This window comes from Rhizobium sp. SJZ105 (genome assembly GCF_007828365.1).
Lineage (GTDB): Bacteria > Pseudomonadota > Alphaproteobacteria > Rhizobiales > Rhizobiaceae > Agrobacterium > Agrobacterium tumefaciens.
This window is the reverse complement of sequence record NZ_VIUP01000003.1, coordinates 1-115,343: the sequence shown is the minus strand read 5'-3', so window position 1 is coordinate 115,343 and position 115,343 is coordinate 1. Positions and strand designations below refer to the sequence as shown.

Genomic DNA, 115,343 nt, shown 5'->3' with positions numbered 1-115,343 from the left:
CCGGCATTGCGACGCAGCAGCACCCGCACCCTCGCCTCAAATTCGGTGATGTCGAAGGGCTTGATCATGTAGTCGTCGGCGCCGAGATCGAGCCCCTTGACCTTCTCCTCCGGCGTGCCACGCGCCGTCAGGATCAGCACCGCCGCCTTGTCCTGGCGCGAGCGCATGGAGCGCAGCACCTCGATGCCGTCCATTTCCGGCAGGTTGAGGTCGAGAATGACGAGATCGAAATTTTCCGCCGCAATCGCCGCGTCGGCGGAAGCGCCGTCTGAAACGACATCCACCGCATAACCGCTGCCGCGCAGAAGCGCACACAGCCCTTCCGACAGCACCTGATTGTCCTCGACCAGCAAAATACGCAATTCTTCCTCCCGCAACATTGCCGAGCTTATCCAAGCCCTTGGCGCTTGTGAATGGCAAGCGCGTGCGGCATGATCTTTTCCATGCGTATCGCCGTTTTTCTCTGTCTCTGTCTTTGCATGGCCTCACCGGCGCTTGCACAAGTCGCCGTTTTCCCTGCACCATCAGGCAAGGCGGATGCGGAAACGCTGGTGGTTTATTCCTCGCTGGACGAACCGCTGGCCACGCCGATGATCGAGGGTTTCCAGAAGGCCAACCCCGATATCGCCGTCCACTACGAGGACATGCTGACCGGCGAAATCTATGATCGCATCGTGAAAGAAACCGATGCGGGCAAAAAGACCGCCGATTTCGCCTTTTCATCCGCCATGGATTTGCAGGTGAAGTTGAGCAATGACGGTTACGCCCAGCGCTCCGACCTTGCCATGAGCGCGCGCTGGCCCACCTGGGCCAACTGGCGCAACACCGCCTATGCGCTGACCTTCGAGCCGGCGGTGTTCGTGTATCACAAGCCGAGCTTCACCACCGAAAAGCCGCCCGCCACCCGTGCCGAATTCGTCGATTATCTTGAGCGCCACGCCAAGGAAGTGCATGGCCGCATCGCTACCTACGACATTGAGCGCTCCGGCGTCGGCTTCCTGTTCATGTCGCGCGATCAGGAGCAGTTCGGCGATATATGGAGCGTCATCAAGGCCATGGGCGCGGCCGGCGTGAAGGTCTATTCCACGTCATCCGCCATTCTGGAGCGTGTCTCCGACGGGCGCTTCGTGCTGGGCTACAATATTCTCGGTTCCTACGCGGCCGACTGGGCCTCGCGCCATCCTGATGTCGGCATCGTGCTGCCCAAGGACTATACCGTGGTCATGTCGCGCATCGGGCTGGTGCCGGAAGCCGCCGCCAACCCGGCGCTCGGCCGCCGCTATCTCGAATTCTTCATGTCCAAGGAGGGCCAGACGATCATGGCCCGGCAATTGCAGATCCCCGCCGTCAGCCCTGACGTGGCGGGCGAAAACACCGCCAACACCATGCAGGCCATCCACGGCGCGCAATTGCGCCCGGTTCCCGTCAGCCCCGGCCTGATGGTCTATCTGGACCAAGTCAAGCGCAGCCGCCTGATCGAGCGCTGGAACGAGGCGTTGCGGTCGCAGTAGGTTCCCCCGATAGTCTTCAGCTCATCGCAGTTGGATTGAGTTCGACGATCCTCCTCTGCACACGTTGTGCAATATCGGAAAAAACCTGCAAGAGCCTAGATATGTGAGGCAGCGGATCCTCAATTGACTGCCCTTCTTGAGTTAACCCATTTCGGTGCACACAGTCGTGACGGGCACCCAACATTTGAAAAAGGAAATCTTTATCGTTTCGATCAGTTGGCAAGATGTCTATCCCCATAGCGTGAAAGAAAAGTGATTTAACACGGCCAAAATTATGAAAAGACAGGGATTTAAAGTATTCCTGCAAAGTTTCCAAAACGAGATGCGGAGACTTCTCTATTTGAGAAAGCGAAAATTTCTTTTCTTTTAGTGCATCTATATTCTCGACCAGCGCCAGTCTCGCAGGAGGGTAGCGGGTCACAAAATCGTCTAGGCTGTCATACAAAAAAGCTTCAAAATTTGAGAATGCCTGCATCAAGAACATTCGATGCAATATAGGAATAGAGACATGGGAAAGCGACTTTATCACCTCCTCAAGACTTTCCAGCGCATGGTAGTATGATTCCAAGCCGCGATTAGCGGGATTGAAGCCACTGAGGTACTTCACATCGTGTGGAACCGGTTGAAGCGTACCATTCGGGAGTATTCGCATTTGAAAACCACCGATGCTGCCAGTAATTTCAATGTCTGTTATGCTTCCACAATTTCCGCATTTCTCATGTAGCGTTGCAGTTGCCTCAATCTCGTTGACATATTGCGAGCCAGGAGTTTTCGGAGCCGGGCGTTCAAAACGAACGATCCCACGGCAATCCGGACAATTGATTGTTCCAATAACCACAGTCTCCATTTGTCCCACTCCATAAGTTTATGACGCTGACCAGCAAACCCGATCCGCCTCTCCCCGTAACAAGCACAGGAAAGAGAGCGGCCCTACGCGGTAAATCGTCCACACACGCCACAGTAGACGTCCGACACAAATTAATAGAGAGTAAATGCGCAAGGACTTGCGGTGCGTCAGTTAGATGACAGCTTTTTATGATGCTCTGCAATCCTTCTTCATTCCGTGGAGGCGGAAGAAGATGCGGGAGGAAATCTTGAGGACCGTAGAGCTCCGCGCTGCCCTGGCAGCGTCAGGATAAGCACGGCCTGAAACTCCCTTCCGCATAAACGAAAAACGACGCCCAAAAAGGGCATCCTGAGGAGGGTTTTCTAAGTGAAACATTTTCTTATCGGCACATTTCTGGCAGGCGTGATCGCGCTTCCGGCGGTCGCAGCGGACTACACCATCATCGCGCCGGCCAATCCCGGCGGCGGCTGGGACCAGACCGCGCGTTCCCTGCAGACCGTGCTGCAGGAAGAAGGCATTTCCAAGAGCGTTCAGGTGCAGAACGTGCCAGGTGCCGGCGGCACCATCGGTCTTGCACAGTTCGCCAGCCAGCAGAAGGGCAACCCGAACGCCCTGATCGTCGGCGGTTACGTGATGGTCGGCGCGATCCTCACCAACAAGGCGCCCGTCACCCTCAAGGAAGTGACGCCAATCGCCCGCCTGACCGGTGAATATGAAGCAATCGTCGTTCCGGCATCCTCGCCGCTGAAAACCATCGGCGACCTCGTCGACCAGCTCAAAAAAGATCCGGGCAGCGTGTCCTGGGGCGGCGGCTCGGCCGGCGGCACCGATCATATCGCTGTTGGCCTGATTGCCAAGGCGGCCGGCGTCGATCCGACCAAGATCAACTACATCGCCTATTCCGGCGGCGGCGAAGCGCTTGCCTCGATCCTCGGCTCGCAGGTCACTGCCGGCATTTCGAGCTACGGCGAATTCGAAAGCCAGGTCAAGGCGGGCACGTTGCGCCTGCTGGCCGTTTCCAGCGAAGAGAAGCTGGAAGGCGTTGACGCGCCGACGCTCAAGGAAAGCGGCCTCGACGTCGTCGTACAGAACTGGCGCATGGTCGCTGCTCCTCCCGGCCTGACGCCGGAACAGGAAAAGGCCGTCAGCGCCGATATCGAGAAGCTGGCGAAATCCGCAAAGTGGCAGGAAACGCTGAAGACCAAGAGCTGGATGGATACCTATCTTTCCGGTGACGAGTTCAAGGCGCAGCTTGCCAAGGACACCGACGCCACCGCCGCCATCCTCAAAGAAATCGGACTGGTAAAATGAGCCAGGGTTCCAACCCTTCACAACATCAAGAGCGCCGCCCTGACTGGGCGGCGCTGGCGATCGCCGTAGCCCTCGTCCTTATCGCCTGCGTGATCTTCTGGGACAGTGCGCGTCTCGCCAGCGTCACCGGCTACTCGCCGGTCGGTCCGGCAACGGTCCCCTACGCCATCGCCTTCTGTCTTGTCGGCCTTGCGCTCTGGACGGCCATCGAAGCCTGGCGCGGTGATTTTCCTGAACGGGACAAACAGGAAGTCGCCCCGGTCATATGGGTCGTCGCCGGCCTTGCCGCGCAGATGCTGCTGCTGAACATCGCCGGTTTCTCCATCGCTACCGGTCTCCTGTTTGCGTTTACGGCGCGCGCCTTCGGCAAACGCAAGCTCTGGTATTCGATCCCCATCGGCATCGCTCTGAGCTTCGTCATCTGGATCATCTTTGCGCGGCTGCTGCAACTTTCTCTGCCTGCCGGGCCTCTGGAACGGCTGTTGTTCTAACAGCCATTCCGACCAAAATTCGAGATCACAGGAAACCGCCGGCGCGCGATGACGCAAACGCCAGCCGTTCCGCCCGCCCATCTGCTCGACTTGGGGGACATCTGTCCATGAGTACGTTTGAATTCCTGCTGCACGGTCTTGAGGTTGCTGCCCAACCCATGAACCTGCTTTATGCGCTGATCGGCGTGACACTCGGCACTGCCGTCGGCGTTCTGCCCGGCATCGGGCCGGCGCTGACGGTCGCTCTGCTTCTGCCCGTTACATACCGGCTTGATCCCGCCGGTTCGCTCATCATGTTCGCCGGCATCTATTATGGCGGCATGTATGGCGGATCGACCACCTCGATCCTGCTCAACACGCCGGGCGAAAGCGCATCGATCGTGACTGCGCTCGAAGGCAACAAGATGGCCCGTGCGGGCCGCGGCGGTCCGGCACTTGCCACCGCCGCCATCGGCTCCTTCGTCGCTGGTCTCATCGCCACCGTCGCTCTCGCCTTTGTTGCACCCTATATCGTCAAGCTGGCGCTGGTTTTCGGCCCGCGCGAATATTTCGCGCTGATGGTGCTCGCTTTTGTCACCGTCTCCTCGGCTTTCGGAGATTCGGCACTGCGCGGCCTTACCTCGCTGTTCATCGGCTTCGCGCTCGCCATCGTCGGTATCGACCAGTTGACCGGCCAGACCCGCATGAGCTTCGGCATTCCCGACCTTCTCGACGGCGTGGAAGTGACGACGCTTGCGGTGGCCATGTTCGCCATCGGCGAGACGCTGTTCATCGTTGCGCAGGGCCAGAGTGGCGACGAGAAGGTCGAAGCGGTCAAGGGTTCGGTCTGGATGAGTGCGCAGGACTGGGCGCGTTCCTGGAAGCCCTGGTTGCGCGGCACATTGATCGGTTTCCCGATTGGCGCCATGCCTGCCGGTGGTGCTGAAATCGGCACTTTCCTTTCCTATGCAACCGAAAAGCGGCTCAGCAAACATCCTGAAGAATTCGGCCATGGCGCCATCGAAGGGGTTGCCGGTCCGGAAGCCGCCAACAATGCGTCCGCTGCCGGTACGCTCGTGCCCCTCCTGACGCTCGGCCTGCCGACGACGGCAACCGCTGCCATCATGCTTGCCGGTTTCCAGCAGTTCGGTCTTCAGCCCGGCCCGCTGCTGTTTGCCACCAATCCGCAGCTGGTCTGGGGCCTTATCGCCAGCCTGTTCATCGCCAACCTGATGCTGCTGGTGCTCAATCTGCCACTCATCGGACTGTGGGTGAAGCTGCTGACCATCCCGAAACCCTGGCTCTATGCCGGCATCCTGCTGTTTGCGACGCTCGGCACCATCGGCGCCAACCCGTCCGTGTTCGAACTCGGCATGCTGCTCGCCTTCGGTATCCTTGGTTACATCATGCGCATCTTCGGTTATCCGATCGCGCCTGCCGTGGTCGGCCTCATCCTCGGGCCGCTTGCCGAACAGCAGCTTCGCCGTGCACTCGCCATCGGCCAGGGCGACCCGACCGTGCTGCTCACCTCACCGATTGCCGTCGGCCTGTTCCTTGTCGCAGCCGCCGCCTTCATCGTCCCGCTCATCATGCGCATCCGCGGCCGCGGCGAGGTGCTGACGCAGCTTGCCGCTAACGAGGACTGATAACAAACAGCCTCCCAAGGCAACTGGCCCCGTCTCCTTCCGGATGCGGGGCCCTTTTTATTCACGGCAACGGGATGTGTGGCGCAGGCACGGCCGTGATAGTATTCCTGTCCAACGCAGGAGAAAAACATGCGCAAGATCGCGATCATGCTGGTTCTGGGCCTTGCCGGCTGCGCCACCGCGGCACCCGACGTGCAACCCATTCCGGGCAGCATCACCTATGGCGGACAACCCCACACCAAATTGACCAAGTCACCCATCGGCAGCACGCTCAGCCACGAATTCGTCATGGGCGACGGCCGGCTGGCGATTGAAACCTACCGCATCCAGCCTGACCGGTCGCTGAAACTGGAAAGACGCGAGATCGTCGGCGACTGGCCGCCGAATTGAAAGAAGATACGGCCCCTGATGTGGCTCCGGGGTTTGCCTCCGGTGCCACACACATTTCCCGCTCACGGCAATTCAGAACTATTCTAAAACATATTTTTGATTTCCGCATACCTTGCCAATAAAGCTGACAGCGAACATCAAGTTACGCCTGCGGGATCCGCTTCCGCAGGGTCAAGAACCATATTGCAAGGGACATATCCGTGGCCATCAACTTCACCTTCCCCGTTCGGCTGCTGGCAGCAGCGGCCTTCAGCCTCGGCGCAATGACCGCAGGCGCTGAGGAAATGACGATCAAGCACGCGCAGGGCGAGACCGTTCTGAAAGCCGCGCCGAAAAAGGTTCTGGTTCTGGATATCCCCTCGCTCGACAATCTCGATGCGATGGGCGTCGAGCCAGCTGGTGTCCTTGGTTCCAACCTGCCGACCTATCTCCAGAAATATGCCGATGGCAAATATCTGAAGGTCGGCACGCTGTTCGAACCCGATTACGAGGCGATCAATGCGGCAGAAGCCGATCTCGTCATCGTCGGCGGCCGTTCGCGGGCGAAATATCCCGATGTTGCGAAGATCACGCCCGCCATCGACATGTCGATCGATTCCAAGGAATTCATCGCGAGCGTCAAAGCCAATATCACCAAGCTCGGCGATATCTTCGGCAAGCAGGAAGAAGCAAAGAAGCTCGACGCCTCCATTGACGAGAAGGTCGCAAAGCTGAAGGCCATCGCGCCGAATTCCGGCACGGCGATGATCCTCGTCACCAATGCCGGCAAGGTCGGTGTTTACGGCCCAAGCTCGCGCACCGGCTGGCTGCACACGGAAATCGGCTTCAAGCCGGTCGCTCCTGATATCGATGACCGCTTCGACCGGGGCGATGTCGTGTCCTTCGAATATCTGGCAGAGGTCAATCCCGAATGGCTGTTCGTGATTGACCGCGATGCCGGCATCGGCCGCGCAACGGACCCAGGCAAGGCCGCCGCCCAGGTGCTGGACAACGAACTGATCCACCAGACCAACGCCTGGAAGAAAAAGCAGATCGTCTATCTCGACCCGCAGGCGGCCTATATCGTCAGCAGCGGTTATACGGCGCTCACCACCCTGCTTGATCAGGTCTACGAGGCCGTGTCCGAGAAGAAGTCGTAAAAACTGCCTTCGCGACGTCATCCCCGGGCTTCTCCCGAGGATGACGAAGGAGAGGTTCAGTCCTCCGGGCAATCTGCGAGGTCGAAGCGAGCCATCACCATTTTCGAAAAACCACTGACGTGAAATCCCTGTCCCTCATCCTCGCCCTCCTTCTGGCGCTGACACTCGCCATCGTCAGCCTGTTCGTCGGCGTGAGCAACGTCTCGCTGGCGACGCTTTTTGCACCGGATACGAGCGCGGATGCACTGCGCGTGCTCCTCGTCAGCCGCATTCCGCGCACGCTGGCGCTCATACTGGCCGGAAGCTCGATGGCGATTGCCGGTCTCATCATGCAGATGCTGGTGCGCAACCGCTTCGTGGAGCCTTCGACGGCTGGCACCACCGAATCCGCCGGCCTTGGCCTGCTCACCGTCACCCTGCTTGCCCCGGAAACGCCGATCTTCGGCAAGATGCTGGTGGCGGCCGCTTTCGCGCTGGCCGGAACCGCACTTTTCCTGCGTATTCTACGGCAGGTGCCGCTACGCGATGTGCTGCTGGTGCCGCTGATTGGCATCATGCTGGGCGGCGTCATTTCTGCCGTCACCACTTTCTTCGCCTACCGTTTCGATCTGCTGCAATCGCTCGGCGCGTGGATGACCGGGGATTTTTCCGGCGTGCTGCGTGGCCGCTATGAATTGCTGTGGATCGGCTTCGTTTTCGCCATCGCTGCCTATCTCGCCGCCGACCGTTTCACGGTGGCAGGCATGGGGCGCGACTTTACCACCAATCTCGGCCTGAACTATCGCCGGGTGATGGCGCTCGGCCTCACCATCGTCTCGCTGGTCAGTGCCGTCGTCGTCGTCACGGTCGGCATGATCCCTTTTCTCGGCCTGATTGTGCCGAATGTGGTCAGCCTGATGATCGGCGACAACATGCGCCGTTCTGTGCCCTGGGTGGCGACGCTTGGCGCGGTCTTCGTTCTTGCCTGCGACATCATCGGCAGAACGGTGCGCGCGCCCTATGAGATACCGATCGGAACCGTGGTCGGCGTCATCGGCAGCGCGCTGTTCCTCTATCTCCTGCTCCGGAAACGCCACCATGCATGAGAGACATCCCGACCGGCGCGCGAAACTCGTGCTGCTGATGCTTCTCGCACTGGCGCTCATCTCCATGGCTGCCTTCATGACGCTCGGTGCAAAGGGCAGTTGGAGCTTCATCCTGCCGTTTCGCGGCATCAAGCTTCTGTCGCTTTTGTTGGTGGCCTATGCCATCGCCGTTTCGACGGTATTGTTCCAGACGGTCACCAACAACCGCATTCTCACCCCTTCGGTGATGGGTTTCGATTCGCTCTATGTGCTGGTGCAGACGGCGCTGATCTTCGTATTTGGCTCGGCAACCGTGGTGATGATCGATCCGCAACTGAAGTTTCTTGCCGAAACCGCGCTGCTCGTCACCTTCTCCGCCCTGCTCTACCGCTGGCTTTTCGTCGGCGCGGAACGCAGCCTGCATCTTCTGGTGCTGGTCGGCATCGTCTTCGGCGTGTTCTTCCGCAGCCTCTCGGGCTTCATGCAGCGCGTACTGGACCCCAATGAATATGCGGTGCTGCAGGATGTGCTGTTCGCCAGCTTCAATTCCATCGATCCCACCCTTCTTGCGGTATCAGCCATCATCGTCAGCGTGGTGACGATTATCGGGTTGCGGCTCCTGCACACGCTCGACGTCCTTTCGCTCGGCCGCGCAACGGCCATCAGCCTTGGCGTGGACTACAAGCGAACGCTGACGATCATCCTCGTGCTGGTCTCCGTTCTCGTTGCCGTTTCCACCGCACTCGTCGGCCCTGTCATGTTCTTCGGGCTGCTGGTTGCGGCGCTGGCCCATTATCTCACAGGCAACGGCAAACATGCCTATGTGCTGCCGGCTGCAATCCTCATCGCCATCATCTGCCTTGTCGGCGGTCAGGTGGTGCTGGAGCGGATCTTCGCCTTCAACACGGCGCTTTCCATCATCATCGAATTTCTGGGCGGCATCGTCTTTATCGGTCTTATTCTCAAGAGGGGTGCGCGATGATCATCGCCAGTCAGATCAGCAAATCCTATGGCGAAACGGTTGTTGTCGATGGCGTCTCCGTCGCCATTCCGGCAGGCGGCGTCACCTCCATCATCGGGCCGAACGGGGCGGGAAAATCCACGCTGCTCTCCATCGTGGCACGGCTGATGTCCATGGATGCGGGAACCGTGACGGTGGACGGGCTGGATGTGACCAAGACCCCTTCCGACACTCTGGCAAAACGGCTCTCGATCCTCAGGCAAGACAACCACATCTCGTCACGCCTGACGGTGCGCGATCTCGTCGGTTTTGGACGTTATCCCTATTCCAAGGGCCGTCCCACCATCGAGGACAAGGTCCATATCGACCGGGCGCTGGAATATCTCCATCTCGAAAACCTTTCCGGCCGCTTTCTCGACGAGCTTTCCGGCGGCCAGCGTCAGCGCGCCTTCGTGGCCATGGTTCTGTGTCAGGACACGGACTATGTGCTCCTGGACGAGCCGCTCAACAATCTCGACATGAAACACGCCTCAAGCATGATGAAGATCATGCGTCGCGCCGCCGACGAGCTGAAGAAGACCGTGGTTCTGGTGCTGCACGACATCAACTTCGCCTCCTGGTACTCCGACACCATCATCGCCATGCGTGATGGCCGAATCTGCCGCCAGGGACCGGCGGAACAGATCATCCGTCCGGAGGTTCTGCGGGAAATCTACGACATGAGCATCAGTGTCAACGACATAGACGGTCGACGCATCTGTCTGTTTTATGAGTGAGATTCGACGATTGCGGAGGTTTTTTGCCATTGCCGTCCGAGCGACGGAACAGGGCAACCGGCCAGGGCGTTAATCGGGGGAGATTTTGCCAAACGGCATTCCGTCCGCAACGTCAGGAGACATCGATGAAGACGCATAAGACGAAGAACGACCTGCCTTCCAACGCCAAATCAACGGTGATGGGTATTCTGAACGAATCGCTCGCTTCGGTGATCGACCTTGCACTGGTGACCAAGCAGGCGCACTGGAACCTGAAAGGTCCGCAATTCATCGCCGTGCACGAACTTCTCGACACCTTCCGCGCCCAGCTCGACAATCACGGCGATACCATTGCCGAACGTGTGGTGCAGCTTGGCGGCACGGCCCTCGGTAGCCTGCAATCCGTCTCTTCGACGACCAAGCTCAAGGCCTATCCGACCGATATCTACAAGATCCACGATCATTTGGACGAACTGATCGCCCGTTATGGCGACGTGGCCAACATGATCCGTAAGGCTATCGATGATTCCGACGAGGCCGGCGACCCGACGACAGCGGATATCTTCACCGCCGCCTCGCGCGATCTCGACAAGGCGCTGTGGTTCCTCGAGGCGCACGTTCAGGAAAAGAGCTGAGCCGTAACGCGGCTACCGACACCACACACACGAAAGCGCCCGAGATGCCCGGGCGCTTTTTTAATGAAATGGCGCAATCAGTGCCGACGTAAAACCGCAAGACCGATGTCGCGCAACATCTCATGATCGAGAATGCCGCGCTGGGCGCTACGGATCAAAACCGCCGCGCACTCGTTGGCGACGTGGCTACAGCGATCTTGAAGGCACTCGAAACATACGCCGTCGAAAATATTCTGCAGATCGGTGATCTGCTGGGGCGACAATTGTGCGCCGACTCTTTCAAAAGCTGCATACGACAAGGCTCATCCTCCCGATGATGACATGCCAAGTATCGTTTCTTTTTTTGTGGACATGAAATTTGTACACCCGAACGAATCACTTGTCGAATCAGATTTTAACCAAATGTAAACAGGTTATTTTTTGGCCATCCGGCCGATTGTGTGCTTTTACAACCCAAATAAAGGCCAGCCGAAACAATACCTTCGCCCGCCAACACACTTTTTTACGACGCATCGACCTGGCCGTTTTGAATAAACCCACAGGCCAGACGGATTTCCACCGAAACCGCAAAAGAAACTGTTGCATTCCAAAAACGATTGAGCGATATAGCACCCGTCGCCACGCTTTGGCGGCCCGCGGTCCAGCGAACTACCCCGGACCAGCGGTTTTTGAGCGGGTGTAGCTCAGGGGTAGAGCACAACCTTGCCAAGGTTGGGGTCGAGGGTTCAAATCCCTTCGCCCGCTCCAGTTTTCCATGGAAAACGTCGGGAATGTCAAAGCGCTTACAGGCACCGCCCTGATTTTGCCGCCGGTCCCAGATAGCTCCTCTTCAACCGAAGCCTACCCGCATGTTCTCGGCCGATCTGACGCCCAACCAAAGTCCTGTGCCCTTGATACCGAACTTATTCGCTTCGGGAAGGCGTTTGCGGACGTGCAAGACATGACAGCAGATTTGGATTCTCATTAGAATTATTCAGTATTAAATAATATTCTTATTTAATATAAGAGTACAGTATCTTATTATAAGATACGTAATTACTAATAATACATAATTGTTTCTTAAATTTGTAAGTATAATCATCATCGGAAAATCGCATGATGCCGAAATATGACCCATGAAGGGCTCGATTTTATTGTGGGAGCCATAACGATGAGAAATATTCCCGTTGTCGGAAAGTTTTTGACGGTATTTGCGCTATTCGGCGTATGTGCAATCCTGATTGCGGCCTACTCCGCCATACAGATCAAATCGATCGATGGAAGTTATAGTGATCTTATTGCTCGTGACAGCGCAGCGGCCTTGAATTTGGCGCTCGCGAACAAGGAACTGCTGAACGGGCGTGCGGCTCTGGCCGATATGATGATCGCCTTTACGGAACAGGGTAATGCCGCTGCCGAAGCTGAGGTGAAGGCCACACGCGACAAGTTCATGGTATCGATGGATGGAGCCATCGCCAATATCCCCGAAGACAACCGCCTGCGCGTACTCAAGGACGACGTGACGACGCTCTATAACGTGACGTGCAAGAACGCCTGGCACCTGGGCCGAACCGCATCAACCGTGGATGAGGCACTTGCGTCGCAAAAAGCGTTTGGCACCGAGTGCCAGCCAGTCTTTGCCAAGATCGGCGCGAAACTTACACAGATAGCCACTGATATTTCGAACCGTAGCGCCAAGCAGAGCGATGATCTGAGCGACATAAGCCAACGGACTGCACTGATTACCGTCGCGGCGGTCGTCCTCGGCTTCATCACCGTCGTCGTCATCGGATATTTCGCGATCAGCAGCTGGCTTGTCACGCCGATCCGCGGTCTTGTCGGCACGATGCAAACGCTTGCGGAGGGTAACCTGTCCGTCAATGTCGAGGGAACGGACCGGCGCGACGAGGTCGGCACGATGGCAAAGGCCGTTGAGGTCTTCAAGGATAACGAATTGAAGGCCCGCCGGCTGGAAGCGGATGCGGCGCAGGTGCGTAACCAGTCCGAGGCAGAGCGTCAAAGAACTGCCGATATTGATCGCAGGCGCGCCGCCGAAATGGCGGAAGCGACCAGCGGCCTTGCCGAAGGTCTGAAGCATATGGCTAATGGCGACCTGTCCTACCAGCTGAAAACGCCTTTCTCCGCAGAATTCGAAAGCCTGCGTGCGGACTTCAATATCGCCGTAAACCAGCTTAGCAAAACACTGCTGTCCGTTGCCGATGTCACGGCCACGATCGACAACGGCTCTCGCGAGTTGAGTTCGAGTGCGAGCGACCTGTCGCAACGCACGGAAACCCAAGCCGCATCGCTGGAAGAAACAGCCGCAGCGCTCGACCAGATAACCAGCAACGTCAGCAATTCGACCAAACGGACTGAGGAGGCCCGGATCGTGGCGGTCGAGGCCAATAGATCCGCGCAGACATCCGGTCAGGTCGTCGCAACTGCGGTCGATGCCATGAAGCGCATAGAAAGCTCTTCAAGCCAGATTTCCAACATCATAGGCGTCATCGACGAGATTGCCTTCCAGACCAATCTTCTGGCACTCAACGCCGGCGTCGAGGCGGCCCGTGCGGGCGAGGCAGGCAAAGGCTTTGCGGTTGTGGCACAGGAAGTGCGTGAATTGGCCCAGCGCTCGGCGCAAGCGGCCAAGGAAATCAAGGAGCTTATCCGCAACTCCGCCGACGAAGTGCAGAACGGCGTGAAACTCGTGACCGCAACCGGCGACGCCCTGAAGATCATTGAAAGTCACGTCATCGCCATCAATACACAACTCGACGCCATCGCGACATCCGCAAGGGAACAGTCGGTCGGGTTGGCCGAGGTCAACAGCGCGGTAAACCAGATGGACCAGGTCACGCAGCACAATGCCGCGATGGTCGAAAGGGCGACGGCCTCCAGCGCATCGCTTGCCGGTGATGCCGAAAAACTCCGCCAGATCGTCGGCCAGTTCAAGCTGGATGGCGCAATGGCCAGCACCAGCACGGCTAGAACCGCATATAAGCCATCAGCGCCGGTGCGCGTTGCGGACAACGCACAGCCGAGACCATCCCCGGCGCGTCGCATGATCGGCCAGGTGGCCGCAGCGCTCGGCGTATCCACGGCCTCGAAAGATCAGACATGGGGCGAATTCTGATCCACTCTCTCAGACGACACCCGGATAGCTTATCCGGGTGTCTTAAGGTTATCTATATCAGTGAAAACCGCTCCTCCGTCATGCCGGGCTAGACCCGGGTGACGGCACCAGGAGGAATTCCACCCACACCCGTTGGCAACTGTCAGGCAGCCGCGTCCCATACCGGTGCAAGCCCGTCCGGCGAGACGATACGGCCATCCGGTCGAGCAAGAGCACGGATCGCATCCGTCTCAGCGACCGACAGCGTGAAATCGAAGATCGCAAGGTTTTCGTCAACACGGGCTTCGCTCACCGTCTTCGAAAGCGCAATCACACCCTGCTGCTGCACGAGCCAGCGCAGCACCACCTGCGCCACCGACTTGCCCCGGCTGGCGGCGATGTCCTTTAGAACCGGATCGGCAAAAACCTTGCCGTCGGCCATACCGTAATAACCCGTCACCGACATGCCGGCAGCCTTGGCCGCCGCGATCACCATATCCTGATCGATATAGGGATGGTATTCGATCTGATTGGTGACGATCGGTGCCTTTGACAAACTGACCGCCTCAGCCATCAGCGCCGTATTGAAATTGGACACGCCGATATGGCGAACCTTGCCGGCGTCGCGAACCGCGTTCAGCGCGCCGATCTGCTCGGCCAGCGTTACCGCCTCGTTCGGCCAGTGCAGAAGCAGGAGATCGACATAATCGGTCTTCAGTTTTTTCAGGCTCTCATCGACGGAGGCAAGAAAGGCATCGTGCCTGTAGTTCTCCACCCAGACCTTGGTGGTCAGGAAGATATCGCTGCGTGCCACGCCGGAACCAGCAATGGCTTCGCCGACTTCGGCCTCATTACCGTAAATCTGCGCGGTATCGATATGGCGAAAGCCGGCCTTCAGGGCATGCGGAACGATCCGAAGAACATCGGGGCCGGGAATACGGAAGGTACCGAAGCCAAGCACCGGGATCGATGCGCCGTTGGCGGTGACATCAAACATATATTTTCTCCTTTTAGGGTACGCCCGGCCAGCCCTTAGGCAGTGGCCGGGATTTATACGAAAACTCAGGCAGTCTTCAGCGAGAGCGAGGCGCGACGGTCGAGTGCACTGCTCCAGAGGGTGAGAATGAGGGCAATGGCGACAAGGATGGCACCGACCCATGGGGTTGCGGCAAGGCCCATCGGCGATTCCACCACCAGACCGCCAAGCCACGCACCAATCGCGATGCCGAGATTGAAGGCGGCGATATTGAGCGCCGAGGCGACATCGACAGCGCCGGGGCGGTGTTCCTTGGCCAGCTGCACCACATAAAGCTGCAGGCCGGGAACGTTGGCAAAGGACAGGAAGCCGAGCGCCACCAGCGTGATCAGGGTCAGAACCGGCGAAACGGCGGTGAAGGAAAAGACCAGCAGCACGATGGCTTGTGCCAGAAAGAGGCCGATCAACGCCTTGACCGGATTGTGGTTGGCGATTTTGCCGCCACCGATGTTACCGGCGGCAATGGCGATGCCGTAGAGCACAAGGATCAGGCCGACGCTCTTTTCGGAGAAGCCCGTGACGTCCTGAAGGATCGGCGCCAGAAAGGTGAAGGCGACGAAGGTGCCGCCGTAACCAAGTGCGGTCATGGCGAAAACGATGATTAGTCGGCCGGAACCCAGCACCCGCACCTGATCGAGAAGGCTGGCGGGCGGCGCTTTCTTCAGCGTGCCCGGCAACAGGGCCGCGATACCGGCAAAGGCGATGACACCAAGACCTGCAACCGCCCAGAAGGTGGCGCGCCAGCCGAAAATCTGCCCGATATAGGTACCGATCGGCACGCCGGTGACGATGGCGACGGTCAGACCCATGAACATCATGGCAATCGCCGAGCCACGGCGGTTTTCCGGCACGAGATCGGCGGCGATGGTGGCGCCAACGGAGAAGAACACGCCATGGGCGAAGGCGGAAAGCACCCGCGCGACCAGAAGCGTCTCATAGCTTGGCGACACGGCGGCTGCGACATTGCCGACGACGAACAGCGCCATCAGACCGAGCAGCAGCGGCTTTCTTTCGATCTTGCCGGTCAGCGCAGTCAGGATCGGCGCCCCGAAAGTGACACCCAGCGCGTAAACGCTGACGATAAGGCCGGCAAGCGGCAGGGTAATGTGGAGATCTGCGGCGACCGTCGGCAAAAGACCGACGATAACGAACTCCGTGGTTCCGATCGCGTAAGCCGCGATCGTCAAGGCAAATATGGCCAATGGCATGACGAGTACCTCTTCGCCCGGAGCGGGATCGCGGGCGTTATGGACAGCGGGTGCTGTCCGGTTGGATCAACTATGTGATTGCAATATGGGCGAAGGGGACTTGTATGATAATCAGCAAGATTGGATAAAGGCCTTTGAATTAATTTCACAAGTGGTGCAGCGATGGACAACAGGGCCGGAGAAATGGAAGTCTTCGTGGCGGCAGCCGAGCTGGGGAGTTTTTCCGCAGCCGGGCGCAGGCTCAAGCTTTCACCCTCGGCGGTAAGCAAACTTGTCACCCGCATTGAAGACCGCCTCGGCACCCGCCTTCTCGCTCGCTCCACCCGCGTGGTGACGCTGACGCCGGAGGGGGAAATCTATCTTTCCCGGGCAAGGCGCATTCTGGCCGACATCGCCGATACGGAGCAGATCGTATCAGGCGGCGGCAAGGTGGTGCCGCGGGGGCTATTGCGTGTCAACGCCACGCTGGGCTTCGGCGAAAGGTATCTTCTGCCGCTCGCACCGGAGTTTTTATCTCTTTATCCGGAAATCGAGCTGGATATCTCGCTGACCGACGGCGTCATCAGCCTGATCGAGGAGCGCACCGATATTGCGATACGATCCGGCGGGATGGCGGATTCGTCCCTCAAGGCAAGAAAGCTGAAAGAGGTCCGACGGATCATCGTCGCCTCCCCTGCCTATATCGAAAAACATGGCATGCCGGAAAAGCCGCAGGATCTGGCCCAACACAATTGCATCAGCTTCAATTTCAGTCGCAGCCTCAACGAATGGCCTTTCCGTGATCCCGGCACGACGGAAGTCTACCGCCTTCCCGTGACCGGCAATGCCTCGGTCAACAGCGGCATGGCAATGCGTCGGCTGTGCCTGACGGGCCTTGGGCTGGGAAGGGTCGGAGAGTTTCATGTCGAGCCGGATATCGAGGCCGGTCTGCTCGTGCCGGTGCTGGAGGATTACAATCCGGGCGACATGGAGGTGATCCATGCCGTTTATGCCGGACATGATCACTTGGCCGCCCGCGTACGCGCCTTTATCGATTTTGTCGCGGCAAAGGTCGGGCGGTGACTAGCCGCCTCAGACGAGGCTGTGAACCATCTTCGCCAGCCAGTCCACGAAGACACGGACCTTGTTGGTGACGTGCCGTGTCTGCGGATAAACGACATAGATCGGCATGGGCTCGCGCCGCCATTCCGGCAGAACCGGCACAAGCTCGCCACGCGCAAGCGCATCCTTGACCATGAAAACAGGCAGCTGCACCATGCCCATGCCCGCCAGCGCGGCGTTGAGATAGGTGCGGCTGTCATTCACCGACACGACATAGTTGGGCGTAATCTCGACGCTGCGAAGCCCGTTGTCGAATGAGATCGGCATGATCTGGCCCGTGGTGGCATTGAAATATCCCACGGAATGATGTCCGTTTTCGAGATCTTCAGGCTGTTGCGGCATGCCGAAACTCTCGATGTACAGGGGAGAAGCGAAGGTTTCGAATTTCAGCTCGCCGACCTTGCGCGCTATAAGGGATTGATCCCGCAAGGTGCCGACCCGCAGCGCGCAATCGACATTCTCCGCGATATAATCGACCAGACGGTCGCCGACGCCGAGATCGAGCCGGATTTGCGGATAGCGCTGGTAAAATTCGCAAAGATGTGGAATAACCACGAGGTCCGCGAAGACACCGGCCATTTCCACCCGCAACCGGCCAGACGGCTGCACCTGCGCGCTGGACATGCTGCCATCAAGCTCTTCGATTTCCGACAGAATCTGCGAGGCCCGCTCATAATAGAGAGCGCCGTCCGTCGTCAGCATCACCCGCCGCGTTGTGCGGTTGAGAAGCGTGGTATGTAAATGCGCCTCCAGCGCCTGGACCATGTTGGTGACGGTGGTTTTGGGCATGTTCAGCGCGGTCGCGGCGCGGCTGAAATTGCCGGTTTCGACGACGCGAGTGAATACCCGCATGGCGGAAAGCTGATCCATGTCGCTATTATCCGTTTTTTTGGAATAGTGTTTTCATTTTGACGTACTTGATCGTTTTCTCCCGAACAATAATATGAATTTCAGATTTTGCAAATATGGTGAGCTGCTGATGGCGGCGCACGGGACCGGATCAGATGAAAGCGCACTGGGAAAATATCGAAGGCTGTGGGGGCTCGGCGTCCCAGCTTTCCGTGCGCCGATATGAAAGTGCCGGCCTGTGCACCAACCCGCCCGTGGTCCTTTATTTGCGCGGCGGCTCGTTTCTTGAAAAGGGCGGCAATTGCCCGGAGCTTCCGGTGGCACGCGCGCTCGCTGAAAGCGGCGCGATCGTCGTCGAGGCCGACTATAGCAAGTCGTCCGGCAACGAGTTTCCGATGGTGATCGATTGTGCCTTCGAAGCGCTGGATCATCTGAGCCGGGACCGCAAGCATTATGGCGGCGCAAAATCGCTGCTGTTTGTGGCCGGCGAAGAGGCTGGTGGCAATGTGGCGGCTGGGCTTGCGCTGAAGGCGCGGGACCGCATGCCGGGCAAGCTTGCCGGTCAAATACTTCTGTCGCCCATGATCGACCCGATGATGACGACGGAATCCTTCCGCGATGCGGACAGGATCGGCATGCGCCAGCGCTGGGCGGATGGCTGGAGCCATTACCTTGCCAAGGCCTGCGGGTTTTTTCACCCCTATGCCGCGCCCTGCCAGTGTACGCGGCTGAACCGGGTGGCGCCGGCGCTGATCTTTACCGCCGAGGACGACCCTCTGCGCGACGAAACGGTCGGTTATGCCGACAGGCTCATCGCCTCCGGTGTCAGCGTCCGGCAGCATGTTTTCCCCGCCGGTATTGGCTGGACGGGGCTTTATCAAGGAAAGGGCGGCGGATGGGTTCCATCCGTCTGTTCGGAGTTCAAGACCTTCGTTGACCAGATAAAACACTGAAATCGCATTTTGAGCATGTCCAGTAAAAGTGCGTAGCGGTTTTACGCCCGGACCATGCGACAAAACACACAGATAGAGAAACTGACCGGCTCCTGATCCGAGCCAAGGAGAGACCCATGACGCTGACCACAAAGCGCCGGGCCCTGACGGGCGCCGGTATCGGGCTTGCTATGTCCGTTGCAGCCGCAGCACTCATTTTCGACCTGCCCACCAGCCGTGATGCGACGGCAGCTTCCACCCCGGCTGAAACGCCGGCTATCCCAGTCACCGTCGCCAAGGTGGAAAGCCGCGATGTGATGCGCTGGGAAGAATTTTCCGGCCGTCTCGAAGCCGTCGACCGCGTGCAGATCCGCTCCCGCGTCGCTGGCCAGATCAAGGCCGTGCATTTCCGCGAAGGCGCGCTGGTGAAGGAAGGCGACCCCCTCTTCACCATCGATCCGGCCCCCTATCACGCAGCCGTTGCAGGTGCTGAAGCCCAGGTCGCCTCCGCCGAAGCCAAGGTCAGCCTTGCCAAGACGGAACTCGACCGTGGCCGCAGGCTTTCCGACAATCGCACGATCTCCCAGAGCGATCTCGACCAGCGGCAAAGCTCGTTTGCGGATGCCGAAGCCCAGCTTCGCGCCGCCCGCTCGACGCTGACGACGGCTCAGCTCGATCTTGGTTACACCGAAATCGTTGCACCGGTTTCCGGCAGGGTCGGCCGCATCGAAATCACCGCCGGCAACCTCGTTGCCGCCGGCTCAACATCGCCTGCCCTGACGACGCTGGTTTCGGTCAACCCGATCTATGCCAGCTTCAACGCCAGCGAAGGAACGGTAGCGAAAGCGCTTTCCGAGCTGCCGAAGACAACCGACGCCCTGCCCGCGCTCGAACAGATCCCGGTGGAAATCGGCACGCTTTCGGATGAAGGCACGCCGATCAAGGGCACCCTGCACCTCATCGACAACCAGGTCGATTCCGCCAGCGGCACCATTGGTGTGCGTGCGGTCTTCGAAAATCCTGATGGCAGGCTCATTCCCGGCCAGTTCGTGCGGGTGCGCATGGGTGAACCGAAGCCGGAAAACCGGATAGTCATCAGCGACCGCGCCATCGGCACGGATCAGGACAAGCGGTTCGTCTTTGTCGTCGATGCCGAAAACAAGGTGAGCTACCGCCAGATCAAGCCCGGCGCACCGGCTGACGGCCAGCGCATCATCGACAGCGGCCTTGCCGCCGGCGATACGATCGTCGTCAACGGCCTGCAGCGCATTCGCCCCGGTGCAACCATCGCACCGCAGGCGGAAGACAAGGTCGCCGCCTCGCAATAACGCCGTCCCGCCTCCGGCGAGACGCATTTCACAAAGAACCGGCCCTCACCGGCGGCCATGATGCCGCCGGAACGGTCCTTGCATTTCCAAATCTACCCGGAGAGGGGACTGGATATGAATATTTCCAGATTTTTTGTCGACAGGCCGGTCTTCGCCGGCGTGCTGTCGATCCTGATCGTGGTCGCAGGCCTTCTCGGCATGCGCGCCCTGCCGATTTCCGAATATCCGGAAGTCGTGCCGCCATCCGTCGTCGTCCGCGCCACCTATCCCGGTGCGAACCCGGCCGTTATTGCCGAAACCGTCGCCACGCCGCTTGAAGAACAGATCAACGGCGTCGAGGACATGCTCTATATGGGCAGCCAGGCGACATCGGACGGCGTGCTGACGCTGACCGTCACGTTCAAGCTGGGCACCGACCCGGACAAGGCGCAGCAGCTGGTGCAGAACCGCGTGTCGCAGGCCGAACCGCGCCTGCCCGCGGAAGTGCGCGCACTCGGCATCACCACCGTCAAAAGCTCGCCCGACTTCATCATGGTCGTCAATCTGGTGTCGAAGACCGATGCCTATGACATCACCTATCTGCGCAACTATGCGACGCTGAACGTCAAGGATCGCCTCGCCCGTATCGAAGGCGTGGGTCAGGTGCAGGTCTTCGGCGCGGGTGACTATTCCATGCGCGTCTGGCTGGATCCGCAAAAGGTGGCCGAACACGATCTCGCCGCCAGCGACGTATCCGACGCCATCCGTCAGCAGAACGTCCAGGCCGCAGCCGGCGTCATCGGCGCATCGCCAAGCCCCAACGGCGTCGACCTGCAGCTCAACGTCAATGCCCAGGGCCGTCTGACGACGCCGGAGGAATTCGGCAACATCATCGTCAAGAGCGGCGCGAACGGCCAGATCACCCGTCTTCGCGACGTCGCCCGCATCGAACTCGGCGCTGCCGACTATACGCTGCGCTCGCTGCTCGACGGCGAACCCGCCGTGGCGATCGCCGTATTGCAGGCTCCCGGCTCCAACTCCATCGAAATCGCCGACAATGTCCGCGCGACAATGGACAATCTGCAACTGGCGATGCCTGATGGCGTGAAATATGAAATCGTCTACGACACGACGAAGTTCGTTCGCTCGTCCATCGAAAAGGTCGTTGATACGCTCCTCGAGGCCGTTGGCCTCGTGGTACTTGTGGTCATCCTGTTCCTCCAGACCTGGCGCGCCTCGATCATTCCGCTGATCGCCGTTCCGGTGTCGATCATCGGCACCTTCGCCGTCATGTATGCCTTCGGCTTCTCCATTAACGCGTTGACCCTGTTCGGCCTCGTGCTGGCCATCGGCATCGTGGTGGATGACGCCATCGTGGTGGTGGAAAACGTCGAGCGAAACATCGAAAACGGGCTTTCTCCGCGTGATGCCACCTACAAGGCGATGCGCGAAGTCTCCGGGCCGATCATAGCAATCGCGCTTGTGCTGGTCGCCGTTTTCGTCCCACTAGCCTTTATCTCCGGCCTTTCCGGCCAGTTCTACCGGCAGTTCGCGCTGACGATCGCGATTTCCACCGTCATTTCGGCGATCAATTCTCTGACGCTGTCACCCGCTCTTGCAGCCCTGCTGCTGAAAGAGCACGACGCACCGAAAGACTGGCTGACCCGCTTCATGGACCGGATTTTCGGCTGGTTCTTCCGTGGTTTCAACCGCGCCTTCGGGGCCGCCTCCAACGGGTACGGCAAAACCGTAGGCGGGCTGGTAACGCGCAAAAGCCTCGTCATGATCGTCTATATGGCGCTGGTGGCTGCGACCTACGGCATGTTCAGCGCGGTCCCAAGCGGGTTCGTACCGGCGCAGGACAAGCAATATCTCATCGGCTTTGCCCAGCTTCCGGACGGCGCAACGCTTGACCGCACGGAAAGCGTCATCAAGCGGATGAGCGATATCGCCATGCAACAGCCGGGCGTCAGCCACGCCATCGCTTTCCCCGGCCTGTCGATCAACGGCTTCACCATCGGCTCCAATTCGGGCATCGTCTTTGCAGTTCTCGACGACTTCGAAAACCGCAAGACGCCGGAACTGTCAGGCGGCGCCATCGCAATGCAGCTGAACCAGAAGTTTGCCGGCATTCAGGATGCCTTCATCGCCATGTTCCCGCCGCCGCCGGTTAACGGTCTCGGCCAGACGGGCGGCTTCAAGCTGCAGATCGAGGACCGTGCCGGTTACGGCTACCAGACGCTTGACGAAGCGGCCAAGGCGGTCATCGCCAAGGCATACCAGACACCGGAACTGGCAGGCATCTTCTCCAGCTTCCAGATCAACGTGCCGCAGCTCTTCGCCGATCTCGACCGCGCCAAGGCCGAGCAGCTGGGTGTTTCGGTCAGCGACGTCTTCCAGACGCTGCAGATCTATCTGGGCTCGCTTTATGTCAACGACTTCAACGCCTTCGGGCGGACATACAGCGTGCGTGTGCAGGCAGATGCGCAATTCCGCGCCCATGCCGAAGATATCGGCCGCCTGAAGGTCCGCTCGTCCACCGGTCAGATGATCCCGCTTTCCACGCTGTTGAAGGTAGATGCAACAACAGGACCGGAGCGCACAAACCGATATAACGGCTTCCTTGCAGCCGATATCAACGGCGGTCCGGCACCGGGCTTCTCCTCTGGACAGGCGCAGGCAGCGATCGAGAAAATCCTTGCCGAAAACCTGCCGGCCGGGATCGAATACGAATGGACGGATCTGACTTACCAGCAGATCCTTGCCGGTAATTCCAGCCTTGTGGTCTTCCCGCTGGCGCTGCTGCTCGTCTATCTCGTATTGGCTGCGCAATATGAAAGCCTGACCCTGCCGATCGCGATCATTCTGATCGTTCCGCTCGGCGTTCTCGCCGCATTGACAGGCGTCTGGCTGACGGGAGGGGACAACAACATCTTTACGCAGATCGGCCTTGTCGTCCTTGTCGGACTATCGGCGAAGAACGCGATCCTGATCGTGGAATTCGCCCGCGAGCTGGAATTCGAAGGACGAACGCCGCTTCAGGCCGCAGTCGAGGCAAGTCGCCTGCGCCTCCGCCCGATCCTGATGACCTCACTCGCCTTCATCATGGGCGTGGTGCCTCTGGTCATCTCCACCGGTGCGGGTGCGGAAATGCGCGCGGCCATGGGTGTCGCAGTGTTCTCCGGCATGATCGGGGTGACATTCTTCGGCATCTTCATGACACCGGTATTCTACGTGCTGGTTCGCAAGCTGTCGGGTAACCGTCCTCTCATCCAGCACAAACAGGAAGAACCTGCCAATTCGGACTACAAGCTCGAAAAGGCCGGCTGAGACCTGATCCAATCCACCGCAAACTTCGACGAAAGCCCGCCGCGCATCTAACGATGCGCGGCGTTTTTGTTGGTGGGAACGTCCACGTGCATCGCCTGAAACAGAATCTGTTTCAATGACTTAAGCAGCAAGCACATACATGTTGCGCCGCAATAAAGAAATAACGAATACACTATATCCGCATAAGGCAGCAGATACGTAAAGGAACAATGCTATTTTATGCTTTCCATTTTGTGGTAATTTCAAGAACAGGGTGATTCGGGCTAAATGATTTAGTTCAGGGGTGACATGATGGAGCAGGAATACGAAAACTGGGCGACAACCATTGCCTATTCGATAGTAATGCATGAAGGTCTGGATCTGGCGCTTGCCGCGCAGAATCTGGACAGAGGCAAGACCAGAAACAACCGTGAACGGCTGATGGAAGCCATCCGCACATCGCTGCTGGAGGCCCGTTCGCGCAGCCATCTGACGGTAGCGCAGCGGCTCTGAAGTCTGTCGCCGTATCCGATGCTGCCACAGGATCAGGTTGGAAGCAGATCGGTCCTTATCGCCGCTTTCAGCGGCAGGTGGTCCGAGGCAATGCGCGCCAGCGCACTGTCATGCGCTTCCACCTGCTCGATCAGCCCTTCGCGGTTGGCGATGATCCTGTCGAGCGCAAGCACCGGCAGGTTGGATGGGAAACTGGGCACTGCTGGCGGCAGGGCGCCGAATGCATCCCTCAGAGTATTGAGCGACGAGCCATTGCCGAGACGCCATTCGTTCAGGTCTCCCATGAGGATGGTCGCGCATTCGTTTCGCGCTTCCAGAAGACCGATAAGCGCCTTCGCCTGCTGGGCACGGGAATGCCTCAAAAGACCGAAATGCGCGGCGATTATTCGCAGTGCGCCACCGCTTTTCAAATCCAGTTCCACTACCAGCGCGCCGCGCGGCTCCAGCCCCGGCAATTTCAGCGTATGAACATCCCGCACCGCACCTTCCTTGAACAACAGGACATTGCCATGCCATCCATGCGCCTTCACACCCGCCAGAACAGGCACGGGGACAAGCCCGCTTTCCCGCTCCAGCCGGGCAAGATCGAGCAGGCCCGTGCGCTCGCCGAAACGGCTGTCCGCCTCTTGTAGCGCGATGATATCCGCGCCGATTTCCTGAATGACGCGGCTGGTGCGATCAGGATCGAACCTGCGGTCGCGTCCGACGCATTTATGGACGTTGTAAGACGCGATGACCGGGAAGGAGTGATCTTTCTCCACCTGCCCGGCATTCTTCCGTTGGTGGCGGTCGCGCAGCGACTGCATGACGAAGGCGGGCAGGCTGCTGTTTTTCGCCAGTGCCGTTTTTCCACGCTCCAGCAAACTGTTTTTCTTCACGCTGCGACGCCTCCGATGCGCAAATTAAAAGTTTTAGAGCGTTTCCGACGCATGGCGCTCTAAAGATACGGCGAAGCGAGCCACAGGACGCGCTCCACAAAACGGACAACGAATGGCCGCGCATTCAGTTCGCTCAGTCGGACGGGTAAAGCGGTTGCCCGTGCTTCCCGGATGCGGTTTCCGATGGTCGCGGCGAATTCCTCATCCATAACTTCCAGATCGACTTCGAAGTTCAGCCGCAATGAACGAGGGTCCAGGTTGGAAGAACCGATGTAGCTCCAGCGCTCGTCGATCACCAGAAGCTTGGAATGATTGAAGGGCCCTGTCGCCCGCCAGATGCGGCAGTAATTCTTCAACATCTGGTCGAATTGCGCCGTCATCGCCCTGTCCACAAGCACCAGATTGTTGCTTTGCGGCACGATGATATCCACCACGACTCCCCGCCTCGCTGCGGTAATGAGCGCTGAAATAAGCTCCCGATCGGGGAGAAAATAGGGCGACATGACGAGAATGGAGGAGCGGGCGACGGAAAACGCCCCCATCAGCATCTTGTGATTGGTCTCTATGCTCTTATCCGGCCCCGAGGAGGAAACGCGCGCAACGATCTGTGAACCCGGCACGCCATCGGGAATGGCGATATCCCAGACCGGCGTGTGCAGAAGCTCCCCCGTCGTGAACCTCCAGTCCTCCGCCGCAATGGAGAAAAAATCAGAGACAACCGGCCCGCTGATCTTGAAATGAGTGTCGTGCGCCTGTTTTTCGCCGCCGAATTCAAGGGTGAAGCCCTCGCGGATATTCATGCCGCCGCTAAAGGCGAGGCGCCCGTCCACTACCAGGATCTTGCGGTGGGTGCGCAAATTCGCATAGGGCAGCCGCAGCCCCATGATGACATTGCCGTTGAACACATCGGCAACGATGCCTTTTTCCCGGAGCGTCGGCAGGATGCTCGGCACGGAATAACGCGCGCCCACGGCATCCACCAGCACCCGCACCTCCACGCCCCGGAACTTCGCCCTTTCCAGCGCGGCGACAAAACGGGCACCGATCCTGTCATTGTCGAAAATATATGTTTCGAGGATGATCGACCGCTTCGCCTCGCCTATCGCCTCCAGCATGGCGGCATAGGCTGCGTCGCCGGTGACAAGCGGCTCGATGCGGTTACCGGTCGTCAGTGCGTGGCGCGTCACCCGGTCGCCGAGCGTCTTCATCGCCTCGAAACGGCGTCCGAACCGCGCGGCAATCACCTCGCCGCTCGCATCCAGACGCGCCACGCGATCCATGATCTCGTCCTGCATGAAAGACCGCTGCTGCCTGATACTGGACCGGCGAATCCGGTTGATGCCGGCAATCGCATAAATGACTGCACCGACGATCGGCGACAGAACGATGACGCCCACCCAGCCAAGCGCGGAGCGGACCTCTTCCTTCGTCATCGTGGCATGTACGGCCGCCACGGTTCCCATCAAAATGGAAAGAGCGGCAAGGATATGAGGCCAATAGGCGATGACGAGATCGAGCATGATGCAACTATAGGGCATCGTGCCGAAAAGTGTACCGCGGTTTTGGGAAAACCCGATGCGTAAACAAAAAGGTAGCGCAGTTCGCCGATCCCGCAATACCGGACCGGCACCGGAAAGGCCAAGAAGACCGGACGCCCATCGTTTTACGGGATAGACCCTTGCGGGATTAACGGTGGAAAGTGACGATGCGATATGTCATGAGAGCGCATCTTGATCTGTGAGCAGGGGCACTTGCGGGCTTCTGTGGCGTTTGAAAGCAAGAAGGCCGTGATGCAGGAAAATACCCAGGGCGCCGTCATCGTCATTTCCAGCCACGTCATGCGTGGATCGGTCGGCAACCGTGCCGCGGTCTTCGCGCTGGAGACCCTTGGCTATCCGGTATGGGCGGTGCCCACAATCGTTTTGCCCTGGCACCCCGGCCATGGCCCGTCCACCCGGATGCGCTTTCAGGACGACGACTTCGACAAGGCCATGACCGACCTCGAAAACGCCAAATGGATCGGCGAGGTCAAGGCTGTCCTGACCGGTTATTTCGGCAGCGCGGCGCAGGTGCGCTCCGTCGCAAGGCTGATCCGCAATCTCAAGGAAAAGAACCCGTCGCTGATTTATGCCTGTGACCCGGTCATGGGCGATCTGGGCGGACTCTACATTCCCCTTGAGACTGCCGAAGCCATCCGCGATCACCTCATTCCGCTTGCCACCGTCGCCACGCCAAACCGTTATGAACTGGCCTGGATGAGCGGTGCCGAGCTTGAGACCAACAATGCCATCATGGATGCCGCGCTCGCACTCGGCCCGCCGAAAATGCTGGTCACCTCAGCCGTGTCGATGATGGCGGGCGGCACGGGAAATCTCTATTTGAGCGGCCGGCACGCGCTGATGGCGGAACACCGCGCCATAGAAGACGCACCGAACGGTCTCGGAGACCTGATGGCGGCGCTGTTCCTTGCCCGGCTGCTGGAAGGCATGGACGACGAGAAGGCGCTGCAACTGGCCACCGCCAGCGTGTTCGAAATTCTGGCGCGAACCAAAAAACGCGACATGAACGAATTGACGCTGGAGACGGATTCTTCAAGTCTCTCCACACCCATGGCGATGGTGCAGATGCGCCATCTCTTGCATCCTTCGCGCAGCAAGCGCAAATAGCGGCTAAAGGATTGGTCTTCAACGCACCGAGTTCTTCTCTTGATCTTGGTCCAAGCACAACGGTACTGCGATAGATGAAAGATTTTCCGGAAAACCTTCTCAACGGCTACAAGAACTTCATGAGCGGCCGCTATGCCGACGAGCGCGAAAGATACCGCGTTCTGGCTGATACCGGACAGAAACCGCAGACCCTGTTCATTGCCTGTTGTGACTCCCGTTCGGCGCCGGAAACGATTTTCGACTGCGGACCGGGAGAACTTTTCGTCGTGCGGAACGTCGCCAACATGGTACCGCCCTTTGAGCCTGACGGTCAGTACCACGCCACATCAGCCGCCATCGAATATGCCGTGCAGGTTCTGAAGGTGAAGGACATCGTCGTCATGGGCCATGGCCGCTGCGGCGGCATTCAGGCCGCACTCGACCCCAATCTTGAACCTCTGTCACCCGGCGACTTCATCGGCAAATGGATGAACATGGTGAAATCCGCCGCCGAGCAGATCCAGAGCAACGACGTCATGACCGCTTCCGAGCGCCAGACGGCGCTGGAGCGCGTTTCCATTCGCAACTCCATCGCCAACCTGCGCGGCTTCCCCTTCGTCAAGGCGCAGGAAACCGCCGGCAAGGTGAAGCTGCATGGCGCCTGGTTCGATATCTCGACCGGCGAATTGTGGGTGATGGACGGCAAAACGGGCGACTTTCGCCGCCCGGACCTGTGATTGTCGAAACCTTCTCAAAGCTTCGTCACCCCGGATGTGATCCGGGGCCAAGTGCGATCAAGTCTTTGATTGCTTAGTATTGTTTTCACGGCGCAGACGCGCCGTGACTTGATGCCGGAACTAGTCCGGCATCACGGAAGTGGACGTTCCAATTGGGATAAAGCGGCCTTATTGGCCGTCAATCGCCTTGCCGATAAACGCAATCGCCTGCTGATAAACGCTTGCAGCGTTCCAGCCCTGAATGGCCGCGTAATTCGTCTGCCCCTGCTGATAGCCCGCGCCGCGCTGCCAGCCGTGGCCGACAAGGAAGTTGGCCGTGGAGGCGAGCGCATCGGCGCGCGAACCGACGAGATCGATGCGTCCGTCGCGGTCGAAATCCACGCCGTAGCGCACAACGTTCAACGGCAGGAACTGCGTCTGGCCGATTTCGCCATGGGCAGCACCCTTGGCGTTCACGTTCAGCGAACCGCTGCCGACGAGCTTCAGGGCCGCGTAAAGCTGCTCGGTAAAATAATCCGAACGGCGGCAGTCGAAAGAAAGCGTCGCCACGGCGGACAGCGTGTGCTGGTTGCCCATGAAGCCGCCAAATCCGGTTTCCATGCCCCAGATGGCGAGCAGCGGGCCGGCCGGCACACCATAGGCCTTTTCAATCGAGGCGAAGAGAGCCGCATTGTTCTTCTTCATGGTCTTGCCGCGCGAGATGATCGTCTGGCCGCCACGCTTCTGCATGAACTGGTCGAAGGACAGCTTGAAGCTGTGCTGGCCGCGATCGGCGCGGATGGTCGGCTGATTGTAGGAGACGCCGGAGAAGGCACGATCAAGCACCGAGGCGCTGACACCGCGGCTCGCCGCTTCCTGCTTGAAGGCACCGACCCAGGCGTCGAACCCTGCCGAAGTGTTGCCGCATTGCGCAGCCACAACCGGCGTCGCCGCCAAAACCGAGACCATGGCCACACCAGCCAGAATTGCCTTCATTGCCCGCATCAAAATCTGCCTTCGATATCCTTTGGGGAATTTATCCCGAGAACCAAAACGTCGCTGCTGTATGGGCTCGGGTGCCAAATTGCTTTTTGGCCGCCTAAATTGCCTTTTGGCAGCAAGGCCTGCAAATAAACTGGCCGTGATGATAGCCAATTGGAAAACCCGCCTGCCCCACACAGAACAGACGGGTTATACTTAACGAACCTTAAAAAATCGTATCAAGCTGCCGCCTTGCGGGGCTTGATGAGACCACGATTGACCAGGAGTTCGGCGATCTGGATGGCATTGAGGGCAGCGCCCTTGCGCAGATTGTCCGAAACAACCCAGATGTTGAGGCCGTTTTCAACCGTCGCATCCTCACGGATACGCGAAATATAGGTCGCATCCTCGCCGGCGGATTCAACCGGGGTGATGTAGCCCCCATCTTCATGCTTGTCGATCACGAGGCAACCCGGCGCTTCGCGCAGGATATCACGCGCCTGATCGGCGGTGATCTCGTTTTCGAACTCGATGTTGACCGATTCCGAATGACCGATGAAAACAGGAACGCGCACGGCCGTGCAGGTTACCTTGATCTTCGGATCGAGCATCTTCTTGGTTTCGGCCAGAACCTTCCATTCTTCCTTGGTATAGCCGTCTTCCATGAAGACGTCGATATGCGGGATGACGTTGAAGGCGATGCGCTTGGTGAACTTCTTCGTTTCGACCGGATCGGCCACGAAGACGGCGCGTGTCTGCTGGAACAGCTCGTCCATGCCTTCCTTGCCAGCGCCGGAAACGGACTGGTAGGTGGAGACAACGACGCGCTTGATCTTGGCAAAGTCATGCAGCGGCTTCAGCGCGACAACGAGCTGGGCCGTGGAGCAATTCGGATTGGCGATGATGTTCTTGCGGGTGAAGCCCGAGATCGCGTCGGCATTGACTTCCGGAACGATCAGCGGAACGTCCTGGTCGTAGCGCCATGCAGACGAGTTATCGATGACGACGCAACCCTGCTGGCCGATCTTCGGCGACCACTTCTTGGAAATCTCGCCGCCGGCCGACATCAGGCAAATATCCGTGTCGGAAAAATCGTAGTTTTCGAGGTTGGAAACCTTCAGCGTGCGGTCGCCATAGGAAACTTCCGTGCCCTGCGAGCGGGAGGAAGCGAGCGGCACGACTTCATCTGCCGGAAAACCACGTTCGGCCAGGATGTTGAGCATTTCGCGACCGACATTGCCGGTGGCGCCTACAATTGCAACTTTGAAACCCATGATCAAGCTCTCTTTCTGTCTCTCCTCTTTTGGGTGAGGTGGGGAACCCGCATCGCATTGCGGCTTCCTCGATCCCCAGCCAAACCGGGGAGAGAGCGGTGGCCAGAGACGTCAGACGGTTTTAATCGTCGTTTTGGCCGTAATTCGGATAGAATAAGAAAGACGCGGATCATCGCCGGCGGATTGTGCCGGTCCTTCCATGACAATCATGTCTGCAACATGCCTGCGCAAGGTGATGCTCCTTCTTCGCGAGAAGCTATTAGAAGGTTTGGTGTTCGTGTCAAGAAAAAAGGCACGTTGCGAGCGACCCGGCGCATAAGCGCAAATGCCACCTCGCGACATTTTTGCACGTTATGCATTAGACTAAAGTCATAATCCGAAAGCATCGCTCTCATTGGGGTTAATTTTCTGTCACTCTAACATTACGCGCATTGCACCCTTACGGGGGAGTCCGGAGGAGAGACAGGGCTCTGCAATGCGCTCATTTGACATCTGTGGAGGACAGACAATGGCAAACGTAGCAGCCGTGAGCGGCGCCGCCCGTCCCATGACGGGTGAGGAGAAGAAGGTGATTTTCGCCTCTTCTCTCGGAACAGTCTTCGAATGGTACGATTTTTATCTGTACGGCTCGCTCGCGATCTATATCGGCGCGAACTTCTTCAGCCAATATCCGGAAACGACACGTAACATCTTCGCGCTTCTGGCATTTGCCGCCGGCTTCCTCGTGCGCCCCTTCGGCGCCCTGGTGTTCGGGCGTCTCGGCGACATTGTCGGCCGTAAATACACCTTCCTGATCACCATTCTCATCATGGGCGTTTCGACATTCCTCGTCGGCGTCCTGCCCGGTGCATCGCAGATCGGCATCGCAGCCCCGATCATCCTGATCATCCTGCGCATGCTTCAGGGTCTGGCGCTTGGCGGCGAATATGGCGGTGCTGCAACTTATGTGGCCGAACACGCGCCCAACGGTCGCAGAGGCTATTACACCTCATGGATCCAGACGACGGCGACGCTCGGCCTCTTCCTGTCGCTGATGGTCATTCTCGGCGTGCAGTTCGCACTCGGCAAGGAAGCCTTCGCCGCCTGGGGCTGGCGTATTCCCTTCCTCGTTTCGGTTCTGCTGCTTGGCGTATCGGTCTGGATTCGTCTGAAAATGAACGAATCTCCTGCCTTCAAGAAGATGAAGGAAGAAGGCAAGACCTCCAAGGCACCACTCAGCGAAGCCTTCGGCCAGTGGAAAAACGCAAAGATCGCCCTGCTTGCCCTCGTCGGCGCCGTCATCGGTCAGGCCGTCGTCTGGTATACGGGCCAGTTCTATGCACTGTTCTTCCTGCAGAGCATTCTGAAGGTGGACGGCCAGTCGGCCAACATCATGGTCGCGGCGGCCCTCATCCTCGGCACGGGCTTCTTCGTGCTCTTCGGCTGGCTTTCCGACAAGATCGGCCGCAAGCCGATCATCATGGCGGGTCTCGTTCTCGCGATGCTGACCTACTTCCCGCTGTTCAAGGCGCTCACATGGGCGGGCAACCCGGCACTGGCGCAAGCACAAGCCAGCGTTCGCGCCACCGTGACCGCTGCTCCGGGCGACTGCAAATTCCAGTTCAACCCGACAGGTACGGCGAAATTCACCACATCCTGCGATATCGCCACCTCGTTCCTGACACGCAACTCCGTTCCCTATGACGTCGTTGCTGGAGCGGCTGGAACGCCGGCAAGCGTCAAGATCGGCGACGCCACCATTGCGAGCTACGACGCCATCGCAGCCGGTGCGGATGCTGCCGCAAAAGACAGGGCCTTCCAGAAACAGGTCAACATCGCGCTGCATGACGGCGGCTACCCGCTGGTGCGCGGCGTAGCACAGGTGCCGGACGCAAAACTGGATGCCTTTATTGCCGCCAACCCGGAACTCAACCTCAATGCGGAAGCCGTTCGCGCAGCCGACAAGAAGATGGTGGCGACCGACAAGCTGGTGGCCGACAAGTTGCTGACGCCGGCCGAGACCGCCGGAGCGGCGGAAATGGCCGTCTACAGCATTGCCGGTGGTGGCACCTTCGCCATGGTCGCCGATCCGGCTGCCGTGAACTGGGTCGTCATCATCGCGGTCCTGACCGTCCTCGTGATCTACGTGACGATGGTCTACGGCCCGATTGCGGCCCTGCTGGTCGAACTGTTCCCGACCCGCATCCGCTACTCCGGCATGTCGCTGCCCTACCATATCGGCAACGGCTGGTTCGGCGGCCTTCTGCCCGCCACCGCTTTTGCGATGAGCGCGGCGAAGGGCGATATCTATTACGGCCTCTGGTACCCGATCGTTTTCGCAGGCATCACGCTGGTCATCGGCCTGCTGTTCCTGCCGGAAACCAAGGATCGCGACATCCACACCATGGAGTGAGCGGTTTCGCTCCCGACGATAGAGACCCGGCGCTGACGCGCCGGGTTTTTTATTGCCGCAGTACCGCCAGTGCCCGAACTGGCCTTTCGCATGCTGTCAATCCGCCGCAGGTAGAAACCGCCAAAAACAAGACAAAAACGTTCGAAATAGGCTATGACGCCCTATCGTGCGGAAAAGGGAGAGCCATTTTGAAAATCGGGACACCTAAGGAATTATATGATGGCGAGGCGCGCGTCGGCATGACACCCGACAGCGCGCAAGGCCTGCAGAAACTCGGATATGATTGCATCCTCGAAACAGGCGCGGGCAAGGCGGCGGGATTTTCCGACGACGCCTATCGCGCAGCCGGTGTCACCATCGTCGATAGCGCCGATGCGCTTTATAAAGGTGCCGACATCATCGCCAAGGTTCGTCCGCCGGAAACGTCGGAGATTGATCGCCTGTCTTCGGACAAGACGCTGATCTCGTTCTTCTATCCCGCACAGAACAAGGACCTTCTGGAGCAGGCGAAGGAAAAGGGCGCAAATGTCATCGCCATGGACATGGTGCCGCGCATTTCCCGCGCCCAGAAAATGGACGCGCTGTCCTCCATGGCCAACATCGCCGGCTATCGCGCCGTCATCGAGGCCGGCAATAATTTCGGCCGCTTCTTCACCGGTCAGGTAACTGCCGCCGGCAAGGTGCCGCCCGCCAAGGTGCTGGTCATCGGTGCCGGCGTTGCCGGTCTTGCCGCCATCGGCACGGCAACCTCGCTCGGCGCCATTACCTATGCCTTCGACGTGCGGCCGGAAGTGGCCGAACAGATCGAATCCATGGGCGCCGAATTCGTCTATCTCGATTTCGCCGACCAGAGCCAGGATGGCGCAGCGACCGGCGGTTACGCCGCCCCCTCCTCGCCGGAATTCCGCGAAAAGCAGCTTGAGAAATTCCGCGAGCTGGCACCGCAGATCGATATCGTCATCACCACGGCGCTGATCCCCGGCCGTGACGCCCCGAAGCTGTGGCTGGCCGACATGGTGGCGGCAATGAAGCCGGGTTCGGTCATCATCGACCTCGCCGCCGAGCGCGGCGGCAATTGCGATCTCACGGTGCCCGACCAGCGCGTCGTCTCCGACAATGGCGTCATCGTCATCGGCTATACGGATTTCCCGAGCCGCATGGCCACGCAGGCCTCAACGCTCTATTCCACCAACATCCGTCACATGATGACCGACCTGACGCCCGCAAAGGACGGTAAGGTCGTTCACAACATGGAAGACGACGTCATCCGCGGTGCGACCGTCACCTATCAGGGCGACATCACCTTTCCGCCACCGCCACCGAAGATCCAGGCCATCGCCGCGCAGAAACCCAAGGAACGAGCAAAAGAGCTTACGCCTGAGGAAAAGCACGCCAAGGAACGGGCCGAGTTCAAGGCGCAGACGAAAAGCCAAGTCGGTCTGCTCGTCATCGGTACGGCGGCCCTGCTTCTCGTCGGCCTTTACGCGCCGGCAAGCTTCATGAGCCATTTCATCGTCTTCGTGCTCGCCTGCTTTATCGGCTTCTCCGTCATCTGGAATGTCAGCCACTCGCTGCACACGCCGCTGATGGCGGTGACGAACGCGATTTCCGGCATCGTCATTATCGGCGCGCTGCTGCAGATCGGTTCCGGCAACTGGCTGGTGGTGATCCTTGCCTCACTTTCCGTCCTGATCGCGACGATCAACATCGTCGGCGGTTTCCTTGTGACACGGCGCATGCTCGCCATGTTCCAGAAGTCCTGAGCCGTGTAGGGGACACATAATGACCATTGGTATCGTTTCCGCGGCCTATGTTGCCGCAGCCGTTCTATTCATCCTCTCCCTCGGTGGTCTTTCCGGGCAGGAAAGCGCCAAGCGCGCCGTCTGGTACGGCATAACAGGCATGGGTCTTGCCATTGTCGCCACGGTCTTCGGACCTGATGTCGGCAACTGGTTCATCGTACTTCTGATGCTGGCGGGTGGCGCCGTTCTCGGCTACTTCGTCGCAAACCGCGTGCAGATGACCGAGATGCCGCAGCTTGTTGCAGCACTTCACTCCTTTGTCGGTCTGGCCGCCGTCTTCATCGGCTTCAACGCCCATATCGAGGAAGCGCATGTCGCCTCGCTCGATGAGACGGCGCGTTCCCTGTTGACAGGCTTTTCCGCCCTCCTCGCCCATAAGACGCCGGTAGAACTGGCAATCATGAAGGTCGAGGTCTTCCTCGGCGTCTTCATCGGCGCCGTCACCTTCACCGGTTCCGTCGTCGCCTTCGGCAAGCTTGCCGGCAAGGTGGACGGCAAGGCGAAGAAGCTTCCGGGCGGACACGTCCTCAATGCCGGTGCCGCGATCCTGTCGCTCGTCCTGCTCATCATGTATTGCAACGGTGCTGGCGCATGGACGCTGGTGCTGATGACGCTTGCCGCCTTCTTCATCGGCTATCACCTGATCATGGGTATCGGCGGCGCAGACATGCCTGTCGTCGTCTCGATGCTGAACAGCTATTCCGGCTGGGCGGCGGCCGCCATCGGCTTCACGCTCGGCAACGATCTCCTGATCGTTACCGGTGCGCTTGTCGGCTCCTCGGGTGCGATCCTGTCCTACATCATGTGCAAGGCCATGAACCGCTCCTTCATCTCGGTCATCCTCGGCGGCTTCGGCGGCACGACGGGTCCGGCGATGGAAATCGAGGGCGAGCAGGTGGCAATCGATGCCGAAGGCGTGGCATCAGCGCTGAACGACGCTGACAGCGTCATCATCGTGCCCGGTTACGGCATGGCGGTGGCACAGGCACAACAGGCCGTTTCCGAACTGACCCGCAAGCTGCGCGCCGACGGCAAGACCGTGCGTTTCGCCATCCACCCGGTTGCGGGTCGTCTTCCCGGTCACATGAACGTGCTGCTCGCCGAAGCAAAGGTGCCCTACGACATCGTGCTGGAAATGGACGAGATCAACGACGATTTCCCCAATACCGACGTCGTCATCGTTATCGGCTCCAACGACATCGTCAATCCGGCAGCACAGGACGATCCCAACTCGCCCATCGCCGGCATGCCGGTTCTGGAAGTATGGAAATCCAAACTGGTCATCGTTTCCAAGCGCGGCCAAGGCACGGGCTATTCCGGCATCGAGAACCCGCTGTTCTACAAGGACAACACCCGCATGTTCTACGGCGATGCGAAGAAGTCGATCAACGATCTTTTGCCGCTGATCAAGTGATGAAAAAGGGTGTTTCCGGGATACCGGAAACGCCCTTCTTACTGACGTGAAAAGAAAGCTCCGCCGTCATCCTCGGGCTTGTCCCGGTTGCAGATCCTCGGGACAAGCCGGAGGATGGCGGCGCGCAAATAGCTGATCGTGAGTTAAGGGTATCAACCGGCCCCAGACACCGCTCTCAAAGCACCCGGTAACGCCGGTTGAAATACATCAGTGCTTCGTCGCCCTCATTGATCTTCATATCGACGACATCGCAGATCAGGATATCGTGCGTGCCGCCATCATGTGCCTCGCGAATGCGGCAATCGAAGGAGACCAGTGCGTCTTCCAGAACAGGCGAGCCGGTTTCGAGCACGCCCCAGCTTCCGGCAGCGAAACGTTCTTCCGCCGGTGTCTTGCCGCCGAACAGGGTGCTTAGTACCTCGTGCTTCGAAGCAAGCGTGTTGACGCAGATGACGCCATTGCCCTTCACCACATTATAAGCGGAAGAGCCGCGGTTGAGGCAGACGAGAAGCGTGGGCGGATTGTCGGAAACGCTGCAAACGGCCGTCGCTGCAAATCCCGCACGGCCTGCCGCACCGTCCGTGGTGACGATGTTGACTGCCGCACCGAGCCGCGCCATGGCATTTCTATAATCGAGGCTGCGTTCCTGTGCAGTCTTCGTCTCCATTTCCGCTTCCTTTTCAAGAGACATCATCCGCATCTAAACCATCCTTCCTTAACAGGCCCTCAAGCCAGAACACAGGCGTCTTCGAACGCAAGTCGCGGCAGGCGGCCGAACAGCTTCGACGGATCGCCGTAACCAAGATTGATGAGGAAATTGGATTTCCACGTCGTACCCGCAAAAAATGCGGCATCCACCTTGCCCTTGTCGAAACCGGACATGGCTCCGGTATCAAGCCCGAGCGCGCGGGCGGCAAGAATGAGATAACCGGCTTGCAGCGTGGCATTGCGGAATGCCGTTTCCTCGGCCATCGCCGCACTGGAGGTGAACCAGGAACGCGCATCGGCATGGGGAAACAGCACCGGCAGCTTCTCGTAAAATTCGCTGTCGATGGCAGCGATGACCGTGACGGGTGCTGCCATGGTCTTTTCCAGATTGCCCGAAGAAAGCGCCGGCCTCAATTTTTCCTTGGCTTCCGGGCTGCGCACGAACACGAAACGCGCCGGCGAGCAATTGGCCGAAGTCGGCCCCATCTTCGTCAGGTCATAAAGCGCTGTCAGCGTTTCATCACCGATTGGCTTGTCCATCCAGCCATTGTGGGTGCGTGCCTCAGTGAAAAGTGTTGCCAATGCAGCGTCGTCCAATGCTCTCGTCATTTTACTCTCAAATCCCGTCAGAATGTTTGTGTTGCCGGTAGCAGAAACTGCAAAAGCCGCGCGTTGAAAAGGTCAGAATCGGTGATATTGACCGCATGCGCTCCGAAATCGAGAAGGCAAAGCTCGCTTTGCGGCAAACCTTCCGCAAGACGCAGCGACCGGGTATAGGGCACCAGAAGATCGTCCCTGGTTGCCACTACCAGAACCGGATTGCCGATCTCGCCGAGGCGCGCGTCGATATCAAAGGCCCGGAGCGCCGCGATGCGCCGAAGCACATTCGCCCTGCCCTGAAAATGCGCGACGCCATGCGCATCGTCACGTGCCAGCCGCTCTTGATGCTCTGACATCCAGGCCGCCGGATAAAGAAACAGCGGCTGGGCTTTTACGAAAGCCTCGACACCGGATTTTTCCAGAAGCTCGATCCGCACATCGAAGCAGCGCCCGGAATGCGGATCGGCCTTGCTCCAGGCATTGATAAGAACAAGCCTGTCGATGAGGCCGGGCTTGCGAAGCGCGATATCGAGTCCGATCAGACCGCCAAGCGCATGGCCCATGAAGTGAAATTTTTCGAGGTTCAGCGCCGAGACGATCTCAAGCACATCATCGGCCATCGCCGATATGCCGCCATCTGCCGGCACCTCGCCGCCGGTCCGGCCAGTTCCGCGATGGTCATAGGTAACGATCCGGAAATGGCTGGAAAGGGCCTCGATCTGCGGCGCCCAATAGGCGCCCGATCCACCCAGCCCCGATGACAGCAGGATAGTGGGCGCCTCAGGCTCGGCCCGGCCATGAACCTCGAAATGCATCATTTTGCCGTTTCGCCTTACTTGCCGATATGTGCGACGGTGGCGATTTCCACCAGTGCATCAGGCTTTACGAGGCCGCACTGGATGCAATAACGCGCGGGCTTGTCGCCGGGGAAATATTCGGCATAGACCGTGTTCACGGCCTGATAATTCGCCCAGTCGGTGATGAAGATGTGGTTCATCGTTACGTCCTCCATCGTGCCGCCGGCGGTCTCAATAACGGATTTGATGGTTTCCAGAACATGGCGTGTCTGGGCGCTGGCATCGCCCACATGCACGACATTATTGTCCTTGTCGAATGGCAGCGTTCCGGAAACGTAAACCACGCCATCGGCAAGGGTTCCCGGCGAAAAAGGGGCGATGGGTTTGCTTGTACCGGCAGGCACGACGATCTTCTTCGGCATTTCATTCTCCTCTTTGTGTTTGGGGATCAATCCCTGACGGGTGCGGCCTGCGAGATGACGCCGCAGAAATCATTGACGGTCGCCACCCAGCCGAAAAATTTCTCGACATTGTAGACCGTCGCCTGCTGGATATAGTCCGGGCCCAGATGGTGCGTGGCATCCTCCAGCATCACCCCGAAATATTCGAGATGGAAAGCGTCGCGCAGCGAGCTTTCGACGCAGACATTGGTGGCGATGCCGACGAACACCAGATTGCGGATGCCGCGGGCGCGCAGGACGCTGTCCATATTGGTGTTAAAAAAACCGCTGTAACGCGTCTTCGGCACCAAGATATCGCCGGGCTGGGGCTGCAACTCGTCAACGATGGCATAGTCCCATGTGCCCTTGGCCAACAGCTGGCCCTGCAATTCCGGCCTTTTGCGCATCGTCTTTAGCGCGTTGGACTTGTGCCAGTTGGGCGAACCCGGCCCACCGGCCTCGACATAATCCTTGTCCCAGCCATTCTGGAAATAGATGACCTGAACACCTGCCGCCCGCGCTGCATCCAGCGTCTTCTTGATGTTGGCGATGGTGCCCTTGGCGCCGGAAATATCGAACCCGGCAAGATCGACATAACCGCCCTCGGTCGAATAGGCGTTCTGCATGTCGACCACGACAACGGCGGTCTCGCTGGGCTTGAGGGTAATCGGCTCCGGCCTTGCGGGAAGTGTGACACTTTCCGAACGGCTTTCCGGCCCCTTGTAACCCGCCACGACGGCTTCACTCATTCCGCTGCCTCCAGTTCGGCCAGCACATGCTGGCGGCTCTTCATCAGCGGCTGTACATATTTGCCGAATTTTTCGACGCCTTCGAGAAAATCGTCAAAGGTCAGCATCACGCCACCCGTTCCCGGCACTTCGCTCATTTCATCCAGCATCGCCGCCACTTCCTCATAGGAGCCAATCAGCGTTCCCATGTTGATATTGACGGCCGAGACGGGATTGGACATGTGCCGGACATTGGTGTCAGAGCCGGACTTGGTGTCGACAGAACTCTGCAGGCCGAGCCACTTGATCGCGTCTTCATCCGCGCCCGCCTTGTAATGCTCCCACTTCGCCCAGGCATCCTCGGATTTTTCTTCCGCGAGGATCATGGTCAGCACGACGGATTTAACCTCGCGACCCGACTTTTCCGTTGCCGCCAGAAGTCGTTCATTGGTGGGTGCAAAAGCCTTTGGCGTATTGACGCCGACGCCGAAGCAGAAGCTGTAATCGGCGAATTTGGCAGAGAACGCCATGCCGGAATTGGAGGAACCGGCGCAGATGAGCTTCACATCCCCCTGCGGCACCGGCTTCATGCGGCAATCATCCATCTGGAAGAACTTGCCCTTGAAGTCCGACTGCCCTTCCGTCAGCAACTCTTTCAGCACGGAGGTATATTCGCCGAGATATTCATAGCGATCACCGAAATAATCGTCGCCCGGCCAAAGCCCCATCTGGCTGTATTCAGGACGCTGCCAGCCGGTAATAAGGTTGATGCCGAAACGCCCGCCGGAAATGGAATCGATCGTCGTCGCCATGCGCGCAACGATGGCCGGCGGCATGACAAGCGTGGCGGCGGTGCCGAACAGCTTGATCTTGGAGGTCACGGCGGCGAGGCCCGCCATTAGGGTGAAGGATTCCAGATTATAATCCCAGAACTCGGTCTTGCCGCCAAAGCCGCGCAGCTTGATCATCGACAGCGCGAAATCGAAGCCGTACTTTTCCGCCTTCAGCGTGATTTCCTTGTTCAGGTCGAAGCTTGGCTTGTATTGCGGCGCGTTCTCGGAAAGTAGCCACCCATTATTCCCGATCGGTATAAAAACACCAACTTCCATCTTGCTGTTCCCTTTTTTGGCATCAGGCGTTTTCCTGATTTGAAGAAAGAGTAGCAGGTTCCGTGCCAGACGAAAAAAAATAATTTTATCAATTGGATAATTTTTTGGAGGCCAATTTCTTTTTACCAAAAGATAAAAATTTTATCATTTGGTAAATTAATATGCCTGTTTATTCGGCAAATATCGAACGCAATGTGCGGGAAATGAGCGGCTCTTACAATGGTCGCGAAGCGTTGCACGACAGCCGAAAACCACTCCTCCGTCACGCCGGACTTGATTCTGTATCCAGCCGCGGCCCGTCCGCGCCGCCAATAGAGCCCCGCGCGATCAAGCACTTGATCGCACTAGATCCCGGACCAAGCCCGGGGTGACGGCGTGAGGATGCTAAGGCGAGGTCAGCACGAATGTGCAACGAGGCATTTCAAGCGCTGTGAAGACAACCAGCGACAAGCTATGCCAAAACCTCAACCGAGGCGTTGCTGCGCGTAGGCATGCACGGCCCTGAAGGCGGCTTCGGCGCCGGCGACGACCCGCTCCTCTTCTTCGATGGTCAGCGAAATTTCATCGAGCGCGGCCGTAAAGGTACGCCAATGCAGGCCGCGCCCTTCCGGAGCGCCGGCCAGATGGCGCGCGCCGAATTCTTCGGTGAGGCCAAGCTTGGCTGCGTCTTTCAGAAGGAAAGCCGCGCCGAGGTTCGAGCCTTCGACCACATAAAGCCAGCCCATGGCCTCAGGTAGATCGAACGGCGTTTCGCTGGTAAAGCGCGGCTCGTTTGTTTCAGGAATGGCGTGTCCCAGATCGGCAAGGTCCTGCTCTATCATGGAGAGACGGCGACGACCCTTAAGATCAGGCAGCAGGCCATCAAGCGTTTCATTGGAGAAAAACGCATCGAGGTCGCGATGGAAAAGATATTGCGTTTCCACGAATTTGCCGAAGTTCTCCCGGCTCTCGAACGGCTTCGCTGCCATGATGAAGGTATCGAGACCACCATGCGCGCCACGCGTGGCAGCCCTCAGGCGCTTCACGCGGCTCTGCTCGATCTCTTCCACAGGCGCTGATGGCTCCACAATGGTCATGACGCTTCCCTTTATCCCATATTCAGATTGCCTGATAAAAATCTTTACTTAAACAGTCAAATTTATTTTAGCATTTTTCCTGTGCATCGCTAAAAAATGGCATTCGCGTAAACCGGTGTAAACATTCCATGCCCCACCGGGCGCAACAAAGATCCTGAGGCAGCTTTAGAAGCCAATTCCCCCCGTTCCAGCCTACCGAACAATCATTCTGTAATTACCGCTTTACAACTAACATGTCAGTGTGCCATCAATCTGCAGCCATCTTGGAGGAGCATCTTAATTGACCCAGAAATTCGGCCTTTCGGCAGCACTGACGACCCCTTTCAAAACTGACGGAACCGTCGATACAGACGCCATGATCGCGCATGCCCGCCGTTGCCTTGCAAATGGTTGCGACAGCGTGACACTCTTCGGCACCACCGGCGAGGGATGCTCCGTCGGCAGCCGCGAACGGCAGGTCATTCTCTCCCGCTTCATTGAGGCAGGCATTGCGCCTTCCCGTCTGGTCACCGGCGTTCTCGTGGATTCCATCGAGGATGCAGCCGACCAGTCCGCCGAGGCCCTGAACGCAGGTGCCCGCAATATTCTTCTCGCCCCACCATCCTATTTCAAGAATGTCAGCGATGACGGCCTGTTTGCCTGGTTCTCGGCGGTTTTCGAAAAGATCGGCAAGGGCGCGCGCGACATTCTCGTCTATAACATCCCTTCCGTAACCATGGTAACATTGTCGGTCGAACTGGTGGGGCGGCTGAGACAAGCGTTTCCGGGCATCGTCACCGGCGTGAAGGACTCCTCAGGCAACTGGAGCCACACAGAGCGCCTGCTGAAAGAACACGGCGATCTCGCCATTCTGATCGGCGATGAGCGTGATCTGGCCAAGGGCGTTCGCCTGGGCGGTCAGGGAGCCATCTCCGGCGTTGCCAATTTCCTGACGCAGGAAGTCCGCGCCATGGCCGTTGACGGCAAGGACGATGCGCGCATCGTCGATCTTGTTGTGGAACTTCTGAAATTTCCGGTTACGCCCGCCGTCAAGGTGCTGGTATCACACACGACAGGGGAAAATATCTGGTCTGACGTGCGCGCGCCGCTCGTTGCCATTTCACCGGAGGGCCGGCGGCAGATCGAAGGCGCTTTCGACGCGCTGTTTCGCAAACAGGCCGCCTGAACAGACCTTGAAAGGTTGAGCATGGACGATACCGGCGAACAGACATTGCGGGAACGGGCGTATGAAAGCTTTACGCATCACCTTCTCTCGCGCGACGTTCGCCCTGGGCAATTCATCTCGCAACGCCGCCTCGTGGAATTGACGGGTCTGCCGCTGGGCGCGATCCGGGAAGCAATTCCACGGCTTGAGGCGGAAGGTCTGATCAAGACTGTGCCGCAGCGGGGATTGCAGGTCGCCCATATCGACATCAACCTCATCCGCGAGGCGTTCCAGTTCCGGATCTTTCTCGAGAAGGAGGCCGTGGCGCTCTTTACGCGTTCGGCCTCGGACGAGACCATCGCCAAGCTGTTGAAACAGCACCGCGATATCGTCGAGGCGACGGAAAACGGTGGGGAATCGCCGGAGCTGGACCAGCACGCGCAGCAGGTGGACTGGGGCATGCACGACGCCTTCATCGATAGTCTCGGCAATTCGATCATCTCGAACGCCTACAGGGTCAATTCCATCAAGATGCGCCTCATCAATCAGGAGCGCTTTCGCATCGCAGGCCATGTCAAATCGGTGATGAAAGAACACCTCGCCATTCTCGAAGCCATTGAGAAGCGATCCGTCGAAGACGCCGTGGAGCGGCTGACCGCCCATATCCGCAACGCAAGGGACAGGGCGCTGGCAGTATAGGGCAATTCCGTTAGGGCAGAAGAAAGGTCCTGGCCGGAATTGCATGAAAATAAGCAACAAGCCGGAGGTGAGGAGAATTTCCGGCTAACTGGAGGAGAACTGAAATGACGCATTCATTGCTCAACCCAACGCGTCGCGCCTTTCTGGCAGGCACGGCAGCGATCGGTGGCAGCGCGGTGCTCGGCATCCGCCCCGCATCGGCGGCGGTGAACTGGAAAAAACACGCCGGCACCACGCTTGAAGTCAACCTGGTTAAAAGCCCGCGCAGCGAAACGCTGATCAAATATCTGGGCGAATTCGAGGAACTGACCGGCATCAAGGTCAATGCCGAAGCAACGCCTGAACAGCAGCAGCGCCAGAAGGTGGTAATCGAGCTTTCCTCCGGCAAGCCGAGCTTCGACGTCGTTCATCTGAGCTACCACGTGCAGAAGAGACAGTTCGAAAAAGGCAAGTGGCTGGCCGATATCAGCGGCTTCCTGAAGGACCCGTCGCTGACCGATCCGTCCCTCGTCGAAAAGGATTTCGCCGAAGCCGGCATGCTGTTTGCCAAGGATAGCGACGGCGTGCTGCGCTCGCTGCCCTTCTCGGTGGATTACTGGATCGTCTACTGGAACAAGGAACTCTTCGAAGCCAAGGGCCTGAAATACCCTGAGACCTTCGAGGAACTGGTGACGGCAGCGGAAAAGATCACCGATCCCGCAACCAACACCTACGGTTTCGTCGCCCGCGGCCTGAAGAACGCCAATACCCCGGTCTGGACTTCGTTGATGCTGGGCTACGGCGCAAAGCCGATCGGCGCGGACGGCAAGGTCGACACCGAATCCAAGGAAGCGGTCGAGGCAGCGAAACTCTATCAACGCTTGATGACCAAAGCCGCCCCTCCCGGCGTTTCCGGCTTCAACTGGGCCGAAGCGCAGTCTGCCTTCCTTCAGGGCAAGATCGGCATGTGGTTCGATGGCGTCGGTTTTGCACCGCCGATCGAAAACCCGGAAAAATCCCGCGTTGTCGGCAAGGTCGGTTACGGTGTCATGCCGAAGGGCCCGGCTGTACAGGCGGCCGGCACCTTCGGCGATGGCCTCGGTGTCGTCGAAGCCAGCAGCAAGAAGGAAGCGGCCTACCTCTTCTGCCAATGGGCGATTTCGCACGACATGGGCGCGCGCCTGTTGCAGGCGGGTGCAGGCGTTCCGTTCCGCCAGTCCATCCTCGAAGACCAGAAGGTGCGTGAGGGCGTGAAGATGCCGGCCGCTTGGCTGGATGCGGTCGTCGGTTCCGGCAAGGTCTCGCAGCTTGCCCTGCCGGTCATCATTCCGGTCACGGAATTCCGCGACATCTACGGCGTCGGCCTCACCAACATGATCGGCGGCGCCGACCCGGCAGCTGAGCTGAAAAAAGCGACGGAACAGTTCGCACCCGTTCTGGCGCGTAGCGAGGGATAATGGCCTCCGTGAGCATCGAAAACACCAAAACAGGCGTCAGCCGGAAAGAAAGGAGCAGGCCCGCAAGGCTTGCTCCCAACTACTGGCCTTTCGTCATACCGGCACTTGTCGTTATCTCGGCGGTGATCGTTTTTCCGTGGGTCTTCACCCTGTGGATGAGCGTGCATCGCTGGACGCTCGGACAGGAGCAGAGCTTTATCGGTTTCGATAACTATATAAGGCTCGCAAGCGACGTGAGGTTCTGGGAATCGCTCTGGCACACCCTCATCTATACCGTGCTGTCGGTCGTCGCTCCGCTGTTTCTGGGAACATTGGCGGCGCTGGTTTTCGATGCGCAGTTTCCGCTGCGCGGTTTTCTGCGCGGCGTGTTCGTGATGCCGATGATGGCGACCCCGGTCGCCATCGCGCTCGTCTGGACCATGATGTTCCACCCGCAGCTCGGCGTTCTGAACTATCTCTTGTCCTTCATCCATATCGGACCGCTGGAATGGATCTACAACCAGTCCACCGTCATCCCCTCGCTGGTGCTGGTGGAAACCTGGCAATGGACGCCGCTCGTCATGCTGATCGTGCTCGGCGGGCTGGCTGCAGTACCCCGCGAACCCTATGAAAGCGCCGAAATCGACGGTGCCAACGCCTGGCAGAAGTTTCGTTACCTGACCATGCCGATGATCGCGCCGTTCCTGATGATCGCCGTCATCATCCGCTCCATCGATGCCGTCAAAAGCTTCGACATCATCTACGCGATGACGCAGGGCGGCCCTGGAACGGCCTCGGAAACCATCAACATCTACCTCTACAACACGGCGTTTTCCTACTACGACATCGGTTACGGCTCGGCCATGGCCGTCGTCTTCTTCATCATCATCGTGGCGCTGTCCTTTGTGCTTTTGATGGTGCGCCAGCGTGCGCAATGGAACGAGATGGAGGATCGCTGATGGCTCGCCAATTGCTCAAACGTAAAAACCTCGACCGCATCGGCCTGTTTTTCGTGGCGCTGGTGATGATTTCGCCTGTCATCCTGTTCTTCATCTGGATGATTTCGCTATCGCTGAAATATGAAATCGACAACGGCGCCTATCCGCCGATCCTCATCCCCGAGCGTTTCGCATGGTCGAACTATGTGAAGGTGTTCGAGGAGAATAATTTCTTCCTCTATTTCTGGAATTCGGTGCTCGTCACCGGTGCGGCCACCATTCTGGCGCTGGTGATCGGCGTGCCTGCCGGTTACGGCATCGCCCGGCTGAAGGCGGAAAAGTCGGCTGTCGTCATCATGATCGCCCGTATGACGCCCGGCCTCTCCTTCCTCATTCCGCTATTCCTGCTGTTCCAATGGCTGAACCTGCTCGGCACGCTCTGGCCGCAGATCATCATCCATCTCGTGGTGACGGTTCCGATCGTGGTCTGGATCATGATCGGTTATTTCGAAACCACGCCGAAGGAACTGGAAGAAGCGGCAAGCATCGATGGCGCATCCTCCTGGCAGGTGTTCCGGCTGGTGGCGCTGCCGATTGCCAAGCCCGGCATCGTCGTCTCCTTCATTCTGGCGGTCATCTTCTCGTGGAACAACTTCGTCTTCGGCATCGTGCTGGCCAGCCGTGAAACGCGCACCCTGCCGGTGGCGGTCTACAACATGCTGTCCTTCGAACAGGTGAGCTGGGGACCGCTTGCCGCAGCCGCGCTGATCGTGACGCTGCCGGTGCTGCTGCTCACCATGTTCGCGCAGAAACAGATCGTGGCGGGCCTGACCGCCGGCGCCGTCAAGGGCGGCTGAATCAACCAATTAAAAATACGGGAACCAAAAACATGGCACCGGTCAATATTCTAAACGTCCAGAAGCGCTTCGGCGCGGTCAATATCATCCACGGCATCGATATCGATATCAAGGATGGCGAATTCGTCGTGCTGGTCGGCCCGTCCGGCTGCGGCAAATCCACCCTGCTGCGCATGATTGCGGGGCTTGAGGAAGTCAGCGACGGCGAAATCCACATCGGCACACGCGAGGTCAGCAACCTGCCCGCCCGCGACCGCGATATCGCCATGGTCTTCCAGAACTACGCCCTTTATCCGCACATGACGGTGAAGGATAATATGGGCTTCGCGCTGAAGCTGAAGAAGGTGAGCGCCGACGAAACCAAGGCCAAGGTCGACAAGGCTGCCGCCATTCTGGGGCTGGACAAGCTGCTGGACCGTTATCCGCGCCAGCTTTCCGGCGGCCAGCGCCAGCGTGTAGCCATGGGACGCGCGCTGGTGCGCGATCCGCAGGTCTTCCTGTTTGACGAACCGCTGTCAAACCTCGACGCCAAGCTGCGCGTGCAGATGCGCGGCGAGATAAAGGCCATGCACCAGCGCATCGGCACCACCACCATCTACGTCACCCACGACCAGGTGGAAGCCATGACCATGGCCGACAAGATCGTGGTGCTGCATGACGGCGTGATCGAGCAGATCGGCGCGCCGCTCGAGCTTTACGACCGCCCGGCCAACCTCTTCGTTGCCGGTTTCATCGGTTCGCCTGCGATGAACTTCATTCGTGGACGCGTCGAAGAAGGCGTGTTCCGCACCGTGAAGGGCTTAAGCCTTCCCCTGCCCGCCAACAGCGATATTGCCGCACTGGGCGGCCGCGACCTCGTCTACGGCGTGCGGCCGGAACATATCCGTGCAGCAAGCGGCGGTATCGAAGGCCGGGTCGAACTGGTCGAAGGCACCGGCTCGGAAATCTACGCCAAGCTGAACTGCAAGGGCGACGAGATCGCCTGCTTGTTCCGCGAGCGGCTGGACGTGCGGTTCGGCGATACGATCAACATCGCCATCGACCCGGAAATGGTTCACCTTTTCGACAAGGCAACCGGCAAGCGCATCTAAGGCGCATGCCGAGTAAAATTGCGTAAGACAAAGACATAGGGTGACGGGCATGGACAGCCAACACGAGAGCCGCAAACATGTGCTGTGCGTGGGTGCAGCCGTGCTCGACACCCTGTTTCGCGTCCATGACATGCCAAAGGGCGAAGGCAAGGTCCTGCCTTGCGAAATGTTGCAGATCGCCGAGGGCATGGCATCCAGCGCAGCCTATGCGGTGCACCGCATGGGCGGGCGCGCCAGCCTTTGGGGTGCGGTGGGCGACGACGAGACCGGCACCCGTATCCTGCGCGATCTCGCCGAAAGCGGTATCGACACCACAGGCATGACAGTCGCCACGGGCGCACGCTCGGCACTCTCCACGATCATTATCGATGATCGCGGCGAGCGGCTGATCGTGCCTTTTTATGATCACAGGCTGCATGAGAAAAAGCGCTCCTGCACACCAGCGGACCTCGCCGCTTACGACGCCGTGCTGGTGGATGTGCGCTGGCCGGAACTGGCGCTCGAGGTTCTTGATGTGGCACGCGCGCTCGGCAAACACGCCATTCTCGACGGCGACGTCGCGCCGGTTGAAATCCTCGAAAAGCTCGCTCCCGCCGCAACCCACATCGTTTTTTCCGAACCCGCCGCCGCCCGGCTGACGGGGCTTGAGACGGTAGAGGACATGCTGCCGGTGCTGCACGCCCGCTACCCGCAAACCTTCATCGCCGTCACCGCCGGACCGGCAGGCTGCTGGTGGACGGAAGCTGGCGATCCCACTGTACATTTTCAGGAAACGATGCAGGTCAAGGCGGTGGATACGCTGGCGGCAGGCGACATTTTCCACGGCACCTTTGCGCTTGCCATAGCCGAAGGCATGGAGAGCCGCGCGGCCATCCGGCTCTCCTCCGTTGCGGCTGCCCTGAAATGCACCGTCTTCGGTGGTCGCATCGGGGCGCCCACACGCGAAGAGACCGAGGAAGCCATGCGGCAATGGCTGGAGCGGGAGCGTGAACGGGGACCGGCGCTACGCGCCTCCTGAGCGCATCCATTGCCCGCATAAAACTATTCCATTTTTGCGATGCCGTTTCCCGGCGAACTAGGCTAACGTCAAGTCAGAGCAAAGCTTTTCGCAAGCCGCGCTTGTTCCACCTTGAGCCTGCATTCCGCAAAAGTGATCGCCCGATGCATCAGACGACCCGCCCGAGACTGCGCGATATCGGCTTTAAGCCGGGCCGGTTCCAGACTGGCGCGCTCAACGCTATCACCGATGTCAAAGGTGTGCTTGTCGGCCACTCCACTGTGATCGAAGGCGACACGATCCGCACCGGCGCAACCGCGATCCTGCCGCATGGCGGCAATCTTTTTCAGGATAAGGTGCCCGCCGCCTTCGCCGTCTATAATGGTTTCGGCAAGTTTGCAGGCTCGACCCAGATCGAGGAACTCGGCGAACTCGAAACGCCTGTCATCCTCACCAATACGCTTGCAACCGGCCGGGCAATCGAGACGATCAACCGCCACACACTGGCGCAGCCGGGTAACGAAAAAGTGGTGTCGATCAATGCGGTCGTCGGAGAGACCAACGATTCCCGCCTCAACGACATCCGCGCTGGACGCCCGACCGTCGAGGAAATTTCGGCCGCGCTGAAAAACGCTGCCGCAGGCCCGGTGGCCGAGGGCGGCGTTGGAGCCGGAACCGGCACGGTGGCTTTCGGCATGAAGGGCGGCATCGGAACCGCATCCCGCATCGTCACCGTCGCGGGGGAGGCCTATACGCTCGGCGTTCTCGTGCAGTCCAATTATGGCGGCCATCTTCTCGTCTGCGGCAAACCCTATGTGAGCCCGGAGCACAAGGACAAGGACGGCTCGATTGTCATCATCATCGCAACCGATGCGCCGCTGTCGTCGCGCAATTTGAAGCGCTTGGCCGCTAGGAGCTTCGGCGGCCTCTCGCGCACCGGTGCTGCACTGAGCAATGGTTCCGGCGATTACGCGCTGGCATTTTCGACCAACGAGCGCCTTCGCCGCACGCCCGCACGCCGTAAGGCAGTTACAGACTATCCTGAGCTTTCCAACGATGCGATCTCGCCACTGTTCGAAGCTGCGATAGAGGCGACCGAAGAAGCGATCCTCAATTCGCTATGCGCGGCAACAACAACATCAGGCTTCAACGCTGGAACCGGCAAGGTCTCCACGGTCGAGGCCATTTCCATCGATACGCTTAAAACCCTTCTTTCAGCCTGACTTTTCCAGACGGAGTTTTCATGACTAGCCAATCCGGTCGCATCGTTTATCTCAACGGCGAATTCCTGCCCGAGGCGGAAGCCCGCCTTTCCATCTTCGACCGCGGCTTCCTGTTCGGCGACGGCATTTATGAAGTCACCTCCGTTCTCGAAGGCAAGCTGATCGACAGCGACCTGCACATGGCGCGGCTGGAACGCAGCGCCCGCGAAATCGACGTGCCGCTGCCGGTCACAACAAAGGAAATCGTCGAGGCCGAACGTCGCCTGATTGCCGACAACAACCTTGTCGAAGGCATGATCTACCTGCAACTGACGCGCGGCGCGGAAGACCGCAACTTCCTGTTTTCCGCCGATTTGAAGCCGACGCTGGTGATGTTCACGCAGGACAAGAAACTCGTCGGCACCGCCGTGGAAGAGGCCGGAATTGCGGTCAAATCCGTTCCCGACCAGCGCTGGGCGCGCCGTGATATCAAGACCGTCTGCCTGCTGCCGCAAGTGATGGCAAAACGCATCGCCAAGGCTGAAGGCTGCGATGAGGCGTGGATGATCGAGGATGGTTTCGTCACCGAAGGCGCATCCTCCACCGCCTATATCATCACCGGCGACAGGAAGATCATCACCCGCGGCAACAGCAACAAGACCCTGCCCGGCTGCACCCGCCTTGCCGCCCTGCAACTGGCCAAGGAGGCCGGTTTCACGCTGGAAGAACGGCCTTTCACGCTGGAAGAAGCGATGAACGCAGACGAAGCCTGCCTGACCAGCGCCTCCAACTTCGTGGTTTCGGTGACGAAGATCGATGGCAAGCCGGTGGGTGATGGCAAACCAGGCGCGATGGTGAAACGCCTGCGCGCTCTCTATCTCGAAAACGCCCACCGCACCGCGATCTGACCAGGATCAATCTTCGAGAACCGCCCATATGCGCTCGACAACTGGACGGCGGTTCTCCTTGGAACGATAAAGCCGGATATCCACGGCAATATCGAAACTGTGATCGGCGGCACGCACCAGCGCGCCGCTATCCAGCTCATGCCGCATCAGGCTTTCCGGCACCCAGGCAACACCCCATCCCGCCATCGCCATGGCTTTCAGCCCCACCGACATGCTGCCCTCATGCACCCGCTCGAATTTCGGCAGGCGCGCACTCAGGAGATCGCGCAAGAGCGGCCCGAAGAACGATGCTTTTTCGTAATCCAGATAGGCAAAGGGTTTTTTCGCGCCTTCCGTCAGGCTGTGCAGCGGCGCACCATCCTCCGCGGGGGCGGAAACGGGAATGATGTTTTCCGCGCCAAGCATGCGGAATTCGAAGGTCTGCGCATCGAGCAGCATCGGCACTTCGGGGTGGGCGTAGGTCAGAAGGAAATCGCTCTGCCCGTCCACCAGCGAATTGAGGTTCTCCTCCATGCTGCCGGAATCAGGCCGCAGAACCGAAAACAGCGGTCCCGCCTTCTCGTTCACCCGTTTCAGCCAGTCCGGGAAGAAGGTGAAAGACAGCGTGTGCAGCGCCGTCAGCCGCACTGTTCTGGCATCCTCGCCGTCTTCCTGCAACAGGGTGCGACGGGCGTGGTAAAGCTGCTTCAGGGTTTCCTGCGCCACCGGAACGAACTTCACCCCGGCCTCGGTCAGTCGTGAGGGATAGGAAGCGCGATCGACCAGCGTCGCGCCCACCCAGGCTTCCAGCTGCTTGATCCTCCGGCTGAAAGCGGATTGCGTCACATGCCGCTCTTCCGCCGCCTTCGAAAAATTGAGCGTTCCGGCCAGCGCCAGGAAATCCTCGAGCCATTTGATTTCCAAGGGCCTGTTCTCCCACAAAGATGTTGAACCGGCCTTTAGCTGGAACAAGGGTCTTTATTAGGAGCAATAGCAGCTGATTGAAACCCTCTTAAAGGCTTCTTGAATATTCGATCATTCGCGCCCGGCTCGCCACAAGCTCTATCCGGCTGTCGCTCAATTGATTGAGGCAGATGCGCTTCGTCCACGGCCCGTCCGAGAGCGTGAAGAGGAAGCGACCATTGCCGAGCGCCGTCAAAGGCATGGAGCGGCGCGTGGGACCGATGCCCATGGTCAGCGACGAACCGGAAATCGTAAATTCCGCCCCTTCGGTAGAGCGCCAAGATCCGGAAAGCTCATCGGGCACCGCATGGTCGCCAACCGGCAGGAACCGACGAGCGGCGTGGCCTGCCTCGCCGACGATCGCGTCGCCCTCGAGCCTCAGAAGCATCGGAGAGGATGCGGAGCGCGATGACACCCAGCCATCGGCATCTTCATAAAGCGTGTCGTCGCCATCGATGAAGGTCGAGGTACTGCCCTTGATCTCCAGCCACCACGGTCCGCTTTCGGTGACATAGATGCCTTCCGGCAAGCTGGCGGCGGGTTTGGGTAAAGGCAGACCGGTCAGGGCCGCCATGCTTTCCAGCGCAATCTTGAAGCCGTTGGTATCCTCGCGGTTCGATACCACGACGAAACCCGTGCCGTTTTCCGGATCGAGAAGGAAATACGTCTTGTAGCCGGGATGCGAACCGCCATGACCGACGAAACGTCTGTCGCCGAGATGTGACCAGCGCAGGCCGAGACCATATTCGCTCATCCGTCCATCGGCGAGCCGCCGCTCGGTGGAAAGCCCGTCCAGAACGCCGGCAAAGCTGCCCTCTCCCCGCATCAGCCCCTGCAGCCAGCGGGTCAGCGCTTCGGCACTGCCGGCAAGACTGCCCGAAGCGGAAATATGCAGCCCCGCCGCCGAAAGTTGCCAGTTGCTCTCAGCCTTCCAGTAACCCGGCACCAATCCGTCCACCGGATCATTCCAGACGTCCGGCGCCTTCAGGAAAACACCGAACGGTCCGGCAATTTGCGTCTGCACGAAATCGTCAAAACGGAAGCCATGGCGCTCCAGCGCCGCCTCGACCAGACGATAACCGGTATTCGAATATGAAACCTCGCTGCCGGCCGGAAAGTTCAGCCGGGTCAGCCGCGACAGATAGTCTAGAAGCGGGCCGGCCTTCGTTTCGGTGTAGACGGAAAGACCAAGCAGCGAGAGGCATTCGCGCGTGTCCGGCAACCCGCCGCTCATATCCAGCGCCTGCCCGACAGTGACGTCGCGGAGTGGCGATTGCAGCTCCGGCAGATGCTTGCCGAGCGGGTCGTCAAGCCCGATCAGATCGGAATGGGCAAGCACCATGGCACAGAAGGCATGTTTGGTGACGGAAGCGTAACGCACCACGCTTTTCGGCGTGAACGGCGCAAACGTCGAAAGGCTCTCAACCCCGCCCGCATGGGCAAAACGGATGCCATTGAGATCGAAACCGATCACCGCTCCGCCTGGCTCGTTGCCGGCCCATTGCGAGACGAAACTCTCGGCAAGCGTAGAAGCGGCGTTCCAGTCGAATTGCTGTGACATTGTTCGGTCTCGTGTCTTCGTGGGTCTTGTGGGAAGCCTCATACCGCTGCCGCGACCTTCTCCCCGGTGGGAAGAGGAAGCGAGCAGCACCCGCTCGATCTATGTGCGACGTGGGCTCAAGCCGGCTCTTCCAATCGGATACTCAGGCTGCGCAACTCTTCTGTATGCGGGTGTTTCGTGCGGCCTTCGCGCAGATCGCCTGCATTCAGCTGCTCGACCATTTCACCATTCAGCATCACGCCCACCTGTGGGCACAGATGCGCGATAACAGCCAGATTGTGGCTGACGAGGATATAGGTGAGGTTGCGCGCCGCCCGCAGATCCTGCAACAGGTTCAGGATTTCCGCCTGCACTGAAACATCGAGCGCCGAAGTCGGCTCATCGAGCAGCAGAACCTGCGGATCGGCAATCAAAGCACGCGCAATCGCCACGCGCTGACGCTGGCCGCCGGAGAGCTGGTGGGGGTAACGGAAGCGCACCGCCTGCGGCAGGGCCACATCCGATAGCGCCTGCTGGATGCGTTTTTCGATATTGTCCATGCCGTGCACCAACGGCAATTCGCTGAGGATACGGTCGATAGTCTGGCGCGGATGCAACGAACCATAGGGGTCCTGAAACACCATCTGCACCTGCCGGAAGAATTCCGGCGTGCGCTTCAGCGGCGCATCCTTGCCGGCAAAGGCAATGCGGCCTTCCCAGCTTTCATTAAGGCCGGCCATGGCGCGCAAAATGGTGGACTTGCCCGAGCCGCTTTCGCCAACGATGCCGAAGCTGCCGCCCTTTTCGACCGAAAAGGACACGCCCTTCACCACTTCACGGTCGCCGAACTTGATACGGAGATTTTCGACGTCGATCATAGGCTGGACCACGCTGCATCACGGTTGAGAACGGGAAGACGCTCGCGCGGATGCGTCAGCGAGGGAATGCAGTTCAAGAGACCCTGCGTGTAAGGATGCTGTGCTTTCAGGAGTTCGGAAGCTTTCAGTTCCTCCATCACCCGGCCGGAATACATGACAGCCACGCGGTCGCAGAAATGCGAGACTAGCGGCAGGTCGTGGCTGATGAGGATGAGACCCATGCCGCGTTCCGATACCAGCTCCTCGATCAGCCGCAGGATTTCCGCCTGCACCGTGGCATCGAGAGCGCTTGTCGGTTCGTCGGCGATCAGAAGCTCTGGATCAGGCGCCAGCATCATGGCGATCATGACACGCTGGCCCATGCCGCCGGAAACCTCGTGAGCGTAGGACGAAGCGACCTGGCGCGGATTGCGGATCTTCACCTGATCGAGCAGAGCGATTGCCGCCTCCATGGCCGCACGCTTGCTGCCGCCCTTGTGGGCGCGCCAGGCTTCCGCGATCTGTGCACCCATGGTCTTGACCGGGTTCAGCGAATATTTCGGATCCTGAAGGATGAAACCTGCCCGTTTTCCTCGGATCTGGCGCATCTGCTTTTCACTGGCGGAAAGCACGTCGATACCGTCGAAGGAGAGCTTGTCGGCCCTGATATCAGCATTGGAGGGCAGAAGCTTCATCAGCGCGCGCGCCGTGAGGCTCTTGCCCGAACCGGATTCACCGACGATGCCGAGCTTTTCTGTTCCGAGCTTCATGGAAACACCGCGCACCGCCTCGAAGCGGCTGGTGCGGGTCTGGAACGCGATCTTCAGATTTTCGATTTCGACCAGCATGGCTCAATGTCCCTTCGGGTCGAGCACGTCGCGCAGACCATCGCCAAGGAAGTTGAAGGCGAGCGAGACGAGGAAAATGGCGATGCCCGGAATGGTGGCGACCCACCATTGTTCGAAGATGAAGCGCTTGGCCGTCGCAATCATCGCACCCCATTCCGGCGAAGGCGGCTGCGCGCCCATGCCGAGGAAGCCGAGGCTTGCGGCGGTGATGATGATCGAGCTCATGTCGAGCGTGATGCGCACGATGAGGCTCGGCACGCAGAGCGGCGCGATGTGACGGGCGATGATGCGCCAGGCGGAAGCGCCTGTCAGCCGGTAGGCCGCAACGAAATCGCTGCCGCGAACCGTCATGGTTTCGGCGCGAGCGAGACGCGCATAGGGCGGCCAGGCGGTGAGCGCGATGGCGAGAATGGCGCTTTCGACGCCAGGCTTCAGCGCCGCGACGAAGGCAAGCGCCAGGATGAGGCGCGGGAAGGCCAGGAACACATCGGTCACCCGCATCAACACCGTATCGACGATACCACCGAAATAACCGGCGATGCAGCCGATGGCGAGACCGATCGGCGCAACGAGAACAACGACGGCAATGACCATGCCAAGCGTGACGCGACCACCATAGAGAATGCGCGAAAGAATGTCGCGACCCAGCTCATCCGTGCCGAACCAGTGCTCGGCACTCGGGAAGGCAAGGCGGTTGCCGAGGTTCTGCGCGGCCGGATCGTAAGGCGCGATGAACGGCGCCAGCAGCGACAGCGCAATGAAGATGATGATGATCGTGAGACCGACCACCGCCAGCGGATTGGACTTGACGTTCAGCCAGATGCGGTACCGGTTTCCCCAGGCAGCCTGCCTGCGGGAATGCGGCGTCTCATCCAGAGCCCAGTTTCTGAAAGTTGCTAACATCATCGAACGCGGGGATCCATTACTCGGTAAAGTACGTCTGCGAGCAGGTTGAGGCCGACATAGATCAGGCCGATCAACAGGGTCGCTCCGACGACAGGGTTCATGTCCGCGTTCATGAGCGAGACGGTGAGATATTGGCCAAGGCCCGGCCAGCTGAAGACGGTTTCCGTCACCACGGCACCTTCCAGAAGGCCGGCATAGGTGAGTGCGAGAACCGTGACGAGCTGTACGGCAACCGTCGGGAAGGCGTGCCCCCAGATAACGGTCATTGCCGAAAGCCCCTTGGCACGGGCGGTAATGACATATTCGCCCTTCAGCGCATCGATCATGAAGGCGCGTGTCATGCGGGTGATATAGGCCATGCTGAAATAGGCAAGGATACAGACGGGCTGCACCATATGGGCGATGGCGTCGTAAAACGCGTCCCAGTCGCCGGCAAGCAGCGTATCGACCGTCATCAGGCCCGTGACCGGCGAGATCATGCCGTCATAGATGATGTCCTGCCTGCCCGGTCCGGGTGCGACGCCAAGCGTGGCGTAAAATACCAGCAGCGAAATCAGCGCCAGCATGAAGACGGGCACGGAATGGCCGGCAAGGCAGACGACGCGGATGATCTGATCCGTCAACTTACCCTGCTTCACGGCGGCCCATACGCCGAGCGGAATGCCGATCAGCGCAGCGAGAATGAGTGCTGCCGTAGCAAGCTCGAAGGTGGCGGGGAAAACGCGCTTGATATCGATCCAGACCGGGTTGCGGGTCAGAATGGAATTGCCGAAATCACCGTGCAGCACTTGCGACACATAGTGGAAAAACTGAACGACCAGTGGCTGGTCCAGGCCCATTTCGGCCCGAACCCGCACAATGACGTCTTCAGGCGCGTTGTCGCCGACTGCCGCAATGACGGGATCGACAGGCATGACGCGCCCGATCAGGAAGGTGATGACCATCAACCCGAACAGCGTCAGAATGACGCTGCTCAGTGTCGACGATATGCTTTTGACGCGCTTGTTCAATGTTACGCTTTCTTAGCATCGTGGTAGGAATTGCCCTCGGAGAGAACGCCGAGTTCAAAGCCGGAAACGCCCTTGCGGAACGCGGCCGTCTTCGTCGTCTGGAACATGAAGACGAAGGGGCTGTTTTCCATGTGCTCGCGCTGCAGCGCTTCATAAAGCTCGATGCGCTTTGCCGGGTCCTTCTCGTCGCGGGCGGCTTCTGCCTTCGCGGCAAAGTCGTCGTTCTTGAAGCGCGAACGCCACAGGAAGGGCTTGGACTTGGCGTCGTCGCCATTGTCCTTGTTGATGTTGAAGACATCGGCATTGGAATGCGGATCGAAATAATCCGTGCCCCAGGCGGAAAGCGCCATCTGGTGTTCGCGGCCGCGCATCTTGGTCAGAACCTGACGGTTCTCGGCAGATTGCAGACGCACCTTGATGCCGATATCGGCAAGATTTGCCTGGATGGCCTGCGCCAGATCCGGGTAAGGCTGGGCGGAATAGTGATCCATGGTGATTTCGAAACCGTCGGCAAGACCGGCTTCCGCCATCAGCGCCTTGGCCTTTTCGACATCGCGCTGGTACGGCGTGTCGTTAACGGCGCCGGGGAAACCTTCCGGCTCGAAGCTCTGGTGAACCTTGTGCGTCAGCGGCACAATGTTTTCCTGCATGCCCTTATAGTCCAGCGCCCATTTGATGGCCTGCCAGACCTGTGGCTTGGCAAGGTTCTCATTGCCCTGATTGAGCGAGATCAGCACCAGCGAGGCGATGCTCTTGCGCTGCAACTCGATGTTGGCGTCGTTCTGGACGGTACGCAGCTGTTCCGAAGTCAGGTCGCGGGCAATGTCGATATCGCCCTTCTGCAACATCAGAAGCTGGGAAGACGGATCGGTGACATGGCGCAGGATAACGCGCTTGATGTTACCCTTGTAGGGGCCATTCGGGTTGACGGTGAGCGCTACGCTCTCGCTCGGCTTCCAGGCCTGCAACATGAAATCGCCGGAACCGGCGCTGTTTTTCTGCAGCCAGCCATTGCCGAGGTCTTCGCCCGAGGCATTTGCCAGCACGGCCTTCTTTTCAACGATCGCGCCGATATTGGCGGAGAGGCAATAGAGCAGGAACGAGATTGCGGTCGGCTTTGCCGTCGTCAGCTTCACCGTCTTTTCGTCGGCGGCAACGATGGTAGTTTCGGCATTGTCAGGCGTGAAGCCGAACTGGCCGATGATGAAGGCCGGGCTCTTGTTCATCTTGATGGCGCGCTGCAGAGAAAAGGCCACGTCTTCCGCGGTCACTTTCGCACCGCTCGAGAAGGTCGCATCGTCACCGATCACAAAGGTGAAAACCTTGCTTTCCGCATCGGCTTCCCAGGACTTCGCGATGACCGGATCGACCTTGGTGGAATCTTCACGGTTCGCCCGCACCAGCTTCTGGTACATGTTGGACATGATTTCACCGCCGACGGCTTCGAAACCCTCATGCGGATCAAGGCTCGTCATGTTGTCCAGCTGCTGCGCGACCACCAGAATATCCTTGGGCGTCGCAGCAAATGCCGGAATGTGCGCATAGGACAGGAACGGTACGGCAGCGCCGGCAATCAGCAGGTTGCGTCTTGAAATCATCGAAAATCCCCTTTCGGACCTTATTTTTCGGAAACGGTATGGGTTCGCCCCAATCCAGTCATTTTTTTTATGTTTTCCCGCGATTACCACGAGCAAACGAGGCGCGACCAATTCCAAATTTGGCAGAGCCTATGCACGGATTGCATTTGCTCCGACCTTGACCTTTCATCTACCAATTCTCAAAAGTCTGACGACCGCGCGCCCGCGCGCCGCCCGTATCCAAAGGTGAATGACCATGACCGATGAAAAAACCGTACCCGTCTTCGACGGCCACAACGACGTGCTTCTGCGGTTATGGCGATCGGGCAATACCTCTCCCGAAACGCTTCTCATCGAGGGTGATACGGTCGGCCACATCGACCTGCCGCGCGCCAGGAAGGGCGGGTTGGCCGGTGGCCTCTGCGCCATCTACGTCCCCTCGCCCAGCATGGAGAAGGACGCGAACGGCGACTTCACGACACCGGCTGAAGCGGACGCGCTGAAGGCGACGCTTGGCATGGCGGCCCTGCTGTTCCGCGCCGAGAAACAATCAGGCGGTGCGCTGAAAGTCTGCCGCACGGCCGCCGAGATCCGCAGCGCGATGGCAGAGGGCGCCTTTGCCTCCGTCTTCCATATCGAGGGCGCAGAAGCGATCGGCGCCGATCTGGATGCGCTGCATGTTCTCCACGAGGCTGGCCTTCGCACGCTCGGCCCGGTCTGGAGCCGCCCGAACATCTTCGCCTACGGCGTTCCCTTCCGCTTCCCGTCGACACCGGATATCGGCCCCGGCCTCACCGATGCCGGAAAACGGCTGGTAAAGACCTGCAACGAACTGAAGATCATGGTCGACCTGTCGCACATGAACGAACAGGGTTTCTGGGACATCGCGAAGATTTCGGACGCACCGCTGGTGGCGTCCCATTCCAACACCTATGCGCTGTGCAACCACAGCCGCAACCTGACGGACCGCCAGCTGGACGCGATCCGCGACACAGGCGGTCTTGCCGGCATCAATTTCGGCGTTCTGTTCCTGCGCCAGGACGGCGTGAAGAACCCCGCTACCGACCTTGGCGAACTGGTCCGCCATGTCGACTATATCGTCAACCGCATCGGCATCGATCACGTCGCACTCGGCTCGGATTTCGACGGCACCACCATTCCAGCAGCCATGAAGGATGCGGCCGATCTGCAATTGCTGGTCACAGCCCTACGCAACGGCGGTTATGACGACGCCGCACTCGCCAAGATCTGCCATGGCAACTGGGTTCGCGTGCTGGAGAAAACGTGGGGCGCGTAACGCGCCCCGACTTTGGCATTCTCCCCGGACTTCCGTGCCGGAGACATGAAGCGGCAGGCCTCAGGCCTTTGCCGCTTTCTTTTTGCCCGTGGACCGAAACGCCAGCAGGCCTGCGACCAGACCAGCAATGGCCCATTTGATCGGCAGTACATCCGCCGTCTCGCTACGGATCGGCAGAACGGTCACTGTTCCCGGACGCGATTCATATCCGGCCTGCCCGCCGGCCTTCGCATCAGCGATCTGCTGCGGCGAAACAACCCATTCGGCGCCCCGCATCTTGTCATAAGCCATGTAGCCGCCGCCCACCAAAAGGGCTGCGATCAGCGAAATTACTATTCTTGTAGGCATGTTCATATTGCATTTCCTTCAATTGAAAGAAGCGTTTAATCACATCAAACATCGCCTCCAAGCAATCGGAACGTTTAATTCACGGAGTTTTTGATCTAAAATTTGAACATCGCTCTTTTTGGTTGCATTTTTCATTTTAACGGCGAAAATCTCGTTGGTTTGTCGCCAAACTTCACATCGACACGTCACGCATTTCTGCTAAGCAAATTTCCTCAACCGAAACGAATTAGCGACACAATCCTGTGGTTCGCCAACCAAGGGACTGGCGCTGGAAAAAGCAAATGGCAGACAAGAGCGAAATTATACAGACCGATATTACCGAATCCCCGGTTGAAAGCTTCTTTGCCAGAAACCGGCCCTATCTGACGGCCATCGCCATTACGCTCATCTTCGTGATGATGACGTTTGCGATTTACCGCCTCACATCCGAAGTGCGGTACGATGATGTGATCGCAGCCCTTCTGGACACTTCGCTTCCGGCCATTCTTCTTGCAATGGTCTTTACGGCGCTGAGCTTCCTGTCGCTGATTTTCTATGACGCCAACGCGATCGAATATGTCGGAAAAAAGGTGCGCTTCCCGTCCATGGCGGCCACCGCTTTTGCCGCTTACGCCATCGGCAACACTGCTGGATTTGGCCCCTTGAGCGGCGGCGCAATACGCTTTCGCGCCTATTCCAGGCTGGGACTTTCGCCGGGTGACATCGCCCGTGTCATCGCCTTCGTCACGCTGTCCTTCGGGCTGGGCCTTTTGTCGGTCAGCGCCCTTTCGACCTTCATCGTCGCACCACGCATCGCAGCCATCATCGGTCTCGACCCGACTGTTCTAAGGGGCGGAGCGCTCGCCGTCATTGCCGTTCTCGTTACCACCGCCTATATCGGCCGCAACGGCAGGGCGATCCGGCTCGGCAAATGGCGACTGCGCCTTCCCGACAGCCGCACCTCCTCGCGCCAGTTCCTCGTCTCCGCCTTTGATATCGCCGCCTCCGCCTCCGTGCTTTACGTGCTCCTGCCCGAGACGCATCTCGGCTGGCCGACATTCTTCGCGATCTATGCCACCGCCGTTGGCCTTGGCGTTCTCAGCCACGTTCCCGCCGGTCTCGGTGTGTTCGAAACGGTCATGGTAGCCGGGCTCGGCAACGCGATCAGCGTCGATCAGCTGCTCGGAAGCCTCGTTCTTTATCGCGTCATCTATCACGTCCTGCCGCTGGTTGTTGCCATTCTGGTAATGATCGTTTCCGAAATGAAGCAGTTCGCGGCCAAGCCGGTGGTCTCCGATATCAGCCAGCTTGCCGTGCGGCTGGCGCCACCGCTGCTCTCCACCTTCGCGATCATTCTCGGCACCATGCTGATCTTTTCGAGCGTGACGCCGACGCCCGGCAGCAATCTGGATTTCCTGTCGAATTTCGTGCCACTGCCGATCATCGAGGCGGCGCACTTTCTGACGAGCATTCTCGGCCTTGGCCTCGTTGTCGCCTCCCGCGGCCTCGGGCAGCGGCTGGATGGGGCGTGGTGGATTGCCCTTGTCGCCGCATCGCTGGCGCTCATCCTGTCGCTGGTGAAGGCGATCGCCGTTTTCGAGGCAATCTTCCTCGGCATCTTCATCGCGGCGCTCGCCCTCAATATGCGCAGCTTCAACCGTCATGCCTCGCTGGTCAAACAGGCGCTGGGACCGAGCTGGCTCGCCGCTATGGCCGTCATTATCGCCGGCGCGGCAACGATCCTTCTGTTCGTCTACCGCGACACCGATTACAGCCACACATTGTGGTGGGAATTCGAGTTCTCCGAGGAAGCACCGCGCGGTCTGCGCGCCCTTCTCGGCCTGGTGCTCGCTTCCTCCACCATTGCAATTTTCAGCCTGATGCGGCCGGTCACTTTCAAGCCGGATTCCATCCAGCCGGAAGACGTTGAACGTGCAACCGACATCGTCATGCAGCAGGATTCGGCCGATGCCAATCTGGTGCGCATGGGCGACAAGCATGTGATGTTCTCGGAAAGCGGCAGCGCCTTCATCATGTACGGCATTCAGGGCCGATCATGGATAGCCTTCGCCGACCCCGTCGGCAACGAGGAGGATTTTCCCGATCTGGTCTGGCAATTCGTGGAATCCGCCCGTTCGGCGGGTGCGCGCGCCGCCTTCTACCAGATTTCGCCCTTCCTCCTGTCCCATTGCGCCGATGCGGGCCTGCGTGCATTCAAGCTTGGCGAACTGGCGCTGGTCGATCTTACCGCATTCGAATTGAAGGGCGGCAAGCTCGCGACCCTTCGCCAGTCACTGAGCCGCGGCGCCCGCGACGGGCTGACCTTCGAAGTTGTCGAGCAATCGCATGTTGCCGATATTCTGGATGATCTCAAGCAGGTCTCGGATGGCTGGCTCACCCACCACAATACAAGGGAAAAGCGATTTTCTCTTGGTGCGTTCGAGCCCAACTACATTCTCTCCCAGCCCGTCGCCGTGCTGCGCAAGGATGGCAAGATCACCGCCTTCGCCAATCTGATGGTGACGGACACGAAAAAGGAAGCCACCGTCGATCTCATGCGCTTTTCACCGGATGCACCGCGCGGCTCGATGGATTTCCTCTTCGTCAGCATCATGCAGCACCTGCGCGAGGCGGGATATGAAAGCTTCAATCTCGGCATGGCACCCATGTCCGGCATGTCGAAGCGCGATGCGGCACCGGTCTGGGACCGCATTGGCAGCACGCTTTTCGAACATGGCGAACGATTCTACAACTTTAAGGGCCTTCGTGCGTTCAAGACGAAGTTCCACCCGAAATGGGAACCGCGTTACCTCGCCGTACAAAATGGCGCAGACGCCGCTCTGGCGCTGATGGACGCGACGGTTCTGATCAGTGGCGGTGTCAGAGGAGTGATCGGAAAATGAGAAAATACAGCATGCTGAAGGCAGCCCTTGCCGCTTCCGCCCTGTTCCTCTCCCCGTTGTTTGCTTCCAGCGCCGCCTTTTCGCAGGACAAGCCAGCCTATGACACCGGTATGATTCCCGCCGAGCACATCATGGTGCCGGATGGTGAAATTCTCGCCAGCGTCTTCCTGATTTCCGATGCGGACGGATGGACCAGCACCGACGAAGAACGCGCCAAAGCACTAGTGGAAAAGGGTGCCGCGGTGGTCGGCATCGATTTCAAGGAATATCTGAAGGCACTCGAGGCCGATGATGACGAGTGTATCTATATGATCTCGGACATCGAGTCGCTGTCGCAGCAGATCCAGCGCACCGCCGGGACCGCCAGCTATCGCCAGCCTATCCTCACCGGCATCGGCAAGGGCGGAACGCTGGCGCTCGCCATGATCGCGCAAAGCCCGGTCTCCACCGTTCAGGAAGCCATCGCGGTCGACCCCAAGGCTGGCCTGCCGCTTGAGAAGATACTCTGCACCCCCGCCACCAAGGACAAGGTGGACGGTGAAACGGTTTATGGCCTGACCGATGGCCCGCTGCCAGCTCCTGTCAGCGTGCTGTTCACGCCCGATGCGGATCAGAAGGGCCGCGACCACGTTAACGCCCTGGTGAAGCTTCATCCCGATATCGAGGTGACTGATGTGACAGGCAAGGCGGATGAGATTTTGTCTCAGACCCTGTCCGACAAGGTCGATGCGGCGGGCGATACCAGCAGCCCGCTAGGCCTGCCGATCACGGTTCTCGAAACGAGCCCGGCGATGGACACCATGGCGGTGATCTATTCCGGTGACGGCGGCTGGCGCGATCTGGACGAGGAAGTCGGCGGCGCGCTGCAAAAGCAGGGGATACCTGTGATCGGCGTCGATGCCCTGCGTTACTTCTGGAAAGAAAAACAGCCGCAGGAAGTGGCCAATGACCTTGCGCGCATCATCGACACCTACCGCAAGGAATGGAAGGTTCGGAACGTCGTGCTGATCGGCTATTCCTTTGGCGCCGATATCATTCCCGCCACCTATAATCTCCTGCCCGAACGCGCGAAATCCCATGTCGTGCAGCTGACGCTGCTTGGACTTTCGACCGAAGTCGATTTCGAGATTTCCGTCCAGGGCTGGCTCGGCGTTGCCGGCGAAGGCAAGGGCGGCAAGACCATCGACGACATCGTCAAGATCGATCCGAAGCTGGTGCAATGCGTCTATGGCACGGAGGAAGAAGATGAAGACCCCTGCCCCGGCCTGAAGGCAAAGGGCGTGGAGACGGTCGGCATCGAAGGTGGCCACCATTTCGATGAGGACTATGAGGGGCTTGCCAAGCGCATCGTGACCTCCCTGAAAACCCGGCTACCGAAATAGGCTGTCGCAACCTCTGCGGCTTCGGGAGAATTCCCGAAGCCCATACTTCCATCAGAATTCAATCACCTGAAGCGCCGCCGGCAGGATGTCGGCTCCCCGACTTACCGATCTCGGCTCGCAGACCTTCCTTGAAGGTTCCACGCATCACGGCCATACTTGCGGAATCGATTAAACTATTATTCAAAAGAAATATGCTGGCGGCGGATATCCATGGCATTTCCGCAACCATGCTTCTGTTGATTGCCAATCATAGATTTTATATTTCCCGACCGGTTCAGGGGCCGCCGCATGCTCGCACGAAAGACCAAAACTCCAGTTCTCGTGGAACGCATCGACCAGTTCGTCGGTCGGGTCAGGGAGGCGATGAAAAGCAGCGAGGCGTTGCGAAACAAAAAAATCCGCGATCTTTGGGACGCAGAGGTCCGCTACCATTTCGACAATGGCCGCACGGAAAAGACGCTCGAACTTTACATCATGAAATATCGCTATGCCCTGAAGGCCGAATTTGGCGCAAAGAGCACCCCACTTGCCATCTGCAACATGAAAAAGCTGCGGGAGCGGCTGAAGACCTATATAGAGCGGGCCGACTATCCGAAAACCGGCGTGGCGACCTCCATTGTCGAAAAGATCGAGCGGGCGGAGTTCAACACCGCCGGCCGCAAGGCGACAGTGCTTTTGCGGATCGCGGATTTTATTGCAGCGATGAACGGCCTGGGCTCGAAAGAAGAGATGCAGGCCTTGTGGGACGCCGAAATCGCCGTCATGAAGGGCCGCGCCCAGACGACGATCATTTCCTACATCACCAAATATCGTAACGCCATCCGCGAAGCCTTCGGTGACGACCATCCGATGCTGAAGATCGCCACCGGCGATGCAGCGATGTACGACGATGCGCGCCGGGTCAAGATGGAGAAGATCGCCAATAAGCATGGTGCGCTGATCACGTTCGAAAATTACCGGCAGGTTCTGAAGATTTGCGAGGATTGTCTCAAGTCCAGCGATCCGCTGATGATCGGCATCGGCCTGATCGGCATGACGGGGCGACGCCCCTACGAGGTCTTTACGCAGGCCGAGTTTTCACCCGCCCCCTATGGCAAGGGCGTTTCCAAATGGAGCATCCTGTTTAACGGCCAGGCCAAGACGAAGCAGGGCGAAGGAACGAAATTCGGGATTACCTACGAGATCCCGGTCCTTGCACGCTCCGCAACCATCCTGTCCGCCTACCAGCGCCTGCGCGAAAGCGGGCAGGGAAAATTGTGGCACGGCATGTCGATCGACGATTTTTCATCGGAAACCCGCCTGCTGCTTCGGGACACGGTTTTTAATCTGTTCGAGAATTTCTGGCCGAAGGAAGAACTGCCCAAGCCCTATGGCTTGCGGCACCTTTATGCGGAGGTGGCGTATCACAATTTCGCGCCGCCCCATGTCACCAAGAACAGCTATTTCGCGGCCATCCTCGGACACAACAATAACGACCTCGAAACCTCGCTGTCCTACATGACCTACACGCTGCCGGAAGATCGCGACGATGCATTGGCGCGAGCCAAACGCACGAATGAGCGCACATTGTTGCAGATGGCGACCATCGCCCCCGCCTCCCGCAAGAACCCGTAGCGGTACCCGGAACTGCACTAGAAAAAGCCTCTAATCCGGCCTTGCCTCAGGATAGCGCTGAACACGCTGCCAGCGGTATTTTCGCATGTCTGTCCCAACAGCCCGGACAAATGTGCCGCCCTCAGCTTTTGCCAAGTCTTCCCCCTTTGTCTGCCGGCGTGGTGTTGGCGTTGGCGCTTGGGGCCGCTTCTGCCTGCACGCGATCTGAACGCAGCCACGCACCAAACAATCAATATAAATCTCAACTAATTTAATAATACAAAATATTTATCCTAAATATTACTTTTAATTATACAGCTACGCGCAAGACTATACTGCAATTATCCGCTTCATAACTGGTTCACGCACAGATTTTGCCATAGTTTTTTCGGAGACACATGGTGCTGCCCGCATATACGACTTACGCTCTTTACAATCGTGATATGGAATTGTCACTGAAACGCGTCGCGAACGACCCCGTCGTATCGCGCGACGCCAAATATTATACGGATAATATCGGCAAGGTTAAAAACCTCGACGCGTTCCTGAAGGACTTCCGGCTCTATTCCTACGCCATGAAGGCACATGGACTGGAGGAAATGATCTATGCCACCGCCTTCATGAAGAAGGTGCTGGAAAGCAATCTCAACGATCCGAACAGCTTCGCCAACAAACTGAAGGATACGCGATACCGCGACTTCGCTGCCTCTTTCGATTTCGGCACGATCAAAGCGGAAAAATCGGTTCAGACAAAATCCCAGCAGGACCGGTTGATTGCCACCTATCACGCTACGATCGAACAGGAAGGCGCCGAATTAAAGGAAGAGACCCGTTTTTACAACATTGCCATCGAGAAGGTCGGGCATGTCGACGATATCTTCAAGAACACGCGGCTTCGGGATTATATCTTCAAATCCTTCGGCATCGATCCCGAGACCTTCAGCTACAAGCACGTCAAAAACGTTCTGACGAGCGATATCAGCAATGCCGATAGCTACATCAACAAGACCTACAAGTCATTGATCCCGGAGTGGAAGGCAAAGGCGGCCGATCTGCGCATAGAACGTGCAGGCGTCGCGTCCACCGACAAACCGGCGCTCGCAAAGATCGACTACCTGATCAGCCAATATAACAAGCGTATCAACGATGCCAACAAACTGTTCGAGATGGCGGCCGCGTTTAATTTCCGGGACGACGGCCGCGTAGATGACGGCATGCCGGCGCAGACGGCTGCGCAGAGGCGACTGATTAACGAAACCTACGTTCTTTCAAATCCCCGCCTGACGCAGGCCGGAGCTGTTCTCAACCGCGAGTATTTCGCGGACAAGATGAAAACCATCACCGAGGCCAGCCAGATGACGCAGTTTGCGCGCCTGAGAACGATGCTCATCGTCAGCTTCAATCTGACGGACAATGATGAAACGGACAAGAAAATCGGCTGGGCCGTCTTGCAGGATCCGAATGATCCGAAAAGCCCTATCCACAAGGAAAAGGACAAAGGTCTTGTCGATCTGGCACGCGCCTTCAATTTCGGTGCGGATGGCAAGATCAAGACCGGCAAGGTCGCGCAGACCGCCGAACAGCTCAACACCATGATGAACCTCTACTTCAGCCGTTACGATGACAAGGACGAAGCAGCGGACGAAAAGGCAATCAAGAACTACCAGCGCTATATCGGCCTGACGAAAAATCTCGAGGATTTTCTGTCGAACGCGCAGGGCGCGGTCATCATTCGAAACTTCGCCCTGAAGGCCTTCGATATTACCGCTGAAGAAGCCTCGTCCTTCACGCTGAAACGGGTATTTACCAGCGATCTGTCAGACCCGAAAAGTTACGTTTACACTTTGAAAGACGAGCGTTTCGTGCGGCTGGCCAAGGCTTTCAACTTTGATGCCGAGGGCAAGATCGGCTCACCCCGGCTCGCCCAGTCGGAAAACGAGATCACCCGAATATCACGAAATTATCTGAAGGAAGTTACCCGTTGGGACAAGGACAAAAAGGTCAGGGAGAAAGGCGAAAAGGAGGTCACCTACTATCGCCAGAAAATGGAAACGATTGAAACCGTCGATCAATTGCTCTCCGACCGCCGCCTTCTCGATTTCATGCTGATTGCGCAGCGTATCGACCCCAAAACGGTCACCACCGACTACCTCAAGAAGATCTTCAAGTCCGACCTCAAGGACCCCAAAAGCTTCGCCAATACGGAAAAAGATGCCCGCTTCCGCGCACTTGCCGGCTCCTTCAATTTCGACGCCAAGGGGAATATCGTCGCGAAAGCCGGCCAGAGCGTGCAGAACACCCGCAGCCTCATGGAAACACGCGACAAATATGTTCGGCAGACGCTGGAACAGCGGGTCGGCGAAGAAAATTCCGGCGTTCGCCTTGCGCTCTATTTCAAGCGCATGGCCGCCAGCATTTCCAATCCCTACGACATACTCGCCGACAATGCGCTTGCGGAGTTCACCCGCACCGCCCTTGGAATTCCCGCAGAAACCGCAAACTCCAAGGTGGATGCGCAGGCAAAGATGATCGAGAAGAAACTGAAGATAAAGGACCTGCAGGACCCCAAGAAGGTCGAAAAACTGGTCAATCGCTTTTTGCTGACATTCGAAGCGAACAACGCAACGTCGGATCCGCGTCTCGCTCTATTCGGCAGCGGCAGCACGTCCATCAGCGGCAATACACTCGCGACGTTGGGGCAACTCCGCAGCCGCCGCAGAGGTTAGACCATCTATTAGTGCTGGCCGCAGGTTTTGCCCTGCGGCCAACATCATCTTAGTCAAACCCGCCCGTCGCCTGAAGTGCGGTAGAGCAGGGTCAATACGGTCAAAGCCAGCCCGACCAGCGCGATCGAGCCGAAAATGTAGAAGTTCCACTCCGGAGCCAGGCCCCGTTGCAGCACGAGACCGCCGATCATCGGACCGGCGATGCCGCCCAGCCGCCCGACGGCTAGGGAAAAGCCAAGACCCGTACCGCGAATATGGACAGGATAAAGCCGTCCCACCAGAACATTTGCAAGAATCTGGGTTCCAATCGTTCCCGCACCCGCAAGGGCAACGAAAAGATAGAGCAACGGCCCCTTGTTTACCGTCAACGCCCAGATCGAGGCCGCGCCAATGGCAAACAGGACGGCCACAACCACCTTGACGTTACCCTTGTCGGCGAAACGCCCGCCGATGAGAATGCCAATTGCGGCTCCGACATTGAGCATGATGGAAAAGCTGAGCGCCGAACTGATGTCGTAGCCCATCTTGTTCATGATGGTGGGCAGCCAGTTGACCATGCCGAAGGTCAGCAGAAGCGAGCAAAAGTGAATGCCCCAGGCATTCAGCGTTGAAAGCAGCCGGCCTTCCGAGAAGAGGGCGCCCACGCCGCCCTTTTGGATCTTGGCATGCGGCGTAATGCGTTGCAGGCCGTAAGTGTCGCAAATCCCGTCTGCCTCTGCCTGCCGGCCCTTGCTTGCCAGCCATTCCGGCGATTCCGGCAGGAACCGCATGAAGATCGGCAGAAGAATAAGCGGCAGGCCGCCGATCAGCATCAATGGCCGCCAGCCATAGCTCTCCAGAAGCAAAATACCCATGAGGCCGGAAATGATGCCGCCGATAAGATAACCGAGGAACGACAGGGAGTTTGCCTGTGCCCTGCGCTTGGGCGGCGAGAACTCCAGCACCAGCGCCGTCACCGTCGGCAGGAGCGCGCCAAGGCCGAGACCGGCGAAGAAGCGCGTGATTTCGAAAGCAAGAAAGTTCGGCGTCATGGCCGAGGCGATCATCATCGCTGAAAATCCGGCAAGGCTGATGAGAACGACCTTCCGGCGGCCGATACGGTCCGCCATGGTGCCGGCAAACAGCGCGCCGAGCAGCATGCCCACCAGCGTCAAGGCGGCAGCCCGCCCGACCATGGCTGGATTGAGCGCCCATGCGCCTTCTTTCAGCAACGCCGGTGCAACCGCGCCGTAAACGACAAGATCGTAACCGTCGAACATGATCATCAGGCCGCATGTCGCGATGACGCCAGCCGGGTTCTTCGTCCGCACCGAGGCGGCGCTCATATAGTTCGTGGACATATTCCTCCCTTTCACGCATGAACGCGCCACCCGGAATGGATCGACGTCTTCCCGTTCCTGCGATTGCTCCCTGGGTGCCCGGCTTGCTCCACCCTGATGTGCGTCTCGCTCCTGTCAAGACACATATCGCCGGTATCACCCGCCTTCGATTAAATGTTGCGTTTGCAAAAATTGCAATTGAAATATTAACAATCGCCAACAGCCATTGCAGGCGTGGTTTTCAGTCGCCTTGCAGCCCCGAAATCCTCGACAAAGTCGGCGTCCAGTTCAAAATACGAATGCGGTTATAGACGCCGTGAATGACAAAAGGGTCGGCGTCGCTAAAAGCCATGACGTCCTCGATACAGCGGGCTTCAGCAATGATGAGGGCCGCGGCAGACCCTCCGCTTTCCGCCTGCATCGGGCCGGATGCGAGAATTCTGAATCCTTCCGGAACGCCATCTTCGTTGCGTAAATGAGCCTTGTGGGCACTCATCTGCGCCAACCTTTGCTCAGCGGCAGCGGGATCACTTTCAGCAAAACGCACATAGAGCCGGGGACGGTCGCTACCGCGGGTCATCGGGCGAGCACGAAATCGTGGTCCACCGACCAGAACCAGCCGTTGGCGAACCCCAGCTCCTGCGCCCTCTGCGCATCCTCCACCCGCTGAAAATCGGCCAGCAGGCTTTCCTTCACACCGAAAACCGCATCCGAACGAATGTAAGGATCATCAGGGTCGAAAATATGCGTGACGAGCGTGGTGAAGCCTTCTGCCGAAACGATGTAGTGCAGATGCGCTGGTCGGTAGGGATGACGCCCCATGGCCCGCAGAAGCTGCCCCACGGGGCCATCATCCGGTATCGGGTAATATTTCGGCTTCGCCGCCCGGAACCAGTAGCGTCCGTCCTCACCGGTGACGAATACGCCACGCAGGTTGAAATCGGGCTGAATGCCCTTCTGCTGCACGTCGTAGAAACCTTCGTCATTGGCCTGCCAGACGTCAATGCGGGCGCCTGCGACCGGCACTCCGTCGGTGTCGAGAATGCGGCCGGTTACCAGCATGTCCTCGCCCTTGCCGTCGAGGCAGATATTGGCGCCCATCGGCATCTCAGGCGCATCGGCCACATGAAAAGGCCCGAGAACGGTGGATTCCGACGCGCCGCTCGGCTTGCGGTGGTTGATCGCATCGACCAGCATGGAAACGCCGAGAATATCGGAAAAAAGGATCCACTCCTGCCGCCATTCATTGCAGATCTGGCCGACCTCGGTCAGAAAATGGATCGCCTTCATCCATTCCTCTTCAGTCGGCTCAATCTCTTTCACCGCCTCGTGAAGCTTGCGGGTGACGACCGCCATGATCTCCTTGAGACGCGGATCGTCACAATCGCGCATACGGGCAATCACGGTTTCGGCCGAACGTTCCTCGACGAAATAGCCGTCGTCACCGGTTGTTTTCATGTCCATAATGTCCTCCTCCCATCATTGCCGCTCCCTGCTTGCCGGATCACTCCGGCCTTGCGCCCTCGAAGGCGCGTTGCAACAGGGCGCGGATCGCGGTTTTTTCAACTGGCCGCGGGCACCAGTAAGGATTGGCGGTCGCAAGCTCGGCCATAGCGTCGAGATCTTCCCCGCCAACACCGAGTGCTGCAAGGCTTGCCGGCGCGCCCAGCCGGGCGGCAAAATCGTAAAGACCCGTCCCTGCCCTGCCACCGACAAGTGCGGCCAGCGGCGCAAGCTGATCCGGCACCGCCTGTTCCACATAAGCGATGGTGTACGGCAGAAGCACCGCATGGGTTTCCGCATGCGGCAGGTCCAGACTGCCGCCCAGCGTATGGCAAAGCTTGTGATGCAGCGACATGCCAACAGCGCCAAGCACCGTGCCACACAGCCACGCGCCGTAAAGTGCCGTTTCGCGCGCCTTGGTATCTTGCGGCTCCATCCTCACACCGGGAAGCGCCTCGATCATCGCCCGCAACCCTTCCACCGCCATCATACTGGCGATCGGATTGCGATCCCGAGCATAAAGCGCCTCTGCCGCGTGGGCCATGGCGTTTAGCCCGCTGGTCATGCTGATGCCAACCGGTAATCCAAGTGTCAGCTCGGCATCGTAAATCACGACTTCCGGCAGGATTTCCGGACCGCGCAGGGTGGTCTTCACGCCATTTTCCGTCTGGCCAAGAATGGGCGTCACCTCAGAGCCGGCATAGGTCGTTGGAATGACGATCTGGGGCGCATCGGTGCGCAAGGCAATGGCCTTGCCAAGACCGGTGGTAGAGCCGCCGCCGAGCGAAACGACGCAATCGGCACCGGCAGCGCGATAGGCCTCGACCGCCCGTTTCGTCACCTCGACCGGCGTGTGCATGGCCGCATCGGAAAAAACACCGGCAGCCAATGGGCCAAGCCGGGCGGCCAAAGCCTCCGCATCGCCCTTCTGGTGGGGTGTGGAAAGCACCAACGCCCGTGACAGCCCGAGGCGACGGATTTCCTCCGCCACCCCCACGGAGCTACCCGTGCCAAAGACGATGCGGGCCGGGGCCGTCGTATAGACGAACGGCTGCATGGCTCAGGCTCCGTCGAGCTTGAACAGGCGGCGCGCATTGGTGCGGCCGATCTTTACCCGGTCGGCCTCGGCAATGCTCGTCGCGTTGAACCAGTCGGAGGCATGATCGATGTTCTCGAAGGGCCAGTCGGTGGAGAACAGGATGCGGTCGGCACCGATTTCCAGAATGGCATCGATCAGGGTCTGGGTGCGGAAATTGCCAGAGGTGGTGATGTGGAAATTCTCGTTGAAATAATCCATGAAACGGCGCTTGGCCGGATAGCGCGGCGGCAGCTTCACCCAGGCATTGCGGTGGTCGATGCGCCACATCATGTAGGGCAGGCCCTCGCCCATATGGCCAAGAATGATGTTGAGGCGCGGATGCTCGTCGAACAGGCCTGATGCCATGAGGCGCAGCGCGTGAACCGCCGTTTCCTGCGCAAACGCCCAGGTGGGGCCAAGCAGCCAGGGGTGGCCGTCATAGATGCGGGAATCCTGCGGTAGCGGATTGCGCGGATGCAGATAGAAAGGCACATCAAGCTTTTCCACCTCGCCCCAGAATGGACGATATTGCGGCAGGTCGTAATATAGCGGTGTCTGGCCATCGCCCTCCTGGCTGAAGCCGTTGACGAGCGCGCCGACGAAACCGAGATCGTTGACGCAACGCTGAAGCTCCTCGGTCGCCGCATCCGGGTCCTGCAACGGCAGGGCTGCGAAGGCAAGGAAGCGGTCCGGCCGCTTTGCGCATTCTTCAGCCAGGACGTCATTGGCGCGGCGCGCAATCTCGATCGCCTTCCTCCTGTCGGGAATAGCCTGCACCGCCGGCGCATTCAGCGACAGGATCATGGTTTCGATGCCATGCGCATCCATCAGCTTCAGGCGCGTATCCTGAATGTCGAGCAGGCGATGCTGCAGTTCCTTCCAGTAATCACCGGGCACGAACCCGGCCGAATCCTGAAGTGTTTCCGGGATTGCGAAATGCTCTTCGAGAGCGACCTTGCCTTGCATGTTATTTCCTCCGAAAATCGCTGTTCAGTTGCCGCCACGTGTGCGGTCAATATTGGCCCTTGGGTTCCAGGCCGAGCATGCTCTGGCCGATCATGGTGCCCACGGCATCCCAGTTCATGCTGATATGGCGGCCCACCGCGTTCGCATCCCGCCAGGCCCGCTGGACCGGATTGGAAAGATCAAGCCCGACACCGCCGGTGGAATCGTTGAGTGCCTGCACGGCGCGCAGCGCCAGAGAGACCGAAAAGGACTGGCCGCGACGGCTCAATAGCCGGTCGTCCACCGAAAATTCCGCCCGCCCTTCAAGCCTTGCCTGTGAGAGTGCCTGAGCCCTCGCAACGTCGCGCAACAGGATTTCACAAGCGGCATCCACGCTCGCAGCGGCTTCCGCGACACGCAGCTGGATGGTTGGAAATTCCGCCATGCGGTTATTGCCGCCCGCCACCGCACCGCGGGTCACCCGGCCACCCACATGATCGACATAGGCTGCCAGGGCACCCTTGGCTGCGCCGACGCCAGTCGAGGCGAGACAGGAAGGAATGCCGGTCAGAAGCGGCATGTTGAAGAGACCTTCCTGCGCATAAAACCGCCCGCCCGGCGTGTGGCCGCTGGTCGCGTCCGGAAAGGTCAGAACCCGATGTTTGGGAACAAAGACATCATCGAGAACCAGCGTCTTGGAACCCGTGCCGGCCAGTCCGACCACATGCCACGTGTCTTCAATGGCATATTGGCTCGCAGGCACGAGAAGGAAGGCCGGAACCGGCCTGCCTTCGCCCTGCGGCGGCAGGATGGCGGCGCAGAGAGACCATTGGGCATTCTCGCAGCCCGAGGCAAAGGCCCATTTGCCGCTCAGGCGGTAACCGCCGTCAGCGGCCTCCGCCATCTTTACCGGCGCATAGGAACCACACAGAAGCGCGTCAGGGTTTTCGTCCCAGACATCCGCCTGCGCCTCCTCTGGAAACATCGCCAGCAGCCATTGATGGGCGGAAAGCAGGCCGGCAACCCAGCCGGTCGACGCGCAGGCAGCCGAAAGCTCGATATTGGCTTCGACAAGCTCGGCAAATTCACCGCCCTGCCCGCCGAAAGCCCGCGGTTTTACGATATCGAAATAGCCGATGCCGCGCAGCGCCGCGATATGACTGGCGGGAACGCGGCGCGCCTCCTCTGTTTGTCGGGCGCTGGACCGGAAAAGATCCGCTACACCGGCAACGCGACCGACGAGGCGGACATGCGGCTTCGTTTGCGCCGGCTGTGGCGCATGGCTCATATCGTTCATGATTGTCTCCTCCGAGAATAGTCTAGCCGGGAAATATCAGGCGGACAGGCCTGCAGGGCTTGCGGCGCAATATTGGGCATTTTCGTAAAGCAGCGGTCGTGTCGTCTCGCTTACATCGGCCGACACCACCTGTCCGATAAACACCGTATGCGTTCCATATGGCATTGCCGCGACACGGCGGCAGGCGATGGCGGCATGGGCCGTGGGCAGATAAAGAACACCGTTGTCATGACGCTGCCACTCGCCGTTGCGGAAACGCTCCTCCGGCGAAACCTTGCCGCTGAAAGCATCAGACAAGGCAATCTGGTCCTGCGTCAGTACATTCACGATGAAATCGGGCCGGCAGAGCAGCAATTCGTGCAGAAACGTGCGGTTGTTCAGGCAAACCAGAAGAGAGGGCGGCTCCATCGAAACCGAGGTGACGGCGGTAACCGTCATGCCGTGATCGCGCTGATCACCCGTGGCACAGGCAGTGATGACCGTCACGGTCGCCGGAAAACGGCGCATCGTCGTGCGGAAATTCTGGCCGACGCCTTCAGGCGCAAGATTGTTCAGGCCAAACAGTGCTGATGTCATGAGATCCTCCCAAATCCTGCATTCTTAAATATTTTCATTTGCAACATTTGTCAATGCAAATGTTTTATGGCGGGGGGAAGCTGCGATATGGCCTCGCCGTCCCCGGTCTTCTGGAGCGAAACTATTGAAACTGATAGATTATGCCGGTACAGCCGATGGGTGCGCCACGTCATCCGCGCACGTGTTTCTCAAAACGGGGTTTTGCTTGTGTCTTATCAGTTCACTGACTCGGTACCCTACCTGCTCAACTGGGTAGGTGTTCGGCTTGGAGAGCGCTTCTCCCTGAGGCTGGCATCCTATGACATCACCCTGCCGATGTATCGTGTGCTGGCAACGCTGAGACAACAGGAAAGCAAAACGCTGACCGAGCTTTCAGACCTCGTGTCGGTGGAGATTTCCACGCTCTCCCGGCTTGTTGGCCTGCTCGTCAGACGCAACCTCGTCAGCCGCGAGCGACCGGTCGACAATGCGCGGATCGTGCGCATTACGCTGACGCCAAAGGGTGAAGAACTTGCCGAGGAACTGATGCCGATCGCCGCCATGTTCGAAAAGACCGCGATCGAAGGCCTTGACCCTGCCGAAGTGAAACTTTTCAAAAGCATCCTGCGCCACATCGGCCGCAATATTGCCGGTCTCTGATCCCCCAAGGATCCGCTGACCCGTCGCGACCTTCGCGTGCAATGTACTTGTAATGGCTGGTTCCTATCCCTGTGGCAACTCACCACAGCGGAGGAAAATTGCCCATGTCCGAGAGATTGTCACCCGCCTTCCTGACAACGCTCGCCCTTGTCACAGCATCGATCCTGGTTTCGGCCTGCGCCTCGACAGTCATGAAAAGCTACATCGGCGCACCCATCACCAGCGTGATGCTGGACTATGGGCCGCCGGACAATATCTATAGCCTTGGCGGTGGACAGCAGGCCTACCAGTGGCGGAAGAACAAGACACAGGCTGTCGCCGGATCATCGAGTGGCGAAGTGCGGACAACACGGCGCGGAGAGCGTTACGAAGTGTCCGAGACGCCGGGTTATGTCGAGCGCATAGACTGCTTCTACACTTTCTACACACGCAATTCCGGCGGCGAATGGTATGTCACGAGCTTCCGGCAACCGTCACTCGAATGCGAGTGATCGTTTCCGGATTTCAAACTCCGCCCTCCCAGATTTTTGACCGCCGCTTTGATGCTCGAAGCGGCGGTTTTCGTTGGAACGTTCTCCCTGGGATTTCTCATCGGATGGGCCGGTCAGAAGCGGTAGTTCAGGCCAGCCTTGATGACGTGATCATTTAGATCGGTCTTCGACATGCCGCTCGCCAAACTTGGCCAACAGGCCGCCGCCAAAGCCGGGGAAACGTACCTGATCGCTTAAAATCCCGTCAGCTAGACAGTGTCAGCCGCAGCATCTTTCGAAGCCACCGAGCGAATTTCCAGCCTGACGCAAAAACCGGGATTGAGGTCGAGGAAGACAACACGTCCGCAATGAATCTCTGCCGCCTTCTGGACCAGATTCAACCCGAGGCCGGCTCCTGGCGAGTTCGTATTGACGCGGTGAAACGGCTCGAATACCTGCTCGCGCTCCGAGACGGGGATGCCCGGCCCTTCATCGCAAACGTCAATGAAGCCCGCAGCACCGACCCGGATCGTGATAGCACCCTTGCCGCCACCATGATCGATTGCGTTGCGAACGAGATTGACGACCGCCATCTCGATGATCGAAGTCTGGACCGTGAATACGGCCTCTCCTTCACTTGGCTCGAAATCGAACTCGTAACCGGCATCCATCGCAATCGGCGCGAGATCGGTCACGATGCGCTCGACAAGGATGTTCAGGTCCTGCCGCTCGGCGGGTAATTCCACCACGCCGACCGCCTGCATCTCCAGCAACTGGTGCGCAACGCGTGTGAGGCGATCGATATCGGCCCGGAGTTGTCGGCTCAGCGCGTCATCGGGCAAAAGATCGGCCCTGATCCGCGCGATTGCAATCGGCGTTCTCAACTCATGCGCGGCATCGGCAAGAAAGCGGTTACGGCGATTATATCCCTCATCCAGCTTGGAGAGCGCGACGTTGAAGGCATTTACCAGGGGAATGATTTCGCTGGGCACCTTGGAACGATTGATACGGGCGGACCTGTTCTCGAAATTGATGGATTGCGCCTGGCTGACCGTTTCCATGAGGCCGCCAAGTGAACGGCCGACCGCCCTCGGGGTCACGATCAATGTCGCGATACCAGTCAGGATCAGCATGGGCACGACGGCGATAAGAATGACGAAGCCCACACCCGGCAAGACAGTAAGCCAGCGGATCTCGCCGTTGGCATCCTTTTCCAGATCTAACTGCATACTGATCCATAGGCTGAGGCCGTCATTCGGGATGCCTTTTTCCGTCCCGGCAATGAATTGCAGCCGCCCGGCAGGTGTATCGCGGTTTTCCATGGTGGCCCGGACTGTTTCCCCCGCTTCCAGACGCGCCCTTTCGATGCTTGACGGAAAAACTGCCGCCAAAGCCGGTACTGGGATTTCTCCATATCGCAGGACGATTTCATCGGCGTCCCGCACCAAGAACCAAAGATTCGGATAGCGCTGTTTCAGCTCGACCAATCCGGGCGTGGGCAAAACTTGCGCCCGGCCCTGCCCATCCTTTGTCACGCTTTCCGCAACGATGCGGACAGCCTCTTCATTGGCGCCCTCCAGCCGTGGATCGATGATCCAGATCCAGCCGACGAGGAGGATGACAAACAGAACGAGCAAAAACGCCTGCAAGGCGAAAAGACGCTTCATCAGCGCCCACCGCAGGGATCGGTTGCGCTCCTGCTTCATGTATTCGCCCGGATGAGATAGCCGATGTTTCGCACGGCTCTTATCTCGACGGTGGCTTCGGCCTGCGCGAGCTTCTTCCTGATGCGGGAGATATGGGCGTCGAGAGCGTTGGATTCGATCTCATCATCCAGGTTGTAAACCGCTTCGACCAGATTGGAACGCGTCACGATGCGGTTCGGGCGTCGCATCAGAGCCTCGAGCGCCAGATATTCCCGCCGCCGAAACTCGATGATGGCACCGGCAACCGTGACTTCATTGCTCTTCGGATCAATGCTCAGATTTCCGAAGCTCACATATTGGCTGGAGAGCGAAGGGCCGCGCCTGTGCAGCGCCCGAAGGCGGGCAAGCAATTCCTCGATCGCAAAAGGCTTGGCGAGGTAATCATCCGCTCCGGCGTCAAGACCGTCAACGCGGTGATCGACACTTCCGAGCGCCGTCAGAACGAGGATCGGCACCGAATGCCTGGCTTTGCGAAGCGAAGACACAAGGTTCAACCCTTCACCATCCGGAAGACGGCGATCAAGAACCAGCACATCGTAAGACCCGTCACGCGCCAGCGCGTCAGCATCGGCAATCGTCCTGACATGATCCGCAAGCACATCACGCCGTCGCAGGGCTTCGAGCAGGGCCCGAGCCATTTCCGGTTCATCCTCGAGAAGCAGGATTCGCAATGACTTTTCCCCAAAGGTGAATTTTTGCCGTCCTCACCACTGGTTGGTGAATGTTACAGCTACATTGCAGGCAAGGAGCCAGACTATCCTTCTCTCACCCTCCTGCCAGACGCAAATCGACCGTCACACCTTGGATGCCTTATCCCGGCCTGTACCCATGTCTTGCATAAAACCGGTCAAGCTCGCGCTGCTGCGGCACCTCACCGGTGTAGATCGCAATATAGTCCGGGATCCTTTTCATGCGCACGGCCATATCTTCCTCCGACTGCATGGAGATATAGCCGATCTGCACGAGATACGTGGTGCGGGCACGCACATCCGCCATATTTTCGGAATGGCCAAAACGCATGAACATGCGCGAAAGTGCATCCATTCTCGTCTGATCAGCCTTACGCACCTCGGCAAGAATATCATCGGACTGAAGAGCCCAACTGCGAACCGCAAATTCGAACCTGTTGTCGAAGAGGCCAGCATCCAGCCAGCAATCGAAGACATTCAGCATCGCTTCGGCCAGGGTCTCCGCATAGGCCTCCGACTGCCTGACGATGCTGCCGGTATTCTTTTCGCGCCAGCGGGAGACGAGTGCGGCCAGCAACTCCTCCCGATCTCGGAAGAACCAGTAGAAACTCGTGCGCGACAGACCGAGTTTTTTCGCCAACGGCAGGATTTTCACGGAATCCACGCCGGATTCGAGAAGTGCCTGGTAGGCGGCCTCAAGCCAGCCCTCCTGCGATCCGCGCCAACCGGTCTCGTTCAATGTCGCTTCCATGATGATTTCCTAGCAAATCGGTCTGGTCGCGACAAGGCGAATGTCCACTCATGTCGAATGCATAAACACAAGTGTTTTATTAATTGACACCTATGTACATTCCCGCTTAGCCTTCTCCCATAAACGTTCTCGGAGCACGGTCGCCATGTCGAATGACCCCCTTCTTCAGCCCTACCAGCTAAAGCATCTCACCCTGCGAAACCGCATCATCGTTACCTCGCATGAACCCGCCTATCCGGAGGACGGCATGCCGAAAGGGCGCTACCGCGCCTATACGCTCGAGCGGGCAAAGGGCGGCGTCGCCATGACGATGACGGCAGGCTCCGCAGCCGTCTCGAAAGACAGCCCGCCCGTCTTCAACAACCTCTTGGCCTACAAGGATGAAATCGTTCCGTGGATCAGGGAAATGACCGACGCCGTGCATGAAGAGGGTGCAGCGATCATGATCCAGCTGACGCATCTCGGCCGCCGCACGCGCTGGGACAAGGGCGACTGGCTGCCGGTGCTGGCACCATCCCACCAGCGGGAGGCCGCGCATCGCGCTTTCCCGAAGAAGATCGAGGATTGGGATATCGAGCGCATCATCAAGGACTTCGCCGACGCTGCGGAACGCATGAAGGCGGGCGGCATGGACGGGGTGGAGCTTGAAGCCTATGGCCATCTCATCGACCAGTTCGTCTCGCCGCTGACCAACGAGCTGGATGGCCCCTATGGCGGCTCGCTGGACAACCGCATGCGTTTCTGTTTCGACGTCTTCAGGGCGATGCGCGAACGTGTCGGCGACGATTTCATCCTCGGGGTTCGCTATACCGCCGACGAATGTCTTGAAGGCGGCACCGGAAAGGCGGAAGGCCTCGAAATCTCGCGCCGGTTGCGGGATAGCGGCCTGATCGACTATCTCAACGTTATCAGGGGCCATATCGACACCGATCCCGGCCTGACCGACGTCATTCCCATTCAAGGCATGGCGAACGCGCCGCATCTGGACTTCGCAGGCGAAATCCGCGCGGCAACCAGTTTCCCCACCTTCCACGCCGCCAAGATCCAGGATGTCGCCACCGCCAGATACGCCATCGCTTCCGGCAAGGTCGATATGGTCGGCATGACCCGCGCTCACATGACGGACCCGCATATTGTGCGCAAGATCATGGAAAAGCGGGAGGACGATATCAGGCCTTGCGTTGGTGCCAACTACTGTCTCGACCGCATCTATCAGGGCGGCCTCGCATTCTGCATTCACAATCCGGCGACAGGCCGCGAAGAAACGATGCCGCACGAAATTACCAAGGCGACGGAAAGCCTGAAGGTCGTGATCGTCGGCGCCGGTCCGGCCGGGCTGGAGGCCGCGCGTGTCTGTGCCGAACGCGGCCATCAGGTCGTCGTCTTCGAGGCCGCAAACGATCCGGGCGGCCAGATCCGCCTGACCGCGCAAAGCGAACGCCGCCGCGAAATGATCAGCATTATCGACTGGCGCATGAGCCAGTGCGAAAGGCTCGGCGTTACCTTTCACTTCAACAGCTGGGCGGAAGCGGACACGGTGCTCTCGGAAAGCCCAGATGTCGTCATCATCGCCACCGGCGGATTGCCGCATACCGATGTGCTTTCAAACGGCAATGATCTGGTCGTTTCCTCGTGGGATATCATTTCCGGCGACGTCAAGCCGGGAACGAATGTGCTGGTTTTCGACGATGCCGGCGACCATGCGGGCTTGCAGGCAGCAGAATTTCTCGCAAAGGCGGGCGCAAAAGTGGAGATCATGACCCCGGATCGCGCCTTCGCGCCCGAAGTCATGGCGATGAATCTGGTTCCTTACATGCGCTCACTGCAAAAACTCGACGTCACCTTCACCGTCACCTATCGGCTGCAAGCGGCGGAAAGAAACGGCAACCAGCTCGTCGCCCACGTCGGCAGCGATTATGGCGGCGTGACGAAATCAAGGACCGTGGACCAGATCGTCGTCAATCACGGCACGGTGCCGCTGGACGATCTCTATTTCGACCTCAAGCCCGGCTCCAGGAACCTTGGCGAAATATCCTACGACGCCTTGCTGGAGGGCTCCGCCCAAACCGTCGAGCGCAACCCTGGCGGTGCCTACCGGCTGTTCCGCATCGGCGACGCGGTCGCCGCACGCAATACACATGCGGCGATCTACGATGCGCTGCGTCTCGCAAAGGACATTTGAGAGGGCCGCCGCGATACGCTTTGAAACTCAGGCCTGGATCAAGGCAATGCCACGGTTCTTGAACCCGATTGTTACATCGCTTTCGGGCGGCAGGCTGGTCTCGACGGCATGGTCGATGATGAAGAGCGTGCCGATATCGGTCTCGACTTCATATTCGACGTGACCGCCGAGATAGGCGCTGTGCAGCACCCGCCCGGCAAGTCCCTGCCCGCCCGATTGGGCAATGGAAATCGAACCCGGACGAACCGCAAGCTTTGCCGGGCCGGGTTTGGCGTTGCGTGCCGCAACACGGTGATCGATCCCTCCAACGCGGATCAACGCATCGGCGCCCTCAAGGCTGACCACCTCGCAGCCGACGACATTCGCCTCGCCCATGAAGTCGGCGATGAAGGAAGAAGCCGGCGCCTCGTAGAGTTCCCGCGGCGCGCCTGACTGGGCGATCTCGCCTTCCTTCATCACGATGATCCGGTCGGAAACGGCCAGCGCCTCGTCCTGATCATGCGTCACATAAACAGCGGTAAAACCAAGCCGCTGCTGCAATTCCCGGATTTCGGTACGAACCCGGCGGCGAAGACGCGCATCAAGGTTGGAAAGGGGTTCATCGAGCAGCAGCACCTGCGGCTCCAGCACCAGAGCACGGGCAACCGCCACGCGCTGCTGCTGACCACCAGAAAGCTCGGCAGGCAGACGATGTCCCATGCCGGCCAGCCCCACGAGCTTCAGACCTTCCTCAGCCTTCTCCCGTGCTTCCGCCTTGCGCAGTCCGGAGGATTGCAGGCCATAAGCGACATTGTCAAGCGCCGTCATATGCGGGAAAAGCGCGTAGGACTGGAAAACCATCGAGACATCGCGCTCATTGGCCGGCAGCATGGTCACATCCTTGTCGCCGATCAGAATGCGACCGGCCGTCGGATGTTCGAGCCCCGCCAGCATGCGCAGCGTCGTCGTCTTGCCGCAACCAGAGGGACCGAGAAGTGTCACCAGCGTGCCGGGTTCGATGGTGAGCGAAAGGTCGGGGATGGCGGTGAAGGCGCCGAATGTCTTGCGGACATTCTGAAAGGTGACGGAGCCGGGCTTTACGGAAATCATGCGGTTTTCTCCTGAGCGAGAGGAACGGAGGACGCGGACGGCAGTCCCGCGACGCGGTTTTCGCGGCGCAGGCGACGCTCGCCTACAATGAGCTGGAAGCCGGTGATAACAGTGATCATCACCACGATCAGCATGGAGGAATAGGCAATGGCGACACCGTATTCACCGTTTTCGACGAGACCGACGATGTAGGAGGTCGCCATGTTGTACTGGGCGCTGACGAGGAAGATGACGGCGCTGATCGAGGTAATCGCTCGGACGAAGGAGTAGACCAGAGCCGCCGTGATCGCCGGGCGCAGCAGTGGCAGGATCACTTTCCTGATCGTGCGGAAACTGTCGGCGCGCAGCGTCAGCGAGGCCTCATCGAGGCTTTTGTCGAGTTGGCTCATTGCCGCAATGCCGCCGCGCACGCCGACCGGCATGTTGCGGAAGACGAAGCAGGCGATCAGGATCAGCGCCGATCCCGTCATTTCCACCGGCGGCAGGTTGAAGGCCATGATGTAGCTGACGCCGATGACCGTTCCGGGAATGGCAAAGCTCATCATCAGGGCAAATTCGAAGATGTTCCGACCGGCAAACTTCTGCCGCACGATGATATAGGCCGTCAGCAGACCGACTGCAGCGGTCAGCGGCGCCGACACCAGCGCGATCTCCATGGTGGTCCAGAACGAGTTCCAGGCAACACCGGTCCAGGCGATCGAGCCGTTGGAGAAGCTGACGGAGAACGCGCGGATGTAGTGGTCGAGCGTCAGCGAATTGTCCAGACCCCAGGTCTTCACGAAACCGCCGACGAGGATCATGCCGTACACGACGATCGTGAAGACCATCCACGGCACGACGACGGCGTGGACACCAATGGACAGGCCGCGTGGCAGCGCGATATGCGCGCCGCTGTCGCCCTTGCCGGTAACCGTGGCGAAGTTCTTGCCGGCCAGCCAGAAACGCTGGGCGAGGAACGCCGAAAGCGTGAAGCACAGGAGGATAATGGCGAGAACAGCGGCGCGTGAAGGGTCGTTCTGCGAACCGACGACGGCAAAGAAGATTTCCGTCGACAGCACCCCATGCGTGCCACCAAGCACCAGCGGATTGCCGAAATCCGCCATGCTTTCGATGAAGCCGATGAGAAACGCATTGGCGAGACCCGGCTTCATCAGCGGCAGCGACACCCGCCAGAAGGTGCGCCAGCGGTCGGCGCGAAGCGTTTGCGACGCCTCCTCCATCGACGGGCTGACACCTTCGACGACACCGATCAGCACCAGGAAGGATATCGGCGTGAAGGAGAGCACCTGCGCGATCCATATGCCGGTCATGCCGTAGAGCCAGCGGCCGGGTTCGATGCCGAAGAGATAGGAAAGCCATTCGGTGACGACACCGGCGCGGCCGAAGAGCAGCGTCAGGGCAAGACCGATGACGAAAGGCGGCGTTATGATCGGCAGAACCGTCAGAAGGCGCAGGCCCTTCTTGTACGGAAAACGTGTGCGGGTGGCGACCAGCGCGAAACCCAACCCAAGCACTGTGGAGCCGAAGGCGGTCATCAAGGCGAGGAAGAGCGTTCGCCAGGCAACGCCGCAGCGCTCTTCACCCGTGACACAGCCAAGGCTCCAGATGCCGGGATCCTGAATATTGCGGATGAAGCCATCGGCATTAAAGGAGCCATCGAAATCCTGAACGGATGCGATCAGCATGCTGCCGATCGGATAGAACACGAAAACGGTAACGAGGAAGGCCAGAATGGAAATCGAGCCGACGACAAAGGCATCGCCCTTCATCACGCCGCGTTCGGCAAGCCCGAAGGCAAAGAAAAGCACAAAGACCAGCGACATGACGACGGCACCGGCGCCCATGGCGGGCTGGCCATCGGAAAGCACGCCGAACAGGTTTTCACTGACGCTCCATGTCCAGCCGGTAAAGCCGATCGCCAATCCCTGCAAAATCAGAACCACGAGACCGGCAGCACCAATCCACGCAAGCAGCTTGCCCCGCAGCATCGGATCGCCAATCGGGCGGACAAGGCATCCGGCAAGGAAAAACAGGCCGGCACCGGCAAGCCAGGGTTTTCCATAAACCAATATTTGCAGCACACCGGGCGCATTGCTGGGGGAAGAGAGAAACTCAGACAGCCAGCGGAAGCTGAAGAAGCCGCCTTCAATGCGATACCAGGGAAGAAAAACCAGGGCAAAAGCCCCGAGCGCCAGGACAATGTTCAGCCTGCGATTGCCACGTGTCATGGCCGACCTCGCTTATTTCATGCCGATGAAAGAACGGCGGGCATCCCGGCTTTCAAAAGCCGGGATGCCGATCGCCGGAGTTCAGATCAGTTTGCGACTGCACCGACCTCGCGGTCCCAGCGTTCCAGCAGCGCCTTGCGCTTGGCCGGGTCGCCATAGGTCTTGAAGTCGTAGTCGATGAGCTTGATGTCCTCGAACTTCGGCGCTTCCTTCGGCACTTCCGCGGTCTTGTTGGATGGAAGCTGGAAGGACTTGGCGTCCTTCATGCGTGACTGGACCTCTGGCTTCAGCGCCCAGTCGTACCAGGTCTTGGCATTTTCGAGGTTGCGGGCACCCTTGATGATCGACATGGAGCCAATTTCGTAGCCGGTACCTTCGCAGGGTGCGATGGACTTGACGGGGAAACCTTCCGCTGTCTGTGCCACGGCATCATGCATGAAGACGATGCCGAGTGCCGTCTCGCCACGCGCTGCCGCCTTCACCGGCGCGGAGCCGGACTTGGTATATTGCGAGATGTTGGCGTTGAGCTTCTTCAGATAATCGATCGCCTGGTCTTCGCCCATGATCTGCACGAGCGAGGCAAGCGCCGTATAGGCTGTGCCCGAAGAGTTGGGATTGGCGATCTGGATTTCGCCCTTCAGTTCCGGTGCCAGCAGATCGGCCCAGCACTTCGGCTCCTTGTAACCCTTGGATTTGAAGATTTCGGTGTTGTAACCCCAGCCCAGCGCGCCGGCATAAACGCCGACGGTTCTGTAACCGGTGCTTTCCGCCTGTTTGACGGCCCAGTCCTGCAGCTGATCCAGCATCGGCGACTTGTATTCAAGCGTCAGGTTTTCGGAGGCCGCCTGCATGTGCGGATCGCCGGTGCCAGCCCACCAGATATCGGTCTTCGGGTTGCGGGCTTCCGCACGCACCTTGGCATAAGTTTCGCCGGAAGACAGGCGAACCATATTGACCTTGATGTCATGCGACTTTTCGAAATCGCCCTTCATCTGTTCGCAGATGACGACATCGGCAGAGCATATCAGGTTAAGCTCGCCTGCCGCCTGCACCGATGTGGTGCCGAGTGCCGTACCGGCAAAAAGCAATGTGGAAAGTATCGTCAGTCGCATGGTTATCCTCCTGTAGCTTGCGTCTGAATGGTTCGGCAGTCCACAAACATGGCGCTGCCTGTCGCGGCATCTTGTGCTGCCACGCTGTCTGTCTTTTCGGTCTTGGATTGCTGACCCCTACTGGGTCGGGTGAATTTCGTTGTCGAAGCGGCTTAACAATCGACTTCGCTCTTCGGGTTGGCCAAAGGTGGCGAAGTCGTAATCCACCATCTTGATCATCGATATATCGGGCGCCGTCAGCGGCAATGTCGCCCGGGCGTTGGATGGCACCTGGTTCTGCCCCGCCTTTGCCCCGGTCGCCTGTCCTTCCGGGGTCAGCGCGAATTCAACGAACGCCTGCGCCAGCGCATCGTTGTGGTTGCCCTTGACGATGCTGACCGCACCGATCTCGTAACCGGTTCCCTCGCAAGGGGCGACGATCACCAGCGGAAAGCCTTCGATCTTCTGTGTCACGGCGTCATGCATGAAGGAAATCCCGATCAGAACCTCCCCCCGCGCCGCCGCCTTTACGGGCGCCGAGCCGACCTTGGTGTAACTCACCACATTCTGGTTAAGCCTGCCCATGAAACTGAAAGCCTCCTCCTCGCCAAAGAGCTGGACAAGCGTGGCAAGCATGGTGAAGGCCGTGCCCGAATAGTTCGGGTTGCCGGTCTGGATATGGCCGCGATAAATCTCCTTCGCCAGATCCTTCCAGCATGTCGGGGCCGGCAGATTGTTCTTGGCGAGCAGTTCCGAATTATAGGCAAAACCGAGCGCACCAGCATAGATTCCGGCCGATTTCGATCCCGACATCGCATTGAAATTCTGCGCCCATGGCAGCAGATCCTGCTGATGGGCGGGCTGATACTCTTCCAGAAGGCCTTCCGAACCCGCCTGCAAATGAGTGTCGCCGGTACCGCCCCACCAGACGTCGACAGTCGGATGGGCGCGTTCGGCACGAATCTGATCGAGGATTTCGCCGGTGCTCTTGCGAACCATCGAAATCTCGACCCCCATCCGCGCTTCGAAAGCCCGCTGCATGGTCACGCACCAAGCCTCGTCGACGCCGCACAGGACGTTCAACTTCGTCGCGGCCATGCCATGCCCTGCGCCGCACAGCCATAAGGCCATGCTCGCCGCAAGTGCGGTCAATGCTCTCAACTGAGCCTCCCTGCTTGGAACCTCCCCGTTCCAATCTCCGCCATTAGCATGTCACATCCTGACCGCACCGCAATCGAAGAATGGTTACCAATCTTTCCGAACAAGATTACAGATATTACAAATATGACAGGGCGGATAACCAGCTAGGCTTTGAAGATCGCGTCTGCCGCGCCTATGATGATGGCGGGAGGAATACGCAGTGCTTAATCAGAAGGTTCGCATTCTGATCGTCGAGGACGATCCGGATATGGCAGAGCTTATCTCGGACCTCGTCGAGGCCGAGGGCTGGCTGCCCACCTGCGCGCGCTCCGCCGAGGAAGCGGACGAGATATTGGCGAAGGACGTGATGCAGCTGGTGCTCGTAGACCACAACTTGCCCGGCACCTCCGGCCGCACCTTTGCCCAGAGACTACGCAGCAAGGTTGATATCGGCATCGTCATGGTAACGGCTGCCGGCAGCGCCGCCGACCGGGTTCTCGGCCTGGAAACAGCGGCCGACGATTATGTCGTCAAACCCTTCGAACCGATCGAACTCACGGCACGGATCAAGGCCGTTCTGCGCCGGACGATCCCCTCCTTGAAGCAGGAAAAGGACAGTGAGCGCGACCACGGCCGGGCGGCATTGCTCCTCAGCGACTGGGCGATTGATCTCAATGCCCGACAGGCCGTCTGCCTGACCGATCGCAGCAGAACGCTGACAAGTGCCGAATTCGCACTTCTGGAAATTCTGGCCGAAACGCCCAACCAGCCCGTCAGCCGCTCCCAGATCCTCGACAGGCTTGGCTCGGAAAGCGACCGCTATATCGATAGAAACGTCGATGTGCTGGTGCTGCGGCTGAGGCGCAAGATCGAGCGAAACCCCGATCTGCCGCGTCACATCAAGACGCGGCGCGGCAGGGGTTATGTGCTCCACACCGACGAGGGCGAGCTTTCTCCGTGATCAGCCGTTCCTTCCTTTCCTCGATCGCCTTTCGCCTGCCCTTTGCGATCGTCTTCATCTGCATCCTCGTCTTCAGCCTATCCGCCATCGCCATCTACGGCCTGCAACGCGCTCGCGATGAAATGGCCGCCTACGGCCTGCAGGCCTTTTCCAGCCTTGCCAAGGCATCGCTGGTTTCGCGGCAGGTCTCCGACCTCGTCTCGAGCGCACCTTTCCTGATGAATGCCGCCTCGCCCTATCGCGTCTCCAGCGAAAGCCGGTCCGTGGTCCAGCAGGTCGATATCCTGCTGGAGATGACAGGGCCAGGCAACGGTGATCGGGTCGCCCGCGGCTTTGCCAACGAGCGCATCGTCGAACTCCTTGAATTGATCAGAACACAGACGCTGGATCTGGCAAAGGATGCAGATGCGGCGCAGGGCCACAAGGCGGAAGCGGCAGCCGCGCTTGGCGAAATTGCCACGGGTCGCGGCATCACCGATCCCGAACTGCGCCGGCGGATGAACGGCATCGTGCAGGCCGCATCCGCATCCGACAGCCTCTTTCAGCTTGGTGAACTGCGCCGCCGCTATGTTGCCGAAACCACCGCGCGCCAGGAAGGTTATCCCGGAGAGCGGCTCCCCGTGGCCGAGCTGCAACCCTATGAGCGGGTCTTTGAAGCGCAGAGCCGTTACCTCTTGGAAATGTTTGCGATCCGCGCCTCGGTGTCGCGGCTTCACATTGTGTCGCGCGATCTGTCCCATGTCACCGAAACGCAGAGCGATGCGGTTGCCCGCAGCCTCAACGAGGACCTGATCTCGACCTCGGACGCTCTGAGCCGGCTATTGGTCATCGTCGCAGTCGCTTCGCTTCTAGTTCTGGTCATGGCAACATTCTCGATTCGATCAGTGATGCGTGTCTCGCGCGGGATCGCGACGCTTTCCAACGGCATGAACGCGCTCGCCAAGGGTGAAAAGGATGTCGGCCCGCCATCCTACACCGGATCGGAGACGGAACTGATCCGCCTGCTCGATGCTTTCCGGGCTTTCCATGACAGCGTCGATCGTGTCTCCCGCCTGCGGCGCACGGCGGAAGCGGCGGCCCGAACCATCCGCTCCACCTTCCGCAACATGAATGAGGGAATAGCGCTGTTCGATCCGACCGGTCGGCCAATCACCATGAACCGCCGGATCATAGAACTTGTCGGTCGTTCCGGCTCGTCGCGTAAGCTGCCGCTTCGCCGTTTTGTCGAACCGATACCGGAGATCGATCCCGCACTGTTCCCTTTCGAGAGCGGCCGAGGCGAGTTGATGGACCGGGCAGTCGTGCGCCATCGCACCGGAGATCAACGAGTGATCGAAGTATCGATGTCACGCCAGCCGGATGGCGGTATCGTGCTGCTCGCCCGGGATGTAACTTCTCTCGATCGTCAGGAGGCGGAGGCCGCAAAAGCCCAGAGGCTTGATGGCATCATGCGCATGACTCATCAGGTCAGTCATGAAGTGGGCAACATGATCGGCATCATCACCGGCAGCCTCGGCCTGCTGGAGCGCGAAACTGGTTTCAACGATCGCCAGAAACGCCACATCGCCCGTATCCGGAAGGCGGCGGATCGCGGCCGTTCTCTGGCCAGCAGCATGCTGACCATCGGCAGCCAGCAGCCCATTCATCCGAGCTGCATCAACGTCGCAAACCTGCTGCGCGGCATGGCCGATATCCTTGAGATTGCAGTCGGCCCGAAATGCCGGATTGCGCTGGAGATTGACGAGGATCTTCCCTCGATTGCGCTAGACCCTGCCCTCCTCGAGCAGTCCATCCTCAACCTTTGCCTGAATGCGGCAGCGGCCATGCCCGATGGTGGCCTGATCTCGATCAGCGCCGCTTCCGAGAAGGATGCACTTGTGATCGCGGTCACCGACGAGGGAGTGGGCATGACGCCCGAGGCGGTGGACAAGGCCTTCGAGCCCTATTTCACCACCCGGCAGGAACACGGCGGGGCAGGCCTCGGCCTTGCAATGGTCTACGGCTTCGTCCGGCAGAGCGGCGGCGAGGCGCATATCAGCTCGATGCCGGGCGATGGCGCAAGGGTACAACTGACTTTTCCGGTAGGCACCGACCACCTCCAGATTCGATAAGCCCCGAGAAGGCCTTCCAGGGGGAGAGGAATTCGTCAATCAATTGAGTTGTTAACTCCCGATCAACTCAGAATATTCACTGTCCGTTTCTTCCTGCTCTCTAGGATCACGCCATCCGAGTATGGGAAACAGTACCGTCGTGAAAAATCAACCAAAAGCTGAAGCCAGTGATCCGCAAGCGTACCTGACCGCGCGCCTTGCAACCGCACAGTCTCGTATCGAGAAGACCTTTCTCGAAGGCGGCTCCGTGCTCGTTTCAGTCATGGACATCCTGAACCAGCTCATCACCATATTGGACCGCATGACGGGTTCGATGGACGGCGATACCGCGGATGCGGCAGTGGCCAACATGCAAAAGACCATTGAGGACATGGTCCGCCTGCCGGAAACCGAACAGTTGCGACAGGCCGCCTTCGTTGAAATGAGTTCCCTTTGCAAGTCTGCAAACGGCCATGTCGATGATATCCGCGAGACGATCCGTTACCTGAAAACCTTTGCGGTCACAGTAAAGATTACCGGCGCAGGCATCGCCGAATTTTCCTCCTTTGCCGAGGAAATCCGCGAGCGCATCCATTTCGGCGGTACTGAAGTCGGCAAATTCGCGCAATATCTCGATCTCATGCACAAGCAGCTTGCCAGAGCGCGCGACGTCTCATCCGTCATCGGCGCCGATTTCGAAGCAACGATCCCCGGCATCGTCGGAGGTTTGAAGACAAATTCCGGTCGCATCGGCGAACAGCATCGCGCCATGACGGCCATGGCGGCCAAGGTGAAATCCGTCGCGCAGGGCGTGCAGGGCAAGATAGCGGCAACGCTGTCCTCCCTCCAGATCGGCGACATCACCCGCCAACGTGTCGAACATGTGCAGACGACACTCGCCCTGTTCAGCGATTATCTGAATTCCGAAGAGGCGCAGGCGTTAAATTCCGCCGAAATGGACGCTCTTTACGACACCGTTTTCGAGATGGTCAGCGCCCAGATCGACGAGATGGCAACCACCTTCCAGCAGGATTGCCGCAAGATCTTTGCAGGCATCTCAAGTTTCGCCGACGATGCCGCAACCATTCTTTCACTGCGCGACACCCTGGTGGAAGATGCTGCCAATGATGGCGGCAGCGCGTTGCAGCTGCTTGAGAAGGACATAGCAAAGGCGTGCGATCTGGCCGGGCGCGTTCAGGAAGGCATGGCGGATGCCAATGCGGTCGTCGCTTCCGTTACCGGTACCGCACAGGACCTGTTGCACGGCATTGAAGTGCTGCGCTCGATCAAGACTGAAATCCATTATATGGCGCTGAACTCAAACCTGCGCTGCTCGAAACTGGGCGACGAAGGCCGGTCGGTCAATGTCGTCAGCGGCGAGCTGCGGGTCTTTGCCGACAAGCTGGAAAGCCCGGCGGATTCGATCGTTGCCGATCTCCACCGGATCGAAAGCGTCATTACAAATCTGAAGACGGCTGAGAACCGGAGCGCCGGTGACCTGCGGGAACCATTGAGCGAAGCACTGGAAGCCATAAGCCACGCCAAGGGTCAGATGGAAACCGGTCTTCAGGATCTCGCCACGGAAGGTCAGGCCGTTTTCAGCCGCATCAGTGCCGCCGTGATCAAGCTCGATTTCGAAAGCGAACTCGGCGATGTCCTGAAAGAATGCCATCACGTGGCAAGCGGGCTGGCCGCCGGCGGCGCCGGAGACATTTCCGGCTTTGCGGAGAAAATCCAGCCGTTTTCGACATGCATCTACAAGATCTACACGATGGCGCAGGAGCGCGACGTGCATCTTCGCTACTTGCCGGTCGATCTTGCGCCCGGGCAGAAAGCACCCGCCACCGTCGAAGATGACGACGATCTCTTTGCCGACGCGCTTTTCTAGAGCGTATTCGATCTAAACGGGATCGATGGGGCGCTTTTACTGCGCCGGGTTCCCGGCGTCAGGCCGCCTGCATCAGTTTGCCAGGGCTTTTCTTGCTGGAGGCCTCAAGGAGACGGAGAACCTCGGCGGCAAAAGCTTCGGCATTCTGCAGAGCCTTGTCGAGATTGCTGACATGGCCGGCTTTCATCATATGCAGGCATCCATCGAATTCGAACATATCGCGAAACGCAGAACGTTCGAAAATCGGCGTATCGAGAACACGTACATTCCTTTGCGCCAGCAGTTCCCGTGCGGCCAGAAGCGCGCGGGTCGTGACCAGCGGATTGACGCGGGTCAGCACGACGGAATGGTCGATCCGGATATTCGCCTTTTCATCGAGATAACGCAGCAGCTCGAGCACCTGCGCCCCGCCCTGCGCATCCATGGTGCTGCCCTGAACGGGTATCAGCACATGGTTGGAGAGACCTATCGCAGTCGCGAGCAGGGGCGATTGCGCACCGGGCAGGTCGATGATCACATGATCGAATGCACGGCGGCTGTCGATGACATGCTGCTGTAACGTCGCCGCCGTCACATAGGTGATGACTGAAAAATCGACACGCGCATCGGCCTTTTCACGCCAGCGGGAAATCCAGCGCTGTGGATCTGTATCGATGACGCAAACCCGCGATCCGCGACGCGCCAGTTCGGACGCCAGGAGAAGAACCGCCGTGGTTTTCCCGGCACCGCCCTTGGTGTTCGCGAAGGTGATAACTGGCATGGCATGATCCGGAAAACTGGGCGGAGACTGTCATGCCTCGCGGAACGCACCTGTCGCATGGTGTTACCGCCATCATTGGCGAGTTTGGTTAATGCCGGGTAAAAAAAGGGTCGCGCCATCAGCGGCGGCGGTCTTCGGCCTGAATTTCCAGCGCGATCCTGTCGAGTGGCAGAACCTTGTCGACACCGCCATGGGCGATCGCTTCCTTCGGCATGCCGAAGACAACAGAGGATGCTTCGTCCTGCGCCACCGTGAAGGCGCCGGCCTGATGCATCTCCAGCATGCCGCGTGCGCCATCATCACCCATGCCTGTCATGATGATGCCCATGGCGTTGGCACCGGCGGCACGCGCGGAAGAACGAAACAGAACGTCCACTGAAGGCCGGTGTCGCGAAACCAGTGGCCCGGTGCGGACCGAAACGCGATAACGTGCACCCTGCCGCTCCAGCAGCATATGTCTGTCGCCCGGCGCAATCAGCACATGGCCGCGCAGCACCGGATCGCCGTCCTCGGCCTCCTTGATCTCGACATCGCAGAGACTGTTCAGGCGTTTTGCAAATGCGGCGGTAAATTTTTCCGGCATATGCTGAACGATCACGATGCCGGGTGAATTGGCCGGCAGCTTCATCAGCATTGCGCGCAACGCTTCTGTGCCGCCGGTGGATGCACCGACACAGACCACCATTTCAGTGGTGCGTGCCATGGCCTTGCCCGAAGGCGGCGGCAACACGGCATCGGCGGTCAGCTTGGCCTGCGGACCGCTTGCGGCAGCCGAACGCAGCGCCGCCCGCGCATTGCCGACGCGGGCGTGCGCCGCACTTTTGACGACCTCGCAGATGCGCGTGGCCTGCTCCGCCAGATGATCCGCAGCGCCTATCCTCGGCTTGAGGATGATATCGACTGCCCCCGCCTCCAGCGCCTGAAGCAGGGTTTCCGATCCGGCCTCGGTCAGCGACGAGCACATGACTACAGGGATCGGTTTCTGCGACATGATCTTGCGCAGGAAGGTGATGCCGTCCATGCGCGGCATTTCCACATCAAGCGTGATGACATCGGGAATTTCTTCCTGGATGCGCTTGGCCGCAACAAACGGATCGGCAGCGGCCCCGATCACCTCAATACCGGGATCGCTTTCGAGAACCTCGGTCAGGGTCTGCCGGACGCTGGCGGAATCGTCGACGATGAGAACGCGGATTTTGTTCGACATGGCTCTCTGCCGCTATTGCTTCTTGAAAACGGTATTGGCGACCTGCCGCAGGGGCAGGTCGATACCGGTTATCGTTTCGGAATGACCGATGAAAAGGTAACCGCCCGGCACCAGGCGCTTGCACAATTGAGTCAGGACGTGCACCTGCGTTTTTTTATCAAAGTAGATGAGAACGTTACGGCAGAAGAGAAGGTGCACCGCATCGCCGATCTGGTAGGTCGGGTCCATGAGGTTGAGGCGGGCAAAACCGATCTTGGAACGCAGCCGCGGCACGATCCGAACCTCCCGTCGTCCGGCATCGACCGACCGCATGACATATTTCCGCATCATGTCGGCCGGAACCGGTTCGAGCAGTTCACGGGCATAGATACCGCTATGGGCTTTCCTGAGCACATCAGTGGAAAGGTCGGTCGCAAGGATACTGAAATTGTTGATGACCTGTTTCTCGGCCGCTTCGGCCAGCACCATCGCCATGGTATAGGGTTCCGCACCCGTCGAACAGGCGGAACTCCAGGCACGGATACGCCCATGGCCTTCACCCGCAAGTGCAGGCAAAGCGAATTTCTCCATGTAGTCGAAATGGTTCGGCTCACGGAAAAAATCCGTCTTGTTGGTCGTCACCACGTCAATCAGGTAGATCGCTTCCTCTTCCAGCCCGTCTTCGCGGAAGAGGAAATTGCAATATTGAGCGAAGGTGGCATGCCCCGTGGCGCGAAGGCGCTTGCGCAGACGCCCTTCCAGCATGGTGCGCTTGCTGTCCGGCATCTTTATGCCGCTGTAATTGTAGATGTATTCGGCGAGCAGCCGGAAATCCCGCTGACTCAGGCCATCATGCGCGGAGCTGGCAGCAATGGAGGCATCCACGGGAAGGGCTCTCCTCATGCCGCCTGAACCGGTGTGCCGCCCTGCCGGGCAATGGCATTTTCTTCGTTCGAGAAAAGCTTTGCAAGATCGATGATGACGACGAAATCACCTTCCCGGCGAACCACACCTGCAATGTAGTCGGAGTTCCAGTGAACGCCGATATCGGGTGCCGTTTCCATCTGGTCGCGACGGAACGGCGTCACCTCGAATACCTTGTCCGCCACGAGACCTATCGCCAGCGTGCGGGATGGAAACGGAATATCCAGCACCAGCACGCGGGTATGGGGTGTCCGCACGCTGCGGCTCATTCCGAGCCGCAGCCGCAGATCGATGATGGGCACACCCTGCCCGCGCACATCTCTCAGACCCAGCAGATATTCAGGACTATGCGGAATCTTGAACGTGTCCTCATAGTCGAGGATTTCACGGACGACCGCGACGGATACCGCAAAGACCTCCTCACCGAGGCTGAATGTCACGAACTGGCCTTCTGAAGATGTGCTGGTCATGGTCAGGCGCTTTCGCGGAAATCCGCGTCGTCAGCATCGGGACCGCCCATGGACATATCCAGTGCGAAACCTTTGACGCGGGCTTGCTGGGCGCTGACGGTGTTGCCCGTCTGCGGTTTGCGAACGGGGGCCGGCTTCATCGCCGGACGCGTCGCAGCAGGCTTTGCGGCAGGCCGATGTGCAGCCTGTGCGGGGCGCGACGAGACGCTTGAGGTATCCACCTTGAAGAAGGCGATACTGCTCTGCAACTCTTCGGCCTGTGCGGCCAGCTCTTCCGAAGTCGCAGACATTTCCTCCGAAGCGCCGGAGTTCTGCTGCGTCACCTTGTCAAGCTGTTGGATTGCCTCGTTGATCTGGGAGGCGCCGATATCCTGCTCACGGCAGGCGGCGGAGATTTCGGCGACCAGCTCGGCGGTCTTGCGAATGTCCGGCACCAGACGGTTCAGCATGTCGCCCGCTTCGGTTGCCACCTGCACGGTCTCGCCGGAAAGCGAGCTGATCTCGCTGGCAGCAGCCTGACTGCGTTCGGCGAGCTTGCGCACTTCCGATGCTACGACAGCAAAACCCTTGCCGTGTTCCCCAGCGCGCGCCGCTTCAACGGCGGCGTTCAGCGCCAGAAGATCGGTCTGGCGGGCAATTTCCTGCACGATGGAAATCTTCTCGGCGATGGTGCGCATGGCGACCACGGCGCGGTTGACGGCTTCACCGCTGGCTTCGGCGTCCTTGGACGACTGACGCGCGATCTTTTCCGTTTGCGCGGCATTGTCGGCATTCTGCTTGATGTTGGCAGCCATCTCTTCCATCGAGGCCGAAGCCTCTTCGGCAGACGATGCCTGCTCGGTCGCGCCCTGGCTCAGCTGTTCGGAGCTGGCCGACAGTTCCTGGCTGCCGGAGGACACATTGTCGGAAGCGGAAAGCGCATCGGCGACAATGCCACGCAGGCGCTCAACCATCCGTTCCAGCGCAAGGCCGAGAGTATCCCTGTCGGACAGGGGTTTCGGCATGACGGTAAGATCGCCATCGGCAATCCGGTCGGCAATGCCTGCGGTATTGCGCAGATTGCCCGTCATCGTGTTGATGCGCGCAACGAGATCCTTGATCTCGTCATTGGTCTTGATCTCGACATTCTGATCGAGATCGCCGATCGCAACCGCCTCCGCCACGGTCATGATCTTGCGCAATCCGCTGCTGATGCCGAGCGCGATCCAGAATGCTGTCGCGATGGCGATTAGTACGGCAACGACCGATGCACTGACCAGCAGGGTGCGGGTCTGCTCATAGTCATCAGCCGCCAATTGCTTCGATTCTTCAAGACGGTCGCGGTTCATCTTGACGCCCTCGCCCAGTTTCCCGGTCAGGGCATTGGCAGCGTCACGGCCCTTGCCGGACGAGTACGACGCGGCGAGCGACGTATTGCCCTGCGCAACCAGTTCCCGGACGTGATCATCACTGGCCTCGAAAGCCTTGGTGGTGGCCTGCAGATCCGTCCAGAACGCACGCGTCTCGGCGCTGGCGGTGGCTGCCATATCATTCAGCATGGCCGTCAACTGGTCGCGACTTTCGTTACCTGCCGCCTTGAAAAGCTGGGTTTCCTCCGGCGAAGCAGCAAGGATGATATTCTTCTGCGACCGGACAGTTGCCAGCGCCAGTGCGTTCATCTGGTGAACCTTGTCGAGGCGCACGACAGTGCCATCGACCACGTCGTCCATGGCATTCTTGGCGATACCGAGGCTGTAGATGCCGTAGCCGGCCGTTCCGGCAAGCATCAGGATCAGAAAGCCGAAGGCAACCGCCAGCTTCATCTTGATTGTAAATCGCATCTCAATGCTCCTTGGAAAGTTCGATGACGTTGCCACGCGCGCTGGACGAAACCGGTCCGGACTCGCGATGCCCCGTGAAAATTGCTGTCAGATTTGGAAGAATGACGAACTCGCTGCCGCGTTTGATGAGGCAATGGATGTAATCCGCCCGCCACCGCATGCCGACGCTCGGCGGCGGTTCGCTGGCTGCCCGGCTGAACGTGGTCACCTCGTTGACCTTATCGGTCCTGATGCCGATCAATGCCGGCTCGCCATCAAACGGCAGTTCTATGACGACGATACGGCTATCAATGGTTCGCTCGGTGGCTTCCATGCCGAAGGCAAGACGGATATCAGCCAGAGGGATGACCTTGCCCCGGAAGTTGATAACACTCGCCACGAAGGCTTTAGCACCGGGAACGGCGGTTTCGGGCAGAAGATCCAGAATTTCCCGAACCTTCACCGCCTCGATGGCGAAGGTCTCGCCCGCGATGTTGAAGGTCAGAACTTCCACGGCGTCGGACACGCCCCAAAACTCGTCCGTCTGCTTCAAGAGAGACTGGTTCATCCCGCGGCCCGCAATCGCGCCTCCTGTTGTTGCCCCGCCATCACCAGATGTGCGACATCGAGGATAAGGGCGACATTGCCGTCACCGAGGATGGTCGCGCCGGAGAATGTCGCGACGTCATGGTGCAGTTTCGACATGGCCTTGATGACCGTCTGGTGGTCACCGATGATCTGGTCAACCACAAGCCCGACCCGCTCGGAGCCGGTGGAAATGACGACGATCTTCTGGAACTGATCCGGCTTGGTTCCGGTGTTGAACAATTCGCGCAGGCGAATGAAGGGAACGAGGCTCTCGCGCAATGAAATGAAGGACCGGCCCCGCGAACGAATATCGTCGTCAGGCGACAGTTCCAGGCATTCCTCCACCGCCGGCAGCGGAATGACGTAGCAACCATTGCCGACCCGCACCAGCAGGCCGTCGATGATGGCCAGAGTCAACGGGATCGCCAGCGAAACTTCCGAACCCGCGCCCGGCGTGCTGGTAACGCTGATCGTGCCGCGAAGGGCCTCGACACTTTTTTTCACCACATCCATGCCGACACCACGGCCGGAAAGACTGGTAACTTCAGAGGCTGTCGAAAAGCCCGGCTGGAAGATCATCTGCAGCAGTTCCTGATCGCTGACCTGCGCGTTCGGAGCCAGAAGGCCGGAAGCCTCCGCTTTTGCCCGGACGCGCTGGCGATCGATGCCACGGCCATCGTCACGGATGGTGATCGTCACATCACCGCCCGACTGGCGGGCAATGAGGGTGATCCGCCCCGTCGCCGGTTTGCCGGCCGCCACACGCTCATCGCTTTTTTCGAGACCATGGTCGCAGGAGTTGCGGACAAGGTGCACGAGTGGATCAGCCAGGCGTTCGATCACCGCCTTGTCGACCTCTGTGCCTTCGCCCTCGGTCTCCAGCTCGATCTGTTTGCCCGTTTCCCGCGCCAGGTCATGGATCAGACGGCGGAACCGACCAAAAAGCTGGGCGATCGGCACCATTCGCAGGACCATCATCGTATCGCGAAGTTCTCCGGAAAGACGTTCGACATCCTCCGAAACAGAGCGCAAAAGAATATCGACGCTGCTACCCGCCAGCTGCGAAAGGCGGGACTGGGCAATGACGAGTTCACCGACCCGATCCATCAACTCGTCAAGTCTTTCAGCAGGCACCCGTACGTTTTCGGCCGCCTTGCCGCCCTTCGGATCGGCGGCGACCTTTCTGGCTTCCGGCAGGATCTCGGAAACGGGGAGCTCTTCTTCGACAACCGCTTCGATTGCGCGGATATCGATCTCCATGTCATCCATCACGAAGATGAAAACGTCGTCGATTGCCGATTGCGGCTGCTCGGTCGTCAGCCGGACTGTCCAGCCTAGATGGAGATCGCTCGGATTGAGGGCGTCGAGAGACGGCACCGTCGAGGTGTCGGCAACGATTTCACAATCGCCGAGTTCGGCCAGCTCATCCAGCAGACCAAGGGGATTGGTTCCGTTTGCCATGGCATTGACGGGCAACCGGAACCGGATTTCCCAGGTGGCGGCTTTTGCCTTTGCCTGCTTCCTGGCGAGATTCTGCGCCGGAACATGTGTCAGGACACCGCCATCGCCACGAGTGCCGACTGCCGCACGAAGCTTGGCGAGCAGCTGCTCTCCAACATCACCCTGCACACCGTGCGGATTGTCGACCAGCGCCTGCATATGATCCTGCGCTTCAAGAACGGCTGCGACCAGTTCGCTGGTTGCCGGAACCTCGCCCTTGCGCACCCGGTCAAAGGCGGTTTCGCAATGGTGGGTGAAGGCGGCAAGCGCCTCGAACCCGAACATTGCCCCGGACCCCTTCAATGTATGCAGTCCGCGGAAAACGGCGTCGATCTGATCCTGATCGGTCAAATCGTGAAGCAGATCGAGAAGGCCACCCTCGATTTGCTCGAAAAGCTCCGCAGCCTCCGTTCTGAAAACCTGAATAGGGTCCAGCGTCGTCATTTTCCGAGGACCTTTCTGACGATCTTGACCAGATGTTCGGCATCGAAGGGCTTGGTCAGCCAGCCGGTGGCACCGGCGGCCTTGGCGCGCGCCTTCATGTCCGCATCGGATTCCGTCGTCAAAAAGATGATCGGAATGCCGGTATGAGCCGGAGATTGCCGAAGCGCCTCAATCATCTCGAGACCATTCATGTTCGGCATGTTGAGATCAGTGACGATGAGGTCAAAATTCGCGGCCTTCGCCTTGGCAAGACCGTCCTGCCCATCAACGGCCTCGGTAATCTGGTAGCCCGCGCCTGTGAGGGCGATCTTCGTCGTCATGCGAATGCTGGCGGAATCGTCGACCGTTAAAATATGTGCGCTCATGATATGTCCTTTCCATGCAACCAGAACTGGCGGGAGGTTTCATCCATCCGCGACAGGAAACCGCCCCGCCGCAATGTCTGCAAAACCTGACCGTCAGCCGGCTCTTTCAATGTTATCGTCTTGTTGTTCTGCGCCGCGAAATTGCGCGAGGCTTCCATCAGCTGCACGAAGCTCAAATCCGCATCCGCATCCTTGGGCACCTCGACCACCAGCCTGTCGGTGTCTTTGAGACGGTCGAGAAGAAGACCGTGTGCCGGCGCAATCGACCGTATGGAAAGCGCTTGCGGCATCTTCAGTGTGTCGTTCGTGGTTTCATCAAACATGGGGAGTCTCCCGAACGGCTGCGGCTTGCATGCCGCCATCCGCCCTGATCGGTTGTTCTTCCGGTGTTTCGAGGCTCGGCACTTCGATCTCCAGAACGCCGTGGCCCGTCATGAGCCTCTCGATCAGCGTCCATTGGCGCTGGAACGCCGCGACGCAAGCGGGATCGAAATGGCTGCCGCTCTGCGCGACAACATGCGCATAGGCCTCTTGGGTCGACCACGCCATCTTGTAAGGGCGCTCGGAGCAGAGAGCCTCAAAGACGTCCGCAATGGCGACGATACGGGCTTCCAGCGGAATGCCATCGCCCGACAAGCCGTGCGGATATCCCGTTCCATCCCATTTTTCGTGATGGCCACCTGCAATCGCCTCGGCTATGCGCAGCAGGTCGGATGAACCGTTTTCGAGAATCTGCACACCGATACCGACATGTTTTCGCATTTCGGTAATCTCATCAGGCGTCAGGCGACCCGGCTTCAGCAGCACGCTGTCGGAAATTCCGATCTTGCCGACATCGTGCAAGGGTGCCGCGAGATAGATCATGCGGCAATGCTCGTCATCGAGGCCGAGATCCTTTGCCATCAGCATGCTGATTTGCGCGACGCGGGAAATATGGTCGCCGGTGTGGCCGTCGCGGAATTCGATGGCCCGCGCCAGGCGCCAGATGATTTCTTCTTCGCGGGCCGCGAGTTGCCGGGTGGCCTTGCGCACCTCATCCACAAGGCTGCGCGCCTGTCCGGCAAGATCGCGCTGCGCCTTGCGCAAGGCGAGAAGGTTGCGCACCCGCGCCTTCAGCTCCACCGGGTCAAAGGGCTTGTGGATGAATTCCGTGACACCGCTCTCTATCGCTTCGATAAGGACAGGCCGGCCTCTTTCCGATGTGATCATGATGACAGGCACATGCGCGAAATGCTCATACGTATTCAGTGCCTTGAGGAGCTGTATGCCGTTATATTTCGGCATCGTATAATCCACCACAAGCAGATCGACCGCATTGTTGCGGCAGAATTCCAACGCCTCCGTGGGATCGGTGAAGCCCACGATGGTGCCGACATCCGGAAGCCCGCGGACCGTCGCTTTCAGGGCAACAAGAATCGACTTGCTGTCATCGACCAATACGATTTGCACTTGTCCTCGCTATCATTGGATTGCGGGCGAATAGACGCGCGAACTCCTCGGCTTTCACCGAACGAATTCTACGGATCTGGAAACATTTTTTTGGGAAAAGACGACCGCGTCATGTGGTCATGAAAATGAAGCGCCTGCGCGAAATTCGCCTGAGAAGACAACTTCTTATATGAATAAATTGACCAGATGTTGGTTAACAGCGACTTAAGTGTGACTTATGAATACTTATAGTGAAGCGCCATCATCAGGCCTTCCAACGGGAATGTGATCCCGTGGCGTGGCGCCGCAGCCTCTCGGGCTGATGCGCAGACGCGCCACTAATCCTTGTTAGTATTTCTAACCTACGGAGAAGATTTCGGCCGATTGTTGCAGCGTTGATCCTCGAATAGCCTGAGACCAGAATTGGTATCAGGCAAAAGAGGGAACGATGTCGAAACGGCAGGACAAGATCAAGCTCGGAACCTTTGTTTACACGTTCGGCTTCCATGCAGCCGCATGGCGGCACCCGGCAAGCAAGGTAACCGCAGCAACCGACTTCAGCCACATGTTGAATGTGGCCAGAATTTCTGAAGCTGCCAAATTCGATTTCATGTTCCTCGCCGATTCCGCTGCGGCTGCCGTTGGTGACCCCGACGCCTTGGCGCGCAGCCCGACCAAGCAGAACCGGTTCGAACCGCTTTCTCTCATCTCGGCACTTTCGGTGATGACGGAAAGACTGGGTTTGGTCTCGACGGTATCGACGAGCTATTATGAACCCTTCAATGTCGCCCGGATTTTCGCGTCTATCGATCAGCTGAGCCGGGGACGCGCCTGCTGGAATGTCGTCACCTCCGATCATGACGAGACCGGCTACAACTTCAATCGTCAGGGTCTCGATCCTCACGCCGTCCGTTACGAGCGCGCGCAGGAATTCATCGACGTAGTGTTCGGCCTATGGGACAGCTTTGAACGCGACGCCTTGCTGCTCGATCGCGAAAGCGGCGTTTATTATGACAAGGACAAGCACCATACCCTCAATCATGTCGGCAAGCATTTTCAGGTGCGCGGCCCGCTCAACATTGCGCCTTCCGAGCAGGGGCGGCCTGTTATTGCTCAGGCCGGCGGCTCCGAGGCCGGAATGAACCTTGCTGCACGGACGTCGGAAATCGTCTTCAGCCTGGCATCCAACATCGAGAGCAACAGGGCTTTCTATCAGAACGTCAAAGGACGTATGCCGGCATTCGGTCGCGATCCCGAAGATCTCAAGGTCATGCCGGGAATTGTCGTCAATGTTGGGGAGACCGAGGCCGAGGCGAAGGCAAAAGTCGATTTTCTCATCGACAGCCTGCATCCGGACGTGGGTCGGTTGATGCTTTCGGAGTTCCTCGAAGCCGACCTTCGTGGCGTTCCCCTCGATCAACCATTTCCGATGGACCGGCTGCCCGCCGAGCCGAAAGGCTCGCGCAAGATGTTTGACCAGCTCGTCGAGTTCGTCAAACAAGGACAGACAGTGGGACAATTGATCCGCCACTACGCAGAACGCCACACCGGAAACGGAATAACCGGGACACCAAAACAGATCGCAGACTACATGGAAGAGTGGTTCGAAACCCGTGCCGCCGACGGTTTTATTCTTATGTTCCCGACACTTCCCGCAAGCCTGGAAGATTTCGTCCGCCTTGTCTTGCCGGAGTTGCGGCGGCGCGGACTGTTTCGTGAGGAATATGAAGGATCGACGCTGCGCGAGAACCTGGGGCTTTCGATGCCTGCCAACCGTTACACGGCCGCCAAAGGCGATAAAGAGCGCATCTGAAGGAGCCGATCATGGTGGACCAGATGAAAATGCAGGTGCCGTCTCCGGGCGCTGACCTCTTCAAATCCTCCATGCGGAATCTGGCGGGTGCCGTTTGCGTCATCACGACAGGCACGGGTGAAACACGAACCGGCTTCACCGCAACATCCGTCACAGCACTTTCTGCGGATGGCCCGACGGTGATGGTCGCACTCAATCGTGGATCCTCGTCCTGGGAAATCGTCGAGAAAGCCAGACGGTTTTGCGTCAACGTCGTCGCTGAAGGTCAGGAAAACGTCGCCCACTCATTCTCGGGTTTTAATGGCCTTAAGGGTGGCAGCCGCTACGATGGCGCCGTCTGGCACACGATGGCGTCAGGCGGCCTTGCGCTGGATGGCGCTCTGGCAAGTCTGGACTGCGAACTCGAAGACGCGATCATCCATCGATCCCATGTGATCCTGATCGGCCTCGTCCGGTCGATAAGGACACATGACGATGCCCGGCCACTTCTGTACTGGCGCGGAGAATATCAACACATCAGAAAGTGATATCCCGAGCGGTAGGCCATTAGTCACGCACTGCGGTTCGGGGACGATGCGACAGACTGCTTTTTCGCGATCCCCATCACCCACATATGAAATTCTCTTCCGTAGGGCTTATCGAAAACGGAACGATCCCATGCCAGATAGTAGCTCTCGGGAAGCGGAAGGCGGATGTCGAAAGGAACAACAAGTGTACCGGCCTGCAACTCGTCCTCGATCATCGAGACCTGAGCCAGCACGAAGCCGTGTCCGTTGACCGCAGCGTCGATTGCGTTGCTCGACAGCGCGAAAAACAGGCTCGAGAGTTTTTCATTCACGGTCGCGCCAACCAGCTGCGCCCACTCGCTCCATTGTGGCGGACGGCTGTAATGGGCTTCCCACTCGATATTGAGCAAAGGGAATTTGAGAAGGTCGGCGGGCGCCGATAATGTCCGTCCCCCGAGCAAACGCGGCGAACATGCGGGAACCACCCAATCCGTATAAAGCGGCACGAAATGCGCGTGCACCTCTGCCCGCTTTCCATAGGTTATGCGAAAATCGCTCTGGCCGCCCGACAGGCTGGGTTCGTCATCCTTGCCGATGATACGGACATTGGCTTCCGGATAGAGAGCCTGCCACTCGAAGATCTTGCGGCCGATCCACTTGTTCACCACCGAGCTGAGCGCAGTCAGCACGATGCCGGTCTGGCTCCGCGCCCGTTCGAGAACATCGACGGAATGATTGAGCTGGCTGAAGCCTTTGGCGACTTCCTTGTGAAGAAGAACACCCCACGACGTCAGTTCCACACGGCGTCCGATACGTTCGAGGAGCGTAACGCCGAGATGGTTCTCAAGCTTGCGCACCTGTTGGCTGATGGCACTGGGTGTTACGCCCAGTTCTTTGGCGGCCGTGCTCATCGTGCCGCACCTTCCTACGGCTTCGAAAGCTTGCAGGGCATGGAGTGGGGGCATAGCCAATAGAGTATCTCCAGTTCTGCTTTTTGTTAATTTTTTCTAAACAAAAACGCAACGAAAATCCGCTTGTCCCGCATCGCAACAAGGAAAATACTGATCCGATTAAAGCGAGAACGGGGGAAGAAAATGTTTCTCAAGAATGCTTGGTACGTCGCCACCTGGGATCACGAAATCGGACGAGACCTGACACCCGTAACGATGCTCGGCGAAAATATTGTTCTTTATCGTCTTCAGAATGGCAAGCTTGCAGCGCTCGAAGATGCCTGTCCCCATCGCAAGCTCCCCTTGTCCATGGGGCGTATCAAGGGCGACGACGTCGAATGCGGCTATCACGGATTGACCTTCGACTGTTCCGGCGCCTGCACCCGCGTACCGGGTGCAGAGCGTATTCCACATGTGGCCTGCGTCCGCTCCTACCCGGTGGAGGAACGTTACGGGCTCGTCTGGGTCTGGATGGGTGAGGCCGCGAAAGCCGATCCCGCAGAGATTTTCCATGTCGAACATTTCGGTGATCCGTCCTGGGGCGTCAATCGCGGCGAGTCGATGACGATCAACTGCAATTACCTCTACATGACGGACAATCTGCTGGACCCATCCCACGTCGCATGGGTACATCAGAGCTCGTTCGCCAGTTCCGCCTGCGAAGAAACGCCATTGGAAACAACGGTGAAAAGCGATGGCGTCGTCGTCTGGCGCTGGATGCTGGATTCAGATCCAGCCCCCTTCTACGCACCGTTCCTGCAATTTGAGGGGAAATGCGATCGAAAACAGCATTACGAGGTTCGCTACCCCAGCAATGCCATCATCAAGGCCATCTTTGCACCATCAGGCTCCGGTGGCGAAGGCCGCGAATTGCCAGCCAATACGTTCTTGATGGACAGCTACAATTTCATGACGCCAGTCGATGAGAACCGCACGAAGTATTATTGGTTTCAGATGCGAAATTTCGCGCCCGACGACCCGGACGTTTCAGCGCGCTTCGCAACATCCGTACGCGGCGCATTCGAGGAAGACCGTGTCGTGCTAGAGGCGGTCCACCACGGGATCGCGAACAAGAAGACTCCAAACCTCGATCTGAAGATCGATGTCGGACCGCTGCGGTTCAGACGCAAGCTTTCACAGATGATCGATAGCGAGACCATGAATGTCGTCGCTGCCGCGGAGTAAGCGCCTGCGCCGGAACGACTAACGATATGGTCTTCGCCTGCTCAAATGTATCAGGCGGAGATGGCAAAAAAATAATAACCGGGAACATAGCTGGTGATCGGCAAAAGCCGACGCCCGCCACAAATCGGGAGTATCCTTGATGCGCCACATCAGGCAGCCTGAGCTCTATTCAGTGGACTATAATGTGCTGCGGCAACGTTTTCTTTCCGCTGCGCGCCGGTCGAATGCTGCGTTGTTCGAATATAAGCATCCATTGCATGGCCCAGGTGGAGAGCACCTTTTCACGGATGTTGCATATCTGGGCGAACGCAACGCGTCAAAAAAACTCGTCATCTTGTCCGGCACGCACGGAGTTGAGGGGCAATTCGGATCGGCTTGCCAGGCTGAATGGCTTGCCGCAAATAACCCTTTACCGCTTCCTCCCGATACGGCTGTGGTGATGATCCATCTGATCAACCCATGGGGAACAGCATGGAGCCGACGGGTCAACGAGGACAATGTCGATCTCAACCGAAACTTCGTTGACTGGAAGAGAGCCGTTCCACGAAACGAACGATACGCCCCACTCCATAATGCATTTGTCTGCGCCGAGTGGGATGGACCCGATCGTGACCGTGCCGATCAACTGCTGAGAGATGCCAAGGCCGCTTTAAATGGTCACGCCGGGATCGCCGCGATTATCGAAGCAGGCCAATACGACTTTCCAGACGGACTGTTTTATGGCGGCAACGGCCCGACATGGTCGAACCGCACCCTCAACGATATCTTGAGCACTTTCGTCAGTGGCGCGTCGGATGTCGTCGTCTTCGATCTTCACACCGGTGCAGGCCCTTACGGATATCCCGCACTGCTATCCGTGGCGGAAGAGGACCATGCCGGTCTGGAATGGGGCAGGAAAACCTATGGGCACGCACTCGCGGTCGTGATGACCGGCAATGGCGCAACGACCGATACCGGCATTGCGGCAACGGCTACGGGCTACGTTTCAGCAGCGGTCTGCAAATCCTTGCCCGAGAGCCGCGTATTGCCGCTGGTAATCGAATGCGGAACCCTTGAAGGCCCGGTGGTGATGGACGCCGTGCAGGCCGATAACTGGCTGCATCTTTTCGGGAATATCGAATCTCCGCTTGGGCAGAAAATCAAGAAGACGCTGAGAACGGCGTTCATTCCTGACGATCCCGAATGGCAGCAGAACTGTCTTGGGACAAGCTTGCGATATTTCGACCGCGCGCTGACCGCACTTGCCTCGGTTACTCCCCCGGCTTCAAAGGGCGCACCCGCTCCGGCTTTGGTGAGCGACTGGCCACCGGCCGTGCCTGTGAACACCAAACGCCATGAACGGCCAGCCGTTGAAGTTCATGATCTCCACAAAAGTTTCGGCACGCACGAAGTCCTGTCGGGCGTGGGGCTGAGTGCCGATCCCGGCGAAGTCGTTTCGATGATCGGCTCGTCAGGTTCCGGCAAGAGCACGTTTTTGCGCTGTATAAACCTGCTTGAACAGCCCAGCAGTGGAACGATCGTCGTTGATGGCGAGGAAATACGAATGAAGGGCGGAGCGAATGGCCGTTCGCAGCCAGCAGACATGCGCCAGGTCGAGAGAATTCGCGCCCGCGTGGGAATGGTATTCCAGAACTTCAATCTCTGGCCCCACATGTCCGTGCTTGAGAACATCATCGAGGCTCCCGTCCATGTTCTTGGCGAGCGTCGCCAGGATGCAATCGACCATGCCCATCAGTTGTTGAAGAAAGTGGGACTGTCGGAAAAGCATGCCCAATATCCCGGGCAGCTCTCCGGCGGCCAGCAGCAACGTGCGGCCATCGCAAGAACACTGGCCATGCGGCCAAAAGTCATCCTCTGTGACGAACCGACATCCGCTCTAGACCCCGAACTTGTGGGAGAGGTCCTGCGCGTGATCCGTCAGCTGGCAGAAGAGGGCAATACCATGATCCTCGTGACGCATGAAATGCAGTTTGCGCGCGAGGTATCTCACAAGATTCTCTTCTTACACAAAGGAAAGGTGGAGGAAGAGAGTACCCCGGCGGAATTGTTCACCAATCCGCGATCGGAACGCCTGCGTCAATTTCTGTCGCGAACTTTATGACGTGATCCGCTGATCAGCTGTGCCGGGGCTGTGTCCGGCAAATCAAACCTGACAAATAACCAAATAGGGGAATTCGCATATGAATCTGAAAGTCCTGTCACTCGCCCTGCTTCTTGCAGGCGTCAGCACGGCGCACGCTGCCGAAGGCGAATTGTCGATCGGCACCGAAGGTGCCTATCCACCATGGAGCATGGCCGATGCTGCCGGCAATGTGACCGGCTTCGACGCCGATGTCGGCAACCTGCTCTGCACGAAGCTCGCCGTGAAGTGCCGGTTCGTCGTGCAGGCCTTTGATGGCCTGATCCCTGCCCTCAAGGCGAAGCGCTTCGACGTCATCATCTCCGGGATGTCGATTACCCAGGATCGAAAAAAGGAAATCAATTTTTCGGTCGGATATGCTGAGCTGGCAAACATGTTCCTCGTTCCCAAGACATCCGATCTCGCCGGCATCAAGGATATCGACACTTTGTTGAAGGGCTTGGACGGCAAGACGATCGGCGTTCAAACCGGAACGACGCACGCCCACTTCATCGAAAAGCGGGTGCCGAATGCCAATCTCAAAACCTACGACACGCTCGACAATATGCAGATCGATCTCGCAAGCGGCCGCGTTGAGGCAGCATTTGCAGACGCCTCTGCGCTTCAGGATTTTCTCGCCAAGCCCGAAGGCAAGGACTTTCAGTTTGTCGACGTGAAAGTTCAGAGCAAATTCGATTCCACCCTCGGCGAAGGGATCGGCGTCGGAATTGCCAAGGAGAACACCGAGCTGAAGACGAAGATCGACAAGGCACTGTGCGAGCTCGTCGCGGATGGTTCGATCGGCAAAGCGAGCCAGAAGTGGTTCAAGATGGATATCTCCAGACCCTGCAACTAAGACGCCTGCCCCGCTCTTCCCAGAAGTGCGGGGCAACCACTCAATCGCAACCTGACAGGGTGCGCACGGTCGAAGACGCTGACGATGCCTGCTGCCAAAAAGGCAAGGGAGTGCGCAGCAAAACCAAGGCAAATCCAATGGAGTCTAGTCTGATCCTAGTTTGGCAGGGTGGTTGGATAAGAGCCATTCTGCAGGGGGCCGCAATAACGATTGCCGTCGGTACGGTCAGCATGCTTGTCGGTGCGTTGATCGGAACCTTGTGCGGGGTCATCAAGTGGGCGCGGATATTCCCGCTGACACTTGTGGTAGACGCCTATACCTCTCTCGTGCGGGGGGTGCCTGAACTGCTTATCATCTATCTGCTGTTCTTTTCTTCCGTGCAATTCGTGACACAGGTTGCCACAGCTTTCGGATATGCTGCCCTTGCGGACAGCGGATATGCCTTCATCATTGCCATCATTGCCATCGGTACGATTTCAGGCGCCTACTCGACCGAGGTTATCAGGGGAGCATTGGCTTCCATCCCGACGGGACACATAGAAGCTGCGCGCGCACTGGGGATTCCCGGGCGCCGCATCTTCAGGCGCATCATCATCCCGCAAATGCTACGCATTGCCATCCCCGGTATGAACAATGTCTGGCAGACAACCATCAAGGACACGGCACTGGTATCGGTTGTCGGGCTACAGGAACTGATGCGCGCCGCCTCGGTTGGCGCCGGTAGCACCCGCAATCCCCTGATTTTCTTTCTTATCGCAGCCGTCGTGTATTTCGCGATCACCATCATAAGCCAGGCTGGATTCGACAGGGTCGAACGCCTGGTGAGACTAAGGGCGAGGAAGTAACGCGATGGATATCGAATTCCTGAAAACATCGATGCCTTTCCTCTTGAAAGGGCTTTCCACAACGGCGACCATAACCGCGATATCTGTCGCGATCGGTTTCAATCTCGGCCTTGGTCTTGCGCTCATGCGGCTGTCCGAAAACCGTTTCCTTGCCGGGTTTGCAAAATATTACAGCATGGTCTTTCGCGGTACACCGCTGCTTGTACAGCTGTTCCTGTTTTACTACGGGCTTGGCCAAATTGGCTTTATCAAAGGCAATGCCATAACGTGGTGGGTGATTAGTGATGGTGCGCGCTGCGCGGTCATGGCGATGGCGCTCAACACAGCCGCCTATACATCGGAGATTCTGCGAGGCGGATTATTATCGGTTCCCGCGGGTCTCAAGGAAGCGGCCAAAGCCACGGGAATGTCACCATTTATGCGTTTCCGCCGGATCGAATTCCCGCTCGCCATTCGCCAGGCTCTGCCGGCTTACGGCAATGAGCTGATCCTCGTCGTCAAGGGTACGAGCCTTGCCTCGACAATCACGGTTCTCGAGATCACGGGATATGCAAAGCGCCTGATGAGCCAGACATTCGCGATTTTCGAGGTTTTCGCCTTGGCGGGTGCCATCTACCTCGTCATCAACCTCACCCTCGTCATGCTCATCCGCATGCTTGAGGCACATCTGATGCGTCACGAAGCGCGCTGAAGGCCAGTAGTCTCGAACCTTACGACTGCCTGTCACGCGCATTTATGGACTATATCGCCGCCTGGACAGCCAAAAAAAAGGCGTTCTGGCGAACTGAACCGTAGCCTCCTATGTCGTGTCCGCGCCGCGCGCCTAAAGAGCGCGGCGTTGTCATGTCAGCCGGTGACTTTGCCGGGGTTAAGAGTGTATCCGCCATCGATTGCGGCCTTGATCTGCGTCATCAAGGCAAATTTTACCGGGTTCGCTGTCTCCCGCAACGCATGAATGCGTTTGGAGCCGATCCCATGTTCCGCCGAGAACGAACCACCCGATTGCGTCAGGTCGCGGTACAGAACGGATTCGATGGCAGCAATCTTGGCGGGCGTCAGAGCTGCCCCGGCTGCATTGAGAACAATGTGAAGATTGCCATCGGCAATGTGGCCGAAGAGGTAGGGATCGAGGAGAGGATCGATTGACCGAAGCTCCGGTACGCAGCGAGCCACATATTCTCCGATCTGCGACAAGGGGACGGAGACGTCAAAGGACGGCGCAGCCGGATATCTGCGATAGATAAGGTCCGTGTCCTCCCTCAGACGCCACAACTCTGCTTCCTGCGCCTTCGATGTTGCGACGACAGCGGACACGTTCGGATAGGTTTCATACAGCTCCTCGTAAATCCGGCCGAGCTCCATCTGAAGCTGTTCCTCGTCACCGCCGCCCAGAGACATGATGAGGTTGACAGGATAGTCAGGGGCATAATCTGGCGCCGACCAAAGGTGCTCGCCCGCCGTCAGGGAGAAAAACGAATTCCAGATCGCTTCCGCCGCACGCATGTGGCCATACCTCACGGTCAACCCCAGCCCGGTTGCATCAAGAGCCGCTTCAACGGAGGGAAGCCCAAAAAGTGCGGTTGCGGTTGCTGCGGGAACCGGCTCCAGCTTGATGGCAATTCTGGTCACAATACCAAGCGTACCCTCGGCCCCGATGAAGAGATGCTTGAGATCGTATCCTGCGGCGTTCTTCACCACGCGTGTCAGGTCGGAATATATCGAGCCATCAGGCAATACGACTTCCAGTCCGAGCACGCGATGTCGCATCACCCCATATCGAAAGGCAGAAATCCCGCCGGCATTGGTCGAGACCATTCCGCCAATCGTGGCAGAACCACGCGATGGCAAGTCGATGCCTGGCTCGAGACAATGCTCCGATGCGGCCGCCTGCAACGCTTGAAGCGTAACGCCCGCCTCAACAACGGCAACCCGCTCATCTGGATAGATTTCCACGATCCGGTTCAGCCGGGCGGTCGACACCACGATTTGACCGGGGACGGACACACCCCCGCCAACAAGCCCGGTTCGGCCACCCTGTGGTACAACCGATATACCATGGGCAACCGCAGTTTTTATGATCGACGCAACCTCGTGCGGAGATGAAGGGAAAGCAACCGCATCCGCACCGAAATTCGCAGGCGTTACGCCATAATCGAGATTGGCAACGGCATCACCGCGTTTCAGGTTCGACGGGCCGATAATCTGGTCGATTTCATTGAGAAACGCGGCGGACAAATCCCGTGTTGAGGCGGTATTGTGTTCGATCATGACGCGACTTTTGCCTCAGGAAGCTTATCTTTGAGTGAGCGTAACGCTTCGAGAAAACGGTCGTTTTCCGCAGGAAGCCCGACGGTCACACGAATGAAGCTGGCGAACTCCGGTTCTTTCCAGGGTTTGACGATGACGCCATGGGACAGGAAATGATCGAAAGCGATCGAACTGTCGCAACCAACATCGATGAAGAGAAAATTCGTCTGAGAGTCCGGAACGAAAAGATCAAGCGAGGCGATTGCCGCAGCCATGCGCCTGCGCTCCTTGACGACGCTTTCGACGGAAACCCGCATCCAGTTTTCGTCATCGAGCGCGGCAACTGCGGCCAATTGCGCGGCTGCATTGACGTTGAACGGTGTCTTTGCAGATGACATGGCCTGTGCCAGCCGCTCATCGGAAGCCACGGCATATCCGACGCGCAACCCAGCCAGCCCGTAGGCCTTCGAGAAGGTTCTGAGCACGACCCAGGAGATAGCGCTGTCAGCCAGTGTCTTAAGCCCATCTGGCGTATTCCCGTCGCAGAATTCGAAATAGGCTTCGTCGAAAACAAGCAACGTCTCTTTCGGGACAGCTGCAATGAGGCTTGAGAGCTGATCCTGTCGCAACGCCGGGCCCACGGGATTGGAAGGCGAGGAGATGAAGAATATCGATGGCTTTTCGCGCAATGCGGTCGTCATCGCCTCAAGATCGAACCGAAGATCCTTCGTCATCGGTATCTTGATGATTTTCGCACCATTTGCTCTGGGCTCGATTTCGTGAAGGCCGAAACCAGGTATCATCGCGACCACGGTAGCATCCGGACGCAGGACCGCGCGACAAACGGCAGCGATCATCTCTTCGGAGCCGTTTCCAATGACAATCCGGTTTCCGGCAACGCCGAGCTTTCGACTAAGCGCATCACGCAAGATCACACAGGCAGGATCCGCATAGCGTGAGGGGTCGAGACTGGCCAGCGCAGCGGTTACCTTCGGAGAGCAACCATATGGATTCTCATTGCTGGCAAGGGCCGCAATTTCGGTCAAACCCGTCTTGCTTCGCGCAACGGCGATATTCATTCCAGCATTATAAGGCGGAAGTTCAGCAACGTGCGGGTTGAGTCTGAGTATATCGGACATGGGTTGATCTCGCTGATTTGGATAAACGCTGGAATCTGGTTTCAGAGGTCGAGTACGACTGAACTCACGGGCTTGGAACAACAGAGGAGAATCTGCCCGGATGGCACGTCATCCAGCGGCTCTTCCACATATTCAACGTCGCCGGACACAAGGTCCTGGACACAGCTGCCGCAGACACCCGCGCGACAGGAGAATGCTGGCTCAATACCCCGGCTCTCCAGAAAGCTCAGGATGGATTCCGAGGCTGAATCCCACTCGAATCTGGCATTTGACTTTCCAAGAACGATCTCAATGCCTGAGTACTCAGGCTCTGACGCCACCGGAGCAACAGTGAGGCTGAGGTTTGCTTCCTTCTTCGGCTGCGATGGCGAAAGCAGGGAGGCAGGCCCGAAAAACTCGTAGGCAATCTTGCTTTTCTCCAAGCCGAGGGAGAGGAGCAGGTCATACATCGCCTGCATGAACGGCGGTGGTCCGCACATATAGACTTCGTAATCGTCCAGCGGCAGAAACGACTGCAAGGTCTCCCGAGTGATGAAACCGGCGGAATGGAATAGTCCGGCCTTGGCATCCTCGTCGGTCGGAAAACGATAACAGTAATGAATATGGACGTTGCTGCGCTTTTCAGCGAGCACCCGTACTTCTTCACGCAGCGCATGGGTAGCAGCCCCGTCGCAGGCATGGACGAACCAGACGGGCCGATCGCTTTCCGCAACCAAGACCTTCAACATGGAAATCGTAGGTGTCAGCCCGACGCCACCGGACAAGAGAATAACCGGTCGCTGACTGGCCTTGTCGAGTTTGAACGCACCACGCGGCCTGTCAATATGGATGACCGCACCCTCTTCAACGGCGTCATGGAGCCAGCACGAAACAAGACCATCGGCCATATCGGGCGCTAAAGCGGCCTCCCGTTTCACGGTAATACGATAGACCCCGATCTCATTTGGTCCTGACGAAACCGTGTAATTCCGGACAAGCGGTTCTTTGCCTTCGGGATGCGGTATCTGGATCGTCAGAAACTGGCCTGCCTCAAAAGTACACCAATCCGCAGGGTCGACAGGCGTGAGGTAAAAAGACGTGATCGTGGCACTCTCGCGCACCTTGCGCTTTACCTCGAACGGGCGAAAACGTGGATCCAGGCGGGTCGTCATGATTTGCTTGTCCTGATGATTGCAATATCCGGAAATCTACAGATCGCCTCAAGAGCCCTCCCCGTGAGATCGCTCAAGGCTTGCTTCAACCTGCAGACGATCAAAGGTTTTCGCGGGAGGCAGAACTTCCTCAAAAACTCGCTGGCAATTTGGTATTCACCAATTTGCAGCCCCAAGGCCTCACCTCAATTTATCCCTCTGACAAATCTCATTATTTGCGCGTCAACAAAGAGAGACAATCCCGCCACAGATGGGTTTTTGTTTAGAAAAGCTAAACTATGGGGGTTTGAATTGGCGCGAGCAACTCTGGATTTGCGCCTCGTTTTTTACCGGGATACGCCAAAGCAGAACGTGATCTTCAGAACCAATCGTTAGATAGTTGCAGAGTGCTCCGCGAGCAGGATATAGGCCTAGGTGCACGCTATCAGAGCCCCACGGTGATATATCGCCAGCAATTCATTTGCGGTATCCAACGCCCAAAACGCACGAAAGCCCTCTACGATGAGAGGGCTTTCGTGTTGAATTTATTCGTAAATTTTGGTTGCGGGGGCAGGATTTGAACCTGCGGCCTTCAGGTTATGAGCCTGACGAGCTACCGGGCTGCTCCACCCCGCGTTACCAGCGTAAATCCC

101 protein-coding genes, 2 tRNA genes and 1 pseudogene (1 of these 104 running past the window's edge) are annotated in these 115,343 nt (G+C 58.7%); 50 read left to right on the top strand and 54 right to left on the bottom strand.

Going from position 1 to position 115,343, the window contains the following annotated elements:
• Nucleotides 1-362, bottom strand: the 5' portion of a protein-coding gene (locus tag FB593_RS12570) for a response regulator transcription factor (RefSeq protein ID WP_025594373.1). 319 nt of this gene lie to the left of the window's left edge; only the first 362 of its 681 coding nucleotides appear in the window; it begins with the start codon at nt 360-362; the stop codon falls past the left edge of the window.
• A gap of 69 nt (nt 363-431) precedes the next feature.
• On the opposite strand from FB593_RS12570, the gene FB593_RS12565 reads away from it, so the two are divergent.
• The gene (locus FB593_RS12565) at nt 432-1,511 is read left to right on the top strand and encodes an ABC transporter substrate-binding protein (protein WP_019565081.1); all 1,080 of its coding nucleotides are present in this window, start codon (nt 432-434) and stop codon (nt 1,509-1,511) included.
• A 16-nt stretch (nt 1,512-1,527) separates the two neighbouring features.
• Here the strand turns inward: FB593_RS12565 and FB593_RS12560 are convergent, their stop codons facing one another.
• Nucleotides 1,528-2,358, bottom strand: coding sequence for a hypothetical protein (locus FB593_RS12560; protein WP_127966478.1), 831 nt, complete (start codon nt 2,356-2,358; stop codon nt 1,528-1,530).
• A 366-nt stretch (nt 2,359-2,724) separates the two neighbouring features.
• Here FB593_RS12560 and FB593_RS12555 point away from each other — a divergent pair, with 366 nt between their 5' ends.
• The 9 genes from FB593_RS12555 to dps all read left to right on the top strand — a co-directional run bounded on the left by FB593_RS12555 (nt 2,725) and on the right by dps (nt 10,729).
• A complete protein-coding gene (locus FB593_RS12555) occupies nt 2,725-3,669 on the top strand; it encodes a Bug family tripartite tricarboxylate transporter substrate binding protein (protein ID WP_003514032.1) in 945 nt (314 codons plus the stop codon).
• Complete coding sequence (locus FB593_RS12550; protein WP_145166645.1) at nt 3,666-4,160, top strand: tripartite tricarboxylate transporter TctB family protein; 495 nt, start codon at nt 3,666-3,668, stop codon at nt 4,158-4,160. The genes FB593_RS12555 and FB593_RS12550 overlap by 4 nt, the downstream gene beginning before the upstream one ends.
• A 107-nt stretch (nt 4,161-4,267) precedes the next feature.
• A complete protein-coding gene (locus tag FB593_RS12545) occupies nt 4,268-5,785 on the top strand; it encodes a tripartite tricarboxylate transporter permease (RefSeq protein WP_003514036.1) in 1,518 nt (505 codons plus the stop codon).
• 129 nt (nt 5,786-5,914) lie between these two features.
• Nucleotides 5,915-6,175, top strand: coding sequence for a hypothetical protein (locus FB593_RS12540; RefSeq protein WP_003514037.1), 261 nt, complete (start codon nt 5,915-5,917; stop codon nt 6,173-6,175).
• Nucleotides 6,176-6,375: 200 nt separating this feature from the next.
• Nucleotides 6,376-7,314: a siderophore ABC transporter substrate-binding protein gene (locus tag FB593_RS12535; RefSeq protein ID WP_013636756.1), complete on the top strand. Its 939-nt coding sequence runs from the start codon at nt 6,376-6,378 to the stop codon at nt 7,312-7,314.
• Nucleotides 7,315-7,433: 119 nt separating this feature from the next.
• Nucleotides 7,434-8,399, top strand: a complete 966-nt coding sequence (locus FB593_RS12530; RefSeq protein WP_013636757.1) for an ABC transporter permease — start codon at nt 7,434-7,436, stop codon at nt 8,397-8,399.
• Nucleotides 8,392-9,360 (top strand): iron chelate uptake ABC transporter family permease subunit, encoded by a 969-nt coding sequence (locus FB593_RS12525; RefSeq protein ID WP_145166644.1) that lies wholly within the window; start codon nt 8,392-8,394, stop codon nt 9,358-9,360. The genes FB593_RS12530 and FB593_RS12525 overlap by 8 nt, the downstream gene beginning before the upstream one ends.
• The gene (locus FB593_RS12520) at nt 9,357-10,115 is read left to right on the top strand and encodes an ABC transporter ATP-binding protein (RefSeq protein WP_145166643.1); all 759 of its coding nucleotides are present in this window, start codon (nt 9,357-9,359) and stop codon (nt 10,113-10,115) included. Before FB593_RS12525 ends, FB593_RS12520 begins: the two co-directional genes overlap by 4 nt.
• Nucleotides 10,116-10,240: 125 nt before the next feature.
• Nucleotides 10,241-10,729 (top strand): DNA starvation/stationary phase protection protein Dps, encoded by a 489-nt coding sequence (gene dps / locus FB593_RS12515; protein ID WP_003514046.1) that lies wholly within the window; start codon nt 10,241-10,243, stop codon nt 10,727-10,729.
• 77 nt (nt 10,730-10,806) lie between these two features.
• Here dps and FB593_RS12510 read toward each other — a convergent pair whose 3' ends face one another.
• The gene (locus FB593_RS12510; RefSeq protein ID WP_013636760.1) at nt 10,807-11,028 is read right to left on the bottom strand and encodes a hypothetical protein; all 222 of its coding nucleotides are present in this window, start codon (nt 11,026-11,028) and stop codon (nt 10,807-10,809) included.
• Between the two features lie 373 nt (nt 11,029-11,401).
• Here FB593_RS12510 and FB593_RS12500 point away from each other — a divergent pair.
• Nucleotides 11,402-11,476: transfer RNA gene (locus FB593_RS12500), tRNA-Gly, on the top strand.
• Between the two features lie 403 nt (nt 11,477-11,879).
• Complete coding sequence (locus FB593_RS12495) at nt 11,880-13,841, top strand: methyl-accepting chemotaxis protein (protein WP_186447914.1); 1,962 nt, start codon at nt 11,880-11,882, stop codon at nt 13,839-13,841.
• Between the two features lie 142 nt (nt 13,842-13,983).
• Here the strand turns inward: FB593_RS12495 and FB593_RS12490 are convergent, their stop codons facing one another.
• On the bottom strand, nt 13,984-14,817 hold the full coding sequence (locus FB593_RS12490; RefSeq protein WP_112675663.1) for an aldo/keto reductase: 834 nt from the start codon (nt 14,815-14,817) through the stop codon (nt 13,984-13,986).
• Nucleotides 14,818-14,882: 65 nt separating this feature from the next.
• Nucleotides 14,883-16,064, bottom strand: a complete 1,182-nt coding sequence (locus FB593_RS12485; RefSeq protein WP_080797766.1) for an MFS transporter — start codon at nt 16,062-16,064, stop codon at nt 14,883-14,885.
• Nucleotides 16,065-16,226: 162 nt separating this feature from the next.
• Between FB593_RS12485 and FB593_RS12480 the strand changes: the two genes are divergently transcribed.
• Entirely contained in the window at nt 16,227-17,126 is a 900-nt protein-coding gene (locus FB593_RS12480) for a LysR family transcriptional regulator (RefSeq protein WP_145166640.1), read from the top strand.
• Between the two features lie 9 nt (nt 17,127-17,135).
• Here FB593_RS12480 and FB593_RS12475 read toward each other — a convergent pair whose 3' ends face one another.
• Nucleotides 17,136-18,035 carry a LysR family transcriptional regulator gene (locus FB593_RS12475; RefSeq protein ID WP_003514057.1) on the bottom strand — a complete coding sequence of 300 codons (900 nt, stop codon included), beginning with the start codon at nt 18,033-18,035 and terminating at the stop codon, nt 17,136-17,138.
• A gap of 134 nt (nt 18,036-18,169) precedes the next feature.
• Here FB593_RS12475 and FB593_RS12470 point away from each other — a divergent pair, with 134 nt between their 5' ends.
• The 4 genes from FB593_RS12470 to FB593_RS12455 all read left to right on the top strand — a co-directional run bounded on the left by FB593_RS12470 (nt 18,170) and on the right by FB593_RS12455 (nt 24,075).
• Nucleotides 18,170-18,967 (top strand): alpha/beta hydrolase fold domain-containing protein, encoded by a 798-nt coding sequence (locus FB593_RS12470; protein WP_013636765.1) that lies wholly within the window; start codon nt 18,170-18,172, stop codon nt 18,965-18,967.
• A 116-nt stretch (nt 18,968-19,083) separates the two neighbouring features.
• Nucleotides 19,084-20,274 carry an efflux RND transporter periplasmic adaptor subunit gene (locus FB593_RS12465; RefSeq protein ID WP_112290282.1) on the top strand — a complete coding sequence of 397 codons (1,191 nt, stop codon included), beginning with the start codon at nt 19,084-19,086 and terminating at the stop codon, nt 20,272-20,274.
• A gap of 114 nt (nt 20,275-20,388) precedes the next feature.
• On the top strand, nt 20,389-23,583 hold the full coding sequence (locus FB593_RS12460) for an efflux RND transporter permease subunit (RefSeq protein WP_019565072.1): 3,195 nt from the start codon (nt 20,389-20,391) through the stop codon (nt 23,581-23,583).
• A 288-nt stretch (nt 23,584-23,871) separates the two neighbouring features.
• Nucleotides 23,872-24,075, top strand: coding sequence for a hypothetical protein (locus FB593_RS12455; RefSeq protein WP_065662134.1), 204 nt, complete (start codon nt 23,872-23,874; stop codon nt 24,073-24,075).
• Between the two features lie 32 nt (nt 24,076-24,107).
• Here FB593_RS12455 and FB593_RS12450 read toward each other — a convergent pair whose 3' ends face one another.
• Together FB593_RS12450 and FB593_RS12445 are read right to left on the bottom strand one after the other, a co-directional pair.
• Entirely contained in the window at nt 24,108-24,953 is an 846-nt protein-coding gene (locus FB593_RS12450; RefSeq protein WP_003514066.1) for an endonuclease/exonuclease/phosphatase family protein, read from the bottom strand.
• A gap of 59 nt (nt 24,954-25,012) precedes the next feature.
• Entirely contained in the window at nt 25,013-26,473 is a 1,461-nt protein-coding gene (locus FB593_RS12445; protein ID WP_025594389.1) for a phospholipase D-like domain-containing protein, read from the bottom strand.
• Between the two features lie 270 nt (nt 26,474-26,743).
• Between FB593_RS12445 and pdxY the strand changes: the two genes are divergently transcribed.
• Entirely contained in the window at nt 26,744-27,619 is an 876-nt protein-coding gene (gene pdxY / locus FB593_RS12440) for a pyridoxal kinase PdxY (protein ID WP_026330745.1), read from the top strand.
• Nucleotides 27,620-27,693: 74 nt separating this feature from the next.
• Nucleotides 27,694-28,335 carry a carbonic anhydrase gene (locus tag FB593_RS12435; RefSeq protein WP_003514071.1) on the top strand — a complete coding sequence of 214 codons (642 nt, stop codon included), beginning with the start codon at nt 27,694-27,696 and terminating at the stop codon, nt 28,333-28,335.
• Between the two features lie 168 nt (nt 28,336-28,503).
• Here FB593_RS12435 and FB593_RS12430 read toward each other — a convergent pair whose 3' ends face one another.
• Both FB593_RS12430 and FB593_RS12425 read right to left on the bottom strand, forming a co-directional pair.
• Nucleotides 28,504-29,319, bottom strand: a complete 816-nt coding sequence (locus FB593_RS12430) for a lytic transglycosylase domain-containing protein (protein ID WP_003514072.1) — start codon at nt 29,317-29,319, stop codon at nt 28,504-28,506.
• A gap of 215 nt (nt 29,320-29,534) precedes the next feature.
• A complete protein-coding gene (locus tag FB593_RS12425; RefSeq protein WP_003514078.1) occupies nt 29,535-30,569 on the bottom strand; it encodes an aspartate-semialdehyde dehydrogenase in 1,035 nt (344 codons plus the stop codon).
• A 508-nt stretch (nt 30,570-31,077) separates the two neighbouring features.
• Between FB593_RS12425 and FB593_RS12415 the strand changes: the two genes are divergently transcribed.
• From FB593_RS12415 to FB593_RS12405, 3 genes are all read left to right on the top strand, one after another.
• Nucleotides 31,078-32,961 carry an MFS transporter gene (locus tag FB593_RS12415; RefSeq protein ID WP_003514082.1) on the top strand — a complete coding sequence of 628 codons (1,884 nt, stop codon included), beginning with the start codon at nt 31,078-31,080 and terminating at the stop codon, nt 32,959-32,961.
• Nucleotides 32,962-33,149: 188 nt separating this feature from the next.
• Nucleotides 33,150-34,724 (top strand): Re/Si-specific NAD(P)(+) transhydrogenase subunit alpha, encoded by a 1,575-nt coding sequence (locus FB593_RS12410; RefSeq protein ID WP_013636773.1) that lies wholly within the window; start codon nt 33,150-33,152, stop codon nt 34,722-34,724.
• Nucleotides 34,725-34,743: 19 nt separating this feature from the next.
• Entirely contained in the window at nt 34,744-36,177 is a 1,434-nt protein-coding gene (locus FB593_RS12405; RefSeq protein ID WP_003514086.1) for an NAD(P)(+) transhydrogenase (Re/Si-specific) subunit beta, read from the top strand.
• Between the two features lie 175 nt (nt 36,178-36,352).
• Here the strand turns inward: FB593_RS12405 and rutF are convergent, their stop codons facing one another.
• The 7 genes from rutF to FB593_RS12370 all read right to left on the bottom strand — a co-directional run bounded on the left by rutF (nt 36,353) and on the right by FB593_RS12370 (nt 41,635).
• A complete protein-coding gene (gene rutF, locus FB593_RS12400) occupies nt 36,353-36,877 on the bottom strand; it encodes an NADH-dependent FMN reductase RutF (protein ID WP_003514088.1) in 525 nt (174 codons plus the stop codon).
• 26 nt (nt 36,878-36,903) lie between these two features.
• Entirely contained in the window at nt 36,904-37,494 is a 591-nt protein-coding gene (locus FB593_RS12395) for a malonic semialdehyde reductase (RefSeq protein WP_019565064.1), read from the bottom strand.
• A 17-nt stretch (nt 37,495-37,511) separates the two neighbouring features.
• Complete coding sequence (rutD, locus tag FB593_RS12390; RefSeq protein ID WP_162691965.1) at nt 37,512-38,303, bottom strand: pyrimidine utilization protein D; 792 nt, start codon at nt 38,301-38,303, stop codon at nt 37,512-37,514.
• Between the two features lie 14 nt (nt 38,304-38,317).
• Nucleotides 38,318-38,704, bottom strand: coding sequence for a pyrimidine utilization protein C (rutC, locus tag FB593_RS12385; RefSeq protein ID WP_003492069.1), 387 nt, complete (start codon nt 38,702-38,704; stop codon nt 38,318-38,320).
• 26 nt (nt 38,705-38,730) lie between these two features.
• Nucleotides 38,731-39,471, bottom strand: coding sequence for a pyrimidine utilization protein B (gene rutB, locus FB593_RS12380; RefSeq protein ID WP_003514094.1), 741 nt, complete (start codon nt 39,469-39,471; stop codon nt 38,731-38,733).
• On the bottom strand, nt 39,468-40,559 hold the full coding sequence (rutA, locus tag FB593_RS12375; protein ID WP_003504013.1) for a pyrimidine utilization protein A: 1,092 nt from the start codon (nt 40,557-40,559) through the stop codon (nt 39,468-39,470). Before rutA ends, rutB begins: the two co-directional genes overlap by 4 nt.
• A gap of 464 nt (nt 40,560-41,023) precedes the next feature.
• The gene (locus FB593_RS12370) at nt 41,024-41,635 is read right to left on the bottom strand and encodes a biliverdin-producing heme oxygenase (RefSeq protein WP_003514096.1); all 612 of its coding nucleotides are present in this window, start codon (nt 41,633-41,635) and stop codon (nt 41,024-41,026) included.
• Between the two features lie 280 nt (nt 41,636-41,915).
• Here FB593_RS12370 and FB593_RS12365 point away from each other — a divergent pair, with 280 nt between their 5' ends.
• From FB593_RS12365 to FB593_RS12325, 9 genes are all read left to right on the top strand, one after another.
• Nucleotides 41,916-42,800, top strand: a complete 885-nt coding sequence (locus FB593_RS12365; protein ID WP_003504010.1) for a dihydrodipicolinate synthase family protein — start codon at nt 41,916-41,918, stop codon at nt 42,798-42,800.
• Between the two features lie 21 nt (nt 42,801-42,821).
• Entirely contained in the window at nt 42,822-43,478 is a 657-nt protein-coding gene (locus FB593_RS12360) for a GntR family transcriptional regulator (protein ID WP_003504009.1), read from the top strand.
• Between the two features lie 104 nt (nt 43,479-43,582).
• Nucleotides 43,583-44,914, top strand: coding sequence for an ABC transporter substrate-binding protein (locus FB593_RS12355; RefSeq protein WP_003514099.1), 1,332 nt, complete (start codon nt 43,583-43,585; stop codon nt 44,912-44,914).
• Nucleotides 44,914-45,852: a carbohydrate ABC transporter permease gene (locus FB593_RS12350; protein WP_019565060.1), complete on the top strand. Its 939-nt coding sequence runs from the start codon at nt 44,914-44,916 to the stop codon at nt 45,850-45,852. The genes FB593_RS12355 and FB593_RS12350 overlap by 1 nt, the downstream gene beginning before the upstream one ends.
• Entirely contained in the window at nt 45,852-46,688 is an 837-nt protein-coding gene (locus tag FB593_RS12345; RefSeq protein WP_003504003.1) for a carbohydrate ABC transporter permease, read from the top strand. Before FB593_RS12350 ends, FB593_RS12345 begins: the two co-directional genes overlap by 1 nt.
• Nucleotides 46,689-46,720: 32 nt before the next feature.
• On the top strand, nt 46,721-47,779 hold the full coding sequence (locus tag FB593_RS12340; protein WP_065658642.1) for an ABC transporter ATP-binding protein: 1,059 nt from the start codon (nt 46,721-46,723) through the stop codon (nt 47,777-47,779).
• A gap of 49 nt (nt 47,780-47,828) precedes the next feature.
• Nucleotides 47,829-48,797, top strand: coding sequence for a sugar kinase (locus FB593_RS12335; RefSeq protein ID WP_145166639.1), 969 nt, complete (start codon nt 47,829-47,831; stop codon nt 48,795-48,797).
• 143 nt (nt 48,798-48,940) lie between these two features.
• Nucleotides 48,941-49,999: a P1 family peptidase gene (locus tag FB593_RS12330; protein WP_113472901.1), complete on the top strand. Its 1,059-nt coding sequence runs from the start codon at nt 48,941-48,943 to the stop codon at nt 49,997-49,999.
• A 20-nt stretch (nt 50,000-50,019) separates the two neighbouring features.
• Nucleotides 50,020-50,886 carry a D-amino-acid transaminase gene (locus FB593_RS12325; protein ID WP_013636783.1) on the top strand — a complete coding sequence of 289 codons (867 nt, stop codon included), beginning with the start codon at nt 50,020-50,022 and terminating at the stop codon, nt 50,884-50,886.
• 6 nt (nt 50,887-50,892) lie between these two features.
• Here FB593_RS12325 and FB593_RS12320 read toward each other — a convergent pair whose 3' ends face one another.
• The 7 genes from FB593_RS12320 to FB593_RS12290 form a co-directional block, all read right to left on the bottom strand.
• On the bottom strand, nt 50,893-51,789 hold the full coding sequence (locus FB593_RS12320) for a LysR substrate-binding domain-containing protein (protein ID WP_013636784.1): 897 nt from the start codon (nt 51,787-51,789) through the stop codon (nt 50,893-50,895).
• A gap of 88 nt (nt 51,790-51,877) precedes the next feature.
• A complete protein-coding gene (locus FB593_RS12315; RefSeq protein ID WP_115064400.1) occupies nt 51,878-53,389 on the bottom strand; it encodes a serine hydrolase domain-containing protein in 1,512 nt (503 codons plus the stop codon).
• Between the two features lie 116 nt (nt 53,390-53,505).
• Nucleotides 53,506-54,246 (bottom strand): ABC transporter ATP-binding protein, encoded by a 741-nt coding sequence (locus FB593_RS12310; RefSeq protein WP_003514115.1) that lies wholly within the window; start codon nt 54,244-54,246, stop codon nt 53,506-53,508.
• Nucleotides 54,243-55,073, bottom strand: coding sequence for an ABC transporter ATP-binding protein (locus FB593_RS12305; protein ID WP_003503986.1), 831 nt, complete (start codon nt 55,071-55,073; stop codon nt 54,243-54,245). Before FB593_RS12305 ends, FB593_RS12310 begins: the two co-directional genes overlap by 4 nt.
• Before the next feature lie 3 nt (nt 55,074-55,076).
• Entirely contained in the window at nt 55,077-55,979 is a 903-nt protein-coding gene (gene nikC / locus FB593_RS12300; RefSeq protein ID WP_145166638.1) for a nickel transporter permease, read from the bottom strand.
• Nucleotides 55,976-56,989, bottom strand: a complete 1,014-nt coding sequence (locus FB593_RS12295; protein WP_003514118.1) for an ABC transporter permease — start codon at nt 56,987-56,989, stop codon at nt 55,976-55,978. The genes nikC and FB593_RS12295 overlap by 4 nt, the downstream gene beginning before the upstream one ends.
• 2 nt (nt 56,990-56,991) lie before the next feature.
• Complete coding sequence (locus FB593_RS12290; RefSeq protein WP_003514121.1) at nt 56,992-58,587, bottom strand: ABC transporter substrate-binding protein; 1,596 nt, start codon at nt 58,585-58,587, stop codon at nt 56,992-56,994.
• Nucleotides 58,588-58,822: 235 nt separating this feature from the next.
• On the opposite strand from FB593_RS12290, the gene FB593_RS12285 reads away from it, so the two are divergent.
• On the top strand, nt 58,823-59,863 hold the full coding sequence (locus FB593_RS12285) for a dipeptidase (protein WP_003514123.1): 1,041 nt from the start codon (nt 58,823-58,825) through the stop codon (nt 59,861-59,863).
• 60 nt (nt 59,864-59,923) lie between these two features.
• Here the strand turns inward: FB593_RS12285 and FB593_RS12280 are convergent, their stop codons facing one another.
• Nucleotides 59,924-60,217 carry a hypothetical protein gene (locus FB593_RS12280; protein WP_003514125.1) on the bottom strand — a complete coding sequence of 98 codons (294 nt, stop codon included), beginning with the start codon at nt 60,215-60,217 and terminating at the stop codon, nt 59,924-59,926.
• Nucleotides 60,218-60,492: 275 nt separating this feature from the next.
• Here FB593_RS12280 and mprF point away from each other — a divergent pair, with 275 nt between their 5' ends.
• The 4 genes from mprF (at nt 60,493) to FB593_RS12260 (ending at nt 68,794) form a co-directional block, all read left to right on the top strand.
• The gene (mprF, locus tag FB593_RS12275; RefSeq protein ID WP_112290272.1) at nt 60,493-63,093 is read left to right on the top strand and encodes a bifunctional lysylphosphatidylglycerol flippase/synthetase MprF; all 2,601 of its coding nucleotides are present in this window, start codon (nt 60,493-60,495) and stop codon (nt 63,091-63,093) included.
• Nucleotides 63,094-63,104: 11 nt separating this feature from the next.
• Complete coding sequence (locus FB593_RS12270) at nt 63,105-64,475, top strand: virulence factor (protein WP_041694493.1); 1,371 nt, start codon at nt 63,105-63,107, stop codon at nt 64,473-64,475.
• Nucleotides 64,476-64,763: 288 nt separating this feature from the next.
• A complete protein-coding gene (locus FB593_RS12265; protein ID WP_145166637.1) occupies nt 64,764-66,089 on the top strand; it encodes a telomere resolvase in 1,326 nt (441 codons plus the stop codon).
• Between the two features lie 377 nt (nt 66,090-66,466).
• Nucleotides 66,467-68,794, top strand: a complete 2,328-nt coding sequence (locus FB593_RS12260; RefSeq protein ID WP_186447913.1) for a DUF1217 domain-containing protein — start codon at nt 66,467-66,469, stop codon at nt 68,792-68,794.
• A gap of 53 nt (nt 68,795-68,847) precedes the next feature.
• Here FB593_RS12260 and FB593_RS12255 read toward each other — a convergent pair whose 3' ends face one another.
• The 7 genes from FB593_RS12255 to graD form a co-directional block, all read right to left on the bottom strand.
• Entirely contained in the window at nt 68,848-70,134 is a 1,287-nt protein-coding gene (locus FB593_RS12255; protein ID WP_003514137.1) for an MFS transporter, read from the bottom strand.
• A 220-nt stretch (nt 70,135-70,354) separates the two neighbouring features.
• On the bottom strand, nt 70,355-70,693 hold the full coding sequence (locus tag FB593_RS12250) for a YciI family protein (RefSeq protein ID WP_003514138.1): 339 nt from the start codon (nt 70,691-70,693) through the stop codon (nt 70,355-70,357).
• Nucleotides 70,690-71,577 (bottom strand): hydroxyquinol 1,2-dioxygenase, encoded by an 888-nt coding sequence (gene graB / locus FB593_RS12245; RefSeq protein WP_112391429.1) that lies wholly within the window; start codon nt 71,575-71,577, stop codon nt 70,690-70,692. Before graB ends, FB593_RS12250 begins: the two co-directional genes overlap by 4 nt.
• A 40-nt stretch (nt 71,578-71,617) precedes the next feature.
• Entirely contained in the window at nt 71,618-72,673 is a 1,056-nt protein-coding gene (graC, locus tag FB593_RS12240) for a maleylacetate reductase (protein ID WP_003514142.1), read from the bottom strand.
• Nucleotides 72,674-72,676: 3 nt separating this feature from the next.
• A complete protein-coding gene (gene tsdA, locus FB593_RS12235; RefSeq protein ID WP_080797724.1) occupies nt 72,677-73,660 on the bottom strand; it encodes a gamma-resorcylate decarboxylase in 984 nt (327 codons plus the stop codon).
• A 46-nt stretch (nt 73,661-73,706) separates the two neighbouring features.
• Nucleotides 73,707-74,936 carry an FADH(2)-dependent resorcinol hydroxylase oxygenase component gene (gene graA, locus FB593_RS12230; RefSeq protein WP_080797721.1) on the bottom strand — a complete coding sequence of 410 codons (1,230 nt, stop codon included), beginning with the start codon at nt 74,934-74,936 and terminating at the stop codon, nt 73,707-73,709.
• Nucleotides 74,937-74,972: 36 nt separating this feature from the next.
• Nucleotides 74,973-75,512 (bottom strand): FADH(2)-dependent resorcinol hydroxylase reductase component, encoded by a 540-nt coding sequence (gene graD / locus FB593_RS12225; RefSeq protein WP_003514147.1) that lies wholly within the window; start codon nt 75,510-75,512, stop codon nt 74,973-74,975.
• Nucleotides 75,513-75,719: 207 nt separating this feature from the next.
• Here graD and FB593_RS12220 point away from each other — a divergent pair, with 207 nt between their 5' ends.
• Both FB593_RS12220 and FB593_RS12215 read left to right on the top strand, forming a co-directional pair.
• Nucleotides 75,720-76,151, top strand: coding sequence for a MarR family winged helix-turn-helix transcriptional regulator (locus FB593_RS12220; protein WP_025594436.1), 432 nt, complete (start codon nt 75,720-75,722; stop codon nt 76,149-76,151).
• A 104-nt stretch (nt 76,152-76,255) separates the two neighbouring features.
• Nucleotides 76,256-76,642, top strand: a complete 387-nt coding sequence (locus FB593_RS12215; protein ID WP_025594437.1) for a hypothetical protein — start codon at nt 76,256-76,258, stop codon at nt 76,640-76,642.
• Nucleotides 76,643-76,890: 248 nt separating this feature from the next.
• Here the strand turns inward: FB593_RS12215 and FB593_RS12210 are convergent, their stop codons facing one another.
• The 3 genes from FB593_RS12210 to FB593_RS12200 form a co-directional block, all read right to left on the bottom strand.
• Nucleotides 76,891-78,327 carry a sensor histidine kinase gene (locus FB593_RS12210; protein WP_145166635.1) on the bottom strand — a complete coding sequence of 479 codons (1,437 nt, stop codon included), beginning with the start codon at nt 78,325-78,327 and terminating at the stop codon, nt 76,891-76,893.
• Nucleotides 78,324-78,998, bottom strand: coding sequence for a response regulator transcription factor (locus tag FB593_RS12205; protein WP_003514154.1), 675 nt, complete (start codon nt 78,996-78,998; stop codon nt 78,324-78,326). The genes FB593_RS12210 and FB593_RS12205 overlap by 4 nt, the downstream gene beginning before the upstream one ends.
• A gap of 139 nt (nt 78,999-79,137) precedes the next feature.
• Entirely contained in the window at nt 79,138-79,767 is a 630-nt protein-coding gene (locus FB593_RS12200; RefSeq protein WP_013636802.1) for a TetR/AcrR family transcriptional regulator, read from the bottom strand.
• A gap of 145 nt (nt 79,768-79,912) precedes the next feature.
• Here FB593_RS12200 and FB593_RS12195 point away from each other — a divergent pair, with 145 nt between their 5' ends.
• Complete coding sequence (locus FB593_RS12195) at nt 79,913-81,949, top strand: NADH:flavin oxidoreductase (RefSeq protein ID WP_145166634.1); 2,037 nt, start codon at nt 79,913-79,915, stop codon at nt 81,947-81,949.
• Nucleotides 81,950-81,976: 27 nt separating this feature from the next.
• Here FB593_RS12195 and FB593_RS12190 read toward each other — a convergent pair whose 3' ends face one another.
• The 4 genes from FB593_RS12190 to FB593_RS12175 all read right to left on the bottom strand — a co-directional run bounded on the left by FB593_RS12190 (nt 81,977) and on the right by FB593_RS12175 (nt 87,488).
• Nucleotides 81,977-83,038 (bottom strand): ABC transporter ATP-binding protein, encoded by a 1,062-nt coding sequence (locus tag FB593_RS12190; RefSeq protein ID WP_111790571.1) that lies wholly within the window; start codon nt 83,036-83,038, stop codon nt 81,977-81,979.
• Nucleotides 83,035-85,266, bottom strand: coding sequence for an ABC transporter permease (locus FB593_RS12185; protein WP_111790570.1), 2,232 nt, complete (start codon nt 85,264-85,266; stop codon nt 83,035-83,037). The genes FB593_RS12190 and FB593_RS12185 overlap by 4 nt, the downstream gene beginning before the upstream one ends.
• Nucleotides 85,267-85,352: 86 nt before the next feature.
• Nucleotides 85,353-86,378, bottom strand: coding sequence for an ABC transporter substrate-binding protein (locus tag FB593_RS12180; protein WP_003514162.1), 1,026 nt, complete (start codon nt 86,376-86,378; stop codon nt 85,353-85,355).
• 117 nt (nt 86,379-86,495) lie between these two features.
• Nucleotides 86,496-87,488, bottom strand: coding sequence for an ABC transporter substrate-binding protein (locus FB593_RS12175; RefSeq protein ID WP_026330739.1), 993 nt, complete (start codon nt 87,486-87,488; stop codon nt 86,496-86,498).
• Between the two features lie 229 nt (nt 87,489-87,717).
• On the opposite strand from FB593_RS12175, the gene FB593_RS12170 reads away from it, so the two are divergent.
• The 3 genes from FB593_RS12170 (at nt 87,718) to FB593_RS12160 (ending at nt 92,436) form a co-directional block, all read left to right on the top strand.
• On the top strand, nt 87,718-88,458 hold the full coding sequence (locus FB593_RS12170; RefSeq protein ID WP_003514167.1) for a response regulator transcription factor: 741 nt from the start codon (nt 87,718-87,720) through the stop codon (nt 88,456-88,458).
• Entirely contained in the window at nt 88,455-90,569 is a 2,115-nt protein-coding gene (locus tag FB593_RS12165) for a sensor histidine kinase (protein ID WP_019565038.1), read from the top strand. Before FB593_RS12170 ends, FB593_RS12165 begins: the two co-directional genes overlap by 4 nt.
• Nucleotides 90,570-90,708: 139 nt before the next feature.
• Nucleotides 90,709-92,436, top strand: coding sequence for a chemotaxis protein (locus tag FB593_RS12160; RefSeq protein ID WP_113472898.1), 1,728 nt, complete (start codon nt 90,709-90,711; stop codon nt 92,434-92,436).
• A gap of 58 nt (nt 92,437-92,494) precedes the next feature.
• On the opposite strand, the gene FB593_RS12155 is transcribed toward FB593_RS12160, so the two are convergent.
• From FB593_RS12155 to FB593_RS12110, 10 genes are all read right to left on the bottom strand, one after another.
• Nucleotides 92,495-93,196 (bottom strand): ParA family protein, encoded by a 702-nt coding sequence (locus tag FB593_RS12155; RefSeq protein ID WP_013636809.1) that lies wholly within the window; start codon nt 93,194-93,196, stop codon nt 92,495-92,497.
• Nucleotides 93,197-93,314: 118 nt separating this feature from the next.
• The gene (locus FB593_RS12150) at nt 93,315-94,403 is read right to left on the bottom strand and encodes a protein-glutamate methylesterase/protein-glutamine glutaminase (protein WP_113472897.1); all 1,089 of its coding nucleotides are present in this window, start codon (nt 94,401-94,403) and stop codon (nt 93,315-93,317) included.
• Nucleotides 94,404-94,415: 12 nt separating this feature from the next.
• Nucleotides 94,416-95,285, bottom strand: coding sequence for a CheR family methyltransferase (locus FB593_RS12145; RefSeq protein ID WP_013636811.1), 870 nt, complete (start codon nt 95,283-95,285; stop codon nt 94,416-94,418).
• Nucleotides 95,282-95,776, bottom strand: a complete 495-nt coding sequence (locus tag FB593_RS12140) for a chemotaxis protein CheW (RefSeq protein WP_003514179.1) — start codon at nt 95,774-95,776, stop codon at nt 95,282-95,284. The genes FB593_RS12145 and FB593_RS12140 overlap by 4 nt, the downstream gene beginning before the upstream one ends.
• 2 nt (nt 95,777-95,778) lie before the next feature.
• Nucleotides 95,779-97,596 carry a methyl-accepting chemotaxis protein gene (locus FB593_RS12135; RefSeq protein ID WP_112290260.1) on the bottom strand — a complete coding sequence of 606 codons (1,818 nt, stop codon included), beginning with the start codon at nt 97,594-97,596 and terminating at the stop codon, nt 95,779-95,781.
• A gap of 1 nt (nt 97,597) precedes the next feature.
• On the bottom strand, nt 97,598-98,143 hold the full coding sequence (locus FB593_RS12130) for a chemotaxis protein CheW (protein ID WP_003514184.1): 546 nt from the start codon (nt 98,141-98,143) through the stop codon (nt 97,598-97,600).
• Nucleotides 98,140-100,107, bottom strand: a complete 1,968-nt coding sequence (locus FB593_RS12125; protein ID WP_003514186.1) for a chemotaxis protein CheA — start codon at nt 100,105-100,107, stop codon at nt 98,140-98,142. Before FB593_RS12125 ends, FB593_RS12130 begins: the two co-directional genes overlap by 4 nt.
• The gene (locus FB593_RS12120; protein WP_013636814.1) at nt 100,104-100,472 is read right to left on the bottom strand and encodes a response regulator; all 369 of its coding nucleotides are present in this window, start codon (nt 100,470-100,472) and stop codon (nt 100,104-100,106) included. The genes FB593_RS12125 and FB593_RS12120 overlap by 4 nt, the downstream gene beginning before the upstream one ends.
• Nucleotides 100,469-100,795, bottom strand: a complete 327-nt coding sequence (locus FB593_RS12115; protein ID WP_112752016.1) for a hypothetical protein — start codon at nt 100,793-100,795, stop codon at nt 100,469-100,471. Before FB593_RS12115 ends, FB593_RS12120 begins: the two co-directional genes overlap by 4 nt.
• Nucleotides 100,788-101,921 (bottom strand): HD domain-containing phosphohydrolase, encoded by a 1,134-nt coding sequence (locus FB593_RS12110; RefSeq protein WP_321186278.1) that lies wholly within the window; start codon nt 101,919-101,921, stop codon nt 100,788-100,790. Before FB593_RS12110 ends, FB593_RS12115 begins: the two co-directional genes overlap by 8 nt.
• A gap of 427 nt (nt 101,922-102,348) precedes the next feature.
• On the opposite strand from FB593_RS12110, the gene FB593_RS12105 reads away from it, so the two are divergent.
• Together FB593_RS12105 and FB593_RS12100 are read left to right on the top strand one after the other, a co-directional pair.
• Nucleotides 102,349-103,713 (top strand): LLM class flavin-dependent oxidoreductase, encoded by a 1,365-nt coding sequence (locus FB593_RS12105; protein ID WP_080797690.1) that lies wholly within the window; start codon nt 102,349-102,351, stop codon nt 103,711-103,713.
• Nucleotides 103,714-103,724: 11 nt separating this feature from the next.
• Nucleotides 103,725-104,240: a flavin reductase family protein gene (locus FB593_RS12100; RefSeq protein WP_080797687.1), complete on the top strand. Its 516-nt coding sequence runs from the start codon at nt 103,725-103,727 to the stop codon at nt 104,238-104,240.
• 23 nt (nt 104,241-104,263) lie between these two features.
• On the opposite strand, the gene FB593_RS12095 is transcribed toward FB593_RS12100, so the two are convergent.
• Nucleotides 104,264-105,184, bottom strand: a complete 921-nt coding sequence (locus FB593_RS12095) for a LysR family transcriptional regulator (protein WP_080797685.1) — start codon at nt 105,182-105,184, stop codon at nt 104,264-104,266.
• Nucleotides 105,185-105,313: 129 nt separating this feature from the next.
• Here FB593_RS12095 and FB593_RS12090 point away from each other — a divergent pair, with 129 nt between their 5' ends.
• The 6 genes and pseudogenes from FB593_RS12090 to FB593_RS27835 form a co-directional block, all read left to right on the top strand.
• A complete protein-coding gene (locus FB593_RS12090) occupies nt 105,314-106,354 on the top strand; it encodes an aromatic ring-hydroxylating dioxygenase subunit alpha (protein WP_013636820.1) in 1,041 nt (346 codons plus the stop codon).
• A gap of 139 nt (nt 106,355-106,493) precedes the next feature.
• Nucleotides 106,494-108,455, top strand: coding sequence for a DUF2817 domain-containing protein (locus FB593_RS12085; protein WP_080797682.1), 1,962 nt, complete (start codon nt 106,494-106,496; stop codon nt 108,453-108,455).
• Nucleotides 108,456-108,534: 79 nt separating this feature from the next.
• Nucleotides 108,535-109,329, top strand: a complete 795-nt coding sequence (locus FB593_RS12080; RefSeq protein WP_003514202.1) for a transporter substrate-binding domain-containing protein — start codon at nt 108,535-108,537, stop codon at nt 109,327-109,329.
• 137 nt (nt 109,330-109,466) lie between these two features.
• Nucleotides 109,467-110,174 (top strand): ABC transporter permease, encoded by a 708-nt coding sequence (locus tag FB593_RS12075; protein WP_035198759.1) that lies wholly within the window; start codon nt 109,467-109,469, stop codon nt 110,172-110,174.
• Nucleotides 110,175-110,178: 4 nt separating this feature from the next.
• A complete protein-coding gene (locus FB593_RS12070; protein ID WP_013636823.1) occupies nt 110,179-110,865 on the top strand; it encodes an ABC transporter permease in 687 nt (228 codons plus the stop codon).
• A pseudogene (locus FB593_RS27835) lies at nt 110,844-110,969 on the top strand (aldehyde-activating protein); the annotation flags it as partial. The gene FB593_RS12070 and the pseudogene FB593_RS27835, both read left to right, overlap by 22 nt.
• A gap of 51 nt (nt 110,970-111,020) precedes the next feature.
• On the opposite strand, the gene FB593_RS12060 reads toward FB593_RS27835, so the two are convergent.
• The 4 genes from FB593_RS12060 to FB593_RS12045 all read right to left on the bottom strand — a co-directional run bounded on the left by FB593_RS12060 (nt 111,021) and on the right by FB593_RS12045 (nt 115,326).
• Nucleotides 111,021-112,442: an FAD-binding oxidoreductase gene (locus FB593_RS12060; protein ID WP_145166633.1), complete on the bottom strand. Its 1,422-nt coding sequence runs from the start codon at nt 112,440-112,442 to the stop codon at nt 111,021-111,023.
• Nucleotides 112,439-113,560: a histidinol-phosphate transaminase gene (gene hisC, locus FB593_RS12055; RefSeq protein ID WP_112290247.1), complete on the bottom strand. Its 1,122-nt coding sequence runs from the start codon at nt 113,558-113,560 to the stop codon at nt 112,439-112,441. The genes FB593_RS12060 and hisC overlap by 4 nt, the downstream gene beginning before the upstream one ends.
• 41 nt (nt 113,561-113,601) lie before the next feature.
• A complete protein-coding gene (locus FB593_RS12050) occupies nt 113,602-114,711 on the bottom strand; it encodes a 2Fe-2S iron-sulfur cluster-binding protein (protein WP_112290245.1) in 1,110 nt (369 codons plus the stop codon).
• Between the two features lie 538 nt (nt 114,712-115,249).
• Nucleotides 115,250-115,326, bottom strand: a tRNA-Met gene (locus FB593_RS12045).
• Nucleotides 115,327-115,343: the final 17 nt, after the last annotated feature.

Coding starts and splice junctions, on each gene's coding strand:
- FB593_RS12350 (WP_019565060.1), top strand. CDS start 44,914: ATGGCCTCCGTGAGCATCGAAAACACCAAAACAGGCGTCAGCCGGAAA.
- FB593_RS12330 (WP_113472901.1), top strand. CDS start 48,941: ATGCATCAGACGACCCGCCCGAGACTGCGCGATATCGGCTTTAAGCCG.
- FB593_RS12345 (WP_003504003.1), top strand. CDS start 45,852: ATGGCTCGCCAATTGCTCAAACGTAAAAACCTCGACCGCATCGGCCTG.
- FB593_RS12270 (WP_041694493.1), top strand. CDS start 63,105: ATGCTGAAGGCAGCCCTTGCCGCTTCCGCCCTGTTCCTCTCCCCGTTG.
- FB593_RS12130 (WP_003514184.1), bottom strand. CDS start 98,143: ATGAACCAGTCTCTCTTGAAGCAGACGGACGAGTTTTGGGGCGTGTCC.
- FB593_RS12485 (WP_080797766.1), bottom strand. CDS start 16,064: ATGCCATTGGCCATATTTGCCTTGACGATCGCGGCTTACGCGATCGGA.
- FB593_RS12120 (WP_013636814.1), bottom strand. CDS start 100,472: ATGAGCGCACATATTTTAACGGTCGACGATTCCGCCAGCATTCGCATG.
- FB593_RS12285 (WP_003514123.1), top strand. CDS start 58,823: ATGACCGATGAAAAAACCGTACCCGTCTTCGACGGCCACAACGACGTG.
- FB593_RS12335 (WP_145166639.1), top strand. CDS start 47,829: ATGGACAGCCAACACGAGAGCCGCAAACATGTGCTGTGCGTGGGTGCA.
- FB593_RS12565 (WP_019565081.1), top strand. CDS start 432: ATGATCTTTTCCATGCGTATCGCCGTTTTTCTCTGTCTCTGTCTTTGC.
- rutD (WP_162691965.1), bottom strand. CDS start 38,303: ATGATGCATTTCGAGGTTCATGGCCGGGCCGAGCCTGAGGCGCCCACT.
- FB593_RS12305 (WP_003503986.1), bottom strand. CDS start 55,073: ATGCTGGTCGAAATCGAAAATCTGAAGATCGCGTTCCAGACCCGCACC.
- FB593_RS12210 (WP_145166635.1), bottom strand. CDS start 78,327: ATGAAGCAGGAGCGCAACCGATCCCTGCGGTGGGCGCTGATGAAGCGT.
- FB593_RS12310 (WP_003514115.1), bottom strand. CDS start 54,246: ATGATCGACGTCGAAAATCTCCGTATCAAGTTCGGCGACCGTGAAGTG.
- FB593_RS12550 (WP_145166645.1), top strand. CDS start 3,666: ATGAGCCAGGGTTCCAACCCTTCACAACATCAAGAGCGCCGCCCTGAC.
- tsdA (WP_080797724.1), bottom strand. CDS start 73,660: ATGCAAGGCAAGGTCGCTCTCGAAGAGCATTTCGCAATCCCGGAAACA.
- FB593_RS12360 (WP_003504009.1), top strand. CDS start 42,822: ATGGACGATACCGGCGAACAGACATTGCGGGAACGGGCGTATGAAAGC.
- FB593_RS12265 (WP_145166637.1), top strand. CDS start 64,764: ATGCTCGCACGAAAGACCAAAACTCCAGTTCTCGTGGAACGCATCGAC.
- FB593_RS12545 (WP_003514036.1), top strand. CDS start 4,268: ATGAGTACGTTTGAATTCCTGCTGCACGGTCTTGAGGTTGCTGCCCAA.
- FB593_RS12395 (WP_019565064.1), bottom strand. CDS start 37,494: ATGACGAGAGCATTGGACGACGCTGCATTGGCAACACTTTTCACTGAG.
- rutF (WP_003514088.1), bottom strand. CDS start 36,877: ATGCGGATGATGTCTCTTGAAAAGGAAGCGGAAATGGAGACGAAGACT.
- FB593_RS12430 (WP_003514072.1), bottom strand. CDS start 29,319: ATGCGGGCAATGAAGGCAATTCTGGCTGGTGTGGCCATGGTCTCGGTT.
- FB593_RS12465 (WP_112290282.1), top strand. CDS start 19,084: ATGACGCTGACCACAAAGCGCCGGGCCCTGACGGGCGCCGGTATCGGG.
- FB593_RS12475 (WP_003514057.1), bottom strand. CDS start 18,035: ATGGATCAGCTTTCCGCCATGCGGGTATTCACTCGCGTCGTCGAAACC.
- FB593_RS12520 (WP_145166643.1), top strand. CDS start 9,357: ATGATCATCGCCAGTCAGATCAGCAAATCCTATGGCGAAACGGTTGTT.
- FB593_RS12435 (WP_003514071.1), top strand. CDS start 27,694: ATGAAAGATTTTCCGGAAAACCTTCTCAACGGCTACAAGAACTTCATG.
- FB593_RS12200 (WP_013636802.1), bottom strand. CDS start 79,767: ATGGAAGCGACATTGAACGAGACCGGTTGGCGCGGATCGCAGGAGGGC.
- FB593_RS12175 (WP_026330739.1), bottom strand. CDS start 87,488: ATGGCCTTATGGCTGTGCGGCGCAGGGCATGGCATGGCCGCGACGAAG.
- FB593_RS12135 (WP_112290260.1), bottom strand. CDS start 97,596: ATGCGATTTACAATCAAGATGAAGCTGGCGGTTGCCTTCGGCTTTCTG.
- FB593_RS12525 (WP_145166644.1), top strand. CDS start 8,392: ATGCATGAGAGACATCCCGACCGGCGCGCGAAACTCGTGCTGCTGATG.
- FB593_RS12105 (WP_080797690.1), top strand. CDS start 102,349: ATGTCGAAACGGCAGGACAAGATCAAGCTCGGAACCTTTGTTTACACG.
- graB (WP_112391429.1), bottom strand. CDS start 71,577: ATGGACATGAAAACAACCGGTGACGACGGCTATTTCGTCGAGGAACGT.
- pdxY (WP_026330745.1), top strand. CDS start 26,744: ATGCAGGAAAATACCCAGGGCGCCGTCATCGTCATTTCCAGCCACGTC.
- FB593_RS12125 (WP_003514186.1), bottom strand. CDS start 100,107: ATGACGACGCTGGACCCTATTCAGGTTTTCAGAACGGAGGCTGCGGAG.
- dps (WP_003514046.1), top strand. CDS start 10,241: ATGAAGACGCATAAGACGAAGAACGACCTGCCTTCCAACGCCAAATCA.
- FB593_RS12215 (WP_025594437.1), top strand. CDS start 76,256: ATGTCCGAGAGATTGTCACCCGCCTTCCTGACAACGCTCGCCCTTGTC.
- FB593_RS12495 (WP_186447914.1), top strand. CDS start 11,880: ATGAGAAATATTCCCGTTGTCGGAAAGTTTTTGACGGTATTTGCGCTA.
- FB593_RS12100 (WP_080797687.1), top strand. CDS start 103,725: ATGGTGGACCAGATGAAAATGCAGGTGCCGTCTCCGGGCGCTGACCTC.
- FB593_RS12085 (WP_080797682.1), top strand. CDS start 106,494: ATGCGCCACATCAGGCAGCCTGAGCTCTATTCAGTGGACTATAATGTG.
- FB593_RS12315 (WP_115064400.1), bottom strand. CDS start 53,389: ATGTCACAGCAATTCGACTGGAACGCCGCTTCTACGCTTGCCGAGAGT.
- FB593_RS12075 (WP_035198759.1), top strand. CDS start 109,467: ATGGAGTCTAGTCTGATCCTAGTTTGGCAGGGTGGTTGGATAAGAGCC.
- FB593_RS12460 (WP_019565072.1), top strand. CDS start 20,389: ATGAATATTTCCAGATTTTTTGTCGACAGGCCGGTCTTCGCCGGCGTG.
- FB593_RS12340 (WP_065658642.1), top strand. CDS start 46,721: ATGGCACCGGTCAATATTCTAAACGTCCAGAAGCGCTTCGGCGCGGTC.
- FB593_RS12190 (WP_111790571.1), bottom strand. CDS start 83,038: ATGATTTCCGTAAAGCCCGGCTCCGTCACCTTTCAGAATGTCCGCAAG.
- rutB (WP_003514094.1), bottom strand. CDS start 39,471: ATGAGTGAAGCCGTCGTGGCGGGTTACAAGGGGCCGGAAAGCCGTTCG.
- FB593_RS12425 (WP_003514078.1), bottom strand. CDS start 30,569: ATGGGTTTCAAAGTTGCAATTGTAGGCGCCACCGGCAATGTCGGTCGC.
- FB593_RS12185 (WP_111790570.1), bottom strand. CDS start 85,266: ATGACACGTGGCAATCGCAGGCTGAACATTGTCCTGGCGCTCGGGGCT.
- FB593_RS12195 (WP_145166634.1), top strand. CDS start 79,913: ATGTCGAATGACCCCCTTCTTCAGCCCTACCAGCTAAAGCATCTCACC.
- rutA (WP_003504013.1), bottom strand. CDS start 40,559: ATGGAAGTTGGTGTTTTTATACCGATCGGGAATAATGGGTGGCTACTT.
- FB593_RS12370 (WP_003514096.1), bottom strand. CDS start 41,635: ATGACCATTGTGGAGCCATCAGCGCCTGTGGAAGAGATCGAGCAGAGC.
- graA (WP_080797721.1), bottom strand. CDS start 74,936: ATGAACGATATGAGCCATGCGCCACAGCCGGCGCAAACGAAGCCGCAT.
- FB593_RS12090 (WP_013636820.1), top strand. CDS start 105,314: ATGTTTCTCAAGAATGCTTGGTACGTCGCCACCTGGGATCACGAAATC.
- FB593_RS12470 (WP_013636765.1), top strand. CDS start 18,170: ATGAAAGCGCACTGGGAAAATATCGAAGGCTGTGGGGGCTCGGCGTCC.
- nikC (WP_145166638.1), bottom strand. CDS start 55,979: ATGATGTTAGCAACTTTCAGAAACTGGGCTCTGGATGAGACGCCGCAT.
- FB593_RS12280 (WP_003514125.1), bottom strand. CDS start 60,217: ATGAACATGCCTACAAGAATAGTAATTTCGCTGATCGCAGCCCTTTTG.
- FB593_RS12480 (WP_145166640.1), top strand. CDS start 16,227: ATGGACAACAGGGCCGGAGAAATGGAAGTCTTCGTGGCGGCAGCCGAG.
- hisC (WP_112290247.1), bottom strand. CDS start 113,560: ATGTCCGATATACTCAGACTCAACCCGCACGTTGCTGAACTTCCGCCT.
- FB593_RS12140 (WP_003514179.1), bottom strand. CDS start 95,776: ATGACCAGCACATCTTCAGAAGGCCAGTTCGTGACATTCAGCCTCGGT.
- graD (WP_003514147.1), bottom strand. CDS start 75,512: ATGACATCAGCACTGTTTGGCCTGAACAATCTTGCGCCTGAAGGCGTC.
- FB593_RS12150 (WP_113472897.1), bottom strand. CDS start 94,403: ATGTCGAACAAAATCCGCGTTCTCATCGTCGACGATTCCGCCAGCGTC.
- FB593_RS12260 (WP_186447913.1), top strand. CDS start 66,467: ATGGTGCTGCCCGCATATACGACTTACGCTCTTTACAATCGTGATATG.
- FB593_RS12290 (WP_003514121.1), bottom strand. CDS start 58,587: ATGATTTCAAGACGCAACCTGCTGATTGCCGGCGCTGCCGTACCGTTC.
- FB593_RS12095 (WP_080797685.1), bottom strand. CDS start 105,184: ATGCCCCCACTCCATGCCCTGCAAGCTTTCGAAGCCGTAGGAAGGTGC.
- FB593_RS12560 (WP_127966478.1), bottom strand. CDS start 2,358: ATGGAGACTGTGGTTATTGGAACAATCAATTGTCCGGATTGCCGTGGG.
- FB593_RS12355 (WP_003514099.1), top strand. CDS start 43,583: ATGACGCATTCATTGCTCAACCCAACGCGTCGCGCCTTTCTGGCAGGC.
- graC (WP_003514142.1), bottom strand. CDS start 72,673: ATGCAGCCGTTCGTCTATACGACGGCCCCGGCCCGCATCGTCTTTGGC.
- FB593_RS12250 (WP_003514138.1), bottom strand. CDS start 70,693: ATGACCCGCGGTAGCGACCGTCCCCGGCTCTATGTGCGTTTTGCTGAA.
- FB593_RS12325 (WP_013636783.1), top strand. CDS start 50,020: ATGACTAGCCAATCCGGTCGCATCGTTTATCTCAACGGCGAATTCCTG.
- FB593_RS12145 (WP_013636811.1), bottom strand. CDS start 95,285: ATGAGGAGAGCCCTTCCCGTGGATGCCTCCATTGCTGCCAGCTCCGCG.
- FB593_RS12155 (WP_013636809.1), bottom strand. CDS start 93,196: ATGCCAGTTATCACCTTCGCGAACACCAAGGGCGGTGCCGGGAAAACC.
- FB593_RS12180 (WP_003514162.1), bottom strand. CDS start 86,378: ATGCGACTGACGATACTTTCCACATTGCTTTTTGCCGGTACGGCACTC.
- FB593_RS12115 (WP_112752016.1), bottom strand. CDS start 100,795: ATGTTTGATGAAACCACGAACGACACACTGAAGATGCCGCAAGCGCTT.
- FB593_RS12405 (WP_003514086.1), top strand. CDS start 34,744: ATGACCATTGGTATCGTTTCCGCGGCCTATGTTGCCGCAGCCGTTCTA.
- mprF (WP_112290272.1), top strand. CDS start 60,493: ATGGCAGACAAGAGCGAAATTATACAGACCGATATTACCGAATCCCCG.
- FB593_RS12050 (WP_112290245.1), bottom strand. CDS start 114,711: ATGACGACCCGCCTGGATCCACGTTTTCGCCCGTTCGAGGTAAAGCGC.
- FB593_RS12070 (WP_013636823.1), top strand. CDS start 110,179: ATGGATATCGAATTCCTGAAAACATCGATGCCTTTCCTCTTGAAAGGG.
- FB593_RS12445 (WP_025594389.1), bottom strand. CDS start 26,473: ATGCTCGATCTCGTCATCGCCTATTGGCCTCATATCCTTGCCGCTCTT.
- rutC (WP_003492069.1), bottom strand. CDS start 38,704: ATGCCGAAGAAGATCGTCGTGCCTGCCGGTACAAGCAAACCCATCGCC.
- FB593_RS12540 (WP_003514037.1), top strand. CDS start 5,915: ATGCGCAAGATCGCGATCATGCTGGTTCTGGGCCTTGCCGGCTGCGCC.
- FB593_RS12455 (WP_065662134.1), top strand. CDS start 23,872: ATGATGGAGCAGGAATACGAAAACTGGGCGACAACCATTGCCTATTCG.
- FB593_RS12255 (WP_003514137.1), bottom strand. CDS start 70,134: ATGTCCACGAACTATATGAGCGCCGCCTCGGTGCGGACGAAGAACCCG.
- FB593_RS12060 (WP_145166633.1), bottom strand. CDS start 112,442: ATGATCGAACACAATACCGCCTCAACACGGGATTTGTCCGCCGCGTTT.
- FB593_RS12080 (WP_003514202.1), top strand. CDS start 108,535: ATGAATCTGAAAGTCCTGTCACTCGCCCTGCTTCTTGCAGGCGTCAGC.
- FB593_RS12490 (WP_112675663.1), bottom strand. CDS start 14,817: ATGTTTGATGTCACCGCCAACGGCGCATCGATCCCGGTGCTTGGCTTC.
- FB593_RS12415 (WP_003514082.1), top strand. CDS start 31,078: ATGGCAAACGTAGCAGCCGTGAGCGGCGCCGCCCGTCCCATGACGGGT.